Below are 115,343 nucleotides of genomic sequence, written 5' to 3' on the forward strand. Positions count from 1 at the left end.
GCGGTCGGCCCCATCGGCGCGCGGGAGACCACGGTGTCGGTGGGCGGTCACACCTGGGACGTGCACCGCGGTTCCAACGGGTCGAACCAGGTGTTCTCGTTCGTCCGCACGAGCAACACCGACGCCGGGACGGTGGACGTGCTCGCGGTGCTGCGCTGGATCGGTCAGCGCGGCTGGTACGGCGACGTGACGCTGAACGACGTGCAATTCGGATTCGAGATCACGTCGTCCTCCGGCGGCATGGACTTCCGGTCCAACAGCTTTTCCGTGACGAGCTGACAACGACCAGCTGGTAATCCGGCGATTCGCCCGCGAACCGCGGTCGCGGGCGGTGGTCAGAACCGGCCGAAGAGCCAGTGTCCGGGTTTGTCCGGGGCGGGGTCGAGGCAGAAGTCCCTGGTCGCCTCGACCACCTCGGCCGCCTCGACGGTGCCGCGCCGGTCGGTGTCCAGGCGTTCGAAGAGGGCGCGGGACTCGTCCTCGGGCAGGCCGCACCGGGTCATCAGGGTCACGAACTCGTCGCGTTCGAGCACACCGGTGCCGTCGGTGTCGACCAGCGCCAGCACGGCTGCCGCCAGGGGCCGGAGGGTCCGGTCGAACGCGGTGTGGGTGGTGCGGCCCGCCCAGGCGAGGAACTCGGGCTTGCCGACCCGGCCGTCCCGGTCCAGGTCGGACTCGGTCGCGATGGCGCGCCAGAGGGCGCGGTAGGCGGAGCGGACCGCCATCGCGGCGGGCGAGCGCGGCGGGTGGCCGAACGACTGGACCAGGCGCAGGGCGAAGGCCTCGTAGTCGTCGCGTTGCAGGTAGCCGTCGTCGGTGGCGTCCAGCAGGTCGAAGCGCGGTGCGCGCGCGACCGGGGCGGGGGAGTGGCCGGTGATCGCGGCCGCCCACGCGGTCGTGTCCGGGTGGGCGGCGGCCAGGATCGTGCCGTGGTCGGCGTCCGGGTAGGTGGTCAGGTGGACGGTGCTGCCGGCCGTGGTCACGTCCGCGGCGAAGTCGTGGATCACGGCCGGCGGCACGACCTCGTCCCGGCCCGCGGCGGCCAGGAACAGCGGCCGGTCCAGCCGGGTGACCGGGACGCGGCACTCGTCGAGCACCCGGGTCACGTGCGGGTGGCGGGTCAGGTCGGTCATGCCGGTCTCGTCGTTGGTGATCGCCTTGGTGGCGCGGAACATCTCCACGAGGGTCGCCCGCGCGGCCAGGTCCACCAGGGCGGTGCCGCGTTCGGTGAGGAAGCCGTGGGCGAAGTCCGGGTACCGGGTGCGCATGCCCGCCAGGACGATCGGCACGATCGCGCACACGGCCGCGGCCGCGTCGCTGGTGCAGGCGGCGACGACGCGCGCCAGGTGGACGGGTGGCGCGAGCGCGACCGTGCCGAGGAAGTCCAGTTCCGGCGCGTAGGTCGTCGCGACCATGGCGGTGAACAGGGCGGCGTGGCCGCCTTGGGAGAAGCCCGCGACGAGCCAGCGGCGGTCGAGCGGGTGGTCGAGCTGCCGGGCGGCGCGGACGATGTCGATCACGTCGTCGGACACCGCCTCGCCGTTGAAGTACGGGTGCGGACCCGGCGTGGCCAGGCCCTCGTAGTCCGTCGCGGTGACGGCGTAACCGGCGGCGAGCCACGCCGCGATGTGCGCGCGTTCCCAGCGGAGCAGGCCGGTGCGGGACGGCGCGGTGCGGTCGGACAGGCCCGTGGTGCCGTGGGCGTAGCTGACCACGGGCCAGCCGGCGGCGGGTGGCGTGCCGTCGGGGACGAACACCGATCCCGTGACGAGGCGGCCGCGGCCGTCGTGGCCGACGCCCTGGTAGAACACGCGGTACGCCGCCGCCGCGTGGTCCGGCCGGAACCGGGGCCGGAGCGGGTGGGCGCGGATCAGCGTGCCGGGCGGTCGGGCGGGCGCGGTTCCGGTGGAGGCGGTCACGTCGTCAGCACGGTAGCGGCTCGCCGAGCCACCAGGCGGGTGAACTGCCCCCGACTGGCACCCCGAGCGACGCCCGGTGGTGCTTTCGGGTGGCCGAACAGCCCTCCAAGGGACGCTGACCTCACCCCCACGGGTGGATAGCGTCGAGGCCGTTGGGGGGACTGTCGTCACTTCCGGTTCACCGCCACCGCGGGTCTGCGGCGCCTCCCGACCGCGCGATCCAGCGCGCACCACCGGCTTCGGGAGGATTTGTGTTCAGACCACGAAAGCGCGGTAAGGCCTGGGGCGCCGTCGTCCTGGCGCTCGGGCTCGTCGCCGCGCCGACCACGGGGGTGGCCGGCGCGGAGCCCGCCCAGACCGGTGCGAAGCCCGCGCAGGCGAGCGCGGAGCCGGCCCAGACCGGCGCGGAGCCCGCGCAGGCGGGCGCCCAACCGCGGACCGTCACCCTGATCACCGGCGACCGGGTCGTGGTGACCGGCGCGGCGGTCGGCGCGTTCCACCCGGGCCCCGGCCGCGACGCGATCACCTTCCACTCGTCCCACCGGGACGGGCGGCTGCACGTCGTCCCCGAGGACGCCGCCGGGGGCATCGCCGCGGGCCGGCTCGACCCGCGGCTGTTCGACGTCACCGGCCTGGTCGAGGCGGGCTACGACGACGCCCGCAGCGACCACGTGCCGCTCATCGTCACCGGCACGCCCACCACCGGCCTGCGATCCGCCCGGGCACTGCCCGGTGCCGTGGCCGCGCAAGCGCCCAAGGGCGACGCCGGCGCCGCGTTCCGTGACCTGCTCGCCGACCCCGGCGTGACCAAGGTGTGGCTCGACGGCGTGCTCCGGCCCGCCCTCGACCGGTCGACCGCCCAGATCGGCGCGCCCACCGCGTGGCGGGCGGGCCTCACCGGCAAGGGCACCCGGATCGCCGTGCTCGACAGCGGCGTCGACGGCGACCACCCCGACCTGAGGGGCAAGGAGGTCGCCGAGCGCAACTTCACCGAGGACCCGGACAACACCGACCTCGACGGCCACGGCACGCACGTCGCCGCCACCATCGCCAGTGGCCACCGGACCTACCGGGGCGTCGCACCGGACGCCCGGATCCTCGACGGCAAGGTCTGCGCGAACGGCGGCTGCCCCGAGTCCTGGGTCATGGCCGGCATGCAGTGGGCCGTCGACGAGGGCGCCGACGTGGTCAACCTCAGCCTCGGCGGCTACGACTCGCCCGGCGTGGACCCGCTGGAGGAGGCGGTCAACCGGCTGTCGGAGCAGACCGGCACCCTGTTCGTCGTCGCGGCGGGCAACTCGGGGCGGCCCAAGTCGATCCAGTCGCCGGGCAGCGCCGACGCCGCGCTCACCGTCGGCGCCGTGCGGCACGACGACGACCTGGCCCACTTCTCCAGCCGCGGCCCGCGCAACGGCGACGGCGCGGTGAAGCCGGACATCACCGCGCCCGGCCTGAACATCGTCGCGGCCAAGGCCGCCGACGCCAGGATCGGCACCCCGGTCGGCCGGCGGCACCTGGCCCTGTCGGGCACCTCGATGGCCACCCCGCACGTCGCAGGCGCCGCCGCCCTGCTCGCCCAGCAGCACCCCGACTGGACCGGCGCCCAGCTCAAGGCCGCACTCATGGCCTCCGCCAAGCCGAACCCGGGCTTGAACGTGTTCGACCAGGGCACCGGCCGGGTGGACCTGACGCGCGCGATCACCGCCACCGTCACCGCCGATCCGGTCGGCCTCGCCTACGAAGAGCAGCGCTGGCCGCACCACGACGACGCCCCGGTCGCCAAGACCGTCACCTACCGCAACGCGGGTGCCGAGGCCGTCACCTTCGACCTCGCCGCCGACCTGCGCGGGCCGGACGGCCGCGCCGCGCCCGAGGGCCTGGTCACGGTCGACCCGGCGCGGGTGACCGTGCCCGCGGGCGGCACGACCTCCGTGACGGTCACCGCGGACACCAGGGTCGGCGGTGTCGACGGCCTCTTCTCCGGCGTCCTGGCCGGCGGGCCGACGCGCGTCCCGGTCAGCCTCGCCCGCGAGGTCGAGAGCTACGACGTGGCGGTCGAGTACGTCGATGCCGACGGCAACCCGGCGCTGGACCACATGACCGCGCTCGTCGGCATGAACAACGACGTCTACCGGGACCTGTACGGCGGCACCGGCATCACCACGCGCGTGCCCAAGGGCGAGTACCTGGCCCGCGGGTTCGTGCGCACGGACGCCCGCGCCGCCGTGCTGGCCCGGCCCAGCCTCACCATCGACGCCGACCACACCCGGTTCACCTTCGACGCCCGCGCGGCCGAGCCGATCCACGTCGCCGCGCCCGATCCGAGCGCCACGATGATGATCGGCGACATCAACGTCTCCCGGGTGCTCAACGGCCGGCGCGTGGTGCTCAACACCGCGTTCATCGGCGGCTTCGGGAACATGTCGGTCGGCCAGGTCGGACCGGAGCTGCCCGAGCAGGAGCTGTCCTCCTCGATCGGGGCGCAGTTCCAGACCCCGCCGGTCGACGGGACGCCGACGCACTACCGGTTCCGCTGGTACCAGCCGGGCGGGGTGCCCACCGGGTTCAGCCGCGCGCCCACCAGGGAGGAGTTGACCGAGGTGCGGACCACGTTCGCACCCGGCCCGGCCGACCGCCAACACCTGCACAGCGGCAACGCCAACCCGCCGGACGGCTCGGGCGGCTGGTCGGTGATGCTGCCCGTGCCCGCGGGCGGCGCGGTGGTCGACCTCGTCACGGCCGACCAGCTCACCTGGGGCTGGTCCTACCAGCGGCTGTCGCCCCAGTACCGGACCGAGGCCGACTACTCCTCGTTCAACCGCCGGTACCAGACGGGCGGCGACTACGCGGAGTGGTTCGCGTTCCCCGTGCGCGGGCCCGGCCTGTCCGGGTACTCGGCCACCTACCTGGGCATCCACGAGGACCGGGTGACGTCGCAGGTGCCGCTGCTCAACGACCGCGACGGCAACCTCGGCCGGGGCAACTACGAGTCGGCGCGCACGTCGCTGTACCGCGACGGGCGGCTGGTCGGCCTGGTGCGGGACCAGTGGGGCGAGTTCTCGGTGCCAGCGGGCGAGGCCGGGTACCGGGTGGAGCACGAGATGGTGCGCGATCCGGCGGCCTGGGAGCTGAGCACGCGGATCAGCGGTGCGTGGACGTTCCGGACGGACGTCCTGCCCGACGGCCACGGCCGCCGGCTGCCGATGTCAGTGGTGCGGTTCACCCCGGAGCTCGACGCCGCCGGCGCCGCGCCCGCCGGTCGGCTGCTGAGCGTGCCGCTGACCGTGGAGCAGCAGGACGGCGCGGACAACAGCGAGGTGGACCGGGTCCGGGTCGAGGTGTCGTTCGACGACGGCAAGACGTGGCGGGTGGTGCCGGTCGCGGGCGGTGCGGCGCTGGTGCGGCACCCGGCCGCGCCCGGCTACGCGTCGTTGCGGGCCTCCGGCTCGGACCGTGAGGGCAACACCTTCGAGCACACCGTGATCCGCGCGTACAAGATCACGCGGTAGGGCGTGCGCGTCGGGAGGTGCCGCCCCTCCCGACGCCTCGCCACGTGTCCGTTCCGGTCTTCGGGTGCGCCCGGGCGGGTCTGCCCGGGTCGTTCCGGCGCGCTTTCGAGTGATCCGGCGCGGTGCGGGAGCACGGGGGCGGGTTCGGGCGTTGTGCTCTGTGATGACCGGACAACTCCGCTTTCGCGTTCTCGGTGATTCGCTCGCGGTCGGTGTGGGGTGCACCCGGGTCGAGGAGACCCTCGGTGCGCGGCTGACCGCGGTGCTGCGTTCGGAAGGGCACCGGGTGGACCTCGGGGTGCACGCGGTGTCGGGCGCGCGGTCCACCGCGCTGGCGGCCCAGGTGCGCGCCGCCGTGCCGACGGGTGTCGACCTCGCGCTGATCGTGATCGGGGCGAACGACCTGACGTCGTTCACGCCGCCCGCGACGGGTGCGGGCCTGCTGCACGACGCCGTGGCCGAGCTGCGCCGGGCAGGCGGGCAGGTGGTGGTGGCCACGGCGCCGGACCTCGGTGTCGTCTCGCACGTGCCACCCGCTTACCGGGCGTTCGTGTCGCAGGCCAGCGGTCTCTACGCCCGTGCGCAGGCCGAGGCGGTGATCCGTGCGGGCGGGGTGGTCGCGGCCGTCGGGGCGCAGCTGTTCGACCGGTTCGCGGGTGACCCCGGCCTGTTCGCCGCGGACCGCTTCCACCCCTCGCCCGCGGGCTACGAGCTCATCGCCGACGCGCTCACCCCGCACGTGCTCGCGGCGGCCGGCCGTTGGGCGGCTTGAACCGACGCCGACAGGCGTCTCCCGGTGACCTACGACCGGCGGGGTCCGCCGATGGCGGACCCCGCCGGCCCGGGCTCAGGTGGTCTTCGCCCGCCGTGCCCCCACGTCGTCAGAGGCGCGGATGGGCGTTGGCCAGCAGCTGGCGGAACTGGGCGGAGAACCAGTGGCCGGACAGCGGCGCGTTGGCCAGCGCGCCGGACATGTTGTTGCCGTTGCGGGCGTTGCCCCCGTAGGTGGGGTCGCACATCCGGTCGAAGCCCTTGCCCTCGTTGTTCGGGATCTCGCGGCTCGCCCCGTCGGACTCGCCCGGCGGCTTGGCCCACACGTAGGCGTCGATGCCCGAGGCCGGGTTCGCCCTGGGCCGCTCGCCGATGCCCGCCCCGGACTGGTTGCACCAGTTGCCGAGGTGGATGCGGCGGTCGTACCGGCCACCGTTGACGTACGCGTCGACGCTCGTCGTCGGTCCCTTGGCGGTCGGGCGCTGCGAGCCTCCCCACCCGTTGCGCGAGGTGTCGATCAGCATGCCGATGTTCGACGGGAACCCGGCGCTGATCAATTGGGTGCGGAACGCCTGGGCGAACGACAACTCGTCCACGTACCGGTTCCAGTCCACCCACTTCGACTGGCGCACGGAAGTGCCGTTCACCGTGTCGTTGATGGTGAAGTGGTCTTCGCGCAGGACGCCGTAGTTCGCCGTGTTCGCGATGAATCCGGTGACGTTGTCGACCGTGCTGCCCGAAGCGCGGGCGGCCTGGGCGAACAACGTCGCGGAGGTGCCGAAGTTGTCGTCCCACCCGATCCAGCCGTGGTGGGCGGCGTCGATGTAGTTGTAGACGTTGCCGATCGCGCCGAGCTTCGCCAACGCGTACCCGACGCCGTTGACGTAGTTGCCGTTCTGGAGCATCCGGTCGCACATCGCGGTGGCGGTCGGCCGGCTGCCGACGTTCGTCACCAGGTTGGGCAGCGAGTCGATCTCGATGATCGTCGCGATGCGCAGGCTCGCGTACTTCGACTCGCCCATGATCGCGGCGATCCGGTCGATGTACTCGGTCTTGTAGCGGGGCAGGTCGTCGGGACCGAGCTCACCGTTGGACGCGAGCGCCGCGCAGTCGCGGCCGGGCAGGTTGTAGATGACGAACTGGACGACCATCGTGCGCCCGGCCGCCTGGCTCAGCGCGTTGTCCAGGTGCGCGCGCAGGCCGCGGGCGCCGTTCACGCCGTTGATCGCGGCGATCCGGTCGAGCCAGACGAACGTCGGCTGGTTGGCGATGGCGGATCCGCCGTCGGCGCGCGCCTTCGCGGACCAGTCGGGGTTCACGTAGACCGACGCGCCGGCGTAGGGGTTGTCCACGCGCGCGGCGGCGGTCACGTCGTCGGCCGCGGCGGGGCCCGCGCCCAGCGCCATGGCCGCGGCGAACGCGAACGCCGCCGTCGCCGCGAGTCCGCGACGTGGCCGCCGTCCCCTGGTCGGGCCTGGTGATGACTTCAGTGGCATCTTCGGCTCCCTGCTCGGAGATCGGAACAGACGGCGGCGGATTTGTCTGGGAACGCTCCCAGGAATCGAACCGTAGCAGCGGAATTGTTTTTCGTGAAGAGTTTCCGCAGGCAATGGACATGGCCTCGGGTATTCCAGACGAGGCGGAAGGTCGGCTGGAATGCTCATCTTCTTTCTGCGTTCGACGCCATTCGATTGAATTCGACTTCGAATGGCTTTCGAACGGCGCGCGACGCGTCGCCGAGAGTGGCGTGGTACGCGGCGGTGATCCAGGCCAGGGCCAGCAGGAAGCTGCCGAGGACGTCGGTGGGGTAGTGGACCCCTGAGTAGAGCCGTTGCCCGGCCACCGCCAGCGGGACGGCCAGGGCGATCGCCGCCACCGGCACGCGCCACCACTTCGCCGTGCCGCGCACGACCAGCACGGCCACCGCCGTGCCGAGCACCAGCGACGCCGCGACGTGACCGGAGGGGAAGCTGGACGTGGGCGGCAGGTCGTCGGGGAGCTTGGCGGCCGGCCGGGCGCGGTCGACGATCGCGGTGGTGATCAGGAACAGGGTGATCTCGCCCAGCATCCCCAGCACGACGAGCAGCACGGGCCGCAAGGAACGCGTCGTGGCCATCGCCGCCACGCAGACGACCACCGCGGCCGCGATCACCGGCCCGGTGCCGCTGAAGGTGCCCACCGCCTCCATCACCGCGTCCCGGCCGGGGGTGCGGTGGCGCGCGAACCACTCGACGACGGCGCGGTCCCAGGCCATCGGCACGTCCGGTCCGGCGGCGGTGAGCCACGAGCCGACCGCGAACAGCACGCCCAGCAGCAAGCCCCAGGCCACCAGCAACCTGGCCGCGGTGAGCCAGGCGTCGTGCGGCAGGCGCACCCGGCGGCCGGACACCGGTCGCAGGTCGTCCGCCGCCTCCGGCGCCAGACCGCGGGACAGCGGCACGTCGGGCAACCCCTCGTCGCGCCGCCACCGGCGGAACACCTCGGTGGTGAGGGCCAGCCACAGCAGGCCGAGCAGCCAGCCGCCGAGCACGTCGGTGGCGTAGTGCACGCCGAGCGCCACCCTGGTGAACCCGACCGCGAGCACGGTCACGACGACCAGGGCGGTCAGCGCGCGTCGTGCCCGTCGCGCGCGTTGTGCGGAGGTGAACACCAGCAGCAGCACGCCGTAGGTGACGGTGGCGCCCACCGTGTGACCGCTCGGGAAGCTCCAGCCCGAGGCCGTGGCCACCTCCACGTCCACCAGCGGTCGCAACCGCCCGACCAGCTCCTTCACCACCACGCCGAGCAGGCCGCCACCGATCACGGTGACGAGGACGTGCGCCGCCACCCACGGGCGGCGGCGCAGCAGGAGCCACATCGCCGCCAGGGTGGTCACGCCGGTGAGCGTGGCGGTGTCGCCGAGCCGCGTGATCGCGTGCAGCACGGCGACCACGGTGCCCGAGCCGTCCGCCCACCCCGTCAGGTGCGCGGTGATCGCCTGGTCGACGTCGCGCACGGGTGCCCAGCCCGACCACACCGACATCATCACCACCGCGAACGCGATCCCGGCGGTGCTCGCGGCGAGCAAGGACACCGCGCTGCGCACCGCGAACTTCTCGACGGCTACCACCGCGTGCTGCGGCTCACGAGTCGTAGTCACCGACGTTGTGTGCCCGAACGGACCAACGGGCAATCCTGCCGTGCTCTTGGACTGCGGTGTCGAGGTGACGACCGTTGCGGTGTTCGGCTGACGTCCGGTAGTGATCGTGGGTTGCCCCCGTGCCGAAGGAGCCGTCGCGTGAACCCCGACCTGCTGCGCAACTACCTGGCCAGGCACCACCTCGGCCGCCGTGACGTGCTCAAGATCGTGGGCGCCGCCGGCGCCGCCGGTCTGGTGGGCGCCGCACCCGCCGCCGCCGATACCGCTACTGCCGGTGCCGGAAGACTGGACGACACGCTGTTCGACTACGCCGACCCGGCGAACCTGGCCGACTGGGCGCCGAGCCGGTACGGCCCCGAGGACCAGCGGGGCACGCTCAACGAGGTGACGCCGGCCAAGACCGCCGCCGCACTCGGCCTGCTCCGCGCCCACCGCGAGGTGACCACCTACAACCTCGGCGAGCTGATGTGGAACGGCTTCCCCGCGGTCAGGACCGATCCGCGCCGCACCCACGAACAGCGCCTCGCCATCTGGGGCTACCCGCCGCCGCCCGGTTTCGCCGAGCAGGGCGGCATCCTGGGCGGGGTGGAGCCGTTCGGCCCCAACCGGGTCAGCGTGCACGAGGAGCGGTTCGAGGCGGAGCTCTCGCCCAAGCACCCGGTGCCGCTCGCCACGACCTACCAGATCGGCAGCCAGCTGGACAACCTCAACCACGTCGGCGCGGCCGACCTGTTCTACAACGGCCTGCGCGGCCGGGACATCGCCCGCGGCCACGGCACCGTCCGGCTGGGCGCCGAGCACATGGGTCCGGTGGTCACCCGCGGTGTGCTGCTGGACGTGCTCGGGGTGAAGCTCGCCCGCGACCGCGTCGAGGACCTGGCCGAGCCCGCGAGCAACGGCCGGCCGCTGCTGCGCGAGAACTACCGCATCACCGTCGAGGACATCCGCGACGCCATGGCCTTCGGCGGGATCGACCGCCTGGAGCCGGGTGACGTCGTGCTGTTCCACACCGGCTGGAACCAGCTGCTGGCCCGGCGCGACCCGGCCGACATCGCCCGGTGGGAGGGCGCACGCGGGCTGCCCGGCATCTACCTGCGCGAGGCCCGCTGGCTGGCCCGGTCCCGGCCCGCCATCGTCGGCGGCGACACGTGGGCGCTCGAAGTGATGGGCAACCCGGTCAACGGCGACGGCGCCGTGGTGCCGGTGCACCAGGAGCTGTTCATGCGGCACGGCATCCGCATCGGCGAGTCCTACGCGGTGGACCGGCTCGCCGCCGACCGCGTGCACGAGTTCGTCTTCATCGTGACGCCGCAGTACGCCGAGGGCGCCACCGCGGGCAACACCCCGCCCGCCGCGCTCGGCCGCCCTCGGCGCCGCTGACCGCTCGGTGCGGTCGTGCGGGGCGTGGGTCCGTCGCAAGGAGGTGGGCTTCGGTAGCGAGAGACGATAGCTACCGATTGACTTTCGATAGGTAACGCGCGAGACTCGATGCATGGTGACAACGCATCGAGCGGTAGCCGCGCTCCGGGTGTTCCTGGTGTTGATGTTCGGGGTGCTCGTCCTGTTCCAGGTCATGTCGCTGCCGGGCCAGTTCCGGCACATGGCCGAGGAGTCGCCGGACATGGCGTACCTGAGGTGGCCGCTCACGGCCGTGTCGGTGTTCTGGGTGCTGTGCGTCCAGGTGGTGCTCGTGTCCATCTGGAAGCTGCTCACCCTGGTCAAGGAGGACCGCATCTTCAGCGAGGTGTCGCTGAGGTGGGTGGACGCGATCGTGTGGGCCATCGCGGCGGCGTGGGTGGTGTTCCAGGCGTTCTTCCTCTACGTGGGCTTCAACGCGGACGACCCCGGCGTGCCGCTCGTGCTGTTCCTGATGTCGATCGGCATCACCGTGGTGGGGCTGCTGATGGTGGTGATGCGCGCGTTGCTGCGGCAGGCCACCACGCTGCGGACCGACATGGAATCGGTGATCTGATGGCGATCATCGTGCGCATCGACGTCGAGTTGGCCAAGCGCAAGATGAGCGTCGGCGAGTTCGCCGAGCGGATCGGGCTCACGCCGTCCAACGTGGCGGTGCTCAAGAACGGCCGGGCCAAGGCGGTGCGGTTCAGCACCTTGGAAGCCATGTGCCGGGTGCTTGAGTGCCAGCCCGGCGACCTGCTCGAATGGGTCGACGACGAGGAGGACGGCGTCATCGTCGCGCACGCCGGGGACGAGGGCGACCGGTGATCGAGGTGCGCGGGTTGACCCGGCGGTACGGCGACGTGCTCGCCGTGGACGAGCTGAGCTTCGACGTCCACCCCGGGAAGGTGACCGGGTTCCTCGGGCCGAACGGCGCCGGGAAGTCCACCACGATGCGCGTGCTGCTCGGCCTCGACCGGCCCACCTCGGGGACGGCGCTGGTCAACGGGCGGCGGTACGCGACGTTCGCCGAACCGCTCCGGGAGGTCGGCGCGCTGCTCGACCCCGGCGCGGTGCACCCCGGCCGCACCGGGCGCAGCCACCTCCGCGTGGCCGCCCGGTCGAACGGCATCCCGCGCCGGCGGGTGGAGGAGGTGATCGAGCGGGTCGGGTTGGAGCGCGCGGCACGCCGGCGGATCAAGGGCTACTCGCTGGGGATGCGGCAACGACTGGGTATCGCGACGGCGCTGATCGGCGACCCCGGCGTGCTGGTGTTCGACGAGCCGATCAACGGGCTCGACCTCGACGGCGTCCGGTGGATCCGCGGGCTGCTGCGGCAACTCGCCGACGAGGGCCGCACGGTGCTGGTGTCCAGCCACCTGCTGAGCGAGATGGAGCAGATCGCCGACCGGTTGGTCGTCATCGGCCGCGGCCGGCTCATCGCCGACGCCACGACGGAGCAGATCCTGAGCGGGCTCGGGCAGGTCCAGGTGCGCGTGCACAGCCCGGAGCCGGATCGGCTGGTCACCTCGTTGCGGGAACGCGGGTTCGAGGTGCGCCAGGTCGACGGCCGGGAGCTGCGGGTCGAGGGCAGCACCGCGGCGGAGGTCGGCGGGCTCGCCCACGCGCTGAACGTCGCGCTGCACCACCTGTCCGAGGTGCGCCAGTCGCTTGAGGACGCCTACCTGGAGTTGACCAACAGCAGCGTCGAGTACCACGGCCGCGAGCCCGTGCTCGCGGTGGAGGAGGCACGGTGACGGCAGTGGCTCAAGAGGCACGCGTCGGGCGCGTGTTCGCCCGTGCGTGCGCCGCCGAGTGGACGCGCCTGTGGACGGTGAAGGCGACGTGGTGGTTCCTGGCCGCGGCGGCCGTGACGATGACGGGCATCGCCACCATCGCGGGCCTGGAGGTGGCGTCGGATCCCGATCCCGCGCGGGGCGGCTCGGCCTGGGCCGCGGCGGCCGTCACCGGGCTGCCGGGGCAGTTCGCGCTGCTCGCGCTCGTGCTCACGGCGGTGACGTCGGACTACGCGACCGGTGGGATCGTGCCGAGCCTGCAGTGGACGCCGAGGCGTGCGGTCCTGTTCCTGTCCCGGGCGGCGGTGGCGGTGGGTGCGGCCACCGCCGTCGGCGTGTTGCTGGCGTCCGCCGCCACCGTCGTGTCCTTCGTGACCGCGCGGCCGCTGCTCGACCTGGGTGGCGGGTGGGACGTGCTGCCGTCGGTCGGCTTCGTCTTCGCCGCCGGGGCGGCGTTCGCGGTCGGGCTGGGCTTCCTGCTGCGCAACACGGCGGGCGCGTTGGTCACGGTGTTCCTGCTGATGTTGGTGCTGCCGCTGATGCTGCCGAACTTCGGGTACGAGTGGTCGTCCGCGATCGCGGAGCTGCTGCCCGGGTCCGGTGCGGCGTTCCTGCTGATCGGGGAGGTGCCGGGGATGACCCGGACGTCGTCGGTGGTGACGATGCTCTGCTGGGCGGTCGGCACGTCGCTGCTCGGGTGGGCGCGGTTGTCCCGGGACGACGCGAATCGGTGAAGCGCGGTCGGCAAGGGTCGGCGGGGTGGCGGTCCGGTCGTTTTCGGAGTTGCCCGATTATTGTGCGTGACGGTCGTGTCGGTGATGGTGATCGGTCAATTTCCGTGGGTGACCGGGTGGTCGTTGGCCGTCCGGCGTGAGGATGATGGTCACCCGGCCGCCGCCGGTTATTGACCTGTTGTCAACCTGGTAAACCAAGCATTCGAAGTGGCGTCGGGGACGCACGAATGATGGGGAAGCCCGGTGGCCGCTGCCCGTTTCCAGCTCTACACACCCGCGGGTTCCGGGGTGACGTGGCGGTTCCTCTCCGCCAACAACCGCAGCCTCGGCCGGTCCGCGCTGGTCTTCCCGACCGTCGAGGCGTGCCTCGAATCGGTCGACGACCTGCGGGAACACCTGGTCGACAGCACGACGGCGATGTCACGTGACGCGAAGCTGTGGTCCTGGCGGCTGCGGCTGGAGGGTTGCGTGCTCGCGGTGTCGAGTCGCAGTTATCACCGGCGGGTCCAGGCGCAGTACGCGTGCCGCAGTTTCGTGGAACTCGTCGCGCACGCGCCGACCGCGGGCCGGTATCCGGTGGAGCAGGTGTGACGGCGGAATACGGCTGTTCATCGCGCTGCCATTCGGAGTACCGGCCCCCGGTTCGTTTCCCGCGTTCGTCCGTTGTTAATGGCAGCATCCGAATGGCGAAAACTGAGCGGGTTCTGCTTGCGCGGACTCGGCCGAGCACGGGCCGCCGACACCGGAGCACCCGCAGATGACCGCAACGCTCAGCGCACCACCGGCGGCGCCGGCCGACGGGCCACGTCGGCGCGTCGGGCCGTCCGGCGGGATCGACCGGCTCTTCCGGCTGGTCCTGCGGGTCGCGGGGCTCGCGGTGCTGGTCGTGATGGCCACCGTCGGGCTGTTCCTGGCCACCCGCGGCGCGGCCGCGATCTCCGCGGCGGGCCTGGACTTCTTCACCACGCAGACGTGGGAGCCGGACTCGCTGGACTTCGGCATCGCGGCGGTGCTCGTCGGCACGGTGCTGATCGCGTCCGTCGCGCTGGTGGTCGCGTTCCCGCTGGCGCTCGGCGTGGCGCTCTACATCTCCGAGTACGCCCCGACGCGGCTCAAGCGGGCGTTGACGAGCATGGTCGACCTGATGGCCGCGGTGCCCAGCGTGGTCTACGGGCTGTTCGGCTCGACGTTCCTGCAGTGGCAGGGCGTGGACGTGCCGCGGTGGCTGTCGATCCAGTTCGGCTGGATCCCGTTCCTCGACGTCGAGGGCGCCGACCCGGACAACCCGCTGTCCACCGACGCCGCCTACGTCACCTCGACGTTCTGGGCGGGGCTCGTGGTCGGGTTCATGGTGATGCCGTTCATCTGCTCGGTGATGCGGGAGTCGTTCACCCAGGCGCCGCAGGGGGAACGCGAGGGCGCCTACGCGCTCGGCGCCACGCGGTGGGGTGTCATCCGGAGCGTAGTGCTGCCGTTCGGGCGCAGCGGCATGATCGGCGGCACGATGCTGGGCCTCGGCCGGGCGCTCGGCGAGACCATCGCGGTGGCGATGATCATCGCGCCGGTCTTCGCCATCCACACCCAGATCCTCGGCAGCGGTGGCAACTCCGTGTCGGCGCTCATCGCCCAGCGGTGGGGCGCGGCGAGCCCGTTCGGCCTGTCCGCCCTGATGGCGGCGGGCCTGGCGTTGTTCCTGCTGACGCTGCTGGTCAACTTCGCCGCCTCGGCGGTCATCGCACGCAGCCGGTCCGGCCAGGGGAGTGAGTGATGACCGCACCGGAAGTGCGTCGGGTGACGGGTGGCGCGCGGCGGGCCGATCTCGGGTCGGTGTCGGGCGCGGCGGCGGCCGCGGTCGCGTTGACGGGCTTGTTGTTCGACCAGATCGCGCCGTTCAGCGGGGTGGTGGCGTTCGTCGCGATCGCGTTCCCCGTGTTCCTCGGCCTGTACGCGCTGCTGATCTCGCTGCACGACGACGCGCTGGCCGTGCGGGACCGGCTCGCCGCCGCCGTCGTGCACAGCCTCGCGCTGGTGGCGCTGGGCGCGCTGGTGTTCATCGTGGCCTACCCGATCGTGATGGGCGCGCAAGCGCTGGGCCACCTCAACTTCTTCACCGACGACATGGCCGCCGCGGGCACGCTCGACCCGTTGGAGCTCGGCGGGGTCGCGCACGCCGCGGTCGGCACGTTGCAGCAGATCACCATCGCGCTGGTCATCACCGTCCCGTCGGGACTGGCGTGCGCCGTGTTCCTCAACGAGACCAGGGGCGTGTTCACCCGGCTCGTGCGCACGGTGGTGGAGGCGATGACCGCGCTGCCGTCCATCGTGGCGGGCCTGTTCATCTACGCCTCGCTGATCCTCGTGGTGGGCTTCGAACGGTCCGGCTTCGCCGCGGGCTGCGCGATCAGCGTGATGATGCTGCCGATCATGATCCGGGCGGCGGACGTGGTGCTGCGGCTGGTGCCCAGCTCGCTCAAGGAGGCGTCGCTGGCACTGGGCGCCGGTCAGCTGCGCACGGTGTGGCACGTGGTGCTGCCGACCGCGCGGTCGGGCCTGACCACGAGCGTGCTGCTGGCCACCGCGCGCGGTGTCGGCGAGACGTCGCCGGTGCTGATCACGGCCGGCTTCACCCCCTTCCTGAACTGGAACCCGTTCGTCGACTCCCAGGTGTCGCTGCCGCTGGCGACCTTCCAGATGGTCACGTCGTCGGAGGAGACCATGAAGCAGCGCGGGTTCGGCGCCGCCGCCGTGCTGATGGCCCTGGTGCTGGTGCTGTTCGTGCTCGCCCGAGTGGTCGGTGGGCGGTCGAGATGAGGAGAGCCATGATTGCCCGGCCCTTGGGTTTGGTCGCCGTCGTGTGCCTGCTGGTGGTCTTCGGTCCTCCGGCGCGGGCGCAGACGTACACGCCGATCAGCGGGAGCGGCTCGACGTGGAGCAGCAACGCGATCGACCAGTGGAAGACGAACGTCGCGCAGTACGGGATGAGGATCAGCTTCACCGGCAGCGGTTCCAGTGACGGGCGCAACCAGTTCAAGGCCGGTCAGGTGGACTTCGCGGTGTCGGAGATCCCGTACGGCCTCACCGACGGCGGTGTGCGGGACGTGCCGCCGAAGGAGGGCACGTACGCGTACATGCCGATCGTCGCGGGTGGCACGTCGCTGATGTACAACCTGAAGATCGGTGGCAAGCGGGTCACCAACCTGCGGTTGTCCGGCGAGGTCGTCACCAAGATCTTCACCGGCGTGATCACCTCGTGGGCGGACCCGGCGATCGCCCGGGACAACCCCGGCCTGAAGCTGCCCGACCGCAAGGTCGTGCCGGTGGTCCGCGCGGACGGCTCCGGCACGACGGCCCAGTTCACCTCGTGGATGGCGAGTCAGCACCCGGCGCTGTGGGACGACTTCTGCCGCCGCGCCAAGCGCTCGACCCCGTGCGGCTTCACGTCGAACTACCCGACCATCCCGCCGATGGTGGGGCAGCACTACTCCGTCGGCGTGGCCAACTACGTGCGGCAGGAGGGCACCGAGGGCTCGATCACCTACGTCGAGTACTCCTACGCCCGCAGCGCGCAGTTCCCGGTGGCCAAGCTGCTCAACGCCAAGGGCTACTACGTCGAGCCGAAGGCCTCCGCGGTCGCGGTCGCGCTGCTGGCGGCGAAGGTCAACACCGACCTGACCCAGGACCTCGGCCAGGTCTACGGCAACCAGGACGCGCGCAGCTACCCCATGTCCAGCTACAGCTACATGATCCTGCCGACCGTCGCGGCCGGGAAGTTCACCGCGGACAAGGGCCGGACGCTGTCCGACTTCGCCTACTACTTCCTGTGCGAGGGGCAGAAGCAGGCCGACCTGCTCGGGTACTCGCCGCTGCCGATCAACCTGGTGCGGGCCGGGATGGAGCAGGTCGCGAAGATCCCCGGCACGACCAAGCAGAACAAGGACATCAGCAAGTGCAACAACCCGACGTTCTCCGCCGACGGGACGAACACGCTGGCGGTCACCGCCCCGCAGCCCAAGGACTGCGACAAGCAGGGGCCGGTCCAGTGCGAGGACGCCACGGGCGGCGCGAAGGAGCCCACCAAGACCACCACCGGCGGCGGTGACGCCCCGGTCGCGGAGGGGGAGGAAGCCGCCGCGGTCGAGGAGCAGGCGGCGGGTGAGGAGGCGGCGGCCGAGGACGTGGCGGCCGACGAGTCGTCCTCCGGGGTGGCACGGCGGGCGCGCGAAGAGGCCTACGCGACGCCGGTCTCGGTGGACCTGCGTGACGACAACACCGCGCTGCTGGTCGCGGTGGCCGCGGTGCTGATCACCGCGCTCGTGGTGGGACCGCCGCTGGTGGCCCGGCGGCTGCGCAGACGGGAAGGCGGCAGATGACCCCCATCCGGTTGCTCCTGGCGGCACTGCTCGTGACGACCGGGGTCGCGCTGGTGCCGGCGCCGGTCGACGCGCAGACGTCGTCGTCGGCGGTCACGAAGTCCGGGCGCGGTGCGTTCGCGGACCTGAGCGTCACGGTGTCGCACACGAAGGACCTGATCAACCAGACCGTCCGGGTGAGCTGGACCGGCGGCGCGGAGACCGGGCCGGTCGGCCGGTTCGCCACCAACTACCTCCAGGTCATGCAGTGCTGGGGCGACGACCCGGCCGGCCCGACCCGCGAGCAGTGCCAGTTCGGCGGGCTGGAGGGCCAGAACGGCCTCGGCCTGGGCAACTTCACCAAGAGCAGGCAGATCGCGTACAGCGACCCGAAGGACCCGCACGAGACGACGCCGGTGCCGCCGAACGGCGCGGCCTACGCCGAGTTCCACTCCGTGAAGGGCCAGAAGACCACGTCGTTCGGCACGTTCTTCGACGCGGGCACGACCAACGAGGTGCCGTTCGCCAAGACCCGCCCGGACGGCACCGGCGAGCTGGACTTCGAGGTGCAGACCGCGCTGGAGGCGTGGGGCCTGGGCTGCGGCGAGGTCCGCGCGGACGGTCCCGACCAGGGCAAGCCCCGGCACTGCTGGCTGGTCGTGGTGCCACGCGGCGACACCGAGGTCAACGGCCGCAGGCCGGGCGTCGACCACACCAGCAACAACCTGGACTCCTCGCCGCTGAGCGCCGCCAACTGGCGCGACGCCATCCCGTTCAAGCTCGGCTTCCGCCCGGTCGGCGCGGCCTGCCCGATCGGCGCGGCGGAGCGCTCGCTGGCCGGGCACGAGTTCGTGTCCGACGCCGTCGGCCGCTGGCAGCCCGCGCTGTGCGCGAACGGCGGCACGGTGTTCGGCTTCACCAGGGTGTCCGACCGGATCAGCCGCGAACGGCTCGCGACCGAGGCGCCGGGCCTGGTGTTCCTCAGCGAACCCCAGCCCTCCACGCCGGAACGGCCGGTGGTGCACGCGCCCGTCGCGGTGTCGGGGCTGGCGATCGCGTTCGTCATGGAACGGCAGTCGCGCGGTCCCGCCGTGGAGCCGGACGGGGTGTGGCAGCGCGACGGGCAGCTGATCACCGAGCTGACGCTGACGCCGAGGCTGGTGGCCAAGCTGCTCACCCAGTCCTACCGGGACACGGTGCCGGGCAACCAGCCCTACCTCGCGGACAACCCGCGCCGGCTCAACGAGGACGCCGAGTTCCTCGACCTGAACCCGGACCTCAAGACCTACGGCGCGTTGATGAACACGCTGGACGTCCTCGTGCCGTCGGTCGACTTCGACCTGACCGCCGCGCTGTGGACGTGGATCGACGCCGACCCGGACGCCCGCGCGTTCCTCGACGGCAAGCCCGACCCGGCGGGCATGGTCGTCAACCGGCACTACCGCGGCCTCGGCCTGCCCGTGCCGAACTTCCCCAAGCAGGACCTGAGCTGCAAGCAGCTGCCGTTCCCGCTGGGACCGGACTGCGCGCTCACGGCGAGGCCGCTGGCCGCCGACCTGCACGAGGCCGGCCGGGCGATCAGCCGCGGCGACACCCTGGGCCGGTCGCCGAGCGGCCTGCCCGACCAGGCGGACCCGACCAAGCCGGGCTACACCCGCGTGCCGCGCCAACCCGCCGGTGAACGCAGCCTGCTGGCCGTGGTCGACACGGCGACCGCCGCCCGGTACGGCCTGCCGACGGCCAGGCTGCGCAACGCCGCGGGCAACTTCGTCGCGCCTGACGACGCCGGCCTGCGCGCGGCCGTGGGTCAGCTGAGCCCCACGGAGGTGCGGGGTGTCGGCCGGGCGAACCCGGGCGGGAAGGCGGCCGACGCGTACCCGTTGCCCGCGGTCACCTACGCGGCGGCCGTGCCGTCGGCGATGACCGAGGCGGCGGGCGCGGAGTACGCCGCGTTCCTGCGCTTCGCCACCGGGACGGGCCAGCAGCGCGGCGAGGGCGTCGGCCAGTTGCCGCCGGGTTACCTGCCGCTGCCGGACGGGCTGCGTGCGCAGGCCGCCGAGGCGGCCGACGTGATCCAGCGCGACGCGGGCAAGGCGATCGTGCCGCCCACGCAGGAGGGCGAAGCCACCGCCGCCCCGCCCAGGGCGACCCGGCCGCGTGCGACGACCCGCGCGGTCGCGCCGCCCGCACCGGCGAAGCCACCCGCCGACGCGGCCGTGCCGTCCACCAGGGCCACGCCGGTCGCGCAGGTCGAGAACACGCCGGCCGACCCGGTCGGCTGGTGGCTGCGGCACCTGCTCGCGGGACTGCTCGTGGCCGGGGGTCTGGCCACCGGTGCGGGACCGCTGGTGCAGCGGTTCGGCGGCCGGGGCGGTTCGTGACGACCGGCCACCGGGCCGGACGACGTGACGACCGGCCGGCGGGCCGGACGAGGGAGGTGAGGCCGCCCGCCCGGCCGTGCCGGAGTTGCCGCTCCAGCACGAACCGGACGAACGAGAACCGCACGCGGTGCGCGTGACCGCACCGAACGACGAGTGGACACGCAGTCCGCTCGACCTCTGCGCAGAAAAGGATAACCGCAGTGAGCAAGCGCATGCTCGGCGCGGCGGCTGCCGCCGTCGCCGCCATCGCCCTCGTGGCGTCGCCGGCCCAGGCCGACCCGGTCGGCCCGCCCACGTTCCGCGACATCGCCATCGTCGGCTCGGACACCACCCAGACCGTGCTCAACGGCCTGTCCGACGCGGTGCTGGTCAACGGCACCAAGGTCATCGGCTCCTACGACGCCCGCGGCTCGGACAACATCACCACCAAGGCGACCGGCTGCACCATCCCCAGACCGGGGTCGTCCGGCGCCGGCGTGACCGCGCTCGTCACGTCGGTCGAGGCGGGCGACAACTGCGTGCAGGCCGCGCGTTCGTCGTCCAACAACTCCTCCTCGTACGCGGGCAAGAACCTGACCTACATCCCGTTCGCGGTGGACGCCATGACCTACGCCGTCCGCAGCGACAGCACGGTCAGCAAGAAGCTCACCACGGCGCAGCTGAAGTCGATCTACAACTGCACCGCGCCGGGCGTCGGCACGAACTTCAAGCCGCTGCTGCCGCAGTTCGGCTCGGGCAGCCGCGACTTCTTCCTCAAGCAGCTGGGCCTGACCAACACGGCGAACTACACCACGCAGTTCCCCTGCGTGATCGACGTGGACGTCAACGGCCAGCCGATCCAGGAGCACGTCGGCACCTACCTGACCGACACCAAGCAGATCCTGCCGTACTCGATCGCCGTGTACGCCTCGCAGATCTACGGCACCGCGCCCGCGGCGCAGGGCAAGGCCGTGCTGGCCACGTTCAACGGCGTCTCGCCGACGATCCTGAACACCGCGTCGACGTTCAAGCGCGACGTCTACAACGTGGTGCCCACCGCGAAGCTCGGCGAAGCGGTCTACGACCAGGTCTTCACCGGCGGTGACTCGCTGATCTGCACCAGCACCGGCGTGATCACGCAGTACGGCTTCGGCATCAACCCGAACTGCGGCAGCACCCAGCTCGTCACCCCGCCCGCGCCCTAGTCGGCCGGCACCACCCTCTCTGGAAGGTCAACAGTGCGCGGAAACACCGTCATCCGCCGCCTCGCAGGCGGCGCCATCGCGCTCGCGGCACTCGCCGCGGCCACCCTCGGCACGGCGGGCGTCGCCCTGGCCGCACCGCCCGCGGGCAACCTCGGCACGCTCACCATCAGCAAGCAGTCCGGCTCCGACGTCGAGGCGCCGTCCTACACCACGTCGGCGGGCTGCACGTCGGACTCCGACGGCTACAACCTGTTCGTGTACGGGCCGGGCGGCTTCGAGAACGGCCTGATCGGCACCACGCCGACCGACGTCGGCTTCTCCGGCTCCGCGCCGATCACCGTGCTCCAGGGTCTGTCGTTCAAGGACATCGCGGTCGACAACAGCACCACGATCGTGCCCGGCACCTACACCGTCGCGGTGAACTGCGTGGACCTGTTCACCGGCGAGACCAAGGGCACCTTCACCCGTGAGGTGTACTTCACCAGCGCCACCGCCTGGACCGCCGCTGACCCGAACGCCCCGGTGACCACCAGCACCGCGCTGGCCGTGTCGCCGAACGCCCCGGTCACCGCGGGCACCCCGGTCACGCTCACCGCCACCGTGTCCCCGGCCTCGGCCACCGGCACGGTGCAGTTCAAGGACGGGGCGGCCAACCTCGGCGCGGCCGTCGCGGCGAACAACGGCGTCGCCTCCCTGACCACCTCGGACCTCCCGGCGGGCACCCGCTCGCTGACCGCGGTGTTCACCGGTTCCGCCGCGAACATCTCCGGCTCCACCTCGCCGACGGTGTCCTACCAGGTCAACGCGCCGGTGGCGACGCCGACCACGACCGCCCTCGCGGTCTCCCCGAGCGGCACGGCGGCGCAGTACTCGTCCGTGACGCTCAGCGCGACCGTGGCCCCGGCCTCGGCCGCGGGTTCCGTGCAGTTCCTCGACGGCGGCGCGAACCTGGGCAACCCGGTCGCGGTCGCCGGCGGCACGGCCACCCTGACCACGGCGACGCTCGCCGTGGGCGCGCACAGCTTCAGCGCGCGCTTCGTGCCGGCCAACTCCGCCGCGTTCGAGACCTCGGTCTCGGCCGGGGTGGCGCTGGAGGTCACGCCGTTCGCGGGCGTGTCGGCCTCGGAGACCATCACCACCGAGGTGCCGGCCGGTGAGCTGCTGATCAGCGTGGCGAACCAGAACGTGGTGCTGCCCTCGCCGGTCATGGCCGCCGACGGCTCGCTGCTGACCACGGCGGGCGCGCTCAACCCGATCACGGTCACCGACACCCGTGCGGGCAACCCGGGCTGGAACGTCTCCGGCCAGGTGACGGACTTCGCCGGCGGCGCCAACGCCATCAACGGCGCCAACCTCGGGTGGACGCCCAAGATCGTCGACAAGTCCCCGGTGCAGAACATCACCACCGGTCCGACGGTCCAGCCGGCCAACGCCGTCGTGCCGGGTCAGGGTGCGGGCCTTGGCCTGTCCACCGCCCGGACGCTGGCCACGGCCGCCGCCCTGGGCGGCAACGGCACCGCGAACCTCGGCGCCGACCTGGCGCTGAAGGTGCCGACCTCGACGCCTGCGGGCACCTACACCGCGACGCTCACCCTCACCGCCATCTGATCGACGGGGCAGGCCGTCCCGACGGCCTGCCCCACCCTCCACTAAGGACTTCGCTATGACGCGGACCTGGCGTCGTTCGGCGCTCTCCGGCTTGCTGGCACTCGTCTTCTCGGGCTTGGTCGCGCCCGCGGTCTCGGCCGCGCCCGCGACGTTCGGCGTGCGGCCCGCGACCGCGCAGGCGCCGGACACGCGCAGCGCGTTCACCTACAGCGCCACGCCGGGAGCCGTGGTCCGCGACCACGTCGCCGTGTCGAACGTGGGCAACGACCCGGTGACGCTGCGCGTGTACGCCAGTGACGCGTTCAACACCCCCGAGGGCGGCTTCGACCTGCTCCCCGCCGGCCGTGAGCCGGTCGACGTGGGCAAGTGGTCGGTGGTGGAGCGCGGGGAGGTGGCGGTCGCGCCCCGGTCCACGGTGATCGTGCCGTTCACGCTCACCGTGCCCGCCGACGCCACGCCCGGCGACCACACCGGCGGCATCGTCGCGTCGCTCACCACGGAGGCCACCGGTGCGGACGGCCAGCGCGTGGCCGTGGAGCAGCGGGTCGGCGCTCGCGTGTACCTGCGCGTGTCCGGCGACCTGCGGCCCTCGTTGAGCATCGAGGACCTGACCGCCGACTACTCGGGGTCGTTCTTCGGACGGGGCGACACCACGGTCGGCTACGTCGTCCGCAACACCGGCAACGTCCGGCTGGGCGGCGAGCAGGAGGTGCGGGTCGAGACGCCGTGGGGCACCGGTGTGGACGCGCCGGGGCTGGCCGACCTGCCGGAACTGCTGCCCGGCAACACCTTCCGCGTCACCACCACCGTGCCGGGCGTGCTGCCCGCCGGGTGGCTGGACGCACTCGTGCACGTGGAGCCGGTCGCGCCCCAGGGCACCGAGGCGCTCGCCGTCGTGACCGCGGACGTGACGACCGCCGCCGTGCCGTGGCTGCTGGTGGTCGTGCTGCTGCTGGTGCTCGCGTACGTGGTGTTCCGGCGCGTCCGCCGCGGCCGCCGCCGGGTGAGTCCCGAACCGCTGCCGGAGGTCGAACATGTGGCCGCTTAGGGTGCTCGCGGTCCTCGCGCTGCTGTTGGCCGCACCGGGCACCGCGCACGCCGCGCCGCTCGGCGGCCTGGTCGTCACGCCGGGGGAGAGCCGTGCCGCCGCGCCGGTCCGGCTGGCCACGTCGGCGGGCTGCCCCCGTGAGGCGACGGGGTACGCGGCGACCATGCACGGCGCCGGGTTGCCCGCCGAGGGGCTGGTGATCGTGGCCAACGGTGACGTGGGGCTGACCCACGACCGGCCGTTCGAGGTGCCGGTCGCGTTGACGTTCCAGGACCTGGCCGCCGATCACGACGTCACTTTCGGCGGGCCGTACGAGCTGCGGCTGCACTGCATCGACTCGTTCACCCAGCAGGTGTTCGGCGAGTTCACCGGGACGGTGGACTTCGTCGAGCCCGCCCGGTACGTCGCCGTCGGCGCGGCCAAGGGGCCGCAGCAGCCGACCGCGCCGCTGATCGAACCCGATCCGCAGGTCGTCCCGCCGCCGTCGGACGTCCCGGGCCGATCGACCGTTCAACCGACCGACCAACCCGCCGACCAGCCCGCCGCCGACGCCGCCGCCGAGGCCGCCGCTCAAGCCGCGCCCGCCGGCACCGGCGGCGGGCAACCCTTCCTGCACGTCGCGATCGGCGTCGTCGGCGCGCTCGCGCTGGTCGGGGCGGGGTCCTACCTCCGCCGCCGCAGAACCCGCTGACCCACCCCAACACAACGGAGGAACTGCTCATGCGCAAGCGCCAACTGGTGGCGGCAGCCGCGGCCGTGCTCGCCGCGGTCAGCGCCGCGGTGATCTTCACCGCGGCGTCCGGACAGGCCGAACCCCCGGTCGCGACGCTGGGCACCCTCGGCGTCGACCCGGAGACCGGCCGCGACACCACCGCGCCGGTGTTCACCACGTCGGCGGGCTGCCCGACCGACTCCGACGGCTACAACCTGTTCGTGTACGGCCCGGGCGGCTTCGAGAACGGCCTCATCGGCACCACGCCGACCGACGTCGGCTTCTCCACCGTGGCCGGGTTCCCGGTGCTGCAAGGCTTGTCGTACAAGGACATCGCGGTCGACAACAGCACCACGATCACTCCCGGCGAGTACACCGTCGTGGTGAACTGCGTGGACCTGTTCACCACCGAGAGCAAGGGCACGTTCACCCGCAAGCTGTTCTTCACCGACGCCACGACCTACCGGTCGACGGACCCGAACGCCACCACCACGACAACAACAACGACCACCACCACCACGGATCCGACCACCACGACGACCGACCCCACGACGACGACCACGGATCCCACCACCACGACAACGGATCCGACCACGACGACCACGGATCCGACGACGACCACGACCGACCCGACGACGACCACGACGGATCCGACCACGACCACGACGGATCCCACTACGACCACGGATCCGACGACCACGACGACGGATCCGACCACCACCACCACGGACCCGACGACGACCACGGACCCGACGACGACCACCACGGAGTCGACCACCACGACCACGACCGAGTCGACCACCACTACTACGGATCCCACGACGACCACCACCACCGCGACGACAACCACCACCACCAACCCCGGTGGCGGCTTCACCCTCGCGGTCAGCCCGAGCAGCGGTTCGGACCTCGACGCGCCGACCTACACCACCTCGACCGGCTGCGGTGACAACGATTCCGGCGAGATCCGGATGGCGATCTTCGGCCCGGGCGTGTTCCAGAGCGGGTTGACCGCCGCACCGCCGACCGCGGTCGGCTTCTCCAAGACCGACCCGATCGCCGTGCTGCAGTACCTGTCGTTCAAGGACATCGCGCAGGAGCAGCCGGACGGCGCGGTCCTCGCGGGCGACTACCGCGTCGAGGCGCACTGCGTGGACGCGTTCGGGCAGGTGCTGCGCACGTTCACCACCGGCCTGCGGTTCACCAGCCCGACCGCGTGGGAGGCCGTCGGCGGCGTCGGCCCCACGACGACGACCACCACCACGACCACCGACAGCACCACTTCGACGACCGGCACGACCACCACCACCGACACCACGACCGGCACGACCACCGACACCACCACCCCGGCCGCCGGTGGGCAGGGCACCGGCCTGGCGAGCACCGGCGCGTCGACCGGCCTCCCGTTGCTCCTGGGCGGCCTGCTGGTGCTGGCCGGTGGCCTGGCGCTGGTCGTGGCGCGCAAGCGGCGGGTCCGGCGGTGACCGCCCCACCGGCGCCTCCGGCGTCCGCACCGGAGGCGCCGGTGGTCGCCGCGCCGTCGGTGCTGCGCCCGATCGGCCAGATGCTCGCGATCCTCGGCGCGCTGCTGCTGTGCTTCGTGCTCCAGTTCGCCGCGATCGGCACGCTCAAGCACGACCGCGACCAGAGCCGCGCCTACGACGAGCTGCGCGGCCTGCTGGCCAACGCCACCGCGCCGGTCGCGGCGGTGGGCGAGGACGGCAGGCTGACCCCGACCGGCACGCCGATCGCGATCCTGGCGATACCCCGGCTCGGCGTGCGCGAGGTGGTGGGCGAGGGCACGTCGTCGGGCGCGCTGCGGTCCGGCCCCGGCCACCTGCGCGACTCGCCGATGCCCGGTCAGGCGGGCGCGTCGGTGATCTTCGGCAGGCGGGCGGGCTACGGCGGGCCGTTCGCGCAGGTCGACCGGCTGGTGCCGGGTGACCGGATCACCGTCACCACCGGCCAGGGCGAGCACGTCTACCAGGTGCAGGGCGTGCGCCGCGCCGGCGAGGCGTACCGGCACAAGCCCGCCGCGGGCAAGGGCGGGCTGACCCTGGTCACCGCCGACGGCCCGTACTTCGTGCCGACCGACGTGCTGCGCGTGGACGCCAAGCTGACCAGCGCCGTGCAGCCGACGTCGGGTGCGCTGCCCGCGTTCGCGGTGCCCGACCACGAGCGGGCCATGGCCGGTGACGCGGGCGCGCTCGTGCCGGTGGCGCTGTGGTCGCTGATCCTCGCCGCGGCCGCGCTCGCCGTGGTGCTGCTGCACCAGCGGGTCGGCCGCTGGCACGCGTGGGTGGTCGGCGTGCCGCTGCTCGGCGCGCTGGGCGTGACCCTCGCCGACCAGACCGCCGCCCTGCTGCCCAACCTGATCTGAACCGGACGGAGACACCAGGATGACGCTCACGATGCCCCCGGCCCTGGCCGACCTGGAGGCGCGGTCGATCTCGGCCTGGTTCGGCGAGCGCAAGGTGCTCGACCGGGTGTCGCTGGTGATGCCCGCGGGCACGGTCACCGCGCTGATCGGGCCCTCGGGCTGCGGCAAGTCGACGTTCCTGCGCATCCTCAACCGGATGCACGAGCTGGTGCCCGGCGCGTCGCTCGCGGGCGAGGTGCTGCTGTCCGGGCAGGACGTGTACGACCCGGCGCGCAAGCTCACCGACGCGCGCAAGCGGATCGGCATGGTGTTCCAGAAGCCGAACCCGTTCCCCGCCATGTCCATCTACGACAACGTGGTCGCGGGCCTGAAGCTGACCGGCGTGCGCGCCCGGCGGGCGGAGAAGGACGCGCTGGTCGAGCGGTGCCTGACCAAGGCCGGCCTGTGGCCCGAGGTCCGCGACCGCCTGCGGCAGCCCGGTGGGGCGCTGTCCGGCGGCCAGCAGCAGCGGCTGTGCATCGCGCGGTCGCTGGCGGTGCGGCCGGACGTGCTGCTGATGGACGAGCCGTGCTCGGCGCTGGACCCGACGTCGACCCGGCGGATCGAGCAGACCATCGCCGAGCTGGCCGACGAGGTGACGATCGTGATCGTCACGCACAACATGCAGCAGGCGGCCCGGGTGTCGCAGCAGTGCGCGTTCTTCCTGGCCGAGCAGGGCACGCCGGGGGTGATCGTGGAGGCCGGACCGACGAAGACGATCTTCGAGTCGCCGTCGGACACCCGCACCTCGGACTACGTGCACGGCCGTTTCGGCTGACCGCCGCCCGCCCTGAGCCGTCACCCGGCGCTGTTACGATGCGCCGCCCCCACCCAGTCGCGGTGATCGAAAGGTGTCGTTGACATGCACAGAAACAAGGCCAAGGCGGACTTACTGCGCGACCTCCACGCGGACGGGGTGCTGGTGCTCCCGAACGCGTGGGACGCGGGCAGTGCCGCCCTGATCGCGCGGGCCGGCGCGAAGGCCGTCGCCACCACCAGCGGTGGGGTGTCGTGGGCGTTGGGCAGGCCCGACGGGCAGAGCCTGTCCCGCGACGAGATGGTCGAGCAGGTCCGCCTGATCGCCGCCGCCGTGGACGTGCCGGTGACCGCCGACGTCGAGGGCGGCTACGGCCACGCGCCCGAGGACGTCGCCGCGACCGTCGAGGCCGTGGTCGAGGCGGGGGTGGTGGGCGTGAACGTCGAGGACTCCAAGGGCTTCGGCGTGCCGCTGTTCACCGCCGAGGAGCAGGCCGCCCGGTTGCGCGCGGCGCGGGAGGCGGCGCGGCGCGCCGGGCTGCCCGAGCTGGTGGTCAACGTCCGGACCGACGTGTTCCTGTTCCAGGTCGGCGAGCCCGAGGGCCGGTTGGACGACGTGCTGACCCGCGCGGCCGCCTACGCCGAGGCGGGCGCCGACTGCCTGTTCGTGCCCGGCCTGGTCGACCTCGACGTGCTCCAGCAGCTGGTCGAGGCCTCGCCGCTGCCGGTCAACGTGATGGCGGGCCCCGGCGCGCCGAGCGTGGCCGAGTTCGAGTCCGTCGGCGTCCGGCGCGTCAGCCTGGGCACGGCCGTGACCCAGGCCGCGTACTCCGTCGCGCAGCGCGCCGCCGAGGAGGCCCTGACCAAGGGCACCTACACCGAACTCGAAGGCGCGCTCGACTTCGGCGCCGTCAACGGTGTGTTCACCCGCTGATCGCGATTGATCGCCAGGTCAGATCAACCCTGTCGGACAACGTCCGACTCCGGTGGACTGGGCGCCGTCGGGGCGCGTAACGGCGCCCCGGCGGACGACGACTGGTAATCGGACGGCAACGGACGGGGAATCGCAGTGACCACGAAGGAAGCGGGCACACCGGGCGGCGTCTTCGCGAGCGTCCGGGCCACGCCCCGGGCGGTCCGCTACCTGCTCGGTGGCGTGCTCATCAACCAGATGGGCGCGTTCGCGCAGACGTTCCTGGTGCTGTACCTGACCGTGCGCCAGTTCTCCATCGGCCAGGCCGGTATCGCGCTCACCTGCTACAGCGCGGGCGCGGTGCTCGGCACGCTGCTCGGTGGCGAGCTGGTGCACCGGCTCGGGCCGCGCGCCACGATCGTCGGCGCGATGACGGTGTCGGCGGCGGTCCTCGCGGTCATGCCGTCGCTGAGCACGCCGGGGCTGTTCGGCGTGCTGCTGGTCGCGATCGGCGCGGCGGGCCTGGCCACCCAGTGCTACCGGCCCGCGGCGGCGGTGCTGCTCAGCGAGCTGATGCCGGCCGAGCACCGGGTCATGGCGTTCTCCATGATGCGCATCGCCCTCAACGGCGGCGCGGCCCTCGCGCCGCTCATCGCGGCCGGGCTGATCCTGCTGGACTGGGACCTGCTGTTCTACTTCGACGCGGTGTCGGCGCTGGCCTACGCGGTGGTGGCCCGGCTGACGCTGCCCGCCACGCACGCGCCGCGCGACGACGAGGACGAGGCCGAGTCCGGCGCGCAGAAGCGGTCCGCGTACGCGGTGATGCTGCGCGACGGCCGGTACCTGGCGTTCCTCGCCTCGGTGCTGCTGGGCACGCTCATCTACGTGCAGTACGTGGTGGCGCTCCCGCTGAAGATCACCAGCGAGGGGCACCCGGCCGCGCTCTACAGCATCGTGCTCACCACGGCGTCGATCATCCTGGTCGTGTCCGAGCTGAAGATCACCTCGTACGTCAAGAACTGGGTGCCGTGGGCGGCGGGCGCCGTCGGCACGGTGGTGATGGGCCTGGGCGCGGCCGGTTACGGGCTCGGCTCGCACGCGGTCGTGATCGTGGTCAGCACCGCGGTGTTCGTGCTCGGGGTGATGATCAGCGGGCCGACGATGTTCGCGCACCCGGCGAAGTTCCCCGCCTCGGTCCGCGGCCGCTACGTCGGCACGCACCAGGCCACGTTCGGCCTCGGCTCGGCGCTCGGGCCCACGCTCGGTGTGCTGGCCTGGGGCGCGTTCGACAACGGTGTGTGGTTGCTGTGCGGCGTGCTCGGCCTGATCGGCGGCTGGTTCGCCCTGGTCGGCATGCGGGAGGGCAAGACCTCGGTGTGAACCACCGGCAACTCGGCCGACCGGCCCGGCAGGCGACGCCTGCCGGGCCGGTCGTCGTTTGCGGTGACGGCGTTCCGATCGACTTATTCCCAGCCATTTACCGTTCATCCAGAATATCGTCCGCAACGCGCCGCGCACGTCCTGCGACGATGCGTCACAAATGCGGCCGGCGGTAAACGTTACGGGCCTGGGGTGGTGCGGTCATGTTCAAATCCTATGGATTCCCATGTCCTCCGATCGGCGGTAGCGGCCAGTCGGCCCATTATTCATGCTTGGCGCGCACACGAGAGAAAGGGATGCGCTGGGGATGGGTAGACCGGAAAAACCTGTCGACGCCTCGTCCGGCGCGGTCGCGATTTTCGCAAGCGAATTGAGACGACTGCGCGCCCGGGCGGGCAACCCCACTTATCGGGACATGGGTCGGGCGGCGCTGTACTCCTCGTCGGTGCTGTCCAGCGCGGCCAGCGGCCACCGGATGCCGACCCTGCAGGTGACGCTCGCGTTCGTGGCCGCGTGCGGTGGCGACCGCGAGCAGTGGCGCCGTCGGTGGTTGGAGGTCTCCAGCGGGCTCGACCCGGAGGTGACCACCTCGCCGAGCCGTCCGGAACCGGTGGTGACGCGGTCGTGCGTCCCGCGCCCGGCGCAGCTCCCGATGAGACCGCGCGGCTTCGTCGGCCGGGTCGACGAGCTGCGCCTGCTCGCCGCGGACCCCGCCACACCCGTGGTGATCAGCGGTCCGGCGGGCGTGGGCAAGAGCCAGCTGGCGCTGCACCACGCCCACCGCTCGGCCGCCGCCGCGGTGGACGGCCAGCTCTACGTCGACCTCGGGCCGCTGGAGCCGGGTGAGCGGGGCGCGCGGACCGTCCTGGACGGGTTCCTCCGCGCCCTGGGCGTGCTCGTCGAGCACCTGCCGGACCACGTCGACCAGCAGGCGGCCGTGTACCGCTCGTTGATCGCCGAACGCGGGCTCGTGGTGCTGCTGGACAACGTCCGCGACGAGCGCCAGGTCCGTCCGCTGCTGGTGGAGAGCGCGCGCAGCACCACCGTGATCGTCGGCCGGACGCCGCTGCTCGGCCTGCGCGACGTGCGCAGGCTGCGGCTGGGCGTGCCGTCCCGGGCCGAGGCCGTCGCCATGCTCGCGGGCGCCGTGCCGGACCCGGTCGCGGCCGAACCGGAGGACTGCGACCGGGTCGCGCGGCTGTGCGGCGACCTGCCGCAGGCGTTGGACATCGCCGCGCGCAAGCTCGCGGCCAGGCCCGACGTCCCGGTGAGCCGGGTGCTCGCGCGGCTGACCGGGCCGTGCGCGCTGCTGGACTGGCTGAGCATCGGCGACCTGTCGGTCCGCGACTCCTACCAGTCCACCTACCTCGGGCTGGGCGACGCGGCCAAGGCCGTGCTGCACCAGCTGGCCCACCGGGCCGCCGACGAGCCGGTGGTCCGCGGCGCGTTCGCCGACGACGAGCCGGTGTACGAGCTCGCCGACGCGGGGTTGCTGCGCGGCGCCGGGCGGCCGGGCGTGTACCGCCTGGACCCGTTGGCGCGGGCGTTCGCCCTCGACCTGCGCGGCGCCGGTCGCACGGTCCGCCGGACCGGTCGCCAGGAATTGATTGTGACGGCCGGCCGGCACTACCGATCAACTGTCACGTCGGCTTGACTGTAGTCGTGCCGGACGCTTGTCGTAATTGATCCGGATGTGTGCGGGGAATCACCTTCCCGCGCCCCGGGTGATTGTTCTCCCGACAAACCGACGATTCTCCGCCGCGCACGTGTGCGCGCAGTCGGCACTGCCACGCGCCTGTTTTCGACCGAACACGACGATCGGGGTGGGATGTGACGGACCAAGAGGTTGACGTGCTGGCGATCGGCGCCGGCCCGGCGAACCTTGCCCTCGCGGCGGCCATCGAGGAGTCCGGGGTGCTCGGGCTCGCCGAGGGCACGCTGCTGCTCGAACAGCACCCGGACATCAAGTGGCAGCGCAACCTGCTGCTGCCGTGGGCCCGCAGCCAGGTCTCGTTCCTCAAGGACCTGGTGACCCTGCGCAACCCGCGCAGCCGGTTCTCCTTCCTGAACTTCCTGCACACCACGGGCCGCTTGGACGAGTTCATCAACCTGAGCACGTTCAACCCGTACCGGTGGGAGCTGTCGGAGTACATGCAGTGGGTCGCGAACTCCCTGGAGCACGTGGGAGTCCGCTACGGCGCACGCGGTGAGCGCATCGACCCGTGGCGCGGTGACGACGGCTCGATCCGCGGCTGGGTGGTCACGCTGGCGAGCGGCGACACCGTGCGCTCACGCGACCTGGTCGTCGGCATCGGCCGCGACCCGCGCGTCCCGGAGGTGTTCGGCGAGCTGCCGGCCGACCGGGTCATCCACAGCACGCGGTACTGCTCGGGTGTCGCCGCGCTGGACGCCGACCGGCCGTTGCGGGCCGTGGTGGTCGGCGGCGCGCAGAGCGCGGCCGAGATGTTCATGGCGCTGCACCAGGACCTGCCCAAGTGCGAGCCGACGATCGTGCTGCGCTCGATCGGCTTCCAGAACTACCAGACGAGCAAGTTCGTCAACGAGCTGTTCTTCCCGTCCTTCGTGGACGAGTTCTACGACTGCACGCCGGAGGTGCGGTCGCAGATCCTCGACGAGGTGCACCTGACCAACTACGCGGGCCTCGCACCGCCGTTCCTGGACGAGACGTACTCGATGCTCTACCAGCAGAAGATGCTGGGCAAGCCGCGCTCGACCGTCCGCTCGATGACGGAGGTGGTGCGTGCCAGGGTCGAGCACGACGAGGTGGTCCTGGACCTGCGCGACCGCAAGAGCGGCAAGGTCGAGCCGTTGCACTGCGACGTCGTGCTGCTGGGCACCGGCTACGAGCCGCGGATGCCGAAGCTGGTGCGCGACCTGGTGGCCCGCACGGGCGTCGAGGACGTCGCGGTCAGCCGCCGGTACCGGGTCGACCTCGGCGAGTCCGCCTGGGGCGCGCTGTACCTGCAAGGCGTCAACGAGGAGACGCACGGCATCGCCGACTCGCTGATCAGCGTGCTCGCGCACCGCTCGGGCGACATCGTCGGCGACCTGCTCGACCGGCGCGCGGTGGAGGTGGCGGGAGCATGATCGAGATCCGCAGGCTGGACCGGGAGAACCTGACCAGGGCCTACGGCCTCGACTCCGAGCGGCTGCTGCCGTGGGAGGTGCTCAACGCGCCGTTCGAGGGCGCGTGGTGCGTGGTGCGGCCGGGCGACGTGTCCACCGCCCACTCGCACCACGAGTACGAGGTCTTCATCGCGATGAAGGGCCGGGCGACGCTGGTCGTCGAGGACGAGCGCCACGAGCTGGTGCAGGGCGACATCGCGCACCTCGTGCCGGGCACGACCCACCAGGTGCTCAACGAGAACGACGCCGACTTCGAGTACTACGCGATCTGGTGGGACACCGACATGTCCGAGGCCTTCCTGGCCCGCCACGAGCAGTCCCGCGGCGAACAGGTCCGAGAGCAGGCCCAGCCGTGACCGGGCGGGTGGTGGTGGTGTCGCCCGCGCCGACGGCCAACGGCGACCTGCACCTCGGCCACCTGGCCGGCCCGTTCCTCGCCGCCGACGTGCACACCCGCTACACCCGCGCGGTTGGCCGCGACGCGGTGTTCGGGACCGGCGCGCAGGACACGCCGACCTACGTGGTGACCACGGCGCACCGCCTCGGCCTCGCGCCGTGGGAGCTGGCCGAGCGGTCGGCCGCCGAGATCGAGGCGACCCTGACGGCGGTGGGCATCGCCGTCGACGGCTTCACCGGGTTCGACGACCGGTTCACCAAGTGGGTCGAGAGCTTCATGGTGCAGTTGCACGCCACCGGGCACCTGCGGCTGCGCACCGTGAAGCTGCCGCACCTGTCCCGCACCGGCGAGTTCCTGGTGGACGGCTACGTGCGCGGCGGGTGCCCGCTGTGCCTGGCCGACGGGTGCGCCGGGCTGTGCGAGAGCTGTGGCCACCCGGTGGCGCCGGGCGACCTGGTGAACCCGCGGTCCACCCTGCACCCCGAGGAGCCGGTCGAGCTGCGCGAGGCGGACATCCTGGTGCTGCCGCTGGAGGAGTTCCGGCCGCGGCTGCGGGAGCACTTCGCCCGGCACGCCGACTCGATGCGCCCGCACATGGCGCAACTGGTCGAGGAGCTGCTGTCCCGGCCGCTGCCCGACTTCCCGATCACGCACCCGGTCTCGTGGGGCATCCCGGCCCCGTTCGCCGAGACGCCCGGCCAGGTGATCAACCCGAACGCGGAGACGCAGGCGTGGAGCATGCACTGCGCCGCGCTGGCCGCCGAGCGCCAGGGCACCTCCCTGGGCGCGGAGGACGAGCTGTGGTCGGCGAACGCGGGCTCGGAGGTGGTGTACTTCCTCGGTTTCGACAACACGTTCCCGTTCGCCATCGCCGGGTTGGCCGTGCTGATGGCGCACGGCGACCGCTACGCGCTGCCGCACCGGTTCGTCACCAACGAGTTCTACGAGCTGGAGAACGAGAAGTTCTCCACCAGCCGGGGGCACGTGGTGCAGGGCCGGGACCTGGCCGAGCAGGTGCCGCGCGACCTGATCCGCTTCCACCTCGCCGCGACCAGCCCCGAGCACCAGCGCACCAACTTCACCCTGGACGCGTTGGCCACGATCACCCGCACCCGCCTGGTGGACCCGTGGAACGCGGTGGTGGACAGGGCGCGGCCGTGGGTCGGACGGGGTCCGCTGCCGGTGTCGGACCGGTCCCGGTCGGTGGCGGCACGGGTGGTCGGCCGCTTCGCCGCGACCTACGAGCTGCGCCACTTCAGCCTCAACCGCGCGGCGGAACTCGTCGCCGAGCAGCTGGGCCGGTTGTCGCGGTGGGATGTCACCGAAGCCGACGCGGGCGACTTCTGGCACGAGCTGGACGTGTTCCTGCGGTGCGCCGCGCCGATCCTGGTCGACCTGGCGGCGGCGACCCTGCCGGACACCGCGATCCCGGCCGAGCCGTCGGCGACCGAGGTCACGCCCCGCGAGCTGCCGAGGTTGTCGGCAGGGGTGGTGTGAGGTGACCCCGCACGTGGTCGTCGTGGGCGCGGGAGTCACCGGGCTGCTCACCGCGGTCCGGTGCGCGCTCGCCGGGCTGCGGGTCACCGTGCTGGACGCGGGACCCGTGCCCAACCCGGCGTCCACGTCGCACGACGAGCACCGGGCGATCCGCGCGCTCGACCCCGGCGACGTGGCCGCCACCCGCGCCTCGGCCACGCTGCACCGCCGCTGGCTGGAGCTGGAGGCGTTGCTGGGCACGCGGTTCTACCGCCGGGTCGGCGTGGTCACCGGGTGGCCCGCCGATGCGGTGGACGCGGCGCTGGACGTCGCACGGCAGGCCGGGACGCCCGTCTCCGTGGTGGAGCCGGAGAAGTACCCGCACCTGCGCTTCCCCACCGGGTCGGTCGGCCTGCTCGAACCCGACGCCGGCGTGCTGCTGGCGGACCGCGTCCTCGACGCCGCCGCGCGGTGGCTGCGCGAGCGGCCGTCGGTGGCGCTGCGACCGGGTTGCGCGGTGCGGGAGGTCGACGAGGAGGCCGCCGCGGTGCGCCTGGCCGACGGGTCGACCGTGCGCGGTGACGCGGTCCTGGTGGCCGCGGGGCCGTGGTCGGGCGACCTGGTGGACGTGCCGACCGTGCTGCACCGGCAGACCACCGTGCACCTGAGCCCGCCCGACGACCTGGCGCACTGGTGGGAGGGCGCACCCAGCGCGGGCCGCATCGGGGACGACGGGCGGGCGTGGCTGGTCCCGCCGGGTGAGGGCACGCAGCTCAAGATCAGTTCCGCGAGCCTGTGCCGCGAGGTCGCGGCGGTGGGTGACGACGCTTTCGAGTGGACCGACCACCTGGCGTTGTCGTCGGTGCTGGCCGACCACGAGCGCTACACCGTCACCGCGACCAGGACGTGCCACTACGCGGTCGACGCGCAGACCGGCGGCGGCCGGTTGGTCCGGACCGGACCGTCCACGTGGGCGCGCGCGGCCAGCGGCGGGGACGGGTTCCGCACCGCTCCCGTCGTCGCCGAACGGATCGTCGAGGAGGTAGGGACGTGAACGAAACCGACGCCGTGCTGGTGATCGGCAGCGGCTTGAAGCTGTACCGCGAGTACCTGGTCCGCTCGATCGCGGGCCGGGCCAGGGCGGCCGGGCTGGAGCTGGTGCTGGTCAACAACATCCAGCCGACCTGGCAGCGGGCGTACTTCGACGAGATCACCGTGGTCAACCTGTTCGACCACGAGCTGGTGGCCGCCACCGCGCGCGAGATCGCGTCACGGCGGCGGATCGTCGGCGTGATGTGCTGGGACGAGCCGTTCGTCATGCCGTCCGCGCACCTGGCCGCCGAGTTCGGCGTGCCGGGGCTGGGCGTGTCCGGTGTGGACGGTTGCCGGGACAAGTACCACACCCGGGCCCGGCTCACCGCGGCCGGCCTGCCCCAGCCCGGCTGCGAGATGACCAAGACGGTCGAGGCCGCACGTGCCGCCGCCGCCCGCATCGGCTACCCCGTGGTGGTGAAGCCGCGTGCGCTGGGCGCCAGCATGGGCGTCGTGCTCGCCGCCGACGAGAGCGAGCTGGACGCGGCGTTCCGGGTCGCCTCGGACGCCAGCCTGATCGGCGACGAGCCCTACCGCGGCGGCGCGATCGTGGAGGGCTTCGCCGACGGACCCGAGATCAGCGTGGACGGCGCCCTGCACAAGGGCGAGTACCAGCCGCTGTTCCTGGCCCGCAAGCAGACCGGCGAGCCGCCGTACTTCGAGGAGGTCGGGCACGTCGTGGACGCGGCCGACCCGCTGCTGCACGACGAGGTGCTGATCGACACGCTGGCCCGGGCGCACCGCGTGCTCGGCGTCGAGGACGGCATCACCCACGCCGAGGTCCGGCTGACCGACCGCGGCCCGGTGATCATCGAGATCAACGGCAGGCTCGGCGGCGACCTGATCCCGTTCCTGGGCCGCACCGCCACCGGCATCGACCCCGGCGAGGTGCTGTTCGACGTGGCCACCGGCCGACGGCCCGAGGTCACGCCGACGAGGAGCTCGGTGGCGGGCATCCGCTTCGGCTACCCCGAGCACGACTGCGTGGTGCGGTCGGTGACCGTGCCCGCCGAGTCGCCCGGGCTGGTGGTCGCCGCGCCGATGGTCGACCCCGGCGCGAGCCTGCGGCTGCCGCCCGGCGGTTACATCGCGCGCCACTCGTTCGTGGTGTGCGCGGCCGACGACGCCGACACCTGCGCCGACCGCCTGGACGCGGCGGCGGCGCTGGTCGGGCTGGACGCCGAGCGCATCGACCCGCTGCCGCCCGGCGCGACCCTGGAAATGCCCACCGGACTCCTGGACGTGGACGAATGACGATCAACTACGACGGGCGGCGGTTCCGCAAGGCCGGTGGCGGCGACGGCACCGAGGCCCGCTACCACCAGGACGGCGACCTGGTGTGGGCCGACTTCACCGGCGGCAAGGTGCGCCGCGGCACGGTGACCGGCACCTGCGACCAGGACGGGACGATCCGCCTGGCCTACACGATGGTGCTGGTCACCGGCGAGGTCATCGCGGGCCGCACGGTCAACGTGCCGCGGCACGAGCCCGACGGGCGGCTGGTGCTGCGCGAGGAGTGGGAGCGGTACGGCGAGCACGCCGCCACCGGCGTGTCCTACCTGGAGGAGGTGCGCTGACGTGGGCCGAACGGTCGACTTCTCGAAGCTCGCGGACCTGGTCGACGGCTACGTCCGGCTGCCGGGCGACCCCGGCTTCGACGCCGCGAGCCGCCCGTTCAACCGGCGCTACGCCGACATCCGCCCGGCCGCCGTGCTGTCCGTGGCCGGCGCGGACGACGTGGGCAAGGCGATCGTCTGGGCGCGCGGCAACGACGTGCCGGTGGTGGCCAGGGGCGGCGGGCACAGCTACGCGGGCAACTCGGTCAACACCGGGCTGGTGCTGGACCTGCGCGGGCTGGACCACGTGCGGGTCGAGCGGTCCAGCGAGCTGGTGACCGTCGGCGGAGGCACCCGGATGTCCACCCTCTACGCCGCGCTGGAGCCCTACGACCTGGCGTTCCCGGCGGGCAACGCCGACGACGTGGCCATCGGCGGGCTGGTGCTCGGCGGCGGTGTCGCGGCGGTGTCGCGGTCGTTCGGCCTCACCTGCGACTCCCTGGTGGAGACCGACGTCGTGCTGGCCGACGGCACCACCGTCACGTGCAACGAGACCACCAACGCCGACCTGTTCTGGGCGTGCCGGGGCGGTGGCGGCGGCAACTTCGGCGTCAACACCTCGTTCACCTTCCAGGCCCGCCCGGTGCTGGCGAGCTCGACGTGCCTGCTGCTGTGGCACCGCCGGCACGCGCGCGACGTGCTGGCCTGCATGCAGGAGGTCATGGACCGGGCGCCGGACGAGTTCGCGGCGCGCATCGGCGTCAGCCGCGCCCCCGGCGAGGAGGCGGTCGTCTCCGTCGTCGGCTGGCACCTGGGCCCGGCGGACGAGCTGCGCGAGATGCTGCGCCCCGCGCTGGCCGTCGCCGAGCCGTTCCGCGTCGACATCGCCGACCGGACCTACTGGGAGGCCAAGGACTACCTGCACCACAACACCGAGGGCGGCGCGTTCGCCGTGCGCACCCGGTCCACCGCCAAGCCGCTGCCGGACGCGGGCGTGGCCACGATCGTGGACGCGGTGGACGCGTGGCCGGGCAGCACCAACGCCGACGGCGCGGGAGTGGCCCTGTTCACGTGGGGTGGCGCGATCAACCGCGTGCCGGTGGCAGAGACCGCGTTCCCGCACCGGGACGTGCTGTTCCTGATCTCGATGGACACCTCGTGGCACACCGAGGACGGACCCGCCGTGGTGGGCGCCAACCTCGACTGGCTCACCGGGTTGCACGAGCGCATGGGCGAGTTCGCCGCGGACTCGGCCTACGTCAACTTCACCGACCCCGACCTGGGCGACTGGCGGTCGGCCTACCACGGGCCGAACTACGCCCGGCTGGCCGAGGTGAAGCGCCGCTACGACCCCGACCGCGTCTTCCGCTTCCCCCAGGCGATCTAGGAGCCACCGGTGCCACCAGACCTGCGCGGCGCCATGCGCAACCTCGCGACCGGCGTGTGCATCGCGACCACCTACGTCGACCGCGGCGACCGTCGGGACCACGACGCGGTGACCGTCAACTCGGTCACCTCCGTCTCCCTCGACCCGCCCCTGGTGTCGCTGTGCCTGCGGCGCGAGTCCCGGTTCCTGGCCGACCTGCTGACCACGAAGAAGTGGGCGCTGTCCGTGCTGGACGGGTCGGCCGCCGCCGCGGCCCGGCTGTGCTCCGGCGACCGGCCGAGCCGGGTCGGCGCCCTGTCCTCGCTGTGCGCCGCACCCGGGCGGCACACCGGCGCCCTCGTGCTGGACGCGCCGAGCTGGCTGGAGTGCGAGCTGTGGGACTCCTTCCAACTGGGCGACCACACGATGGTCGTCGGCGAGGTGGTGGCCGCCGGCACCGGCCCCCGCCGCGTGCCCCTGGTCTACCTGCGCGGTCACTACCGCACGTTGGACGACACCGACCCATCGAACGCCGAGGAGTGACATGAGCGTGCCCGAGACCGGCGAGGAGATCCTCGCCCGCGCCGAGGAACTGGCACCGAGGCTGCGCGAGCGGTCCGAGGAGATCGAACGACTGCGCCGGCTGCCCGACGACGTCGTGGCGCTGATGCGCGACGCGGGCGTGTTCCGGATGGGCTTCGGCCGCGACTGGGGCGGCCCCGAGATGACCTCGGAGCAGCAGACCCGGGTGGTAGAGGCGCTGGCCCACGGCGACGCCTCCGCCGGGTGGTGCGCCATGATCGGCATGGACACCGGCCTCTACGCCCGGTTCCTGGAACCGGCCGCGGCCAAGGAGATGTTCCCCAGCATCGACATGGTCACCGCGGGGCTGCTGTTCCCGACCGGCCGGGCCGAGATCGTGCCCGGCGGCTACCGGCTGACCGGCCGCTGGCAGTTCGGCAGCGGCATCACGCACGCCGACTGGGTGGTGTCGGGCGCCATGCTGTTCCGCGACGGCGAACCCGACGGCGTGCCGCAGAACTCGATGCTGATGATGGTGCCGCGCGAGCAGGTCGAGGTGGTCGACACCTGGCACACCACGGGCCTCGCGGGCAGCGGCAGCTGCGACTACACCATCACCGACGTGTTCGTGCCCGCCGAGCACACCCTGCTGTTCAGCGAGGTGCACGGACCCGCCGGGCCGCTGGCCCAGGCCGAGGTGCACATGCGCAACATGCCCGGCGTGCCGCTGGGCGTGGCGCGCGCCGCGCTCGACCACGTCCGGGAGACCGCCGTCGCCAAGGGGTCGGCGGACAACTACCGGATCCAGGTGGCGCTCGCCGAGTGCGAGGCGGACTTCACCGCCACCCGCGCCGGCGTGTACGAGAGCCTGCGGCGGCAGTGGGACGTGCTGTCCGCCGGCGGCACCATGGACGACCTCTCGCCGCACGAGCGCGCCGCGCTGCCGCTGTCCCGGCTGCACGCGTTCCGCACCGCCCGGTCCATCGTGACCCGGCTGTACGACCTGATGCAGACCTCGTCGATCTACCGCCCGTCACCGCTGGACCGGTGGCTGCGCGACACCACCACCATGTGCCAGCACATCGTGGCGCAGGACCGCATCCTGCAAACCGCGGGCGCCTACCTGCTCGGCGGCGCGCCCGTCTTCCCGCTGGCGCTGGGCATCACCCGATAGTGTGCCCCACCCGATCGAGCTTCGAGAGGACACCATGACCGCGCGACCGGTGATCATCGTCGGCTTCCTGGCGCCGCTGCCCACCCGCACCGAGTTCGAGGACGCCTCGATGGTCCTCGTGGACGAGCCGGACGTCATCCGCAAGCGGGACATCGCGGCGAAGATGGCGGGCGCGCCCATGCTGCGCGAGCTCGTGCCGTGGGAGTACCAGCTGCCGGGTGCGGCGGACGAGTTCTACAACGCCCACCCCGACCTCGACCCGGCCTACATCGTGCCCCTGGTGGAGTACGCGACGCCGTTCGCCGCCCGGCTCGCCGAGCGCTACGGCGTGCCCGGCGCGACCAGCGGTGCGGCCCAGCTGTTGCGGGACAAGGAGTTGCTGCGCCGCGTCACCCGGGCCGCCGGCATCGCCAACCCGGTCTCCACGGCCGTGGACGGACCCGACGAGGTGCGGGCGTTCATGGCCGCCCACCCCGGCGCGGTCGTGCTCAAGCCCGCGAACCGGCAGGCGTCGCTGGGCACGAAGGTGCTGCGGGACCCGGCCGAGGTGGACCAGGCGTGGCAGGAGTGCCTGGCCGGCCAGGACGAGGGCATCCTGGTGCCCGACCGCGAGATCCCGTTGCGGATGCTGGTCGAGACCTTCGTCAGCGGCGCCGAGTACAGCGTGGAGATGCTGGTGCGCGACGGCGTGCCGCTGTTCACCAACGTCACCGGGAAGACCCTGTTCGGCGGTCCGCGCCCGATCGAGCTCGGCCACCTCGTGCCGGCCGACCTGCCCGAGGACACCACCGCGCTGCTGGCCGAGCGCACCGAGGCGGTGTTGCGCGCGGTCGGCTTCGGCACCGGTGTCGTGCACTGCGAGTGGATCGTCGCCGACGGCACGCCGCACCTGGTGGAGTGCGCGGGCCGGTTCCCCGGCGACGGCATCACCTGGTTGATCGACGAGGCCTACGGGTTCCCCCTGGCCGAGCGGTACTACACGATCATGAGCGGTGGGGAGCCGCCCGCGCTGCCCACCAGGGCCGAACGCGCCGCGGCCGTGCGCTTCCTGCAGGCGCCCGCCGGTGAGGTCGTGTCGGTGGAGGGCGTCGAGGAGGCCAAGGCCGTGCCGGGGGTGCTGGCCGCGTCCGTGGCGGCGGCGCCCGGCGAGGCCGTGCGGGAGCTGCGCAGCTCGTGGGACCGGGCCGGTTCGGTGACGGTGGTGGCGGACACGCCGGGCGAGGCCGTGGCGCTCGCCGAGAAGGCGGCCGCGATGATCAGGGTGCGGGTGCGCGCGGCAGAATGACCACCATGTCAACCGCAGTCGCCGTGCACACGGTGATCGACAGCCCGGTCGGCGAGATCACGCTGGTCGCGCGGGACGGCGTGCTCGCCGGCCTGTACATGCCCGAACACCGCCACCGGCCGCCGCTCGCCACCTTCGGCGACCGCGACGCCGGGCCGTTCGACGAGGTGGTCGCCCAGCTGGAGGAGTACTTCGCCGGCAAGAGGACCGACTTCGACCTGCCGCTGTCGATGGCCGGCACCCCGTTCCAGCGGACGGTGTGGGAAGCCCTCAAAGCGATTCCCCACGGCGAGACCGTGTCGTACGGCGAGCTGGCGGCCACCATCGGCCGCCCCACCGCGTCCCGCGCGGTGGGGTTGGCCAACGGGAAGAACCCGATCAGCATCATCGTGCCGTGCCACCGGGTCGTCGGCTCGACCGGCAACCTGACGGGCTACGGCGGCGGTATCGAGCGCAAGCGCATGCTGCTGGGCTTCGAACGCGGCGACCTCCTCTGGTGAGGGTCGGCCGGATCCGGTGGGTAGGAACCCTCCGCGTCCGAAGCCCTGGCCGCCGCCGTGGGCCGTCTGATGCACGACGCCTGACTCGGCTCGGGCGGGAGCGCACCACGGCGGCGCGTGGCGCGGCGGCTGGAGGGCCACCGCGCCACCGGGTTGCCGGAGGGTTGGGCTAGCCCGCGGCGCAGGAGACGGTCGGCCAGGTCCAGTTGCCGTTCGCCTGGATGGTCACGCCCCAGTTGTTGCCGTTGCCGTTCGGCCTGGCGGTCAGGACCTGGGCGCTCGGGTAGCTCGCGCTGATGTTCCAGGTGGACAACACCTTCGCGGGTGACGGCACGTTCATCGTCACGGTCCAGTTGGACGAGCCGCTGACCGAGACGTTGAGGTTGTACCGGTCGCTCCACCGGTCACCCGCGGACAGGGAGGCGGTGCAGCCGCCGGTGCCCGGGTTGCCCGGGTTGCCGCCGACCAGGCCGTCGACGGTGATGTTGGAGTTGCCGCTGCTCTGGTAACCCTCGGTCGCCATGATCATGTAGTGGTGGCTGCCCAGGTTCATCCCGTTGCGGGCCCACGCGTCGAAGTGGTTGCCGGACGTGACGCTCCCGCCCGTCCTCTTCGACTGCCGGACGCTCCAGTACTGGTCGAAAGTGCGGGTGCCGTCGATCGACGGCGCATTCGTCCGCGTCGTCCGGTAGATGTCGTACGTGCCACCATCGGTGGTGACCGTGCCCTTGTACGACCCGGTGGGCCGGTAAGTGCCCCAGTTGTCGACGATGTAGTACTCGACGAGCGGGTTCCGCGTCCAACCGTAGAGGGTCAGGTACGCGTTTCCGGACGGGTTGAAACTGCCCGAGTAGTTCACCGTCCGGCGACTGCCGGTGGCCCAGCCCTTGCCGGCCACGAAGTTGCCGGTGTTGCGCCACGACGTGCTGTAATTGCCGCCGGAGCCCAATTCCATCGAGACGGTGCCCTGGCTGTCGGTCCAGAACGAGTAGAAGTAGCCGTTGTTGGTTCCGGTTTGGTTGGAGGTCACTGCCGCCTGGGCGTTCGACGTCACTATTGCCATGAGCAGGAAAGTGATCGCGGTGAGCGGGAGCAACCTCCTGCCTCTGTTCTTGCCTGACATCGGCGAGAATCCTTTCAGCAGCGCTGCTGATCGACGCGGAATAGCATCGAGTCGACGCCTGGAGCATGTCAACGGTTTGCGAAACTTTCCGGTCGCCGCCGGCCGATCGGAATTACGTGATCAAGCCGCGAATGTGTCGCCGATGCGCGGAGGACGCGGGCCCGGCGCCGGGGAGGTGCCGGGCCCGCGTCCGTCGCCGGTTAGCTCGCCGTGCAGCTGAGCACCGGGGTGCCGGGCGCCCCGGTGGATGAGCCCAGGAAGCCGAACGTGGCACTGGCGCCGGCGGCGACCGAGCCGTTGTGCGCGGCGTTGCGGGCGGTGATGGTGGAGGACTGGCTGGTCACGGTGGCGTTCCAGGCCTGGGTGACCGTCTCGCCGTTGGCGTAGCTCCACGACACGGTCCAGTTGCTGATCGCCGACGTGCCCGCGGTGACGCGGACCTCGCCCTGGAACCCGCCCTGCCACTGGTTGACCACCGTGTACGTCGCCGAGCACCGTGCACCACCGGGTTGAGTCGTGGTGGTCGTCGTCGTTGTCGTACTGGTCGTAGTAGTAGTGGAGGTGGTAGAGGTCGGCGTGGTCGAGCCGCCCCAACCCGCCGTCGAGTCCAGCCACGTGATGCGGCGCTGCATCCAGTCCCGCATCGCCTGCACCTGACCCTGCCACGTGGGCGCGGTCGGGGTGCGGAAGAAGCCGACCGTCGCCGAGGTGAGGTTCGGCCAGCGCTGGAAGTTGCGCTGGGCGCCGTTGGTCAGCGGCCGGGCGAGGGTGTCGATCCGGCTCTGCAGCGCGGAGTCGGAGAGCAGGCCGCGCCGCAGCGACTGCCAGCGCGACTTGGCCTGGTTGACGAACGCCGGGTCGCGCAGGAGCTGGGTGGTCCAGTCGTTGGCCTGGGGCTGCCTGGTCTGCTGGTGCTGCCAGCCGGCGGGCTGGTCGTTCTGGAAGAACCCGCCGACGCCGAACGTGAGGTCGAAGTCCCACAGCGGCCCGGCGAAGATCTTGCCGTCCCGGTCCTTGAAGAAGTGGGCGCTGCGCAGGTAGGCGTCCATGCCGCGGCTGAGCTCGTTGATGATCATGTGGTCGATGAACGACGGCACGTCGATGTACTTCCGGTACCCGGTAGTCGGGTCGGCGAAGTTCGTTGCCCGCAACACGTTGTGGAACTCCTGCACGTGACCGCGCAACCAGTCCCGCTGCTGGGTGTTCAACGGGTCGGGATCGACCACCTCCAAGTAGTTCCAGCAGGTGTTCGTCGGTCCGGTGCACGGCAGCGTCGGCTCCTCGGCCGCCATCCACTCGAACTTGAAGATGTACCCGCCCTGGATCGTCGGCAGGGTCGTGTCGTCCTCGTCCAGGCCCTTGAGGTCGAGCCGGTTCTTCGAGTTCTTGATGGTCTCGACCATCATGTAGACGCCCATGTAGTCGTTGGGGCCCACGGCGGTGGCGTCGGTGTTGAGGTAGAACTCGACGAACTTGTAGCGGGGCGCCTTGAGGCCCATCTCGCGGCCGAGGTCGTAGATGAACGCCTCGCGGATGAGCGCCTTGTCGGTGAACGGCCCGCGCAGCACCCAGTCCGAGTCGGCGGGCATCCCCAGCACGGGGTAGTCGGCGTCGTCGCCCGCGTTGTCCCAGAACTCCAGGCGGTACGGCGTCTTCTCGAACGAGGCCGACGACTGCCCGCGCAACCGGAACCCGGCGCGAGTGGCGACCGTCGGCGCCGCGGCCAGCGACGTCGTGCCGCCCGCCGGCGGTTCGAAGATCATGGTGGCGCCGTCGAAGTACTCGCGCTGCGGCTTGCCCGCGCCGTAGGAGTCGATCGCGACCACGGGCAGGTCGTGCGCCGTGGCGGTGGCTTCGCGGGCGACGTACATGGCCGTGCCGGGACGTCCGGAGGCCGCCTGGTTGACGAACGCCTGCGCGCGCAGCTGCGTGGTGCGGGTGAGCTGCACCGGCGAGCCCTGGTAGAGCGTCGACTGCGCGTTGGGCAGCTGCCCGTTGGTGGTGTAGCGGATCTGGGCGCCGCTGATCGCGGTGCTCAGCGACACCGACACCTGTCCCTGGAACGTGCCGCTGGGCACGGAGAACGCGATGTCGCCGACCAGGTCGTCGGCCGCGGCCGCGGTGACGGCGTCGCCGGTCGCCTTGCCGCCGACGGGACCGGTGGGTGCGGTCGGCTCGGCGCCGGCCGACAGCGGGACGAGGAGCCCGGCGAGGACCACGGCGGCGACCGCCAGGCCCGTGGTGCGATGGGTTGCCGCGGCGCCGTTGCTGCGGAAGGTCAAACGCACGATGCCTCCTGTTCGGGTCGGTGGGACGGGGTGGTCGGCACGGTGCCCACCGACGACGTCGCGTGCCGGAAGTGGCGGCGCAACGTCCGTCGCCACGGCGCGTCCGGCAGGTCCAGCCGCAGCGCGGCCAGGCCGGTGGCGTACTTGGAGATGCGGACCGGCCGCACGCCCCGCTGCCACAACATGCGGTCGACCGGCGAGGCGGCCGCCGCGGTCTTCGTCTCGACGACGGCGAGGCCGGTCAGGTGGAGCGTGGAGTCGTCGTGCCGCCAGGAGAGCGCGGTGTCGATGGTGACCCGGCTCGCGGAGTCCGGCAGCAGCAGCGTGGTCCGCCGGTAGTCGGTGATCAGCACCGGGTCGAGGGAGCCGTCGGTGTCGGGCGCGATCGACTCGCGGGCGAGCGCCTCCTCGACGAAGTGACGTCCCGGGCGGACGGTGTCGCGGTCGCTCGGGTGGTAGGGCAGGCGGTGCTTGGTGATGCTGCCCCGCGCGCCGCTGATCTTGACCTCCAGCCAGCACTCGGCGGAGTCGAGGTAGGTGCGGGTGCGCACCTTGAACCGACGGCGCCTGCGGTAGGCCGCGGAGTGGTAGCTGACCAGCCGCGGCGTGTCGAAGTACACCGACTCGTAGCGGAACGTGCGCTCGCCGTCGATGTCCAGCACCCGTGCGTGCGGCGCGAGCTGCTCCAGCAGGCGGGGCAGCGCTTCGGCCGGGATCACGTACTTGCGGTCCACCCTGGTCTGCAACGCGGCCCGCTCGATCAGCTCGGCCAGCCCCACCGGGGCCATCCGCGCCAGGGCGGGCGCGAAGGTCGTCGTGGTCATCGGCGCACCCCGGAGTGCGCGGTCGCGGTGGGCGCGGCGGTCAGGGCGCGCTCGGTCAGCGCGTACCGGACGTCGACGACCGTGGTCTCGTTCACCATGTCCAGCCGCTGCACGGTGACGGAGTGCACCCTGGCGTTCAGCAGCTGCTCCAGGTGCGCGACGAGCGTGACGTGGTCGGTGATGGCCGAGTCGAGCACGAGGACCTGGTGCCGGTAGTGCCGGAACAGCCGCCGGTTGTCGCCCAGGAACATCACCACGACGATGAGCCCCATCAGGCCGCCGTTGAGCCACAGCGAGGTCGTGCTCAGCGCACCGAGCAGGCCCAGGGCGAGCGCGGAGAAGTAGTACGCGACCTCGTGCTGGTCGAGTTCCGTCGAGCGCAGCCGGATGATCGACAGCACGCCGAACAAGGCCATGCCCAGCCCGATGCCCGCGCCGGTGTCCGTGGTGCTCAACGCGCTCGCGACGGCGAGCACGCCGACGTTGACCCCCAGGTAGGCGACGACCAGGTCGCGGCGGCGATGTCGTGGGAAGTAGAGCCCGAAGACGAGCAGCACCACCGCGCAGATGTCTATCGCGAACAGGACGAGTTGAGACATCTCGTTCGTTCCTCCTACAGCCGCAGGCCGAAATCGGCTGGGCACCGACCGCTTCTTGGCGGAGGTCTGCAGGACGGTCGCCGAAACTTTCGCAGATTCAGGTAAACTTTCGGGAACTGGTTCGAAACGATAGGGGTCACCAGGGTGTCGCGTCAATGAACTGCCGGTGTACCACCGCGTATCAAAAGGTGGACACTTGGCTGGTGAAGCCCATTCGGTGGCCGGCTCGACCGCCGTTTGGTGGTCGGCGACCTGGTGCGAGACGTAGCCTGTCAACGCCGGAGAGTGTCGAAAGTTTCGGTCTGATCAGCGGGAATGGAGCTTCCTTGATCGTCCTGCGCCGATCCGGGCGCTCCACGGCCACGCAGGCCCCCGGCGGGTTCGCCGACGGAAAAAGTGAGTTGGCGTCGGGAAGCCCGGAGGTAGGGTTGGGGGGATCGGGGCGCCGTTGCCTTCGTCGCGCCCGTCTTTTCCTCTGGGGGATCTACGCATGACTTCCGCAGGTGTGTCCGACGCCGTGTCGTCGCCGCCCGCGCTCAGCCGCGGCGACCGCGCGGTGATCGGCGTGCTGCTCGTGGCCACGTTCGTGGTCATCCTGAACGAAACCATCATGGGCGTCGCGCTGCCCGTGCTGCTGACCGAGCTCCAGGTGACCGCCGCCGTCGGGCAGTGGCTCACGGCGGGCTTCCTGCTGACCATGTCGGTGGTCATCCCGATCACCGGCTACCTCATCCAACGGGTGTCGACGCGCGTGCTCTACGGCGTGGCGATGGGCCTGTTCAGCGCGGGCACCCTGCTGGCCGCGCTGGCGCCGGGCTTCCCGGTGCTGCTGGCCGCACGCGTGGTGCAGGCCAGTGGCACGGCGATCATGCTGCCGCTGCTGATGACGACCGTGATGACGCTCGTGCCGCCGGCCCGCCGCGGCGCGGTGATGGGCAACATCTCGATCGTCATCTCGGTGGCGCCGGCCATCGGCCCGACGGTGTCGGGCGTGCTGCTGGACGTGTTCAGCTGGCGGGCCATGTTCTGGGTCGTGCTGCCGATCTCGGTGACCGCGCTGGTGCTCGGCCTGCGCTGGGTGACCCGCATCGGTGAGGCGAGCAGCGCGCCGATCGACCCGCTGTCGGTGCTGCTGTCCGTGCTCGGCTTCGGTGGCCTGGTCTACGGCCTGTCGAGCATCGGGCACAGCGGCGGCGGGTCGTCCGCCACGCTGTGGGCGTCGCTCGCGGTGGGCGTGCTGGGCATCACGGCGTTCGTGCTGCGGCAGGTGCAGTTGCAGCGCACCGAACGCGCCCTGCTGGACCTGCGGACGTTCGCCTTCCGGACGTTCACGCTCGCCAGCGCCCTGATGATGGTGATGATGGGCCTGCTGCTCGGCGTGGTCACGATCCTGCCGATCTACATGCAGTACGTCCTCGCGCTCGACCCGCTGGCCACGGGCCTGCTCCTGCTGCCCGGCGGCCTGCTGATGGGTCTGCTCTCGCCGTTCGTCGGCCGCCTCTACGACCGGTTCGGGCCGCGCGTGCTGCTCATCGTCGGCACCATCGCGACCAGCGGCTCGCTCTGGTTCGCGACCACGTTCGGCACCTCCACGCCCGCGGCTCTCGTCCTGGTGTTCCACCTCGTGCTGAGCCTGGGCCTGGCGTTCTCCTTCACGCCGCTGTTCTCGTCCGGCCTGGGCGCGTTGCCCGCGCGGCTCTACTCCCACGGCAGCGCGATCTTCAGCACGACCCAGCAGCTCGCCGCCGCGGCGGGCGTGGCGTTGCTGGTCAGCGTGATGAGCGCGCGGGCCGCCGGGTTGGCCGAGTCCGGTGAGTCGGCCCTCGGCGCGGAGATGGGCGGCATGCGGGCGGCGTTCCTGCTGGCCGCGATCCTGTCGCTGGCGGCGGTGGCCGGTTCGTTCATGGTCAAGGCAGGTAAGGCCGAGTCGCCGGTTTAGCGGCGTGCGCGGGGACGGCGTGATTCGTCGTCCCCGCGCCCCGTCCGGCGCTCGTGGCAATTAGTTCATAATTGTGAAACCGCAGGATTGCCGCGGTGTGCGTTGCGCTTTTCCAAAGGTGTGCGTTAGCGTGCCCCGGGAACGCTCCCGAAATGGGTTTGCCCAGTTCAGAAGCGTGAACCAGGGTTCGCTCCGCCTCGCACCAAGGGAGAGCACAATGAACGTGAAACCCCTTGTCGTCGGCATTGCGGTGGTGGCCGTCGCGGTCTCGGGATTGTCCGGTGCCACGGCGCGGCCCGCCGTCGCCGCGTCGGCCGCGCTGTACGTGGCGACCGACGGGAACGACGGCAACCCGGGCACGCTCGCCGCGCCGCTGCGCACCATCCAGCGCGGGGTCGACCTGGCCCAACCGGGCCACACGATCCACGTCCGCGGCGGCACGTACGCGCCGAGCACCAACATCCAGCTGCTGAAGAACGGCACGTCCAGCCAGCCGATCACGTTGCGCAACCACAACGGCGAGCACGTGGTCATCGACGGCGAGAACATGCCGCACACGCCGGGCGCCGTCGGTTCCAGCATCCCGCGCCCCGAACGCGGCGCCGTGCACATCGAGGGCGACCACTGGCGGCTGATCGGCCTGGAGATCGTCCACGGCCCCTACGGCGTGTTCGGCCTGGACACCAACAACAACGTCTTCGAGCGGCTCGTCACGCGGGACAACTACGAGTCGGGCCTGCACATCCAGGGCGCGTCGAGCAACAACCAGATCGTCAACCTGGACGCGTACGGCAACCGCGACCCGCGCAAGAACGGCGAGAGCGCCGACGGCCTGGCGATCAAGGAAGGCAGCGGCAGCGGCAACGTGGTGCGCGGCGCGCGGCTGTGGAACAACTCCGACGACGGCCTGGACTACTGGATGTTCTCCTCGCCGATCCTGCTGGAGAACAGCCTGGCCTGGGGCAACGGGTTCAACCGCTGGAACCTGCCCGGCTTCACCGGCGACGGCAACGGGTTCAAGCTCGGCGGCAACGGCGTGGCCGCGAACCACACCGTGCGCAACACGATGACGTGGGACAACGCGGCCGGCGGTTTCGTCGACAACAACAACCCCGGCCGCCACCGGGTCGAGCGCAGCACCGCGTGGGACAACCCGAAGACCGGGTTCCAGTTCGACCGCTCGTCCAGCGCGCTGACCAAGGACCTGGCCGCGGCCAACGGCACGAACGCCTCGCTCGGCTCGACCTCGACCGGCAGCGGCAACTCGTGGAACCTCGGCGGCACGTGGTCGTTCGTCAGCACGGACCCGGGCGTGATCACGGGAGCCCGCAACGCCGACGGCTCGATCCGGTCGTCGACGTTCCTGCGCCCGGCCAACGGCGCCGACGTGGGCGCCCGCTTCTAGCGGTGTGTCCTCCAGTGGTGTGTCTTCGCCGACAGCCGGTCCGCCGGTGTCGGCGAAGCCTTACCATCTCCCGGACGAAATCGCTGGGGGGAACCATGGCAGTCGGAGTACTCGCGCGCCGCGTCACGGGCGTCTTGGTGATCGCCTGCACCGCGGCGGCGACCGCACTGGCGGGAACCGCGACGGCGCAGGAGGCCGAGGCGGACGTGACCGTCGAGGTCTCCGCGCCGCGCAACATCCTGCCGCCGGGCGGCTGGACCTCGGTCTACACCCGCGTCCGCAACGTCGGCACGGCCCCGGCGGAGGACGTCCGGTTCACCGTCACGCTGCCGTCCGAACTCCAGGTCTTCGGCACCGAGACGTCGTCGGAGTGGGACTGCGAGAGCCCGGCGCCGGGAACCGCGACGTGCGAGCACGTCGGTCCGCTCCAGCCGGGGGCGACCCCCTTCCACTTCCGCTTCAGCGCCGGTGTCGCCTACCAGGCGCCGATCGGCACGTCGGTCATCGCGACCGCGTCGGTGACCACCGGGTCGCCGGAGTCGGTCACCACCAACAACGAGTCCGCGCGGTCCTTCACCTTCGTGGGCAAGGGCGTGGTCAAGGGCCGGATCTGGCACGACCTCAACGCCAACGGTGTGCGCGAGCCGAACGAGCCCCCGGTCGACAGCATCGGCATCTCCTTCCGCGCGCTGGACGACGAGGACTCCGCCGGCTTCTCGAACACCTCCCAGGGCCAGTACCGGTTGGACCTGGCGGCCAAGCGGTTCCAGGCGCACGTCAGCCTGTCCAAGAACTCGTGGCGGTTGACCACGCCCAACGTCGGCAACGACACCGCCGACTCCGACATCGTGCCCACCACCGAGGACGCCTGGTACCGCCACGGGAGCAGCGAGGTCTTCACCGTCGAGGCGGGCGCGGAGCACGTGGTCGACGTCGGCGTGGTCGCCGTGCCCACCAACAGCTGGCGCGACATCCACAACCGCAGGCCGCTGCCCTGGCCGGTCCGGGCGACCAGGTAGGTCCGGCGACGGCGTCACCGCCACCGGTGACGCCGACGGCGATCCCGCCGCTCAGCCGCAGCGCCAGACCGTCGGCAGCTGCTTGGCGCCCGGCGCGGGGATGCTGCGCCCGGCGACCGTGCCGTTGTCCGCGGACACGTCGACGCTCGGGTCGTCGTCCAGTGCGGCGACCTGGGTGTCGAGCTGCCACGCGCCCCACGTCTTGGTGCTCAGCGACCAGCCGACCGACTGGCCGGACCGGTTGATCGAGTGCAGGTAGGCGCTGCCGGCAGGCCGTGACGGGACGCCGTCGCGGTCCCACAGCGCGCCCCTGCCGTCGTAACCGGACGCGGGGTAGGTCTCGCCCGCCACGCGGCCGTTGGACAGGTCCCAGCCGCGCACGGTGGTGGTGCCGGACGGGTTGGCGAGCTTGCGGGCCGTGCCCGCCTTCCACAGGTACAGCGCGGTGGCGGCGCTGGAATCGCGGCGGGGCAGGTGTTCCACGAGCACCGTGCCGTCCTGGTCGATCGCCCTGGCCTCCGCGTGCCCGGTGGTCGGCAGGCCGGTCAGCACCACCGGCGCCGCGCCGCTCGCGGGCCACAGCACGGGCGTGGAGATCGAGTACGGCGCGGTGTCCGGGGGAGTGCTGGACGCGTTGCCCACGATGTCGCCGTTGTCGTTGATGCCCACGGCCCTCGCCCCGGTGTGGCCGGCCGGCGTGGGCAGCGCCTCCAGTCTGCCGTCGCGCGAGCGGATGGCTCGTCCGGCGGCGGAGCCGACCACCGTGCCGTGCCGGTTCACGTCGGCCACCGAGGGGTTGGTCCCCGCGAACCGGCCGAGGTCGGTGACCTGGCCGTCGGACCAGCGCATCGCCCTCGTCGTGATGGACAGGCCGCGGATGACCGCCCAGCCGTACCCCGCGTAGCCACCCGCGCTGTCGGCGGCCGTGACCGCGCCGTTGGGCAGGTCCGCGGGCAGCGGCAGGTAGCTCGGCGTGCACGTCGCGGCGGACGCGGACGGCGCGGTGACCGCGATCAGGGCGCCCGTCAGGGCCGCGATCGCCACGATGGCCGTGCGTCTGGTGCTCATGGTGCTCCTCAGGGGTCGGAGTCCTGCGTGCCCACCGTCGAGGCACCGACTGACCGACTGCTGACCGGCCGCTGACCGGTCCGGCGACTCGACGTCCCGCCATTAGGTGCCTATAGTGCTAGGTAGCTAGATAAATGGAGGTAGTCGTGATCGAGTTCCACCTGGACGGCAGGTCCGGCCTGTCGCCGTACCAGCAGCTCGTCCGGCAGGTGCGGCACGCGCTGCGGCTGGGCCTGCTGCACGAGGGTGATCAGCTGCCGAAGGTGAAGGACGTGGTGGCGGACCTCGCGATCAACCCGAACACGGTGCTCAAGGCCTACCGGGAACTGGAGCACGACGGCCTGGTCGCCGCCCGCCCCGGCGTGGGCACGTTCGTGACCGCCACGCTCGCCGGCACCTCGCTCGCCGCGCTCGCGCCGCTGCGCCAGGACCTGCGGCGCTGGCTCGCCAAGGCCCGCCGCGCCGGTCTGGACGAGGAGGGCATCGAGGCCTTGTTCCTCACCACGTTTCGCTCCGCGTCCCGAGAGGACATAGCGTGACCGTGCTGAGCGCCCGGGGATTGGGCAAGAAGTACAAGCGGCGTTGGGCGTTGACCGGGTGCACGCTGGACGTGCCGGCCGGGCGCGTGACCGGGCTGGTCGGCCCGAACGGCGCGGGCAAGTCCACGTTGCTGGGCCTTGCCGCAGGGATGCTCGCACCGTCGAGCGGCACGATCGAGGTGTGCGGCGGTGTGCCGGGCAGCGGCCCGGCCCAGCTGGCGAAGGTCGGCTTCGTCGCGCAGAACTCCCCGGTCTACGCCACCCTCACCGTCGAGGAGCACCTGCGCCTGGGCGCACGCCTCAACCCCGGCTGGGACGACGAGCTGGCGCACGACCGGATCGCCCGGATCGGCCTCGACCCGGCGCTGGCCGCCGGGAAGCTGTCCGGCGGCCAACGCGCCCAGCTCGCGCTCACCCTCGGCATCGCCAAACGGCCCGAGCTGCTGCTGCTGGACGAACCGGTCGCCTCGCTCGACCCGTTGGCCCGGCGGGAGTTCCTGCAAGACCTCATGGAGGCCGTGGCCGAGCACGGGCTCAGCGTGGTGATGTCCTCGCACCTGGTGGGCGACCTGGAACGGGTCTGCGACCACCTCGTCGTGCTGGTGGACTCCCGGGTCCGGCTCACCGGCGACGTCGACGACCTGCTCGCCACCCACCGCAGGCTCACCGGGCCGCGCCGCGACGTCGACACCCTGCCCGCCGACCAGCAGGTCGTCTCCGTGCGCCACACCGACCGCCAGACCACCGTGCTGGTGCGCACGGAGGCGCCGATCCTGGACCCCTCCTGGGACGTCGGCGAGCTCGACCTGGAGGACCTGGTCCTGGCCTACCTGACCAATCCCGGCGCCGGGCGAGCAGGCCTGGAGGTCGTCCGATGACGTGGTTGACCTGGCGGCAGCTGCGCTTCCCGGTGGTGTCGGTGTACGCGGCGCTCGCGCTGGCCGGCGTGGTGCTGGCGACCAGTCGCCCGGTCCGCGGCGACTTCGACGACCAGGAGCTGCTGTACACGGGCAGCCTGCTCGCCGTGCTGCTGCTGCCCGCCGTCCTCGGCGTGTTCTGGGGCGTGCCGATGATCACCCGCGAGCTGGAGACCGGCACGCACAACCTGGTGTGGAACCAGAGCGTCACCCGTTCCCGGTGGCTCGCCGTCAAGCTCGGCATCGGCTTGCCCGCCGCCGCGGTCGCGGCCGGCGTGCTCAGCCTGGTCGTCAGCTGGTGGGCCGATCCCATCGACACGGCGGCCGGCCTCGACACCGTGCGGAACTTCGAGCCGCGCGTCACGCCGCTGGTGTTCGCCGTGCGGGGGATCGTGCCCATCGGTTACGCCGCGTTCGCGTTCGTGCTCGGCATCGCGGTGGCGATCCTGTTGCGCCGCACCGTGGCCGCGATGGCGGTGACGCTCGTGGTGTACGCCGCCGTGCAGCTGGCGGTCCCGCTCGCGGTGCGCCCGCACGTGCTGCCGCCGACCGGGGAATCCGTCACGCTCACCGCGCGGAGCATCGCGGGCATCCAGACGGAAACGGGCCCTGACGGTGACGTGCCCAAGTCGTTGAAGGTGTTCGCACCCGCGGGCGCGTGGGTGCTGGCGAACGAGACCGTGGACGCGAACGGCGCCGCGGTGCGCCCGCTGCCCGCCGAGGTGGGCCACTGCCTGCCGCCCGCGCAGACCGAACCCATCACCCTGCCGGAGCTCGACCGGATCCGCGCGTGCTTCGCCCGGCTGGACGACCTCGGCTACCGGCAGCACCTGGCCTACCAGCCCGGCGAGCCGGTTCTGGCCCATGCAGTGGGCCGAGCTGGCGCTGTTCCTCGCGTTGTCGGCGCTGGTGACGTGGTTCTGCTTCCGCCGACTCCGCTCCCTGTCCTGACCCCTCGCGAAGGGAAACCCCATGCGCGGCATCACGTTCTTCATCGCACTGGCCCTCGTCCTGTCCGCCACGTCCGCCTCGGCGTCCGGCGCCGAACCGGGTGCGACGCCCTCGCCCGTGCCGACCCTGCCCGCGCCCACCGGCCGGCACCCCGTGGGCACGACGTCGCTGCACCTGACGGACACCTCGCGGCTCGATCCGTGGGTGCCCACGACGAACCGGGAGCTGATGGTCTCCCTCTTCTACCCGGCGGCGTCGGCGCGTGGGCCGAAGAAGCAGTACATGACGGCGGCCGAGTCGGCCGCGGTGTTCGAGGAGGCGGGCATCACCACCGTGCCGCCCGACGCGTTGAGCACGGTCCGGACCAACGCCGTCGTGGACGCGCGACCGGTCGGGCGTCGGCACGGTCTGCCGCTGGTCGTGCTGTCGCCGGGGTTCAAGAGGCCACGCGCCACCCTCACCACGCTGGCGGAGGATTTGGCGAGCCACGGCAACGTGGTCGTGGTGGTCGACCACACCTACGAGAACGTCGCCACCACGTTCCCGGACGGGCGGGTCGCACCGTGCGCGGCGTGCGGCCGGTACGACATCCCGTTCTGGCTGAGGCTCCAGCGGGGCCGGGCGGCCGACGTGTCGTTCGTGCTGGACCAGCTCACCGGGCCGCTGCGCCACCGGCCCGGCGCGAACCTGGTCGACGCCTCGCGGATCGCCATGGGCGGCCACTCCGTGGGCGGGGTGAGCAGCCTCGTCGCCCTGCATGCCGACCACCGCATCCGTGCCGCGATCAACGTCGACGGCACGATCACCGCACCGGACCAGGCGCCCGAGCTGTCGCGCCCGGTCATGCTCCTGGGCCGGCAGAACACCTACGCGCCCGGCGCGCCCGGCGGCGCGGCGCAGACCTGGGCGGACACCTGGCCGCGGCTGACCGGGTGGAAGCGGTGGCTGGTGGTGGCGGGCATGGAGCACCCGTCGTTCACCGACCTCGGCGTGGTGGCGCCGCAGTTGGGCCTGGACCCCGGCGCCGACGTGGGTGGGGAGCGCGGCGCGGCGATCACCCGCGCCTACGTGCGGGCGTTCTTCGACCTGCACCTGCGCGGCGAGCGGCAACCCCTGCTCGACCGGCCGTCGGCGAGCTACCCCGAGGTGTCCTTGATCGAGCCGTCGAGCTGACCGACGAGCACCCGCAACGCCGAGTGGACGTGCTCCTCGGCGTAGCGGGTGACCTCGGCGGCGTCACCGGCGTCGAGGAGCCGGACGATCTCGCGGTGCTCGTCCACGACTACCGCGCGGTAGTGGTGGTGGCCCAGCCGGATGCGGGTGAGCTGGAACAGGTGCACCTGCGACCGCACCGCCCGCCACGCTTCGAGCAGGCGCCGGTTGCCCGCCGCGCGGTAGATCGTGTCGTGGAACTCGATGTCCAGCGCGAGCAGCTCGTCGCTGGGAGCGCCCGCGGCCAGCCGCTCCGCCATGGCGTCGACGAGCCGGCCCAGCACGTCCAGGTCGACGCGGCCGATCGCACCGCGGCCCGCCAGCCCTTCCAGCGCGGCGCGGACCGAGTAGACCTCCGCGGCGTCCTGCGCGGTCAGGTCGATCACCCTGGTCCCGCGGTGCCAGGCGCTGCGCACCAGCCCTTCCCGTTCCAGCACGGCGAGGCCTTCGCGCACCGACCCGCGACTGACGTCCAGTGACGCGGCCAGCTCGACCTCGCGCACCGGCGAGCCGGGTGGGAAGACGCCCGCGAGGATCGCGTCGCGGATCCGGTCGGCGGCCTCGTCCGCGAGACCCCGCCGGTCGGCCTTGGGCAACTGCATAATGTCGAATGTTGACATTAGCCCGGTGCTTGGTCAAGGTTGAGGCATGAGACCTGCCTTCCACCTCGCGGTTCCCGTCGACGACCTGGCCGAGGCCCGCGCGTTCTACGGCGGCGTGCTCGGGCTGGAAGAAGGGCGTTCGGCCGAGAAGTGGGTCGACTGGAACCTCTACGGCCACCAGTTCGTGACGCACGTCGTGCCCGGCCCGCGTGGCGACGCCGGCCGCAACCCGGTCGACGGCCACGACGTGCCCGTGCCGCACTTCGGCCTGCTCCTGCCGATCCCCGAGTTCCACGCGCTCGCCGAGCGGCTGCGCGCGGCGGGGCGTGAGTTCGTGATCGAGCCGTACCTGAGGTTCGCGGGCGAGCCCGGCGAGCAGTGGACGATGTTCTTCCGCGACCCGGCGGGCAACGCGCTGGAGTTCAAGGCGTTCCAGGACGAGTCGCAGGTGTTCGCCAAGTGAGCCGGGGCGTCCTGGTCACCGGTGGCAGCCGCGGTATCGGCGCGGCGATCGCGGAAGCGTTCCGCGCGCGGGGCGACACCGTCGCCGCACTGTCCTCTTCGGACGTCGACCTGGTCGACCCGGACTCGGTCGAGCGGGCCGTGGCCGCCGCCGTCGACACCCTCGGCGGCATCGACGTCCTGGTCAACAACGCGGGCCTGGTGGAGCTCGGCTCGGTGGCGGACAAGTCGTACCGCGAGTGGCAGGCGCTGTGGCGGCGCACGTTCGCGGTCAACGTCTTCGGCGCGGCCGACATGTCCTACTGCGTGGCCAAGCACATGATCGAGCGCGGCACCCGCGGGCGGATCGTCAACGTCGGTTCGCGCGGCGCGTTCCGCGGCGAGCCGGACATGCCCGCCTACGGCGCGAGCAAGGCGGCAGTGCACTCGATGGGTCAGTCGCTGGCGGTCGCCCTGGCGCCGCACGGCATCGCGGTGGCCTCGGTGGCGCCGGGTTTCGTGGGCACCGACCGGGTGGCCCACATGGTGACCGACGACGTGCTCCGGCAGAGCCCGTTCGGGCGGGTGGCGCGGCCCGAGGAGGTCGCCGCCGCGGTGGTCTACCTCGCCTCGCCCGAGGCGGAGTGGGCGTCCGGCGCCGTCCTGGACCTCAACGGCGCCTCCTACCTGCGGACCTGAGGGAGACGACGTGAGCCGTTCCGGATCGGTCGGGGTGATGCTGCCCCGCGACCTCCCGCCGGCGCGGGTGCTGCCGTTCGCCCGGCGTGCCGACGAGCTGGGGTTCGACGAGCTGTGGGTGGTGGAGGACCTGGGCTTCCGCGGCGGCATCGCGCAGGCCGCGGCGGTGCTGGCGGTGACGGGGCGGATCCGGGTCGGCATCGGGCTGCTGCCCGTCGGCGCGCGCAACGCCGCGTTCGCCGCGATGGAGGTGGCGACGCTGGCCCAGCTGTTCCCCGGTCGGGTCGACATCGGCATCGGGCACGGCATGCCCGGCTGGATGCGGTCGGTGGGGGAATGGCCCGCCAGCCCGTTGACGTTGCTGGAGGAGTACCTGGGTGCGGTGGCGGCCCTGGTGCGCGGGGAGCCCGTCGCGCGGGCCGGCAGGTACGTGACGCTGGACGGGGTCCGCCTGGAGGACGCCTGCGTGCCCGCGGACCCGCCGCCCCTGCTGGCCGGTGTGCGCGGCCCGCGTTCGCTGGCCGTGTCCGGCCGGGTGGCGGACGGGACGATCCTGGCCGAGCCGACGACCCCGGAGTACGCGCGGGCCGCGTTGGGGCAGATCGGCGCGCAACGGCCGCACCGGCTCGTGGGCTACAACGTGGCCGCCGTCCACTCCGACGGCGCCGCGGCGGTGGAGGCGGTCCGGGCGGGGTTGGCGTGGATCGGTGAGCCCGACTGGGCGCCGCACATCGCGCCGCTGCCGTTCGCGGAGGAGTTCGCCGCGCTGCGCCGGGAGTGCGGCAGCCGGGAGGAGTTCGTGCGCAGGCTCCCGGCGGAGTGGGTGCGGCAGCTCGCGGTGACCGGCACGCCCGAGGACGCGCGGGCTCGGTTGGACGAGCTGTTCGCGGCCGGTGTGGACAGTGCGGTGCTGTTCCCGATCGGCGACGACCCGGAGTCGGCCGTGCAACGGCTGGCCGCGGTCCTGTAGGCGCTACGAGGTGGCGGCGAGGGCGTTCGCGGTGAGGGCGCTCGACGTGGCGTCGTCGGCGGGGAGGTAGGCGACGAGGTGGTGGTCCTCGTCGCCGGGCACGGCCAGGCTCTCGTAGGCCAGCCGCAGCACGCCCGCCTCGGGGTGCCGCCACCGCCGCACGCCCGTGCCGACCGGCAGCACGGCCGCGGCGGCGAAGCGGCGGCCGAACTCCGCGCCCGCGGTGATGGACAGCTCCTCCGCCAGCGCGGCCGCCGAGCCGTCGCCGAGGTCGGCGGCGGCGCGCAGGGCGGCGGCCCGCTCGTCGGCCACCCGGTCCCAGTCCGGGAACGCCGTGCGCGCCCTGGCGTCGCCGAACACGAACCGCGCCAGGTTGGGCCGGTCCACGTCGAGCAGGCCCGACGGCGCGGCGAGCCACCGGAAGCCGGCCGTCCAGGCGAGCAGGTCGCCCTGCGCGTCGGCCACGCACGCGGGTGTGGGCTCCAGCCGGTCGAGCAGCGCCAGCACGGTGGGGCGCACCGGGCGCGGATCACCGACCGCCGAGCACACCGCGCCACCCGCCTTCACCAGCCGGTGCAGGTGCACGCGCTCGTGCGGCGACAGCCGCAACGCGTCCGCCAACGCGCCGACGACCTGCGCGGACGGGTGGCGGTCGCGGCCGCGTTCGAGGCGGGTCAGGTACTCGACGCTGACGCCCGCGAGCGCGGCCAACTCGGCCCGGCGCAAACCCGGCGTGCGGCGGCGCGCGCCGGTCGGCAACCCCACCTCGGTCGGGGTGATCGCCTCCCTGCGGGCGCGCAGGAACCCTCCGAGCGCGTTCACGATCGCCCAGTCTAGGTCGCCCGCACCGCAGAGGGTCCCTGACGGGGCCTCCCTCCGGCCGTGCCGCCGTCGCAGGCTGTGCGCCATGACGATGAAGTACCGGCTCTTCGGCCGGACCGGCCTGCGCGTGTCCGAACTGCTGCTCGGCACCATGACCTTCAGCGACCCCGACGAGGCGCGACGCATCGTGGACGCCTACGCCGACGCGGGCGGCAACGTGCTCGACACCGCGTCGGCCTACGGCGACGGCGAGGAGCTGCTCGGCTCGATCGTGCGGCGGCGCGACCGGTTCGTGATCGGCACCAAGTACACGCTGTCGCGCGACGCCGCCGACCCCAACGCCTCGGGCAACCACCGCAAGAACCTGACCGCCTCGCTGGACCGGAGCCTGCGCCGGTTGCGCACCGACCACGTCGACATCTACTGGGTGCACATCTGGGACCGGCACACGCCGATCGAGGAGACCCTGCGCGCCCTGGACGACGCCGTGCGCGCCGGCAAGATCCTCTACACCGGTGTCTCCGACGCGCCCGCCTGGGTGGTGGCCCGCGCCGACACGCTCGCCCAGTGGCGCGACTGGACCCCGTTCGCCGGCCTCCAGGTGCCTTACAACCTGCTGAAGCGGGACATCGAGCGGGAGCTGCTGCCGATGGCCGAGGCGCTGGGGCTGAGCGTGACCGCCTGGGCCCCGCTCGCCGCGGGCAAGCTGACCGGGTCGTCGAGTTCGAGGCGCGTCGACCCGGCCTCCCTGACCGAACGCGAACGCGCGGCGGTCGGTGCCGTCCGGGAGGTCGCCGACGACCTGGGCGTGCGCCCGGCGCAGGTGGCACTGGCGTGGACCCGCGCCAAGTCCCGCGCGGTGCTGCCGTTGGTCGGCGTGAGCAGCGTCGCGCAGCTCGACGAGAACCTGGCCGCGCTGGACGTCACCCTGCCCGCCGAGGCGATCCGACGGCTGGAGGCGGCGGTGGACTTCCGGCTCGGCTTCCCGTCCGACTTCATCGCCGAGTGCGAACCGTCCGCGTTCGTCTTCGGCGACACCGCCACCAGCGTCGAGCCGCGCTGACCCCAACGGGCGGAAGTGCGCCCACGCCCGCAGCGTCGACCGGTGCCGCATCGGCGGTGTGTCGTCGGCGACCGCGAGCAGCACCGAGAGGATCCGGCCACCAGCCCGAACACGACGTTCTCGGGCCACCCGAACCGCCATGCCCCCGGTGTGGCGGGCGAGGTAGGTGAGCCGGTGGCGGGCGCGGGCGGGGAGTAGCGCGGCGGTTGCAGCGCCGGCGCTCCACCGGCGGTGGAAGGCGGGGCGGGACCTGGCGCGTCCACGGCGGGGATCAGCGCGTTCGCCAGGTGCTCCTCCAGCGCCGCGCGGTCGGTGAAGTCGAGCAGCTCGGCCGGGTCGTCGGCGGAGCCGGCGTAGACGGGTGCGGGCCGGCCAGACCGTCAGCGGCGAGCCCATGGCCCGCCCGAGCGGCCCGTCCGGCTCGGCGCGCAGGGCTTCGAGCAGCGGCTGCCACTGCGCGGTCGATACGGCCCGCCCACACCACGTGCTCGGTGGTGCCGGAGAACTCGTTGCGCGCCCAGTTCGGCTCGTCGGTGACCATCCGCGACCCTTCTGCGCCTCCCGGTGCCACCAGTGAACCGCAGCGGTCCGACGCGCTGGCCGGACGCCGCTCGGGTTACGTTCTCGGGCATGACGGACGAACGGCCGCCCGAGGGCGGTCACGGGGACGAGCCCGTGTGGGCCCGTTGGCAACGCCCCGGCCCCACGCCGGCACAGCAGCGGCAGGACGTCTGGCTGACGCTGGTCGCGATCGCGGGCACCTTCCTGGTGACCGCGCTGATCACCAGCATGGGCGCGAGCCCGTGGGACAGCGGACCGCCGCTGGTCGAGCAGTTCGCCTGGGGCCTCGCCCTGACCGCGCCGCTGGTCGTGCGGCGGCGGTTCCCCCTGATCGTGCTGTTCGTCGTCAGCGCGTTGTTCATCGTGGTGCAGTTGCGGCAGGTCGGTGACAACCTCGTGCCCTCCCTCGCCTTGTTCCTGGCGATCTTCAGCGCGGGCGCCTGGGGACGGGACCGGCGGCGGGCGCGGTGGGCGCGGCTCGCGGTGATCGTGGTGATGTTCGGCTGGCTCTGCTTCTCGCTGATGCGGTTCCTGCTGGCGCCGACGCCGTCGTTCGAGGACGCGGCCGGGCCGCTCGACCCGGTGCTGGCCACGGTCCTCTACGGCATCGGGATCAACGTGCTGTACTTCCTCACCGCGTACTTCTTCGGTGACATGGCGTGGGTCTCCGCCCGCCGGCAGGCCGAACTGGAGCACCGCGCCGAGCAGCTGCGCCGGTCGCAGGAGCAGAACACGCGTGGCGCGATCGTCGCCGAACGCGTGCGCATCGCCCGCGACCTGCACGACGTCGTGGCGCACCACGTGTCGGTGATGGGGGTGCAGGCGGGCGCGGCCCGGCGGGTGCTCGACCGCGACCCGGACCTCGCCCGCGAGGCGTTGCGGACCGTCGAGGACACCGCGCGCACCGCCATCGGCGAGTTGCGCGGCCTGCTCGGCGTGCTGCGCGCCGACTCGGAGGAGGACGTCCGCGAGACGGCGGGCGCGACGTCGTCGCCGGGGCTGGACCAGTTGCCCGAGCTCGCGGAGCAGGCGCGGTCCGCCGGGCTCGACGTCGACCACGTCGTGTACGGCGAGCCGCGGCCGGTGCCCGAGGGCGTGGCGCTGTCGGTGTACCGGATCGTGCAGGAGTCGTTGACGAACGTGGTCAAGCACGCCGACGCGCGCCGGGTCGACGTGCGGGTGCGGTTCCTGGAGACCTCGCTGGAGGTCGAGGTCGCCGACGACGGCCGCGGCCGGGCGGGCCGGACCGTCGGTGGCGCCGGTTTCGGCCTGGTCGGCATGCGGGAACGGGTCGCGGTGCACGGCGGCGAGCTCGAAGCGGGACCCCGCCGTGACGTCGGGTACCGCGTCCGTGCGAGGTTCCCCGCATGACGATCCCCTTGCGCGTGGTGCTCGCCGACGACCAGGACCTGGTCCGGGCGGGCTTCCGGGTGATCCTCGGCACCGAGGACGACATCGAGGTCGTCGGCGAGGCCCGCGACGGCGCCGAGGCCGTGGACGTGGTCGGCCGGCTCCAGCCCGACGTGGTGCTGATGGACGTCCAGATGCCCGGCGTGGACGGGCTGGAGGCCACCCGGCGCATCCTCGGCCCGGACGGCGCGGGCAACCCGATCAAGGTCGTCATCCTCACCACGTTCGACCGCGAGGACTACCTGTTCGAGGCCCTGCGGGCGGGCGCAAGCGGTTTCCTGCTCAAGAACGCCTCGCCGGAGGACCTGGTCGAGTCGGTCCGGGTGGTCGCCCGGGGCGACGCGCTGCTGTCGCCGGAGGTCACCCGCCGGGTGATCGCCCGGTTCACCACGTCCGCCCGGTCGACGCCGTCGCGGCGGCCGGCGGAGCTCACCGACCGCGAGTTCGAGGTGCTGGTCCACCTGGCGCGCGGCGCGAGCAACGCGGAGATCGCCGGGGCGCTGTACCTGGGCGAGACGACGGTGAAGACCCACGTGTCGCGCATCCTGGCCAAGCTCGGCCTGCGCGACCGCACGCACGCCGTGGTGTTCGCCTACGAGCACGGGATCGTGGAGCCGGGCCGGGCCTGACCGGTGTCCTCCGCGAGGATGACCCCGGCGGTCGATCTCGCGCCGGACGTGGCCGAGGCGCCGGCCGCATAGCGTTGGGGCATGTTGACAGTGACGTCGGTCAGCCGGAGTTTCGGCGACCACCGGGTCCTCGACGAGGTGTCCTTCGAGGTCCGGCCCGGCCGCATGACCGGGTTCCTGGGCGCGAACGGGTCCGGCAAGACCACCACGATGCGCATCGTCCTCGGCGTGCTCGCCGCGCACGGCGGCACGGTCGCCTGGCAGGGCGCGCCGGTGACCGGCTCGGTGCGGCAGCAGTTCGGCTACATGCCGGAGGAACGCGGCCTGTACCCGAAGATGGGCGTCGCCGAGCAGATCAGCTGGCTCGGCCGGCTGCACGGCCTCGACCGGGAGGCGGCGCGGCGCAACACCGACCGCCTGCTCGACCAGCTGGAGCTGGGGCACCGGGCGCAGGACAAGCTCGAAGAGCTGTCGCTGGGCAACCAGCAGCGCGCGCAGGTCGCCGCCGCGCTGGTGCACGACCCCGTCATGCTGATCCTGGACGAGCCGTTCTCCGGGTTGGACCCGATCGCGGTCGAGACGGTGCTCGGCGTGCTGCGCGAGCGCGCCGCGGGCGGCGTGCCCGTGCTGTTCTCCAGCCACCAGCTGGCGGTGGTGGAACGGCTGTGCGACGACGTGGTGATCATCTCCGCCGGCCGGATCGCGGTCAGCGGCGCGCGGGACGAGCTGCGCGCCCGGCACGGCGGCGCGCGGTTCGAGCTGGTCGTGACCTCGGACGCGGGGTGGGTGCGGGACGTGCCGGGCGTCCGCGTGGTGGACGTCGACGGTCCGCGCGTGGTGTTCGAACCGGACGGTGCCGCGGACGTGGACCAGGTGGTCCTGCAAGCCGCCCTGCGCCGGGGATCGGTGCGCAGCTTCACCCCCGTCGTGCCCACGCTCGACGAGATCTTCAAGGAGGCGATCTGATGACCGGCGTGACCCGGCAGGACGGCAGGTCCCGCGGTTTCGCGGCGGCCACCAAGTTGGTCGCCGAGCGGGAGATGAGGGCGTTCCTGCGCACCAAGGGCTTCTGGATCGGGCTCGCCGTGATCGTGGTGGGCCTGTTCGCGGCGTCGATCCTGCCGACCCTGTTCGACGGCGGTGAGACCAAGGTCGCCGCGGTCGGCGCGCGGGCCGCGGAAGCGTTGACCGACAGCGGTCTGGAGGTGCGCGAGGTCGCCGACGTGGCCGCCGCCGAGGCGCTCATCCGCGCGGAGGAGGTGGAGGCGGCGGTCGTGCCGGACACCACCGGCGAGTCCGCCACGGGCGTGCGCGTGCTGACGCTGAACGACCCGCCGACCGACGTGGTGGCCGCGCTGCGCACCGCGCCGCCGGTCGACCTGCTCGACCCGGGCGATGTCGGTCGGGGCCAGCTCCAACTCGCGAGCATGGTGTTCGCCCTGCTGTTCCTGATGTTCGGGATGGGCGGGGCGGCCATCGCGCAGAGCACGGTCACCGAGAAGCAGACCCGGATCGTGGAGATCCTGGTCGCGACGGTCCCGGTGCGCGCGCTGCTGGCGGGCAAGATCGTGGGGCACGCCCTGCTGACGATCGGGCAGGTGCTGGTGATCGCGGTGGCCGCGCCGGTCGCGCTGCGGCTGGGCGGGCACTCGGAGCTGCTCGCCGCGATCGCACCCGGGCTGGGCTGGTTCGTGCCGTTCATGGTGCTGGGGTTCGTGCTGCTGGCCGCGATGTGGGCGGTCGCCGGGTCGCTGGTCAGCAGGCAGGAGGACCTGGGTTCGAGCATGGGCCTGGTGATGATCCTGGTGATGGGACCGTACTTCGGCGTGATGTTCTTCTTCGACAACGCCACCGTGCTCACCGTGCTGTCGTTCCTGCCGTTCTCGTCGGCCATCGCGATGCCGGTGCGGCTGTTCGCCGGCGAGGCGGCGGTGTGGGAACCGCTGGTGGCGCTGGGGCTGCTGGCCGGGACGGTGGTGTTGATCGTGGCGCTGGCGAGCCGGGTGTATTCGAGGTCGCTGCTGCACACCGGCGGCAAGCTGGCCCTGACCAAGGCTTGGGCGCGCCAGGAGTGACGGCCGGCCGGTGCGGCCAGGCGGTTCGGGGGCCCGTGCGCGGGGGTGCGTGCGGGCCTTTCGCCGTGGTCACGCAAAGTTACGGGCAACGGGCCTCGGGCGGACGCCGTATAGGGGGTGACCGAGTGGAGGAGGTGTCACGTGCACGATCGGGACCGAGAGTTCCGGGCGTACTTCGAGGCACGGGTGGCCGTCGTCCGGCGGACCGCTTTCTTGCTGTGTGGTGATTGGCACCGGGCCGAGGACCTGGCGCAGACGGCGCTGGCCAAGGTCTACGTGCACTGGGGGCGGTTGGACCGGGACGGACGGGTCGACGCGTACGTGCGCAAGGTGTTGGTGAGGGCGGTCATCGACGAGTCGCGTTGGCGGGGTAGGCGGCCGGAGACGGTCGTCGAGGCGGTGCCGGAGGTGGCCCAGGCGTCGACGGGGGTCGAGGAAGCCATGGACGTGCGGCGCGCGTTGGCCGCGCTGCCGCCCAGGCAACGTGCCGCGGTCGTGCTGCGGTACTGGGAGGACCTGCCGGTGGCGGAGACGGCGGCGGCGCTGGGCTGTAGCGAGGGAACGGTGAAGAGCCAGGTGTCCAAGGGCTTGGACGCCCTGCGGCGTGCGCTGGCGACCAAGCGGACCGTGCTGTGGGAGGGTTCGTGAGCGACGAGGTGCGCGACATGATCCGGTCGGCGTTGGCGGACGAGCCGGAGCTGGGCGTGGAGTTCGACCGGGTCGTCCAGGACGGGCGCAAGCGGCGGGCACGGCGGCGGTTCGGCGTGCTGTCCGCGGCCGCGGCGGGGATCGTCGCGGTGGTCGCGGTGACCTTCGCGGTGAACGGGAGCTTCGGGCAGACCTCGGCGCCGCCCGCCGGCCGGCTGTCGACGGCGCCGACGACGACCGCGGCGACCACGACCGTCGCGGCTTCGCCGGGCTGCGCCGTGCCCGCGATGACGGGCGGGTTCCCCGACCAGCCGCGCGGCACCGCGACGCCCGCGGAGCTGGCCGAGTCGGGCCGGCTCACCGACGCGTTCAAGCAGTTCGCGCTGCCGCTGCCGGCCGGCGTCGAGGCGACCCCGTTGCAGCTGTGCGCGATCGCGGAGAGCTGGGGCGGCGACTTCACCCTCACCGGTCAGCGGACGGTCATCGTCTACGTCAGGTCGGCCGGTGGCCAGCCACCGGGCGAGTGCGTGCGCTACGGGCCGGACACCGTGTGCTCGACCAGGACGTTGCCGGACGGGTCCGCGGCGCGGGTCATCGTGGAGCCGGGTGCGGACGCGACGTTGGCCAGCGCCGACGTGTGGCGCACCGACGGGACGTACGTGCACGTCATGGAGACCGGCGGGTTGGGGTCCACGACCAGGGTGCTCACCGACGACCAGCTGATCGCCATCGCCGCGGCGCCTCAGCTGAAGGTGCAGTGGGCGGGCCGGTCGGTGCCCGCGGCGCCGTCGGACCGCCGTGCCGCCGAACTGGACCCGGTGCTGGCGGGCGCGCTGCCCGCCGGGCTCAGGGCCGAGCCGGTGCCCGGCGGGGACGGTGCGTTGAAGTTCCGCATCAGGCAGGGCGGTTACCGGGCGATGGCCAACCTGACCGACGCGGCGGGCAGGGGTTGGGTGATGGTGGAGCTGCAGCAGCCGGCCGACGGCGCGGTGGACTGCGGCGGCCGGGCCGCGTGCCGCCTGGTCGACCTGTCCGGCGGCCGCAAGGCGGCGGTGGAGACCCAGGCGGAGGGCGGCGTGTCCAGGCTCTTCCTGAACGCCCGAGCGGCGGACGGCACCTGGATCACCATCCACACGTCCAACGTCGCCGACGACGGCGGCCAGTCCGACACCCCGACCCGGCCCACCGTGCCGCTGGGGGAGGCGGACCTGATCCGGATCGCGGAACTGCCTGCCCTGCACTGGTGAAACACCGGTGAGCGCGGTGGTGCGGGCACGGGAGTCGTGCCCGCACCACCGTCGACCGCTACCGCTGGGTGATGTCGGACGGCGAGTAGAGGCAGTTGACGCCGTCGGCGCCTTCGCCGATCTTCTTCGGCTCGCTGCCCTTGGGCACGCCCTGGTACTTCTCGCAGATCGTCGTGCTGCCGTAGACGGTGATGCGGGAGAAGCGGGCGGTGTCGCCCCAGTTGGTGTTGATGCCCGCCAGCACCTTGGTGGTGCGGGCGGTGACGCCGTCCAGGACCACGTGCCGCTGGTAGGACGTGGAGCAGTTGCCGCAGGCGCGGTAGAGCTTGCCGCTGCTGTGGACCTGGAAGTTGCGGATGGTCACGGTACCGGCGCCGTTGTGCTGGAACACCTTGTCCGCGCCGGACTTCGCGCCGCCGCCGTCGACCAGGTAGGTGGCCGAGGAACTGCTCGACTTGAACGTCGCGGCGTCCTCGCCGACGTCGTTCCACCAGACGTTGCGGATGGTGCAGGAGCCCTCGCAGTGGATGCCGTCGCCGGCGGGCGCGTCGATGATGACGTTCTGGATGGTGCCGCCGTTGGCCACCACGAACATCGGGTCCTGGCTCTCGCCCTGACCGCCGTCGCCGATGCCGTAGTAGCGCTTCATGCCGCCGTCGAAGAAGGTGCCCGCGTTGCGGGTGGTGGGCGTGTGCACGCTGCCGGTGTCGGTGGGCCACGGGCCACTGCCGTCACCGCCGCCACCGGGGTTGGTCGTGGTGGTGGTCGTGGTCCTGCTCGTGGTGGTCGTCGTGCGCGACGTGGTCGAGGTCGACGTGCCGGTCGAGGTCGACGTGCCGGTCGGCGAGCCGGTGCACGTCACGCCGTTGACCTTGAACGAGGTCGGCGCCGGGTTGGAGCCCGACCACGAGCCGTTGAAACCGGGCGTGGTGGACGCGCCGGTGGCGAGGGAACCGTTCCAGCTCGCGTTGCGCACGGTCACCGTGCTGCCCGACTGGCCGAATTCACCACCCCACATCTGGTCGACGCGCTGGCCCGCGGTGAAGGTCCACTCCAGGGTCCAGCTCGACAGGGCGTCACCCAGGTTGGTGATCGTGACGTTGGCGCCGAACCCGCCGCCCCACTGGTTGGTGACGGTGTAGTCGACGCGGCACCCGACGGCCGCGTAGGCGCTCTGCCCGCCGGCCACCACCATTGCCGCGGCCATCGCCGTCACCGAGGCCGCGGCGGTGATCGCGGCGAACCGACCGGTCATCTTCTTTCGCCTACCAGTGCGCGTACCAGTGCGCAGACTCATGCGTCGCCTCCTTGCGAGCAGGGTGGTCACACCGTTCTGGGAGCGCTCCCAGAAAAACCCTAACCCTGCCACGCCGGAATCAATAGAATTTTCACGCACGTGAATTCGGTTATTGTTTCGACTCATTCGACGAAAGTGCGTCGAGCAACGTCGAGAGGAAGCCGGCCGCATGTCGACCACCCGACCCCTGATCGCCGTCACGGGCTCCACCGGGCACCTCGGCGGGCGCGTCGCCCGCCGCCTCGCGGACGCGGGCACGGCGCAGCTGCTGCTCGTCCGCGACCCCGCCCGCGCACCGCGGCTGCCCGGGACCACCGTGGCGAAAGCCGCGTACGCCGACCGCGACGCCGTGCGCCGGGCCCTGGACGGCGTCCCGACGGTCCTCATGGTCTCGGCGTCCGAATCGGCCGACCGGGTCGACCAGCACCGCGCCTTCGTGGACGCGGCCGCGGCGGCCGGGGTCGGGCACCTGGTCTACACGTCGTTCGTGGGCGCCGCGCCGGACGCCACCTTCACCCTCGTGCGCGACCACTGGGCCACCGAGCAGCACATCCGGGCCAGTGGCATGGCGTTCACGTTCCTGCGCGACAACCTCTACGCCGACTTCCTGCCCGGCATGGTGGGCCACGACGACGTGCTGCGCGGTCCCGCCGGTGACGGTCGGGCGGCCGTCGTGGCGCAGGACGACATCGCCGACGCCGCCACCGCCGTCCTCACCGACCCGGCCGCGCACGCCGGTCGCACCTACGACCTGACCGGACCGGAAGCGCTCACGCTGCACGGTGTCGCCGCCGTGCTCTCCGAAGCCACCGGGCGCAGGATCACCTACCACCCGGAGACCGTCGAGCAGGCCTACCGGTCACGAGCGGGGTACGGCGCGCCCGACTGGCAGGTCGACGCCTGGGTCTCCACCTACACCGCCATCGCGAACGGGGAGCTGGCCGAGGTGAGCGACGCCGTCCCCGCGTTGACCGGGCACCCCGCCACGTCGTTGGCCGACCTGCTGCGCGGCCGCTGAGCGGACCGACCGACGGCCCGCCCAGCGGCCCTCGCCTCAGCGCGCCAGCGGGATCTCGAAGTGGACGGTCTGGAAGCTAATGGGGTCGCCGTCACGGGCGTCGTACACCTCCTCCGCCATGGACCGCCAGAACGGCTCGGCCCCGGCGATCCGCGTGTCGGTGTGCAGGTAGAGCCGTTCGTAGCCCGGCGTCGCCGCGACGAACGCGGTGGCCATGTCCACCAACGCACGGGCCAACCCCGCGCGGCGGTGGTCGGGCCGCACGTACACGCGGAACAGCTGCGCCGTGCTGCCGTCCGGATAACGCGCGGCCAGCCAGGCGGGGTGCGGCGGGCTGGCCGGCGCCGTGGCGCGCACGCCGGTGGTGCCCACCACCTCGTCGCCCTTGACCGCGACGAACAGCGCGTGCCGCTCGGACCGCAGGTACGCGCGTTCGAGGTCGACCACGTCGCCGTGCCACTCGGGCCGGTAGCCGTAGCCGAACTCCTGGTAGAACGTGTCCAGCATGACGCTGCGCGCGCCGTCCAGATCGGACTCCGCAGCGCGTCGGACCTCATAGGGTCCTACTTCGCGGTGGTACGAGGTCATGACTTCTTCTCCTCTGTTCCTTCCATTGAGCGGCCCAGCAGGCCGATGGTCACCGGGTGGGTGGGTGAGCCGAGGACGTCACCGGCCGGCCCGTGCTCGACGACGTGCCCGCCGTGCAGCACGGCGACGCGGTCGGCCAGCCGTGCGACGACGGCCAGGTCGTGGCTGATCAGCACGACCGTGCAGGTGAGCGCGGCGAGCTGGTCGAGCAGGCTCGCCTGGGTCAGGGTGTCCAGTCCGGACGTGATCTCGTCGCACACCAGCACGTCCGGCCGGGCCAGCAGCGATCGCACCAGCGCGGCGCGTTGCAGCTCGCCGCCGGACAGCCCGGCCGGTCGGCGGGTCACGGTGGCCTCGTCCAGCCCCACGGCCGCGAGTTCCGCCAACGCCACCGCACGCGCGTCAGCCACCCCGCCCAGCCGCACGGCGGTCCGGCCGACCTGGTCGAGCACCGTGCGATGGGCGTCGAACGACGCACGGGCGTCCTGGAACACGTACTGCACCGCGGCCAACTCGGACCGCGAACGACGGCGCAACGACCGCGGCAGCGGACGCCCGTCCAGCAGCACGTCGCCGGTGAACCCGGCGTGCAGCCCGGCCAGGCACCGGGCGAGCGTGGTCTTGCCGCTGCCGGACCGCCCCACGACGGCCAGGCACTCGCCCGCGCCCACCCGCACGTCCACGTCGTGCAGCACGGTCGTGGCGCGGTGCCGTGCGGTCAACGACCGCGTCCGCAGCCGAGGCGGCACGGCCGGTCGCTCGGCGGGCACCGTGACCCGGGGCTGTGCCGCGACCAGCGCGGCCGTGTAGGCCGAACGCGGCCGGTCGAGCACGTCGGCCGTCGGCCCGGCCTCCACGACCCGGCCCGACCGCAGCACGACCACCTCGTCGGCGATGGCGCGCACCACGTCCAAGTCGTGCGTGAGCAGCACCAGCGCCACCCCCTGCGCCACGACCGACGAGAGCTCGTCCACCACCTCGGCCCGCGTGATCGGGTCCTGCCCGGTGGTCGGCTCGTCCGCGACGAGCACCGCCGGGTCGCCGACGAGCGCCTGCGCCAGCACCACGCGCTGCTGCTGCCCGCCGGACAGCTCGTGCGGGTAGCGCCGCAGCAACTCGAGGGGCACCCGGGCCCGGCGCAACGCGGAGGCGATCAGCTCGTCCCGGTCGCCGGCGTGCAGCGCGGCGATCTCCCGGAACACCCCGCCGAGCCGCCGCACCGGGTTCAGCGCCGCCGACGGCTGCTGCGGCACGAACCCGACCCGCCCGGCCACCGTGATCCGCCCGGTCACCGTCACCCCCGGCGCGTGCTCACCGAGCAGCGCGAGCCCGGTGGTCGTCTTGCCGCTGCCGGACGCGCCGACCAGCGCGACCACCCGCCCGGCGGACAGCGCGAAGCCGACCCCGTCGACCAGCGTCCGAGACCCGGCCACCGCGCGCAGGCCCTCGACGTGCACCACCGGCGTCACGACCGCGCCTCCGCCCGCAGCGCCCGGTCGAACACCAGGTTCAGCCCCACCGACAACGCCACGATCAGCAGAGCGGGCACGACCACCGCCCACGGCTGGATGAACAGGCCCACCCGGTTGCGGTCGACCATGACGGCCCAGTCGGCGGCGTCCGGCGCGACACCGACGCCGAGGAAGCTGGCCGACGCCACCAGGTACAGCGCGCCGGTCAGCCGCACGCCCAGGTCCGCGGCGAGCGTCCGCAGCATCGACCGTCCGGTGTAGACGATGGACGTCCGCCACCACGTCTCGCCCTGCAACCGCATCGCCTCCAGTGCCGGCCGCCCGGCGATCTCCAGCGCGGCGGCCCGCGAGATCCGCGCCACGTCGGGGAAGTTGACCAGCGCCACCACGCCGACGAGCACCGGCAACCCCGGCCCGGCGATGGCGGCCACCAGGATCAGCACCAGCAATGACGGCACCGCGAGCAGCAGGTCGAGCGGCCGCATCAGCACCTCGTCCACGATCCGCAGGCGGGTCATCGCGGCCACCACGCCCCACGGCACGCCCAAGAGGTACGAGGACACCGTCGCCAGCAACGCCACCAGCACCACCGTCCGCCCACCGGCGAGCACCTGGTGCCACACGTCCCGGCCCACGAAGTCGGTGCCCAGCGACGAGTTCGGCACGAACGGCGCGCCGCGCGTCAGCTCGTCCGGCACGAACCACGGCCCCAGCAGCGCCAACGCCAACGGCACCACCAGGAGCAACCAGCCGACGCCCTTCACGCGATGGCCACCGATCGCGGCGCGAGCCGGAACACGAGCAGGTCCGCGACCAGGTTCACCACCACCGTGGTCACCGCGAACACCACCGCCAGCCCCTGCACCACCGGCAGGTCACGGCCCGCGACCGCGTCCACCAGGATCGTGCCCAGGCCGGGGATGACGAACACCGCCTCGACCACGATCACGCCGCCCAGCAGCCAGTCGGTGGTCCGCGCCACCTGCTGCACGGCGGGTGCGAGCGCGGTCGGCAACGCGTGCGCGAACCGGACCCGCGTGACACCGATCCCCAGCCGCCGCGCGTGCCGGACGTAGTCGGACGCCAGGGCGTCGATCATCCCGGCCCGCACGAGCCGGCTGATCGAGCACAGCGGCCGCGCCACCAGCACCGCCAGGGGCAGCACCAGCACGGCCGGCTGCCCGAGCAGGTCCGCGCCCACCGCTGTCGGCGGCAGCCACCGCAACTGCACCCCGAACAACGCGATGAGCACCACGGCCAGCGCGAACTCCGGGATCGAGTGCAGACCCACGGTCACCGTCGTGACCGCCCGGTCCAACGGCCCACCCTCGCGCAACGCCGCCAGCACGCCCAGCAGCACCGCCGCCGGGACCAGCAGCACCAGGGCGAGCACCGCCAGCACGAGCGTCGGTCCCAGCCCGTCGTGCAGGAACTCGGCCACCGGCCGCCCGGAGATCAACGACACGCCGAAGTCGCCCCGCGCCAACCCCCACAGCCACGACCCGAACCGGTCCAACGCGGGTCGGTCCAGGCCCATCGCCGCCCGGATCTCCTCGATCCGCCGGGGGTCGGGGTTGTCGCCGGCCAACGCCACCGCCGCGTCCCCCGGCAACGCCTGCACGAGCAGGAACACCAGGGTCACCACGGCGAGCACCTGGGCCGCGCCGATGGCCAGCCGCCGGGCGGCGTACCGGCGCAGGCTCATCCCAACCACACCTTGTCGAACCGCGCCCAGTCCAGCGTGTTCGCGGGCGCGGTGGAGATGCCGCCGACGTTCGGGGCCGCGCCGACGATCCAGTCCGCGAAGCCCCACATCAGGTAGCCGCCCTCGGCGTGCAGCGAGCGCTGCATCTCCCGGTACACCGCACCGCGCTCGGCCGCGTCCACGGTGGACACCGCCTTGTCGTACAGCGCGTCGAACTCCGGCCTGGCCCACTTGGTCACGTTGGTGCCCGAACCGGTCAGCAGGCGCTGCGCGATGTGCGTCTCGATCGGCATCGCGCCGGACCGGAAGCTCGACAGCGAGCCGTTCTTGAGCGTGTCGGACCAGTAGCTGTCCTTGTTGCCGGTCACCACCTCGATGGTCAGGCCGGAACCCTTGACCTGGTCGGCGAACACCGTGGCGGCCTCGACCATCCCGGCCGCGGCGGTGGAGGTGTCCAGCTTGACCGTCAGGCCCTCGGCACCGGCCCGGCGGATCAGGAACTTCGCCTTGTCCAGGTCACGGGTGCGCTGCGGGATGTCGTCGGCGTAGTGCTGGTAGCCCTTGCCGAACAGGTCGTTGCCCACCTGGCCGCTGCCCGCCAGCACCGATTCGACCAGCTGCGGCCGGTCGGCCAGCAGGAACAACGCCTCCCGCAGGTCGCGGTTGTCGAACGGCGGCCGGTCCAGCTTCATCGCGAACGCCTGCACGGCGCTGTTGGGCGCCCGGTGGATCGCCATCCGGTCGCCGGCCGCGTGGCTGCGCGCGGTGGTCGGGGTGAGGTCGTGTGCGTACTCGACCTGCCCGCCGAGCAGCGCGTTGGCCCGCGCCGACTCCTCGTTGGCGATGACGAACTCCAGCTCGTCCAGGTGCGGCGCGCCCTCCCAGTACTCCGCGTGCCGCTTGAGCAGCACCGACTTGCCCGGCTCGAACGACACGAAGCGGAACGGGCCGGAGCCGACCGGCGCGGTGAAGTCCTCGGTGCCCGCGGGCAGGATGTACGCGCCGAACGCGGCCAGCGCGTTGGGGAACTCCACGAACGGCCGCTTGAGCGCGAACTCCACCGTCCGGTCGTCCACCGCGCGGCTGTTCGGCAGGTCGATCAACGCCAGGCTCGACTTGGCCCGGAACGCGCGGCCGGGGTCGAGGATGCGGGCGTAGCTGGCCAGCACGTCGTCCGCGCGCACGGGCTGCCCGTTGTGGAACGCGGCCTGCCGCAGGGTGATCCGCCAGCGGGTCAGGCCGGCGTCCGGCTCCCACTTCTCGGCGAGTCTGGGTTGCGCGGCGACGTCCGGGCCGAGGTCGGCGAGCTTGTCGTACAGGGCCTTGGACCGGGCCGCCTCCACGAACAGGTTCGCCAGGTGCGGGTCCAGCACCTCCTTGGCGCCACCGCCCGCGAACGCCGCGCGCAGCCGGCCGCCGTCGCGGGGCGTGGACGCGGCGGAGGTCGGGCCCCCGGCGGTACCGCAACCCGTGAGAGCGGCGATCGAGAGGCCGGCGGTGAGGCCGAGGAAACTGCGGCGGTTCAGCGAGTGCATGTCTTTCCCTTCAATGGCAAACGTTCCAGGGGCGCGGGTTCAGTGGCCTGGGTTCAGTGGCGCAGGCGCGCGACGAGGTGCAGGCGGTCTCCGGACAGGGCTTCACCCAGGTCGGCGTCGGCCGTCCACGGTTCGTCGGTCCGCGGTCCCGGCGAGTCGAACAGGGCGAGCACGTCGAACCCGGCGCGGTCGAGGAAGTGCCGCAGCTCCTGCGGGAACAGCAGCCGCCACGCCGAGCGCTGCACGAGCGGCTGGGCGCCGGGCCACCACCACTCGCGGCGGCGGCGCAGCAGTTGGGCGGCGTGGTCGATCCACAGCCTCGTGTGGGAGGTGTAGGACACCCCCTCCCAGACGACCGTGCGGCTGCGGACGCCGTCGAGCAGTTCGGTGTTGCCCAGGAAGAACGCGCCGTTGCGCATCTCGGCCACCAGCAGACCGCGCGGTTGGAGGTGGTCGCGGCAGCGGCGCAGGAAGTCGTCCAGGTCGGCGTTGGTGTGGCAGTACAGCAGCGCGCTGTCCAGGCACGTGATCACGTCGAATCGGCGGCCCAGGTCGAACGTCCGCATGTCGCCGAGCACGAACTCCGCCGCCGGGTGGTGCGCGCGGGCGTGCTGGACCATCCGCTCGGAGCTGTCCAGCCCGACCACGTCGTAGCCCAGGCAGGCCAGGTGACCCGCGTCGCGGCCCGTGCCGCAGCCGACGTCCAGCAGCGACCTCCCACCGCCGAACCGCGTCACCACGTCGTGCGTGAACCGGGCGGCGACGTGGTCGGGGTCGGGGAACTGCCGTTCGTAGAGGCCGGGGTTGTCGGTCAGCAGGTTCTCGCTCATCGGGCCACCTCTCGGTTCGCGGTCAGCACGCCGCGGCGGTGCAGCCAGGCCAGGGCCGCCGCGCACCCGAGCCCGACGCCCACGCACAGCAGCGACGCCACCGGCGCCGACCACCCGAACACCCAGCCGATGGCCGCGTTGCCCAGGGCCGCGGCCAGGCCGGAGACCAGGTAGAACACGCCGAAGTAGGTGCCCGCCAAGCCCGTGCGGCCGAACTGCGGGATCAGCTCGTAGACGAACGGCTGCGCGATCATCACGCCGGCCGACAGCAGCAGCGCCGCCACCAGCACGGGCGTGATGCCGCCGAGCGGGACGACGTGGCCGGCCGCCGTGGCGAGGAACCCCAGTCCCATCACCGCGAGCCCGAGCGTGATGGCCCGGCCACGCGCGAACCGGTCCAGCGCCCTGGTGATGCGCACCTGGAACACCAAGGTCGCCACCGTGGACACCAGGAACACCGCGGCGACGGCGAACGACGAGCCGGACAGCCGCCGCGCTTCCAGCGGCAGCACCAGGTAGAGCTGGTTCTGCAGCACGAACATGCCGGTCAGGGCGCAGGTGAAGGCGAGGAAGCGGCGATCGGACAGGCACTCCCGCCAGTCGTCGAGCACGGTCCCCTCATGCGCCGCGGCCGGCCGGTGGGGCAGCACGACCGCCTGCGCGACGGTCAGCAGGGCGAAGATCCCGGCCGCCACCAGGGCGGCGATCCGGAAGTCCCACAGCAGGAGCAGCCCGCCCAGCAGCGGCCCGGTCAGCGCTCCTGCCTGGCCGTAGGCGTTGAACAGGGCGAACGCGCCCGCCCGGTCGTCGGCCTCCTCGGCGATGTAAGCGCGCACCGCCGGGTTGAACAACGCGCCCGCCAGTCCACTCAGGACGGACGCGGCGAGCAGCACGGTGACCGACTCGCCCGCCGCGAACAACCCGAACCCGACCGCGCGCACCGCGCAGCCCGCGATGATGACCCGGCGCGGCCCGAGCCGGTCCGACGCGGAGCCGCCGACGAGGAACAACCCCTGCTGGCTCAACGTCCGCACGCCGAGCACCAGCCCGATCGTGGCCACCGACAGGCCGAGGTCGCCCAGGTGCGTGGCCAGGTAGGGGATCAGCAGGTAGAAACCGGTGTTCACGCCGAACTGGTTGACCAGCAGCACGCGCACCGGCAGCGGGAAACGCCTCATCGGGCGGCCTTCGGGAGCACGCCGAGACCGGGCGCGCCGGACAGCCGCAGGGTGCCGTCCTCACCGCCGATCCCGGTCCACGGGTCGTCTGCGAGCAGCAGGTGCCCGTCGAGGTCCACCCACCGGGCGTGCCCGGTCAGGTGCACCGCCGGCGCGATGCCGAGCGAGCTCGCCACCAGGCAGCCCAGCATCACGTCCAGCCCGCACGCGTGCGCGACGGCGATGATCTCGCGGGCCGCCGTGATCCCGCCGCACTTGGCCAGCTTGACGTTCACCCCGTCGACCAGGCCCGCCAACGCCCGCACGTCCGCGGCGGTGGCCGCGTCCTCGTCCGCGATCAACGGCACCGGGCACCGCTCGCGCAGCCACGCCAGCTCGTCCCACCGACCGGGCGGGAGCGGTTGCTCCAGCGCGTCGACGCCGGTGAGCCGCTCGACCACCCGCACGGCCTGCTCCGCGGTCCACCCGCCGTTGGGGTCCAGGACGAGCCGGGCGTCCGGCGCGGCGGCGCGGACCGCCCGCACCGCGGCCACGTCGTGCTCACCGCCCACCTTGACCTTCAGCAGGGTGAACCCGCGCCCGGCCAGTTCGGCGGCTTCGGCGGCCGCGGTCGCGGGGGAGCCGATGCCGATCGTGCGAGCCGTCGGCACGTCCGTCCACCGCGGCATGCCGATCGAGGCGTGCACCGGCAGCCCTCGGGACAACGCCTCCAGGTCGTGCAGCGCGGTGTCCACGGCGGCGAGCACGCCCGGCGGCAGCTCGGGCAGGCGTTCCCGGAGGGCCTCCGGACCGGAGCAACCGGCCACCACGGGCGCCAGCCCGCGCAGCAGCCCGACGATCCGCTCGACGTCCAGCCCGTAGTACTGGCTGGTCACCACCTCGCCGTGGCCGCGCAGCCCGTCGTGCTCGACCACCACGCGCACCGCGTCCCGACTGGCCATCACCGACCGCGAGATGCGCAGCGGCGACCGCAACAGCAGGCCGTACACCGTCCAGTCGAGCCTCACGCCGGCACCCCGACCGCCTTGGGCGCGTACACCGACCGGCACCTGGCCCAGCTGGTGACCTCGATCTCGGCGGTGTCCGCGATCTCGACCGGGCGGTCCTCGGGCGTGCCCAGCAAGCCCCGCGCCCGGCAGAAGTCGTCGTCGAAGATGGTGCCCAGGTAGCGGTGCGGGCCGTCCGGGAAGATCGTCACCACGGTCGCGCCCGGCTCGACGCGCGCCACCCACGCCGACACCAGGGCGACCGCGCCGGTGCTCCAGCCGCCGGTGACGAAGCAGTCCCGCGCCAACCGGCGGCACGCGTCCACCACCTCGACCGGACCGAGCCAGTGCACCTCGTCGAACTGCTCGTAGGCGACGTTGCGCGGGTGGATGCTGCTGCCCAGCCCGCGCATGACCCGCGACCGGGCGGGCTGGCCGAAGATGGTCGAGCCGACCGTGTCCACGCCGATCAGCCGCACCTCCGGCCAGTGCCGGCGCAGGGCCGTGACGACGCCGGCGCTGTGCCCGCCCGTGCCGACGCTGCACACCAGCACGTCCGCGTGATCGAGCTGCGCCGCGAGTTCCCGCGCCAGTCCCGCGTACCCGGCGGGGTTGTCGGGGTTGTTGTACTGGTCGGGCCAGTACGCGCCGGGCAGCCCGCGCAGCACGGCGTGCAGCCGGTCCAGCCGGGCCTGCTGCCAGCCGCCGGTCGGGTGCGGCCGGTCCACGACCTCCAGCCGCGCGCCGTGCGCACGCAGCAGCGCGCGCATCGACGGCTCCAGCTCGTCGTCGACCACCAGCACGACCGGGTGCCCCAGCGCCTGGCCGGCGAACGCCAACCCGAGGCCGAGCGTGCCGCTGGTCGACTCCACGACCACCGCGCCGGGTGCCAGTTCGTCGCGCTCCCGTGCGGCTAACAGCATCGCGACCGCCGAACGTGCCTTCATCCCGCCCGCGCTCAGGCACTCCAGCTTCGCCCAGAACCCGCCGTGCCGGTGGGGCAGCGGCGTGTCGATGCGGGCGACCGGGGTGTTGCCGAGCAGGTCGAACAGGTGCGGGTTGCGCCGTGCGGTCACCGGGCCCGTCCCGGGGCGCGGTAGTGGTGCAGCGTGGTCGGGCCGCCGTGCAGCCAGAAGAACGGGAACGGCTCCGCCGACACGGCCGTGACCCCCGAGCCGAGGAACCACGGCACGATCGCGCTCGCGGTCTGGGCGAACACCACCAACGGCCGGTCGGCGGCGACGGCGGCGCGCAGCAGCGGTTCGAAGCTGCCGTTGCCGACCGTCATGCCGGAGGCCAGCACCAGGTCGCAGTCCGCGACGGCGGCCTGGGCGTCGGTCACGATCGGCTCGTCCCACTCGGTGCGACCGCCCTTGAGGTCGCACGGCACGTACCGCAGACCGCGGGCGCGCAGGTGGTGCAGCAGCGAGTTCACCACGCCGACGACCAGCACCCGCTGCCCCGGCTCGGCGTCGAGCAGGTCGACCACGGCCGACGCGCGGGCCATCGACTTGGCCAGGGAGTCACCGGACCCGATGACGACGTGCCGGGCGTCGGCGAGGTGGTGCGGGTGCGCGTGCATCAGGTACGCGTCCAGCACCGCCGTGCGGATCGCGGCGTCGGGGTGGGTGAGCAGGTCCGCGACGCTCTCGCCCACGCAGTCGGTCACGTCGTCCGCCTCGTCGGGTTCGACCGCGCACGAGCCGACCGCGTCACCGACCCGCACGCTGACCACGGTGTTGCGGTACGCCCGACCGCGCGAGACGTGCCGCGCGCCCTGCCTGGTGGTGAACGCGACGCTCACCCGGCACTCGGCCGGATCGGGGCCGAGCGCGCCCGCGCGCGCCAGCGCGACGAGTTCCGTGACGCCCGACAGCGGGCGCCGGTCGGCCTGCGCGGTCACGCGTCGTCCTCCGCGTAGCGCACCGCCAGCGTGCCGACGACTCGTTCGGCGCGGTCACGGGCGTCGGTGTCGGGCGAGGTGACCATGACGTGCCCGAGGTAGCTGTTGTTGCTGGTCGGCTCGCCGGCGCGGTGCCCTGCGGGCTTCGCCGCCCAGTCGACGACCTCGGGGTTCGCGGCCAGGGTGTCGACGCCGTCGATCCCCGCCACCACCCCGGAGCGCGGCGGCAGCAGGAACGAGATGGCGGCGCTGCGCACACCGGTCGCCCGCGGCCGCAGGTCGGGCTGGCGGCCGACGGCGAGGTCGGCGAACGCGGCGGGCAGGTCGATCCCGGTGACCCGGCGGACCAGCTCGGTGATCCGGTTGCCCGCCGGGCGCGGGTTGACCTCGATCAGCCGCGGCCCGTCGGCGGTCAGCTTGACCTCGGTGTGCGCCACCGCCCGGTCCAGGCCGAGCGCGTCGATCGCGCTCACCGCCGTGTCCACGGCCGCGTGCCGGTCGGCGTCGCTCAACGCGGCCGGGAACATGTGACCGCTCTCCACGAACCACGGCCGCCCGGCCAGGCTCTTGTCGGTCACCCCGACCACGTAGGTCATGCCGGCCGCGGTCACCGTCTCCACGCTCACCTCGGGACCGACCAGGAGCTCCTCCAGCAGCACCGTCGGCACCCGCTCCTGGCCGCGCGCGTTGACCGGGAACCCCTCCAGGGCCAGGTACGCCTCGCGCAGCGCGGCCTCGTCCCGCACCTCGCGCACGTGCATCCCCGCGCACAGGTCGACGGGCTTGACGACCAGCGGGTAGCCCAGCTCGGCGGCGGCCTTCGCGGTCGCGTGCCAGTCCTCGGTGAGCGCGAACCGGGGACCGGGCACGCCCGCGGCGGCGGTGGTCGTGCGGGTGAGGTCCTTGCGGTAGGCGCGTTCGACGGCCCGGGGGTCCGGTCCGGGCAGGCCGAGGTGCGCGGCCACCGCGGCGACGGTGGAGAGGTAGTAGTCGCAGGAGGAGATCACGCCGTCGAACGCCAGCACGTCGTGCACCCGCTCCACATAGGACAGCAGCGCGGGCAGGTCGTTGGTCTCGGTGGTGAGCACGTTCTCCGCGGCCAGCAACGGGTGCGGGTGCGTCGGCGCGGCGCGCAGGTAGTGCGGCAGGTCGCGGGTGAGGAAGGTGAACCGGTGGCCGGACTCGTGGATCGCCCGCGGCAGCAGCGAACTCATCGCGCCGACCCAGCTCTCGATCATCAACAAGTGCGCCACGCGTGCTCCTCCGAAGGGGCGTCGGGTCCGAGTCGGATAATGGTAATCATTATCGCTCTGAGCGCGAGGCCGCCAATCGAGTGATGTGGCTCACCGTGCGTTTCGTCGTGTGGCACCGCCCCAGTGCAGGGGCGGTGCCACACGCGTGGTTCAGCAGGCGATGGTCGCGTTCGCCCAGTCGGCGTGATCGGAGTCGTTGCCGTCCGCACCGTCGGCGACCTGGAGGTCGAGCATCCGCACGCCCGTCACGTCGGCGTTGATCGGCACCGCCGCCGCACCGCCCCGCAGCACCGGGGTGACGGCGAGCTCCACCCCGTCGCCCAGCACGCGGAAGGCGACGCTGCCCCGGCCGTCCTTCTCGTCGTCCACCCCGACCAGCGCGGAGAACGTCGAGCAGGCCGAACCGAGGTAGATCCGCACCGACGACAGCGCGTGCACGCCCAGGCCGGTCGCGTACTGGACGCCGCCGATGGTGATCGGCCGCCCGTCCCCGGCCGACTGCTCGCCGTTGCTGCGGTCCCGCTCCACCGGACCCCAACCGTTGACCTCGGACACGAACGGGAGGCCGGAGACGCCGTTGGCCCCCTTGGGCGGCGCGGTCACCAGGGGAGGCGCGATCGCACTCCACCGGGACTGCGCGCCCGCCGTCGTGCGGTAGCCGGCCGCCGCGGTCATCGGCACCGCCGCGGCCATCGGTACCGACGCGGCCGCCGTGATCGGCCGGGCCGTGACGGTCCACGTGGCGGTGAAGCTGCCGCCGGCGCGCACGAACGCCGCCTCGCGCACCGGGCTGCCGTCGAGCACCCAGCCGTCCGGCACCTGGATCTGCACCCTGGCCGCGAGCAGCGGGGAAGTGCCGTCGTTGACCAGGCTGGTGGAGACGGTGAACGGCCGGTGCGCCTCGACCAACTCCGGTCCGGTGAGCGTGAACGACGTCAACGGCGGCTGCTTGGCGGCGCCGGGCCACACCCGGTACGCCACCGCGCCGTGCGAGGGCACCGCGCCTCGGATCATGCCCGCGCTCGCGTACTGCTCCTTGCTCCACAGGTCCTTGACCCGGTACGAGCGCGCCGACGGGAGGCCCAGTTCGGCGGCGGTCGCGCCGACGGCGGCGTTGCCCGTGCCCCGGTTGAGCAGGACGACCGCGACCGAGCCGTCGGACATGGGCTTGGCCCACACCTCGCCGTCGCCGTCGTCGCGCACCTTCCGGCCCTGGGCGCCGGACCAGTCCTGGTCGACCTCCAGCAGGTCGCGGTTGAGCAGGATGCGCCTGGTCGCGTCGTCCATCGCGCGCACGTCGTTGCCCGCGATCAGGGGCGCGTTGAGCACGGCCCACAGCGCGAAGTGGGCGCGGTACTCGGTGTCGGTCATGCCGCCGTTGCCGACCTCCAGCATGTCCGGGTCGTTCCAGCCGTCCGGGCCCGCGTACCGCTCCAGGCCGACCTGCTGGTCGAGGATGCCCATCACCGACGTCCAGTTGTCGGAGATGTCACCGGTGGTCCGCCACAGGTGCCCGCCGACCTCCCGGCCCAGGCCCTCCCACGGCCGGTTCTGGCCCCACTCGCACAGGCTGTAGACGATGTCGCGGCCGGTCCCGCGCAGCGCCTCGCCCATCGCGCGGTACCGGTCCAGCGCCGGGCGGCCCTCGTTGAAGCAGTTGTCGTACTTGAGGTAGTCGACGCCCCAGTCGGCCCAGGTCCGCGCGTCGACCTCCTCGTGGTCGAGGCTGGCCGGGTAGCCCGCGCACGTGTGCGTGCCCGCCGAGGAGTAGATGCCCAGCTTCAGGCCCTTGCCGTGGACGTAGTCGGCCAACGCCTTGATACCACTGGGAAAGCGGACCGGGTCGGCTTGCAGCCTGCCCTGGGCGTCGCGTTCGCGAGCCATCCAGCAGTCGTCGATGTTGACGTAGGTGTACCCGGCGTCGCGCATCCCGGACGACGCGATCGCGTCCGCGGTCTGCCGGATGAGGTCTTCGTCGATGTCGCACCCGAACTTGTTCCACGAGTTCCACCCCATCGGGGGAGTGGACGCCGACACGGCTCGCGCGGGGGCGGGTTCGGGTGCCGCGCCGGTCGCCGGGGTGGCAGCGAGGGGGACCAGGGCGGAGGTGACCAGGGTAGAGGTGAGCAGGGCGGGGACGAGCAGCGTTGACGCGCGACGCATGAACACCCTCCTTGGTGCTCGGGAGCACCGGGAGGTCACCGGCGCCGGCCGAGGTGCGGCGCTGACGCTAACGGCTCGTGAGCGGCGTTCTCAAGGGTTAGTTTCTATCTGGTAATAAGTCTGGGGTTGATCGTCGGACCCAGGTGGGGGTCGGTCATCCCTTGCGGGCGCGGTAGGCCGCGACGGCGATCCGGTTGCCGCACGTGGTGCTGCAGTAGCGGCGCGAGCGGTTGCGGGACAGGTCGAGCACGAGGCCGTCACACGTGTCGTCGGCGCAGACCGCGAGGCGGCTCATCTCGTCGGCGCGGATCAGGTCGACCATCGCCATGGCCGTGTCCACGGCGATCCGGTCGGCCAGCGGCGTCGCCGGGTCCGAGACGTGCAGGTGGTAGTCGAAACCGTCGTGCCGCACGAGCCGGGGCACGACCTGGTGCCTGGCCAGGATGTCGTTCACGATCCCGACGGCGGTGTCGCGGTCGCTGGTCAGGAGTCGGCGCAGCGGCGCCCGCAGCGCGCGGATCGCCTCCAGTTCGGCCTGGTCGTGGGTGCGCGAGCCGGTGTAGCCGTGCTCGGCGAAGAACGCGTCCAGCTGCGCCGGCGCGGTCATCGTGTCCGGCTCCTCGGCCGAGTTCACCAACGCCACCGCCGCGATGAGCGACGTGGTCGTGTCATGGGTGAAGAGCATGTTGACAGATTACCGCCGAGGTCCATAGCGTCATGAGTCATGGCGACAATGGCACATGACACGCTGGTGGCCGGCCGGTTGCGCACCGGGTTGGGCTTCGCGCTGCTGTCCGCGTCGTCCTTCGGCTTGTCCGGGCCGTTGGCGCGGGGCCTGATGAACGCCGGGTGGTCGTCGGCGGCCGCGGTGGCGGTGCGGGTGTTGCTCGCCGCGGCCGTGCTGGCGCCGATCGCGGTGGTCCAGCTGCGTGGCCGCCGGCACCTGCTGCGCCGCACCGCGCCGCTGATCACGGCGTACGGGCTGGTCGCGGTCGCGGGCTGCCAACTGGCCTTCTTCAACGCCGTCGCGCGGATGGAGGTCGGTGTCGCGTTGCTGGTCGAGTACACCGCGCCGGTCGCCGTGGTCGGTTGGCTGTGGCTGCGCCACGGTCAGCGACCCACCCGGCTGACGGTGCTCGGCGCGGTGCTGGGGCTGATGGGGTTGTTGCTGGTGCTCGACGTCGTCTCCGGAGCCCGGGTGAGTGCCGCGGGCGTCCTGTGGGCGTTGGGCGCGATGGTGGGCGCCGCGGTGTACTTCGTGCTCTCGGCGCGCGACGGTGACGGGCTGCCCGGCACCGTGCTGGCCGCCGGCGGGTTGCTGCTCGGCGGTGTCGTGCTGCTGGTGGCGGGCGCGGTCGGGATCGTCCCGTTCGAGGTGTCCGCCGAACCGGTCGCGTTCGACGGGTTCGCCGTGGCGTGGTGGCTGCCGGTGCTGGCGCTGGGCGTGGTGACGGCGGCCCTCGCGTACGTCGCCGGCATCGCCGCGACCAGGCGGCTGGGCTCGCGGCTGGCGTCGTTCGTGGCGTTGACCGAGGTGGTGACGGCGCTGCTGTTCGCGTGGCTGCTGCTGGGCGAGGCGCCGGGTGTGGTCCAGCTGGTCGGCGGCGCGTTGATCCTCGGCGGCGTGGTGGCCGTGAAGCTGGGCGAGCCCCGGTAGGCGGCGGTGGTCGAGCGGTACCGCCGGTTCGTCAACCGCCGGGCCGGTGGGGCGTCGGTCCGGTGTCGCGTCCTGCCAGCACGCGCGCACGCGCCCTCTCGGTGACCGCGACGGCCTCGGCGATCGCCGCGTCGCACGGCGGAGCGTCCACCGCGGACAGCGCCCGGGTCAGCAGGTCCAGGGCGTCATCGTACTGCTGGGCGGCGGCGAAACCGTCCGCTGCCCGCCGTGCGGCGGACAACGCCTCCACGGTGCCGCCTCGCCCGCTCGCCGTCAGCCGTTCGAACGTCGTGCACGCGAGCAGCTTCGCGGCCTCGGCCTCGGCGTGCTCGTCACCGGCGGCGGCGAAGTGCGCGCGAGCGGCCAGCAGCAGGGGTTCGGCGGCGTCCGCGGCTTGGTGCCACAACAACAACTTCGCCCGGTTCACCCTGGTCCAGGCGACTCGCCCGGCTTGGTCGAGGTGCCCGGCCAGGACGCGTTCGGCGGCCTCGAACTCGCGCAGCGCTTCGGTGTCCGCCTCGTCGGAGCCGAGGGAGGCCAGGCCGATGCCGCGCCACAGCCGCAGCACGCCGACCACCGGCGCACCGGGCGCGTCCGGCTCGATCACGGCCAGGTGGCGGTCGATGCAGGGCAGCGCGTCGTGCGGACCTTCCCGCGCCAGCAGCACCTCGCACCACCGGTTGATGGCGTCGGCGGTCACCGGCGCGTCGGGCGCGTGCCGCAGCAGCAGGGCGATGGCGCGCGTCAAGTGCGCTTCGGCTTCGTCCGTCCGCCCGAGGTCGTCCAGGGCCTGGCGGAGGTGGTGGTGGCTGATCGCCGCGGCCGGACCACCGGGCGCGATGCGCTCGGCCAGCTCGACCGCCTCCCGGGCGGCCCGTTCGGCGGCCTGCGCCCGGCCGTGCAGCATGAGCGCGTGGGACAGGTCGTTGAGGGTGCCGACGACCGCCGCGCCGGTCCGGTCGACCTTCCGCTGGATGGCCAGGACCTCGGTGAACGTCGAGACCGCGTCGTCCAGCGCTCCCGTTTCACGCAGCGCGCACGCGAGACAGGAGAGGACTCCGGCGTGCATGGCGCTGTTCGGCTCGGTCAGCTCGACGGCGCTCCTCAGCGTTTCCAGCGCGCGCTGCGGGTTGCCCAGCCCCAGGTCCGCCCGCCCGTGACCGGCCAGGGCGTGTGCGAGCAGCGCGGCGACCTCGCCGTCGCGACGGTCCAGGCCGTCCAACTCGTACGCGGCGACGGCGTACAGGTCCAGGGCCTCCGGCAACCGGCCGGCGGCCAACGCGGAGTCGCCCTCCCGCAGCCGCCAGCGCGCCAGTCCGACCCGCCCGTTCCGCTCGGTCCTCCGCTTGCCGGACATCGCGCGCCTCCTGGCCGTCGATCGCGACGGTCGGCTCCGAGGTCGTCACCGCGACCCCGTCCGGACCTGTTAGCTCGTAGCTCCCTCCCCGCTTCCTTGATCGTCTCGGCCTGATAGCCCGTTAGGCGTACATCGCCCGATTCACCCGAACGGCCCACCTTCCGCCCCGCCATCCAGCCCGACCGCCGCGTCGTCCCACGACACGTGAAGTGATCTCAACGAGGGTCCGGTCCGTGGCCAGTGGTGTTCGAAGTGCTTTCCAACGGCCGATGAGCAGGGCGAAGGCGCGTTCGCCCTGGGCTCGTAGTCCGGACGCGTTCCCGCCATCGTCGCGAATCCAGTCCTGTGCGAAGGCTCCCCGTCCTCTGCCCGGAGTCCCCTCACCAGCGCCTTCCTTGCCGAGACCACCTCACGTGTTCAACGCGCAGGTGCCCAGGCAGTCGATGCTTCCGCGGTCGAGTGGTTCACATTCCCGAAAGGCCAGATCACGCTTGGCCGGTGCGGAACTTGTCCAGGACCCGGCGTTCGCGCTTGGTCGGACGTCCGGCGCCGCGTTCCCTCCGCGCGACGGGAGCGGGCGCATCGGTGGGCTTGGGCGGTGGAGGCGTTCGGTCGAGGAAGCAGCCGACCGCGTCGGCCGCGCCTACGCGTTTCTGGATCACCCGAACGACCTCCACGATCCGGGTCGTGTCACCCACCCGGGCACGCACCTCGTCACCCGGTGACACCGACGTGGCGGGCTTGGCCGGCCTGTCGTTGACGCGCACGTGACCACCCCGACAGGCCGCCGCGGCGTCGGAACGGGTCTTGGTCAACCGGACCGCCCACAACCAGCGGTCCACACGGGTGGACTCCACCGGTACATCATGGCCTGCCGGTGGTCCGGCAGGCCATGTCACCCGCTCACCTCATGCCGCAGAGCGCGTGGTCGACCAGGTCCGCCGTGACGTCCTTGTCCGGCTTGGGCGCGCCTGGCACCGGCACCATCGAGTCGGTGTTGATCGACACCGTCACGCTGCGCCGGCCGTCGGCCGTGACGCCGTTGCGGGTCTTGAAGCCGGGGATGTCACCGCCGTGCGACCAGTGGCCGCCGCACGAGTTCGGGATCCACATGATCCCGAGCCCGTACCGGGCGCCCGGCCACGCCGGGTCCAGCGCGGGCGTGCGGACGGTGTCGGTCATCTCGGCGAGCTCCGCGGGCCGCAGCACCTTGCCGCCGATCAGCGCCTTGAGGAACGCGTTGGCGTCGTCGGTGGTGCTGATCATGTCGCCGGCCGCGCCGCCCCACGACGGGTTGTACCTGGTCACGTCGATCGCCCGGCCGTACCGGGGGTCGGCCGGGTCGGCCTCCAGCCCCTTCTCCGGGAACCGTTCGTAGGCCACCGCGTGCGGCCTGGGCACGATCGGGGACGTGCCGGGGAGGTACGTGTCGCGCAGCCCGAGCGGGTCGACGATGCGGGTGCGCACCTCGTGCTGCCAGGTGTTGCCGGTCACCCGTTCGATGATCATGCCCGCGAGGACGTAGCCGGTGTTCGAGTAGTTCCAGTCGGCGCCGGGCGCGAAGTCCGGCGGCTGCTGCACCGCCAGCGCGACCATCCGCTCGGGCTCCACCGTGCGGTACCGGATCCGCTCGAACTCCTTCTCCAGGAACAGCTCCGGCATCCTGCCCACGTAGTTGTACAGGCCGCTGGTGTGCTGCAACAGCTGCCGCACGGTGATCTTCGTGCCGTCGTTGCCGTGGCCGGCGACGACACCGGGCAGCCACCGGTCGACGGTGTCCTCAAGGGACACCCGGCCCTCGCCGACCAGTTGCAGCACGGTCGCCGCCACGAACGTCTTGGTGTAGCTGCCGATGCGGAACTTCGCCTGCCACGGCACGGGCGTGCGCCGGTCGACGTCGCCGTAGCCGCTGCGCACCCGCACGTCGCCGCGCGGTGTGTCCACTTCGACCAGCACGCCGGGCGCGCCCTGGTCGAGCAGCGCGTCGGCGTGCCGCTGGAGGGTCCTGGTGTCGGGTCGGTGCTCGGCCTGGGCGGCGCCCGCCGTGAGGCCCAGCCCCAGCACCGCGATCATCGCTGTCACAGGAAGTCGTTTCACAGCACCGAACGCTAGGTCCGCGGGAGGCTTGCGTCGTCGCCCTGGGAAGGGATCTTCGAGTACCCCCTCAGAGGTACGGGAAGATCCGCCCTGAGGGTGGCGACGCCCGCGCGGCACGCGACTACGTTGAGCTGGTGCTGGCGAAACTCAACCCGATCCGGCTGGACGTGCTGCTCGCGGCGGTGCTCACCTCGTTGACCGTCATCACCGCGGTGAGCCACACCGGCGGGCGCGTCACCCTGCCGGCGTACGTGCTGGCCGCGCTCACCGTCGCGCCGATCGCACTGCGCCAGCTCGCGCCCGTGGCCACGGTGGCGGTCGTCCTGGGCGCGTTGACGGCGTACAGCGTGCTCGGGTACGGCGGCCTGCCCAGCTCCGGCATCGGCGCGCTGGTAGGCATGTTCACCGTGGCCACCCTGCGGCCCCGGCCCGTGGCGGCGGTCGTGTTCCTGATGACGACGGCGGTGGTGGTGATCGCGTACGTGCCGGTCGCCGTGGTGGCGTGGTCGGAGGTCGCGCAGTCGGTGCTGGTCGTGGTGGGCGCCTGGATGCTGGGCGAGGGCACGAGGCGCTGGGCCGAACGCGCCGAGCGGCTGGCCGAGCAGGCGGCGCGGGCCGTGGCGGACGAACGGGTGCGCATCGCGCGCGAGCTGCACGACATCGTCGCGCACCACATGTCGGTGATCTCCCTGCAGGCCGGCGTGGCGCGGTACGTGCTGGACACCGACCTGCCGACCGCGCGCGACGCGATCACCACCGTCGGCGAGACCAGCCGCGAGGCGTTGACCGAGCTGCGCCGGCTGCTCGACGTGCTGCGGGTAGACCAGGACGACGACTACCGGCCGCAACCCGGCCTCGCGGCGCTCGACGAGCTGGTGGAACGCGCCCGGGGGGCGGGGCTGCCGGTGGACGTGGTGGTCACCGGTGCGCCGCGCGAGCTCCAGCCGGGGCCGGACCTGTGCGCGTACCGGGTGGCGCAGGAGTCGCTGACCAACGTGCTCAAGCACGCCGGGCCGGCCCGGGCGCGGATCGACGTCGACTACGGCGAGCAGACGCTCGTGCTCAAGGTGACCGACAACGGCCGGGCGGCCCGGACCGGCGGCGCCTCGGCCGCGGACCACGCGTCGCACGACGACCACCCGTCGCACGGGATCCGCGGCATGCGGGAACGCGCCGAGCTGTACGGGGGCGTGCTCACCGCGGGTCCCACCGACGACGGCGGGTTCGGCGTGGTGCTGCGCCTGCCGATGCACGAGGTGGCGGCCCGGTGACCATCCGCGTGCTCATCGCCGACGACCAGGCGCTCATCCGCGCGGGCCTGGTCGCCCTGTTCACCGCCGCGCCGGGGTTCGAGGTGGTCGGCGAGGCCGCCGACGGCGAACAGGCCGTGGCCGCCGCCGCGCGGACCTCGCCCGACGTGATCCTGATGGACATCCGGATGCCGGTGCTGGACGGCATCGCCGCCACCCGCCGCATCCTCGCCAATCACCGGACGGCCGCCCAGCGCGAGACCGAGCAGCGCGACGCCGGCCGGCCCGAGACCGGCCAGCACGACACCGGACACCGCAGGACCGGCCGGCGGAAGACCGACCAGCGCGAGACGGACCAGCGCGAGACAGACCACCGGGCGGCCGACCGGCCCGACGCCGACCAATCCGACGCCGACCAGCGCGATGCCGGACACCGCGAGGACGCGCCGCGGGTGATCGTGCTGACCACGTTCGACCTGCCCGAGTACGTCTACACCGCGTTGGGCGAGGGCGCCTCCGGCTTCCTGGTCAAGGACACCCCGCCGGAGCGGATCATCTCCGCGGTCCGCACCATCGCGGCGGGCGACATCCTGGTCGCGCCGCACATCACCCACCGGCTGATCGAGACCTACGCCCAGCACCACCGCGCCACCGCCATCGGCGCCCCGCAGCTGGAAGCGCTGACCGCACGGGAGACCGAGGTGTTGCGCCTGGTCGGCAACGGGCTGACCAACGGGCAGATCGCCCAACGGCTCGTGCTCAGCGAGGCCACGGTGAAGACGCACGTCAAGCGGATGATGGGCAAGCTCGGCCTGTCCAGCCGGGCGCAGGCGGTGGTGGTCGCCTACGAGAGCGGCCTCATCGTGCCGACCGCGGCGAACCTGGATCGGCCGAGGTGACGGCGGATCACGCGCCGGCCAGCCGCTCCAGCAGCGGCACCGCCCGTTCGGGCTCGGGCAGCGCCAGGATCTCCGCCCGCACCCGTTCGGCCGCCCGCCGGTAACCCGGATCCGCCAACACCTCGGCCACCGCGTCCCGCACGTCACCGGGGGTGGCGCCGACCGGGTCCAACTCCTGGCCCACACCGAGCCGCAAGCACTGCTCCGCGTTCTGCGGCTGGTCGGCGCCCAAGGGCAGCAGCACCACGGGCAGCCCGTGCGCGAGCGCGCCGACGACGCTGCCCGAACCGCCGTGCGAGACGACCACGTCGCAGTGCGGCAACACCTCGGCCTGCGGCACGAAGCGGGAGATCCGCACACCCGGCCGCTGCTCGCCGAACTCGGCCGGGTCGATGTGCCTGCCGACCGTGGCCACCACCTCGACCGGCAGGTCGCTCAACCCGGTCAGCACCCGGCCGAACAGGTCGCCGGACTCGGTGTTGAACACGGTGCCGAGGGTGAAGTACACGGCCGGCGTGTCGGACCGGCCGAGGGGACCGACCGGCGGGCGGATCGGGAAAGCCGTGTCCGGCAGCGGGAACGCCGGATCGCGCAGGCTCGGCGGGAACGGCGAGAGCAGCAGGTGCCGGTGCCGCATGGCCAGGTCGGGGTCGGGCGGCAGGCCGTGCGCGGCACGCAACTCGGCGAGCGGCTCACCGATCACCTCCGGCCGCACGAACGAACCCGACGCGATGACCTGCGCGTTCGCGTAGGGCAAGCCGAGCTTCTCGGCGGCGAGCACGCTGCCGAAGTCGACCTCCTCGCACACCACCACGTCCGGCCGCCACCGGGTGAACAGGTCGAGGTAGAGCGGCAGCCTCAGCCCGGCGCCCTCCCGCACGAAGCCCTCGCGCAGCTCGTAGTCGTCCCGGTCCCGGTCGGGCGCCGCCAGCGGCAGGCGTTCCCGGACCTCGTCGCTACCGCCACCCACGGCGAACGCGGTGAACCCGGCCGCCTCGATCGCGCCCCGCCGGGCCGGACCGGCCGCGAACGCGACGGTGTGGCCGGCGGCGGCCACCGCCGAGGCGAGCGGGACCAGCGGCTGGAAGTGCCCACCCCGCCGGCGAACGTGAACAGCACACGCATCGGGCCACCCTAGATCGCGCCGCCGGGGCTCCGCGATCCGATACCGGACGCACCCGCGGCGCCGGACGGGGTGGATCGGCGCAGTCCGTTCAGGGCGAGTTGGCCCATTCCCGACCGCCCGCCGGTGACGTTTCGGTACGGTCCCATGACCCTACGTGGAGGTGGACGCGTGCCCGAAGGGACGCTCGACAGCGGTCTGGTCGACCGGCTGTCCGTGACCGTGGACCGGCTCGGCTGGGAGCACGTCGAGCCCGCTCCGATCACGCCGAGCCCGGAGGCGAACCAGCCGCCCGGCTGGTACGAGCCGCCGGTGCCCGCGGGGATGCAGCAACGGGTGCCCGGCGCCGTCATCGGCTGCGGCCTGTTCGTCCTCGTCCCCAGCCTGCTGATGCTGCTGATCGTGCTGTCCACCCAACCGGAAGCGGTGCCCGGCGCCCTGGTCCTGAGCGGCTTCGGCCTGCTGATCCTGGCGGTGCCGATCGTCTCGACGCGGTTGGGCGCGGCCAAGGTCCGCCGCGACTACCGCACGCACCGGGAGAACCTGTGGCACGACTACCAGCGCGCCACGTCCCACTGGCAGGACCGGGTCAACGCGCACAACGCCGCCGAGCTCATGCGGTGGGTGTCGACCATGCGCTGGTACCCGCTGGTGCTGCGGGGCAGGCCGAGCCGGATCGACGTGTTCGGCGGCACCGAGGACGGCTGGGCGAGCCTGCTCGCCACGTTCGGCGCGGCGCTGCTCAAGCAGGGCAACGGCGTGTTCGTGCTCGACTTCACCGAACAGCAGGTCGCGGGCGGCCTGGCGGCCGTGTCGACGGCGCAGGACCTGCCCGCGACCGGGTTGGAGCTGCCCGAGCGGTTCGCCGACCTCGACCTGGTCGAGGGCCTGGGCAGCGAGGAGCTGGCCGAGCTGCTGGCCGAGGCCGTGTCGACCATGCGGCCCGCGGGCAACGGCCCCGACCTGCGCGCGCTGGACGCCGAGCTGTTCGTCGCGGTGCTCGACCGGCTGGTCGAACCGGCCACGTTCGCGCGGCTCGCGGCCGGCCTGAAGGTGTTGCGCCGCATCTACGACGGGGGACCGGGCGGGCCGCTGACCGCCGCCGAGGTCGGGCAGCTGAACGCGGCCGTCGACGTGGTCGTGCACACCGACCAGACCCGTCAGGAGCTGCAGTTCCTGTCCAGCGTCCTCGACCTGGTCGTGCGCGGTGACGTGACGCCCGCCGGCGGCGCGTCGCTCCAGTCGTACTGGCCGCAACGCGGTGTCGCGGTGATCGAGACGACCAGCTCGCACCGCCGCCGCAAGGACCTGATCGACCGACTGCTGTTCCACCGCGTGCTGCACGACCTGCGCAACACGCCGCGCGGTCGCGGTTCGGGGGTGCTGGTGATCGCGGGCGCGGACGAGGTGGGTGTGTCGGCGTTGCGCGAGCTGGCCCGCCAGGCCGAGCGCACCGGCGTGATGCTCGTGCTGATGATGCACCGGCTGGACGAGGACCTCCAGCAGCTGCTCGGCTCGGCCGACAGCGTGTCCGTGGTGATGCGGCTGGGCAACGGCAAGGAGGCCGCCGTCGCCGCGGAGTACATCGGCCGCGAGCACAAGTTCACCCTCAGCCAGCTCACCTACCAGGTCGGCAAGACGATCACCGAAGGTCGGGCGGTGAGCGTCGGCGGCTCCGACAGCGTGGCCCGCACGACCGGCCGCAGCTCGTCCAGCTCCACCGGCTTCACCAGTTCGGACAGCGGGGGCGGGTCGACGTCGTCCTACACCAGCGGCACCAGCTCGTCGGTCACCCGGACGCGCACCTCGACGTGGCAGAACACCGACAGCTTCTCCGAGGCCGACTCGACCACCGACGGCCGGACGGTGAGCCGGGTGTACGAGTTCTCGGTGGAGCCGACGTCGATCCAGGCGCTGCCGGTGACGTCGTTCATCATGGTGGAGTCGGCCGGGTCCGGGCGGCGCGCGGTGCTCGGCGACTGCAACCCGGGCATCGTGCTGCTGGACAAGGTCTCGCAGCACCCGCGGCTCGGCTGACCGCCGTGCGTCCGCTCGACGGGGTGAACTTCCACCGGGTGCTGGCCGTGCCCGGTGGCATGGACCCGGACCCTCGTCCGGCACAGCTGTTCGCCGCGCTGACCGCCGCGCACGTGGAGCTGGCCGGCTCCGGCGTGGACCGCCCGGTGCTGGCGACCGCGTGGCTGCGGCGCCCGCGTTCGGAACGGGTGCACGTGCTGGTCGGCGGCCGGCCGCGGTTCCCACCGGCGGGCGACGACGCGCTGCTCTACCCGCCGGGCAGCGTGGGCGAGGCCGTGCCCGGTGACGAGGTCGAGGAGCTGTTCGGCGAGTTCGGCGCGTGGCTGCGGTGCACGGGGCAGGCGGACTCGCTGTGGTTGCCCGGCGACGAGGGCAACGGCATCCCCCAGCGCCGCGGCGGCTTCGACGACTACGTGGTGTTCATGGGCCAGCCGTTCGCCTGGGTCGTGGTCGCCGAGCCCGTGCCCTCCGACGCGGTCGAGTTCGAGCTGCTGTCGATCGCCAACGAGGTGCCGCGCCTGCGGCAGCGCGAGAACTCGCAGTCCGACCGGGTGGCGCTGGAACGCGCCGAGGGCCGTTACCGGGAGCTGTCGCGGGCGCGGGTGAGCGGCATGTGGAACGTGCACGTGTTCGTCGGCGCCGACACCGAGTCGAACGCGCGCCGCGCGGCCGCGTTGCTGTGCAGTTCCGGTGACCTGGACGAGTTGCCGTACGCGTTGCGACCCGGTGCGGACGTCGGTTCGCTGGACGAGGTCGACGCCGCGCCGGTGCGTGCGGTCGACGGCGCGTCCTCGCCGTTCTCGGGCAGCTCCGAGCTGCTGTCGATCCTGGCGCGGCCGCCGGTGCGCGAGGTGCCGGGCGTCCGGCTGGTGGAGCGGGCCGAGTTCGACCTGACCTCCGAGGTGGCGGGGTCGATCCCGCTCGGTTCGGTGCTCGACACCGCCGGTCGACCGGTCGGTGAGCTCAGCGTCGGCGCCGGCACGGTGAACCGGCACGTGTTCGTCGCGGGCGCGACCGGTTCGGGCAAGTCGCAGACGGTCCGGCACCTGCTGGAAGGCCTGCACCGGGCCGGGGTGCCGTGGCTGGTGATCGAGCCGGCCAAGGCCGAGTACGCGCGGATGGCCGGTCGGCTGTGGCCCGACGGCGAGGTGGCCGTGATCCGGCCGGGCGACCCGGGCGCCGTGCCGTTGGGGCTCAACCCGCTCGAACCCGAGGCGGGGTTCCCGCTCCAGACGCACGTCGACCTGGTGCGCGAGCTGTTCCTGGCCGCGTTCCAGGCGGAGGAGCCGTTCCCGCAGGTGCTCGCGCAGGCGTTGACCCGCTCGTACGAGGAGTACGGCTGGAACCTGACGTTGAGCAGCAGCCGGTTCCCGCGGGCCGCGCCCCGGTACCCGACGCTGCGCGACCTGCAGAACTCGGCGCGCCAGGTCGTGGACGAGATCGGGTACGGCAAGGAGATCAGCGCCAACGTCCGGGGATTCGTGGACGTGCGGCTCGGGTCGTTGCGGCTGGGCACGCCCGGTCGGTTCTTCGAGGGCGGGTTGCCGCTGGACGTGGCGGACCTGTTGCGGCGCAACGTGGTGCTGGAGATCGAGGACGTCGGCAACGACCAGGACAAGGCGTTCTTCATCGGTGCGGTGCTGATCCGGCTGGTCGAGCACCTGCGGATGCGGCGGGTGCCCGGTCCGGTGCGGCTGCGGCACGTGACGGTCGTCGAGGAGGCGCACCGGCTGCTGAAGAACGTGCTGCCGGGCAGTCCCGCGTCGCACGCGGTGGAGATGTTCGCCGCGCTGCTGGCGGAGATCCGCGCCTACGGCGAGGGTGTCGTGATCGCCGAGCAGATCCCCGCCAAGATCATCCCGGACGTGCTGAAGAACACCGCGCTCAAGATCGTGCACCGGTTGCCCGCCGCGGACGACCGGGAAGCGGTGGGCGCGACGATGAACCTGGACGAGGTGCAGTCGCGGCACGTGGTGTCGCTGCCGCCCGGCCGTGCGGCCGTGTTCGCCGACGGGATGGACCGCCCGGTGCTGCTCGGCATCCCACTGGGTGAGGACCGCGAGTCCGTCGACGTGCCGCTGGGGACGGTGCGGGGTGTCGGCATGCACACGGTGGCGTGCCGACCGGAGTGCCTTGCGACGCCGTGCACGTTGCGGGAGATCAGCGAGGCCTGGCAGGTGGCGCAGCAGCCGGAGTTGACCACCTGGGTGGAGCTCCTGGTGCTGTCGCACGTGATCGGCTACCCGTCGCCCATGCCGGTCGGCGGGTGGTTGGCCCGCCTCGACGGCGACCTGCCGCAGCTGGAGCGCGCGGTCGGGCTGCTGGCGCAGCGGGCGGTCGACGTGCGGTACCGGGACCTGGTGCCGTTCTACGACCCCGACGACCTGGCCGCGCACGTGGCCGTTCGGGCCAGGGAGCGGTTGGCGGGTGGCGGCACGGGGTGCGGGGTGGAGGTCGAGTGGCAGGCCGGTCCGTACCGGTGGCACGACGTGCTGGTCGCCCTGCACCGCACCAAGACCGCGGAGGCGCACCCGGACACCGCGTCGTGGGCCGAGCGGGGCCTGGTGCTCGCGGGTCGGACGCGGGACGAGCAGTACGCCGAACTCCTGCGCCGCAGCAATGCCGAACGTGACCTGGAACGAGTCTTCATCGGCCGCGACCGTCCGGACGCGCTGACCGCGGCCAGCCGGGAGTACTCGGGCCTGGAGGACCCGGTGCAGGCGCTGCGGGCGGTGCTGCCCCTGTTCGAGCCGTTCCCGGGCAACTGGCCGATCCGCTTCCGCGGCAAGCCGACATGAGCGGCGACAGCCCGGACACCACCGACACCACACCGCCCCCGCCACCGCCGGATCCACCTTCGAGCGCCGGCGAGGCCATGGTCGAGTCCGCCGCGGAGGAATCTTCGACGTCTGCGGAGACCACCTCGGGCGCGGGTGACGCAATGACGTCCTCGGCTGACGCCGGGGTCGAGGCGCAATCGACCGAGCCACCAGACTCCGGTGCCGACGCCGGTGCCGGATCGGCGATGGTCGAGGCCGACGAAGCCACGACACCCGTGGAGTCGGAGACGTCCACAGAGAACGAAAACTCTCCCGCCGAAGTCGACGACAACCGCCAACCACCGCCTTCGGAGTCCGACCCGTCAACCCCGCCCCCTGTATCCGAGGCCGCAGACCCGACGACAGAAGACCCGGTCGCCGAGGATCCAGTCGCTGAGGACCCGGTCGCCGAGGACCCCGCCACCGAGGATCCGGCTACCGAGGACCCGCCGGTCGTCAACGAGGACGCGGCCAACCCGCCAGAAGCCAACACCCCGACGGAAGTCGAGGACGACGCGCCGACTGCGGCGGCCACGGAGACCGAGACGGAGGACGTCGCGCAGCGGCAGGAGGAGGATGCGCAGCAGCAGGAGGATGCTGAGGCGCAGCGGCAGGAGGAGGATGCGCAGCAGCAGGAGGATGCTGAGGCGCAGCGGCAGGAGGAGGATGCGCAGCAGCAGGAGGATGCTGAGGCGCAGCAGCAAGAAGAAGACACGCAGCAGCGGGAGGCCGACGCCAAAGCCGAAGCGGAAGCCAAGGCCCGGGCGGAGGCGCAAGAACAGGCGAAGGCCGAGGAAGCGCAGGCGAAGACCGAAGCCGAAGCCGCGTCGGCGGCCCAGGCCCAGGCCGAGACCGAGGCGGACGCGGCGGCGCAGGCCCAACCCGCTACCGAGCCCGAAACCGCGACCGGACCAGATGTTCACACCGAGGAGCCGCCGTCGTCGGCCGATGACGACGCTGCCGATCGTGCGGCTGCCGACCAGGGCGGTGAAGGGGACAAGCCGCACGAAGGCGCGTTGAGAGCAGACGACCAAGCGTTCCAGGACAACTACTACATGCGTGAGGGCGAACCCGTCCGTCGCGACGCATACGCGCAGGACGCCGACGGCAACCGCATCCCGCAGTTGAGGGCCGGTGAGGACGGCTGGTACGTCCCGGTCGATTCCGACGTGAACCGAGCTTCGTTCAAGGGCGACGTGGAGCGCTACTCCGCGAACGCGGAGGAAAAGAAGACAATGCAGGACGTCGTGGACACGCGGAGCGACGCCTTGGCCGCGTTGGACGTGGCGAAGAAAGACCCGAACACACCGGAAGACGCCCTGAAGGACGCCTACACCGCCGTTCGGGACATCGGCGAAGAACTCGGGCACCGTGCCGGAACGCTCGCCGTCGAGAACGTCTACGGCGGCGAAGGTGTCACGATAACCCCGCTGCACGAAGAAGGCCAACGAGGTCCGGGTCGCTTCGACCAGATCTGGCGAGTGTCCGATCAGGACGGCAACGACCGGTTCGTCGTGGTGGAATGCAAGGGCGGCGACGGTCCGCTGGGGACGCGACTTGACAAAGGCACACCGCACGAACAGGGCACACCGGAATACTTCGCTTCGATCGAACGGGCGATGCTGAAGCGGCCCTCCGAGATGAGTACCGCGGTGGACCTGATCACCGCCAGGAACGAGCGCAATCTCGACTTCATCCTCGTCCGCGCGTCCACAGTGGAAAGCCCGCAGGGCGCCGAGTTCGGTGGCTACTCTCTCCGCAGGTTCGACCTCGACAGGCAGGGAAGCAATTCATGATCACCATCTCGCGGCACGCCATCGACCACGGCCTGGCGCAGAAGCAGACGGAAGGCTTGGCGGTGAAGGAGGGCGTCGTGGCCAAGCTCGCGCGTGACAACTTCGACCAGCTCTACATCGCCCACTCGCTGGCCATCATGCACGCCGCGTACCGGTCCGTAGCCGACCCGGAGGGGCGGACCGCCGAGTTCTGGCTGAGCGTCGTCCTCGCGGCGCAGGCAGGCGCGGGCATCTTCGCGCTCGCCGCGACCGACGGCCCCGGTGTCGACCTGGTGGTCGGGCAACCGGTGCACGTGCCGGCCAAGAGCAGCACCCTCCACCTCGATCCACTCACCTGGGTGGAGGTGCACAACCTTGCGGTCATCTGCCGGGACAGGAAGCTGCTGGACATCCTGACGGCGGTCCCGGTGTCGAGGATGCGCCATCCCGGGCCGTCGTCCGACGAGTTCACGTTCCTCTGGGTGGAGGCGTTGCAGGCGTACTGGCGACGCGAGCCGGACGTGCTCGGCAAGCTCAACCGGGCGCTCGAAGCCACCGGCGCGGAGAAGCTCGTCATGCCCAAGGCCATGGCGTTGCAGTACTACTTCCCCACGATGAAGCTGTTCCACTACGTCGCGACCCAAGAGGCTGAAGAGCTGAACGACGCGCTCGCCGAGGCCCTGGAGCTGCACAAGAAGTACTGGGGTCAGAAAAGCCGTGCGAACGACCCTGACGGCTTCCTGGCGCTCGGCCCTCTCGCCATGGCGTGCATCGCGTACGACGTCGAGATCGAGCTGACGGTCCAGTCCGACTACATGCCCAGGGCTCTCCTCGAAGGTGTCCGAGTCGGCGAATGACCGGCATTAGGCCGTGTGGTCGCTCGTGGTCGAGGACTTGGGCCGACTCGCTGGTCGTGGTCCGGAAATGGGTACCTCGTGGCTCATGCTCGGCGGCTGGCCGGCCGAACGGCGGGCGAACGCCGGCGATCGCACGCCGTTGGCCTTGTTGACCTAGCATCCTGAACGTGGACAAGACTCGGGTTGGATGTTGGTCGGTGCTCGCGCTCGTGGTGGCGCAAACGCTTGCCACGCTGTTGTCCGGTGAACCCGTCGAATTGCAGATCGTCGGCGTGGCCTTCAACGCGGCCGCCGCGTTCTCCACCTACCTGGTGCTGCGACGCCCCGATCGCAACCGGTGGCCGCTGGTGGCTTGGACGGCGGGCTTCTTCGGCTGGCACGTCACCGGCATGCTGACCCTGGCCGGCGTGGTGACGACCGGGCTGGACGCGGTGTTCACGGTCGGCAGCGACCCGCGGCTCTCGATCCTCTACCAGGTCGTCCTGACGACCGTGGCGGCCTTCGCGGTGCACCTGCTGCTGCCCAGGCCGAACCGGGCGGCCTGAGTACCGACCGCGGTCAGGCGTCGCGCAGCCGGAGCAGCAGACCGCCCGCCAGCAGCGCTCCCAGGGCCCACAGCCCGAGCACGCCCAGTCCCGCCCACGGGCTGATCGGCAGACTGTCGACGTCCGTGGTGGCCTGGACCGCCAGCCCCGCCGTCATCGGGCTGATCCGCTGCAAGCGCTTGAACCAGTCCGGATCGGACACGACGGCGGCAACGATCGGGAACAGGTACAGCAGCCCGAGCACGATCCCGATCGCCGCCGCCGCGTCACGCACCGCGGTGGCCACGCCCAGGCTGAGCAGCCCCACCAGCACCAGGTACAGCACCGAGCCGACGGCCGCACGCACCACCGGCCCGTCGGCCAGGGACAGCACCGCGTGACCGTTGGCCTCGGTGAAACCGTTGCCCGGCAGGATCAGCCGCCCGGCCAGCACCGACACGAGCACCGCCACCGCCCCCGCGACCAGCACCAGCACACCGACCACGGCGGCCTTGGCGATCAGCACCGCGGACCGGCGCGGCATCGCCGCGAACGTCACCCGGATCATCCCGGTGCTGTACTCGCCGCCGACCGCCAGCACGGCCAGCACGACGACCACGGCCTGCCCGAACGCGATCCCGGTCAGGCTGATCTTCGCCGGGTCCTGGCCGCAGCCCACGCCGGAGCAGCCGACCGACGTGGACGCGACCACGCCCAGCGCCACGGTCAGCAGCACCACGGCGGCCAGCAGCCACGCCGTCCCCGCCACGGTGCGCAGCTTCGTCCACTCCACGCGCAACACCTCGGTCACGCGTCCCTCCGCCGCAGCACGAAGACCGCCACGCCGAGCGCGACCGCCGTGTAGCCGCACAGCACCGCGAAACCACCGAGCGGGCTGAGGGGGAAGTAGCCGTCCGCGGGCGTGTAATTCGCGGCGACCTGCGCGTACTCCGGCAGGCTCTGCTGCACGGCGAACGCGGCGGCCGGTGTGATCCGCAGCAGCCAGTCCGACGGTCCGGCGGGCAGCACGCCCGCGATCGCCAGGACGTACGGCAGCACGATCGCCACGACCACGGCGGCCACCGCTCCCGCGCTGCGCCGCAGCACCGTGCCGACGGCCAGGCTGAACACCGCCGCCACCGCGAGCAACGCCGCCGTGCCGGCGATGACCCGCAGTTCGGTCGCGGTCGGCACCGGGAACACGAAGAACCCCTTGTCCACCTCCACCGCCCGGACCAACGGCGCCGTGACCAGCGCGGCTGTCAGCGCGGTGATGAACGTGACCACCCCGACCACCACCGACTTCGCCGCCAGCACCCGACCGCGCCGCGGGCTCGCGGCCAGGCTGGTGCGGATCAGACCGCGCCGGTACTCCGAGGTCATGAACGTCGCCGCGACCACGATGATCGCGATCAGCCCGGCGAACGCGCCAACCAGCCGTCCCTCGATCGTTCTGCCCAGCCCACCGCGGCCGGCCACGACCGGCGCGATGTTGCCGGACCCGCTCACCGTGACGCCGCCGGCGGTCTCCTCGAACCCGACATCCGGCGCCGCGCCCGGTCCGCCCAGGGCGCCGATGGTCTCGGCGGTCCACTCGCGGTCGGGCCACGAACCCTGGAGGTCGATCCGGTCGAACTCGGCCGTCGCCCGCGTCGGGTAGCTGTTGCCGCTGGTGGTGCCGAACGACTGGCTGGTCACCTCGTAATGCGGTGAGGTGGCGAACAGCCCGGCCCGCACGGTCGCGGGCAGCCCAGGGAGGGTGACCGCGCCGACGAGGTGCCAGTTCACCCCGTCAGGCGACTCGTGGCCGGTGATCGTGTCACCCGACCGGGCAAGGCGCAGCCAACTCGGCATCGCGTGCAGCGTGCCGGCGACGTCACCGGTGAAGTTGTGCTGGAGCCGAACGCCGTGACCGCCGGTCAGCGTCAACGCGGCGTAGGGCGACCCGGGGGTGGTGCTCTGCTTGATGATGATGCCGCCCTTGCGCCACGGCTGGATGTCCGCCACGGGCTCCTCGCCGTCCGGACTGGACACGTCGGTCAGCGACGTCACGCGGGCGGTGATGCTGCCGTCACCGGTGAACGCCTGGTGCGCGAACGAGAAGTTGTCGATCACCGGCTCACCACCCGGGCCGAGCGTCGGCGTGCGCCCGGCGCACGGCTTGCCGTCGGGGCCGCTGCACGAGAAGTTGCTCGCCGCCGCGGCGAACAACCCCATCAGCACGATCACCAACCCCGCCGCGACCAAGCCGAACACCCAGCCGCGCACCGTGCGCAGCTTCGTCCACTCGGCGCGCAACGCCTGCCCGAATCCGTTCCGCCCGAATCTGTCCCGTCCGGACCCATCCCGCCCGGAGCCGTCCTGCCCGAGCCCGTTCGTTCCTGGCCTGGTCCGCTGACCTCCGTCCCGCTCGGAGCCGTCCTGCCCGGAGCGGTACTGCTCGGCGCGTTCCCGCGACTGGTTGGTCATCCTGCCGCCTCCTCGGTCGCGGCCGCGTGGAACTCCACCGCGTCCCTGGTCAGCTCCATGTAGGCCTCTTCGAGGGACGCGCGATGCGCGGACACCTCGGAGAACGGCACCGCGTTCTCACCCAGCAGCGCCACCACGCGTTCACCGGACAGCCCGGACACGGTGAGCGCCTCCGGCCCGGTGACGGCGACCGTCGCGCCCGCCCGCGCCAGCACCGTCACCGCCTGCGTGCGGGCGCTGGTGCGCAGGGTGACCCGTTCACCGGACGCGGCCTCGATCAGCTCCGCCACGCCGATGTCGGCGATCACCTTGCCCCGGCCGACGATCACCACGTGGTCGGCGGTGTCCTGCAACTCGCTCATCAGGTGGCTGGACACCAGCACCGCCCGGCCCTCGGAGGCAAGCGACCGCAGGAAACCGCGCATCCACCGGATGCCCTCGGGGTCCATGCCGTTGACCGGCTCGTCCAGCACCAGCACCGGCGGGTCGCCGAGCAGCGCCGCGGCGATGCCCAGCCGCTGCCGCATGCCCAACGAGTAGCCGCCTGCCTTGCGCCGGATCGCCGACGTCAGCCCGACCCGCTCGGCCACCTCGTCCACCCGGCGCGCGCCCAGGCCCTGCGAGTGCGCCAACCACAGCAGGTGGTTGCGGCCGGTGCGGCTCGGTTGCAACGCGGAGGCGTCCAGCAGGGAACCGACCTGCCGCAACGGGTGCCGCAGGCTCCGGTACGGCCGACCGCCGACCAGCGCGTGGCCCTCGTCGACCGAGTCCAGGCCCAGGACCACCCGCATCGTGGTGGACTTGCCGGCGCCGTTGGGGCCGACGAACCCGGTGACCTTCCCGGGCGCGACGGTGAACGTCATCCCGTCCAGTGCCACGGTCGGCCCGTACCGCTTGCGCAGCCCGGAGACTTCGATGGTTGCTTCCATGGGAGAAAGGCTAGGCAGCGGGGTGTTCGTGGTCGTCACGCTGGAGAGCCGTTTTCGGAGTGGCTGGCATGGGGGATGACCGGCGTTGCAGTCCCTCGCGTGGGGGATGGCAACTTCACCACCTGCGAGTGACGCGCAGACCCGGCCCAACGACCACAATGATCCACGTGAACGAAGGAAGCGACCGGTACGGCGGCTGGACACGGCGGATCGCCGCGATCCCGCACGCGCCGGTCGTGGCCGGGGCGCTGCTGGGCTCGGCGGCGGTCACCGAGTCGGCCATGCGTGCGGTCACCAGCGGCGTGGACGCGCAACTCGTCCTGGTGCTCGGCTTGCTCGCCCTGGCCACCACCGGGCCGTCGGTGTTCCTGCCGCCGAGGCCGGCCGCGATCGCCGTCTCGGCCGCGGGCATGCTGTCGCTCGGGCTGTTCCACAGCCTCACCGTGGCCGGGCTCGGCGCGCAGCTGGTCGTGCTGTACCGGCTCGGCCGGGCCGGTGGGCAGGTCCTGGCCACGTTCCTGGCCGCGCCGTACCTGGTGCTCGCCCTCTGGGGTGACGCCTCCTGGGAAGCGGCCCTCACCGTGCTGGCCGCATCGCTGGGACCGGCGGCGGCCTGGGTCGGGATGGCCCGGTGGGCGCGCGGTGAGGCGCTCGTGCACCGCGCCGCCCGGCAGGCCGTGTCCGGGAGGCTGCGGGAGCACACCGCGCGCGGTGAACGGGCCCGGATCGCCCGAGAGCTGCACGACGTCGTGGCGCACCACATCTCGATGATCGCCGTGCAGGCGGAGACGGCCAGGCTGACCACGCCCGGCATGCCGGCCGCCGGCGCGCAGCGGCTGTCGGAGATCGGCGACACCGCGCGCGCCGGGCTGACCGAGATGCGGCGGCTGCTGGGCGTGCTGCGGGAGGACGCGCCGGAGGAGGTCGCGCAACGGCACCCGCAGCCCGGGTTGCAGCAGCTCACCGAACTGCTCGACAACGCACGCGACACGTCCGGCGCCGGTGCCCGGCTCATCGTCTCCGGCGCACCGGCGGGGCTCGATCCCGGGGTCGAGCTGGCCGCGTACCGGATCGTCCAGGAAGCCCTCACCAACGCGCGGCGGCACGCGCCCGGAGCGGCGGTCGACGTGGAGCTGCACTACACCGAGGAGGCCTTGCGGTTGCGCATCAGGGACAACGGGCCCGGCCCGCCCGCCACGACACCGGCCGGCGGGCACGGGTTGACCGGCATGCGTGAACGCGCGGCGGCCGTCGGCGGCCGGTTGCACACGGGTCCGGCGGGCGCGGGCGGGTTCGTGGTCGAGGCCTGCCTGCCGGCGAGGGCTGCCGGATGAGCACCGTCCGGATCGTGGTCGCCGACGACCACCAGGTGATCCGCACCGGGTACGCCGCGCTGCTCGACACCCAACCGGACTTCACGGTCGTCGGCACGGCTTCCGACGGCGACGAGGCGGTGCGGATCTGCCGCGAGCTGGCACCCGACGTCGTGCTCATGGACGTGCGGATGCCGGGTGTGGACGGCATCGAGGCCACCCGCCGACTCCGTGCCGAGAGCGGCAGGGGCGGCAAGAGTGCGAGGACCGGTGATAGTCGCCTGGGTGGGCCGAGCGGCGAGGGCGGGAGTGGGAGGACCGGTGCGGGCGGGGGCGGCGCGGGCGAGGGCGGGTGGAGCGGCGGCAGCGGCTATGCCGGGAGAAGCGGTGAGGGCCGGAGTGGGGGGAGCGGCGAGGGCGGGAGTGAGAGGAGCGGTGCGGGCGGGGGCGGCGCGGGCGAGGGCGGGTGGAGCGGCGGCAGCGGCGAGAGAGGGGAGAGAAGCGGCAGCGGTAGCAGCGGCAAGGCTGGGAGAAGCGGCGGGGGCCGGAGTGGGGGGAGCGGCGAGGGCAGGAGTGGGAGGAGCGGCGAGAGCGGGGGCGGCGAGAGAGAGCGGAGCGGCGGCAGCCGCGATGTCGGGAGAAGCGGTGAGGGCTGGAGGGGGAGGAGCGGCGAGGGCGGGGACGGCGAGAGAGGGCGGAGCGGCGGCAGCGGCGAGAGCGAGGGCGGGAGGAGCGGCGACGGCGGTGAGGGCTGGAAGGGCGGCGGGGGTGGCGAGATAGGAGGGAGCGGCGAGAGTGGGCGGGTTGGGCCGCGGATTCTCATCCTCACGACGTTCGACCTGGACGAGTACGTCTACGACGCGTTGCGTGCGGGTGCTAGCGGGTTTCTGCTCAAGGATGTGACGGCGGAGCAGTTGTTCGATGCGGTGCGGGTCATCGCGGCAGGGGAGGCGTTGTTGGCGCCGACCGTGACTCGTCGGCTGATCAGCGAGTTCACTCGTCTGCGACCGGAGCCGGCTGCGTCCGGGGCCGGCCTGTCGACTCTCACTCCACGGGAGACGCAGGTGCTGCGGTTGATCGCGGAGGGCCTGTCGAACACGGAGGTGGCGGGCCGGCTGGTGGTCACCGAAGAGACGGTGAAGACCCACGTGAGCCGGGTGCTGAACAAGCTCGGTCTGCGTGACCGCACCCAGGCGGTGGTCGCGGCCTACGAGTCGGGCTTGGTCGTTCCCCGCGCTCGCGGTTAGGTGTCAGGCCGGTCAGGTGTCAGGTGTCGTCGGCGGGCAACACCGGCAACACCGGTAGCACGGCGGTCAGGCGCGTGCCGTCGCGGGCCGGCGCGTCGGCCACGTCCGCTACGTCCGCTACGTCCGCTACGTCCGCTACGTCCGCTACGTCCGCTACGTCCGCTACGTCGAGCGTGCCGCGGTGCAGCTGGGCGATGCGGCGGGCGATGGGCAGGCCGAGACCGGCGCCCCCGGTCTCCCTGGTGCGGGCGTCGTCCAGACGTGTGAAGCGCTCGAAGACGCGCTCACGGTCCTCGACCGGGATCCCCGGACCGTCGTCCACCACGTCCAGCCTGGCCACCCGACCGACCACGGCCAAGCGGACCGTGATCCGGCCGTCGGCGTGGCGTTCGGCGTTGTCCAGCAGGTTGCCGAGCAGGCGGGTCAGCAAGGACCGACTGCCGCGCACCAGGATCGGCCGCTCGCCGACGTCGGTGACCAGCACGTGGTCGCAACGGCGGCGCGCCGCCTCCGTGCGCACCAGCTCGGCCAGGTCGACCTCGTCGTTCGTGGTCAGCGAAGCCGGGTGGTCGAGCCGGGTCAGCATCAGCAGGTCACCGGCCAGTTGTTGCAGTCGGTAGGTGTCGTGGAGGGCGCCGTCCACCACCGCCCGCCAGTCCGTCAGGTCCGGGTGGGCGTGGGCGATCTCCAGCTCGGCCCGCAGCGCGGCGATGGGGCTGCGCAGCTCGTGCGACGCGTCGGCGACGAACCGCCGGTTGTCCTCCACCGCCGCCTGCAACCGGTCCAGCGTGGCGTTCACCGTGCCGGCCAGGCGGGCGATCTCGTTGCGCGTCCCCGGCACGGGCACCCGGCGCGACAGGTCGTGCTCGGTGATGTCGGCGACCTCCCGCCGAATGGCCTCCACCGGCCGCAGCACCCGCCCGGTGGCGATCCACACCACGAACGCGAACAGCCCGGTGAGCAGCAACGCTCCGGCGAACAAACCGAGCACGTCCTGGTTGAGCGAGGTCTGGGCGTCGATCAGATCCCGCCGCCACGCGCCGAGGCTCGACACCGGCCTGCTCGGCAGGCTCACGCCGGTGTCGAGCACCTGCCGGTAGCTGATGCCGCGCGGATCGGTGAACGGCCACAGCGACAGCTCCGGGATCTGCGCCACGGAGCTGTACTCGGCCTCGTAGGTCACCACCTTGTCCCCGTCCGGGATGCCCTCCACGGCGAAGGTCCCGATCCGCTGCGACGTGATCGCGATCTCGTGCGCACCGCCCGCGCACCGCGCCCCCAGCGACACGGGGGCCGCGACCTGCCGCTTCTCGGGCGACGGGAACGGGCTGGTCAGCCTGCCCGCCACGCAGATCAGGCTGATCTTCGCGGGCGAGGTGTCGAACCGCATCGCCTGGTCCCGCAGGAACACCGCGGCCACGGCGGCGATGCCGAGCAGCGGCAGGGCGATCACCACCGTCGCGACCACCGTCACGCTGACCCGCAGCGACCGCCCGCCGCTCACTCGCCGTCACCCCGCACGCAGTACCCGACACCCCGGACGGTGGTGATGCTCCGCCGTCCGAACGGGGCGTCGACCTTGCGCCGCAGGGTGGAGATGTAGACCTCGACCAGGTTCGGGTCCGGGTCCTGCGCCGAGTCCCACACCCCCTGGATGATCTCCGCCTTGGTGACCACCTGGTCACGGTGGCGCACCAGGTACTCCAGCACCGCGAACTCCTTCGCGGTCAACGGGATCGGCACGTCACGGCGGCGGCACGACCGCAGCGCCGGGTCCAGTTCCAGGTCACCCGCGCGCAGCACGGTCGGCCGGACCACCCCACCCCGGCGGACCAGGGCGCGCAGCCGGGCGACCAGGACGAGGTAGGAGAACGGCTTGGTCAGGTAGTCGTCCGCACCCGTGTCCAACCCCTCGGCCTCGTCGAGCTCGCCGTCCTTCGCCGTGAGCATGAGGATCGGCGTCCACACCCCGGCGGCACGCAGCCGTTCGCACACCCGGTACCCGTTCAGGGACGGCAGCATCACGTCGAGCACGATCACGTCGTAGGCGTGCTCGGTGGCCCGCCACAGCCCGTCGCGGCCGTCGTGCTCGACGTCGACGGCGAACCCCTCCGCGGTGAGACCGCGGCTGAGCAGCTCCGCCAAGCGCCGGTCGTCCTCGACCACCAGTACCCGCATGTGCCAACTATGCCGTGGCGTGGATCGGCACAGCTGAAGTCCGCTTCAGGTTCCTTCAGGTTTGCTTCAGCAGCCGTGCCCCATAGTCGTTCCAGTGGTCCGGAGGGGGGTCCACGCCGGTCGCCGAGAGACAAGGGGGGCGGCGACCGGCCGTGCCCCGGGTGTTATCCCCAGCGCACCCGGGGCACGGCAGACCTCCGAGCGGCAGACCTCCGAGCGGTGGATCTCCGAGCGGCAAACCTCCGAGCAGCGGACACCGGACCCGCGAATAGTCGACCCTCGAACGGCGGGCCCTCGATCGAACCGCCTACCGGTCCTCCTCGTGGTCCTGGCGCAGGCACACCAGGTGCCCGTGCCGGGGCGAGGACGTCTGGTCCTTGGCGAAAGCACCGCCGAGCGGGAGCGCGTAGGCCACGGCCACCCCGCCCAGGAACGTCCAACGGTTCACGTTCGCCATCACGGGCCCCCGATCACCTGGAGTTCGTCGATGCCGAGGAACCCGGTGGAGGTCCCCGGCGCACGGCTGGTCATGGTGAGCCGGACCCGGGTCGTGGTCACCGGGTCGAACGTGATGCGGCTCGGTTGGCCCGCGGCGGTGGCCCACTCGACCCGGACGTTCGACGCGGCCGCCCACGCGACGCCGTCCCAGTGCTCGACCCGGACCGAGGCGGGCAACCGGTGCGAGCCGTCCACCGTGAAGTACGACGTCACCCCGCCGACCTCCCGCGCCTGCGGCCACGCCACCGAGACCCAGTCGCTCGCGTGCGCCGACGACACGCCGGGCAGCACCTGGGTCTCCTGCTTGGCGTAGGCGTTCGACCACCGGGTGGCGAGGTCGCCGTCCACCATCGCGGCGGGCACCGTGGTCGTCCGGCCGCTGTAACTCGCGTCGACGCCGGGCGCGCTGCTCGGCACGGACGCGGGCGGCACCGGCGACAACCCGCCCGGCCCCTTGGCACCGCGCCAGAGGGCGAGCACGGACGTGCGACCGGAACGCAGGCCCGGTGACGTCGCCTCGACGGTGATGGGCCCGCCGCGCGCGTCCGACTGCACGATCGCCAGCACCTTGCCGTGGAACGCGGTCATGCCGTCCGCCTTGTACGGCTCCACGCTCTCCGGCCGACCGTTGTCCACGCCCACCAGCCGCCCGCCGGTGACGGAGAACGTGACCCGGTTCGCCGCGCCCGGCACCACCACGCCGCGGCCGTCGACCACGTCGGCGGTGACGTAGGTCAGCGACTTGCCGTCGGCCGTCACGACCTTGCGGTCCGGTGTCAGCTTCACCGCCGAGGCCGCACCGGCCGTGCGCACGGTGTCCCGCGCGACCTCCTTGCCGTCCCTGCGCGCCACCGCCACCAGCTCACCGGGCGCGAACGGCACCGTCCACGTGAGGTGCAGCTTGCCCGCGCTGCCGTTCGGGCTGGTGTAGCTGCCCGGGAACGGGCCGGTGGTGACGTTCTTGTCGTCACCGGACGGCTCGGTCGTCTCCAGGTACTCCTTGCCGTAGGTGGTCTTCTTGCGGTCGAACGTCCGCACCCCGAGCGACCTGCCGTCGAGGAACAGCTCGACGGTGTCGACGTTCGCGTACGCCCAGACCTCGACGGGGTCGCCGACCTGGTGGTCGGTCCAGTTCATCGGCACCAGGTGCACCATCGGGTCGGTGGTCCACTGGCTCTTGAACAGGTAGTAGAGGTCCTTGGGGAAACCCGCCGTGTCCATCGCGCCGAAGTGCGACGTCCGGACCGGGAAGATGCCGTCGTACGGGGTCGGCTCGCCGATGTAGTCCATGCCCGCCCAGAGGAACTGGCCGAGGAAGAACTTGCGGTCCCGGTCCTTCTTCAACCCGTACTCGCCGCTCAACGTCCACGACGCCATGTTGTTGTCGTACGACGACACCTCGCGCCTGCCGGGCGTCTGGTTCTCACCGGTGTTGACCAGCAACGGGTCCTGGTACGAGCCGCGGGTGGAGGTCGAGGACGACGACTCGGACTCGAAGATGAACTTGTCCGGGTACTTGGCGTGCAACGCGTCCACCGCGCCCGCGGTGTTGTAGTTCAGGCCCAGGCCGTCCAGGGCGTTGAGGATCTGGTCCGGTCCCGAACCCGTGGCGGGCACCCGGCGGTAGGCGTCCGAGCCGAACACCACGGGACGGGTGGTGTCGATCGAGCGGATGTCGGCGGCCAGGCGCTTGGCGGTGTCCGGGCCGAACGGGACGGTCCAGAAGTCCGGGATCTCGTTGCCGACCGACCACAGCACGACGGCGGGTGAGTTCCTCGCCGCGTGCACCATCTCCTTGATGTCCGCGGTGCTGTTGGCGTCGAAGAACCGGCCGTAGTCGTAGGCGAGCTTGGGCCGGCGCCAGGTGTCGAACGCCTCGACCATCATCACGATGCCGAGCTCCTCGCAGAGCTCGACCTGCTCGGGCGTCGGCGGGTTGTGCGACGTGCGGAAGGCGTTGACGCCCATGCCCTTCATCAGCTGGAACTGCCGCGCGAGCGCGTCGCGGTTCACCGCGGCACCGAGCGCGCCCTGGTCGTGGTGCAGGTCGACGCCCTGGATCTTGTGGTACTCGCCGTTGACGAAGAAGCCCTCGTCCGCGTCGAACCGGACCCAGCGGAAGCCGAACCGGGTGCTGGTGGCGTCCACGCGCCTGCCCGCCACCGCGACCTCGGTCTCCAGGGTGTAGAGGTGCGGGTCCGCCATCGACCACAGGGTCGGCTCGGGCACCCGGATGTCGGCTTCGACGGACGTCCCGCGCACCTCGGTCCGGTGACGTGCCACCACGCGACCGTCGGCGTCCTTGATGCGGTACCGCACGGTCACGTCCCGCGCGCCGCTGTCATTGACCACGTCGGTGCGGACGTGCGCGGTGGCGTGGCCGGACCCCACCTCGCGCTCGACGTCCGGGGTGGTGACGAACGTGCCGTGCCGGGCGACGTGCACCCGTTCGGTGACGACCAGGTCGACGTGCCGGTGGATGCCGCTGCCGGAGTACCACCGGCTGCTCGGCAGCTTGTTGCGCACCTTCACCGCGACCACGTTCGGTGTGCGGCCGTCGGTGTGCGCCAACGGGGTCAGGTCGACCGCGAAACCCGTGTAGCCGTACGGGTGCGCGGCGACCAGCGTGCCGTTGAGGTAGACCTCGGAGTCCATGTAGACGCCGTCGAACTCGAGCGAGACCTTCTTGCCCGCGGTCGAGCGCGGCAGCGTGAACGTCTTGCGGTACCAGCCGAGACCGCCGGGGAAGTAGCCCGTGGCGCTGCCCGCCTCAGGCCTCATCGGCTGCTCGATCGACCAGTCGTGGGGCAGGTTCAGCGCGCGCCACGACGAGTCGTCGAAGCCCGGCTCGTCCGCGTCGGCGAACGCCGGGTCGTCGTCACCGGTGGTGTTGGCCAGGGCGAACTTCCACGACCCGTCGAAGCTCTCGGCGCGAACCGGGTGCGCCGCGGCGGCCGGCTCACCGGCCGCCGCCGGGATCGTCACCAGGCCCGATGCCACGAGGAGCGTGACGGCCGCCGCTAAGCGCACATGCCTGTGTCTGTCCACTGGGACCCCGGTTCTACGCGTGGTGAACCAACAACACCGATCAGAGAACTTCGCAGAGCGACAGGACGACACAGGATGCTCCCGCCGGGAGGGGTGGGTGTCAATAGACCGGGAAAGCGCTTTCTTCGTCCGGCTGGTCACGCGGTGTGGCACGACGGGCCGGGCTCACCGCGCGGCGACGCGTCCGAGGGTGCTCTGGCGTGGGATGAGCCTGTGCGCGGCGCGCACCTCGATCCCGGGCACCGGCTCGGCGCTGCCGATGCGCGCGAGCAGCCGTTCCACCGCCGTGGTCGCGATGGTGACCTTGTCCGGCGAGATGGTGCTGATCGTCGGGTTGGAGTAGCGGCCTTCCTCGATGTCGTCGTACCCGATGAGCGCGATGTCCTCGGGCACGCGCAGCCCGCGTTCCAGCACCTCGTGCAGCGCGCCGAGCGCGACCAGGTCGCTGTAGCAGAACACGGCGTCCGGCGGGTCGTCCCGGTCCAGCAGCGCGCGCATCGCGCCCGAGCCGTCGGCCCGGTTGAACCTCGGCGTGTGGATGATCAGCGACTCGTCCACCGGCAGCCCGGCGTCGGCGTGGGCCTGCCGGTAGCCCAGCGTGCGCAGCTGGGCGGCCTCGCCGGTCGGGTACGGCTGGTCGCCGATCGCCGCGACCCGGCGCCTGCCCAGGCCGATCAGGTGCGCGGTGGCCTCGCGCGACGCCGCCACGTCGTCGATGCCGACGTGGTCGAACGTGCCGTTGGACGACCGCTCGCCGAGGACCACGAGCGGCAGCGTCGGATCACCGTCGTCGAGGTCCTCCTGGGCCAGCCCGAGCGGGCTGAAGATCATGCCGTCGAACAGCAGCGCCCGCGCACCGCGCCGGATCAGCTCGCGCTCGTGCGCCGGGTCGCCGTCGGTCTGGTCGATCAGCACGTTGTAGCCGCGCTCCCGCGCCCTGGGGATGATGGCCTGCAACAGCTCGGCGAAGTAGGGCGTGTCCAGGTAGGGCACGACCACGGCGATCTGCCCGGACCGGCCGTTGGCCAGGTTGCGGGCCAGCACGTTGGGCCGGTAGCCGAGCTCCTCGATCGCCCGTTCCACCTTCTCGCGGGTCCGCTCGGTGACCCGCGCGTAGCCGTTGACCACGTTCGAGACCGTGCGCGCAGACACGCCGGCGAGCTCGGCTACGTCACGCAGCGTGGCGTCGCGCATCGTTCTCCTCCGTCGGACCGGCGCGGCGGCCCACCGCTACAGCGCTGCGCGTACAGCGCTGCACGGGAGTGTGCATCGCGGCCCGCGCCGCGACAAGTCCCGACCCCAGGGGACGCGCAACCGTCTCAAATATCGTTTCAATTAAGTTCAGATGAGGTCTTGCAGCGCGGCAAAACCCCGTCCATAGTGCTTTGCAGCGCAGCAAGACCCGGTGCCACGGTGGCAGACGCGGTGGGGTCCCCAGGACCCGCCGGCCGTGGTGCGACACCCGGACCCGGCCTCCAGGCACCAGTTCGCGCCTCGCGGGGTCGCCGCTCACCCTGTCCGTCTCGTTCACGCACCGTGATCGCGGTCGCGCATGCCCGGATGCATGCCGCGACGGGAAGGCGCACTCATGCTCGGCACCACCTGGTTGGCGAAACTCCGAGGAGGGCTCGCCGCCTGCGGCCTGCTCGCCGTGGCGGCGTGCGGCGGGGCGGGCGGCGACGACGGACCCGTGACGGTGTCCGTCTGGGCCTGGTACCCGGAGTTCAAGGGGGTGGTCGAGGCGTTCAACGCCACCCACCCCGACATCAAGGTCGAGTGGACCAACGCCGGCACCGGGGCGGACCACTACGCCAAGCTCAAGACCGCGATCACCGCGGGCAAGGGCGCGCCGGACGTGGCCATGGTGGAGTTCCAGCAGATCCCGACGTTCGTCATCCTCGACGCCCTGGCGGACATGGGCGAGCACGGCGCCAACGAGGACGAGGGCCTGTACGCCGAGTGGGCGTGGGAGCAGGCCACCGACGGCGACAAGGTCTACGCGATCCCGGTCGACGGCGGGCCGATGGCGTTGATGTACCGCAAGGACCTGTTCGACCAGCACGGCATCCCGGTGCCGACCACGTGGGCCGAGTACGCCGAGGCGGCCGTGAAGATCAAGGCGGCCGACCCGAACGCGCACATCGCGAGCTTCGGCAGCGACGGCGGCTGGCTCAACGGCCTGATGTGGCAGTCCGGCTGCCGCCCGTACGGCTACTCGCACACCACCGCCAAGGACCAGGTGAAGATCAACCTGACCGCGCCGGAGTGCAAGCGGGTGGTCGACCTCATCGGTGACCTGGTCGACAAGGGCCTCATGGCCAAGGACCCGTTCTTCACCGCCGACGCCACCGCCGCGCTGGACTCGGGCAAGTACTGGACGTGGGCTGCGGCCGGCTGGACGCCCGGCTACCTGGCGGGCTCGCTCAAGAACACCACGGGCAAGTGGGCGGTCGCACCGATGCCGCAGTGGACCGCGGGCGCGGACGAGCAGGGCGACTGGGGCGGCTCCACGTTCACCGTGACCAAGCAGGCCCGCAACCCCAAGGCCGCGACCACCGTGGCACGCGAGCTGTTCGGCAGGTCCGAGGCGGCCTGGGAGATCGGCCTGGACAAGGCGTTCCTCTACCCGCTGGTCAAGGACGTCGCGGCGGACCCGGCGTTCACCGGCAAGGCCTACGAGTTCTTCAACGGCCAGAAGGTGAACGAGATCTTCGTGCCGGTGTCGGAGAAGTTGGGCGACTTCCAGTTCACGCCCTTCCAGGACTTCGTGTACAGCGAGCTGGACGACCGCAGCGCCGAGGCGTTGACGGGCGGCAGGTCGTGGGACTCGGTGTTGGACGAGACGCAGAAGAACGTCGTCGCCTACGCCGAGAAGCAGGGCTTCAAGGTCAGTAAGTAACGCCCCGGCGCGCAGCCCTCCATCCCAGGCCAAGTCAGGAGGTTCACCGTGACGCGGTCCACGCCGATCACGGCGCCCGAGGCCGACGACCCGCCGCCGTTCGCACCGGTCGAGTCCCGCGCGCGGCGGCGGTCGCGCCGGGTCACCGCGCACCCGGTGGCCGGGGCGCTGTTCGTCCTGCCGTTCTTCCTCGTCGTCGTCGCGTTCCTGGTCGTGCCGCTCGGGTACGCGTTCTGGCTCAGCCTGTCCAGCAAGAGCCTCGCCCTCGGCACGCGGTTCAGCGGCCTCGACAACTACGTGCGCGCGTTCACCGACCCGTTGCTGCTCGACGGGCTGCTGCGGGTCGTCCTCTTCGGACTCGTGCAGATCCCGATCATGCTGGGCATCGCGTTGGCCGGCGCGCTCGCGCTGGACGCGGTCACCACGAGGTTCGCCATCGCGTTCCGGCTCATCGCGTTCATGCCCTACGCCGTGCCCGCCGTCGTCGGCGCGCTCATGTGGGGCTTCCTCTACAGCCGCACGTTCGGCCCGTTCGCCGACCTGCCGACGCTGGTGGGCGGTGACCCGATCGACTTCTTCGGCGTCTCGTTGCTGCTGGTGTCGCTGGGCAACATCGTGACGTGGGCGTGGACCGGGTACAACATGATCATCCTGTACTCGGCGTTGCAGGGCGTGCCGCGGGAGCAGTACGAGGCCGCCGTGATCGACGGCGCCACGCCGGTGCAGATCGCGTTGCGGGTCAAGGTGCCCGCGATCAAGCAGGCGATCTCGCTGGCCGCGATCTTCACCGTCATCGGCACCATGCAGTTCTTCACCGAACCGCAGATCATGGCCCGGTTCGCGCCGCAGATCTCGGC

At 72.3% G+C, this 115,343-nt stretch carries 99 protein-coding genes and 1 pseudogene (2 of these 100 only partly in view); 63 read left to right on the plus strand and 37 right to left on the minus strand.

Going from position 1 to position 115,343, the window contains the following annotated elements; all coding sequences use genetic code 11:
• Positions 1-279 carry the 3' portion of a glycoside hydrolase family 12 protein gene (locus ACYVLT_RS13555; protein WP_461121119.1) on the plus strand. 399 nt of this gene lie to the left of the window's left edge, so only the last 279 of its 678 coding nucleotides appear in the window; the start codon falls outside the window, past its left edge; it ends in the stop codon at positions 277-279.
• Positions 280-335: 56 nt separating this feature from the next.
• Here ACYVLT_RS13555 and ACYVLT_RS13560 read toward each other — a convergent pair whose 3' ends face one another.
• Positions 336-1,919 carry a lipase family protein gene (locus ACYVLT_RS13560; protein WP_461120512.1) on the minus strand — a complete coding sequence of 528 codons (1,584 nt, stop codon included), beginning with the start codon at positions 1,917-1,919 and terminating at the stop codon, positions 336-338.
• Positions 1,920-2,746: 827 nt separating this feature from the next.
• Here ACYVLT_RS13560 and ACYVLT_RS13565 point away from each other — a divergent pair.
• Positions 2,747-3,559: pseudogene (locus ACYVLT_RS13565) on the plus strand (S8 family serine peptidase); the annotation flags it as partial.
• Positions 3,560-5,591: 2,032 nt separating this feature from the next.
• On the plus strand, positions 5,592-6,200 hold the full coding sequence (locus tag ACYVLT_RS13570) for an SGNH/GDSL hydrolase family protein (RefSeq protein ID WP_461120513.1): 609 nt from the start codon (positions 5,592-5,594) through the stop codon (positions 6,198-6,200).
• A 109-nt stretch (positions 6,201-6,309) separates the two neighbouring features.
• On the opposite strand, the gene ACYVLT_RS13575 is transcribed toward ACYVLT_RS13570, so the two are convergent.
• Together ACYVLT_RS13575 and ACYVLT_RS13580 are read right to left on the minus strand one after the other, a co-directional pair.
• The gene (locus ACYVLT_RS13575; RefSeq protein WP_461120514.1) at positions 6,310-7,695 is read right to left on the minus strand and encodes a glycoside hydrolase family 6 protein; all 1,386 of its coding nucleotides are present in this window, start codon (positions 7,693-7,695) and stop codon (positions 6,310-6,312) included.
• A gap of 164 nt (positions 7,696-7,859) precedes the next feature.
• On the minus strand, positions 7,860-9,338 hold the full coding sequence (locus ACYVLT_RS13580; RefSeq protein WP_461120515.1) for a phosphatase PAP2 family protein: 1,479 nt from the start codon (positions 9,336-9,338) through the stop codon (positions 7,860-7,862).
• A gap of 138 nt (positions 9,339-9,476) precedes the next feature.
• Between ACYVLT_RS13580 and ACYVLT_RS13585 the strand changes: the two genes are divergently transcribed.
• The 31 genes from ACYVLT_RS13585 to ACYVLT_RS13735 all read left to right on the plus strand — a co-directional run bounded on the left by ACYVLT_RS13585 (position 9,477) and on the right by ACYVLT_RS13735 (position 42,531).
• On the plus strand, positions 9,477-10,718 hold the full coding sequence (locus ACYVLT_RS13585; RefSeq protein ID WP_461120516.1) for a cyclase family protein: 1,242 nt from the start codon (positions 9,477-9,479) through the stop codon (positions 10,716-10,718).
• Between the two features lie 112 nt (positions 10,719-10,830).
• Positions 10,831-11,310, plus strand: a complete 480-nt coding sequence (locus ACYVLT_RS13590) for a DUF2975 domain-containing protein (protein ID WP_461120517.1) — start codon at positions 10,831-10,833, stop codon at positions 11,308-11,310.
• A complete protein-coding gene (locus ACYVLT_RS13595; protein WP_461120518.1) occupies positions 11,310-11,564 on the plus strand; it encodes a helix-turn-helix domain-containing protein in 255 nt (84 codons plus the stop codon). Before ACYVLT_RS13590 ends, ACYVLT_RS13595 begins: the two co-directional genes overlap by 1 nt.
• Entirely contained in the window at positions 11,561-12,493 is a 933-nt protein-coding gene (locus ACYVLT_RS13600; protein WP_461120519.1) for an ABC transporter ATP-binding protein, read from the plus strand. The genes ACYVLT_RS13595 and ACYVLT_RS13600 overlap by 4 nt, the downstream gene beginning before the upstream one ends.
• Positions 12,490-13,266 carry a hypothetical protein gene (locus ACYVLT_RS13605; RefSeq protein WP_461120520.1) on the plus strand — a complete coding sequence of 259 codons (777 nt, stop codon included), beginning with the start codon at positions 12,490-12,492 and terminating at the stop codon, positions 13,264-13,266. The genes ACYVLT_RS13600 and ACYVLT_RS13605 overlap by 4 nt, the downstream gene beginning before the upstream one ends.
• A 243-nt stretch (positions 13,267-13,509) precedes the next feature.
• Complete coding sequence (locus ACYVLT_RS13610) at positions 13,510-13,857, plus strand: hypothetical protein (protein WP_461120521.1); 348 nt, start codon at positions 13,510-13,512, stop codon at positions 13,855-13,857.
• 166 nt (positions 13,858-14,023) lie between these two features.
• Positions 14,024-15,034, plus strand: a complete 1,011-nt coding sequence (pstC, locus tag ACYVLT_RS13615; RefSeq protein ID WP_461120522.1) for a phosphate ABC transporter permease subunit PstC — start codon at positions 14,024-14,026, stop codon at positions 15,032-15,034.
• Complete coding sequence (gene pstA / locus ACYVLT_RS13620; RefSeq protein WP_461120523.1) at positions 15,034-16,077, plus strand: phosphate ABC transporter permease PstA; 1,044 nt, start codon at positions 15,034-15,036, stop codon at positions 16,075-16,077. Before pstC ends, pstA begins: the two co-directional genes overlap by 1 nt.
• An 8-nt stretch (positions 16,078-16,085) precedes the next feature.
• On the plus strand, positions 16,086-17,636 hold the full coding sequence (pstS, locus tag ACYVLT_RS13625) for a phosphate ABC transporter substrate-binding protein PstS (RefSeq protein ID WP_461120524.1): 1,551 nt from the start codon (positions 16,086-16,088) through the stop codon (positions 17,634-17,636).
• A complete protein-coding gene (locus ACYVLT_RS13630) occupies positions 17,633-19,996 on the plus strand; it encodes a hypothetical protein (RefSeq protein WP_461120525.1) in 2,364 nt (787 codons plus the stop codon). Before pstS ends, ACYVLT_RS13630 begins: the two co-directional genes overlap by 4 nt.
• Before the next feature lie 200 nt (positions 19,997-20,196).
• Entirely contained in the window at positions 20,197-21,180 is a 984-nt protein-coding gene (locus ACYVLT_RS13635; protein WP_461120526.1) for a hypothetical protein, read from the plus strand.
• 33 nt (positions 21,181-21,213) lie between these two features.
• Entirely contained in the window at positions 21,214-22,788 is a 1,575-nt protein-coding gene (locus ACYVLT_RS13640; protein ID WP_461120527.1) for an Ig-like domain-containing protein, read from the plus strand.
• Positions 22,789-22,843: 55 nt separating this feature from the next.
• Positions 22,844-23,836 (plus strand): WxL protein peptidoglycan domain-containing protein, encoded by a 993-nt coding sequence (locus ACYVLT_RS13645; RefSeq protein WP_461120528.1) that lies wholly within the window; start codon positions 22,844-22,846, stop codon positions 23,834-23,836.
• The gene (locus ACYVLT_RS13650; RefSeq protein WP_461120529.1) at positions 23,823-24,527 is read left to right on the plus strand and encodes a hypothetical protein; all 705 of its coding nucleotides are present in this window, start codon (positions 23,823-23,825) and stop codon (positions 24,525-24,527) included. Before ACYVLT_RS13645 ends, ACYVLT_RS13650 begins: the two co-directional genes overlap by 14 nt.
• A 29-nt stretch (positions 24,528-24,556) precedes the next feature.
• Positions 24,557-26,032 carry a hypothetical protein gene (locus ACYVLT_RS13655; protein ID WP_461120530.1) on the plus strand — a complete coding sequence of 492 codons (1,476 nt, stop codon included), beginning with the start codon at positions 24,557-24,559 and terminating at the stop codon, positions 26,030-26,032.
• Positions 26,029-26,928: a sortase gene (locus tag ACYVLT_RS13660; protein WP_461120531.1), complete on the plus strand. Its 900-nt coding sequence runs from the start codon at positions 26,029-26,031 to the stop codon at positions 26,926-26,928. The genes ACYVLT_RS13655 and ACYVLT_RS13660 overlap by 4 nt, the downstream gene beginning before the upstream one ends.
• Positions 26,929-26,947: 19 nt before the next feature.
• Complete coding sequence (locus tag ACYVLT_RS13665) at positions 26,948-27,745, plus strand: phosphate ABC transporter ATP-binding protein (RefSeq protein ID WP_461120532.1); 798 nt, start codon at positions 26,948-26,950, stop codon at positions 27,743-27,745.
• Between the two features lie 84 nt (positions 27,746-27,829).
• Positions 27,830-28,657, plus strand: a complete 828-nt coding sequence (locus ACYVLT_RS13670) for an isocitrate lyase/PEP mutase family protein (RefSeq protein WP_461120533.1) — start codon at positions 27,830-27,832, stop codon at positions 28,655-28,657.
• Positions 28,658-28,792: 135 nt separating this feature from the next.
• Positions 28,793-30,016 (plus strand): MFS transporter, encoded by a 1,224-nt coding sequence (locus ACYVLT_RS13675; RefSeq protein WP_461120534.1) that lies wholly within the window; start codon positions 28,793-28,795, stop codon positions 30,014-30,016.
• 370 nt (positions 30,017-30,386) lie between these two features.
• Complete coding sequence (locus tag ACYVLT_RS13680) at positions 30,387-31,670, plus strand: NB-ARC domain-containing protein (RefSeq protein ID WP_461120535.1); 1,284 nt, start codon at positions 30,387-30,389, stop codon at positions 31,668-31,670.
• 176 nt (positions 31,671-31,846) lie between these two features.
• The gene (locus ACYVLT_RS13685) at positions 31,847-33,124 is read left to right on the plus strand and encodes a lysine N(6)-hydroxylase/L-ornithine N(5)-oxygenase family protein (RefSeq protein WP_461120536.1); all 1,278 of its coding nucleotides are present in this window, start codon (positions 31,847-31,849) and stop codon (positions 33,122-33,124) included.
• Positions 33,121-33,519 carry a cupin domain-containing protein gene (locus ACYVLT_RS13690; RefSeq protein WP_461120537.1) on the plus strand — a complete coding sequence of 133 codons (399 nt, stop codon included), beginning with the start codon at positions 33,121-33,123 and terminating at the stop codon, positions 33,517-33,519. Before ACYVLT_RS13685 ends, ACYVLT_RS13690 begins: the two co-directional genes overlap by 4 nt.
• Positions 33,516-35,057 carry a class I tRNA ligase family protein gene (locus tag ACYVLT_RS13695; protein ID WP_461120538.1) on the plus strand — a complete coding sequence of 514 codons (1,542 nt, stop codon included), beginning with the start codon at positions 33,516-33,518 and terminating at the stop codon, positions 35,055-35,057. Before ACYVLT_RS13690 ends, ACYVLT_RS13695 begins: the two co-directional genes overlap by 4 nt.
• Before the next feature lies 1 nt (position 35,058).
• Positions 35,059-36,090: an FAD-dependent oxidoreductase gene (locus ACYVLT_RS13700; RefSeq protein ID WP_461120539.1), complete on the plus strand. Its 1,032-nt coding sequence runs from the start codon at positions 35,059-35,061 to the stop codon at positions 36,088-36,090.
• Positions 36,087-37,382, plus strand: coding sequence for an ATP-grasp domain-containing protein (locus tag ACYVLT_RS13705; protein ID WP_461120540.1), 1,296 nt, complete (start codon positions 36,087-36,089; stop codon positions 37,380-37,382). The genes ACYVLT_RS13700 and ACYVLT_RS13705 overlap by 4 nt, the downstream gene beginning before the upstream one ends.
• On the plus strand, positions 37,379-37,705 hold the full coding sequence (locus ACYVLT_RS13710; RefSeq protein WP_461120541.1) for a hypothetical protein: 327 nt from the start codon (positions 37,379-37,381) through the stop codon (positions 37,703-37,705). Before ACYVLT_RS13705 ends, ACYVLT_RS13710 begins: the two co-directional genes overlap by 4 nt.
• 1 nt (position 37,706) lies before the next feature.
• Entirely contained in the window at positions 37,707-39,071 is a 1,365-nt protein-coding gene (locus ACYVLT_RS13715) for an FAD-binding oxidoreductase (protein ID WP_461120542.1), read from the plus strand.
• A 9-nt stretch (positions 39,072-39,080) separates the two neighbouring features.
• Positions 39,081-39,593 carry a flavin reductase family protein gene (locus ACYVLT_RS13720; protein ID WP_461120543.1) on the plus strand — a complete coding sequence of 171 codons (513 nt, stop codon included), beginning with the start codon at positions 39,081-39,083 and terminating at the stop codon, positions 39,591-39,593.
• A gap of 1 nt (position 39,594) precedes the next feature.
• Entirely contained in the window at positions 39,595-40,746 is a 1,152-nt protein-coding gene (locus tag ACYVLT_RS13725) for an acyl-CoA dehydrogenase family protein (RefSeq protein ID WP_461120544.1), read from the plus strand.
• A gap of 34 nt (positions 40,747-40,780) precedes the next feature.
• A complete protein-coding gene (locus ACYVLT_RS13730) occupies positions 40,781-42,031 on the plus strand; it encodes an ATP-grasp domain-containing protein (protein WP_461120545.1) in 1,251 nt (416 codons plus the stop codon).
• A 5-nt stretch (positions 42,032-42,036) separates the two neighbouring features.
• On the plus strand, positions 42,037-42,531 hold the full coding sequence (locus ACYVLT_RS13735) for a methylated-DNA--[protein]-cysteine S-methyltransferase (protein WP_461120546.1): 495 nt from the start codon (positions 42,037-42,039) through the stop codon (positions 42,529-42,531).
• 169 nt (positions 42,532-42,700) lie between these two features.
• On the opposite strand, the gene ACYVLT_RS13740 is transcribed toward ACYVLT_RS13735, so the two are convergent.
• The 4 genes from ACYVLT_RS13740 to ACYVLT_RS13755 all read right to left on the minus strand — a co-directional run bounded on the left by ACYVLT_RS13740 (position 42,701) and on the right by ACYVLT_RS13755 (position 47,365).
• Entirely contained in the window at positions 42,701-43,561 is an 861-nt protein-coding gene (locus ACYVLT_RS13740) for a glycoside hydrolase family 11 protein (RefSeq protein ID WP_461120547.1), read from the minus strand.
• A gap of 293 nt (positions 43,562-43,854) precedes the next feature.
• Positions 43,855-45,942 (minus strand): CotH kinase family protein, encoded by a 2,088-nt coding sequence (locus ACYVLT_RS13745; RefSeq protein ID WP_461120548.1) that lies wholly within the window; start codon positions 45,940-45,942, stop codon positions 43,855-43,857.
• A complete protein-coding gene (locus ACYVLT_RS13750; protein ID WP_461120549.1) occupies positions 45,933-46,766 on the minus strand; it encodes a polyphosphate polymerase domain-containing protein in 834 nt (277 codons plus the stop codon). The genes ACYVLT_RS13745 and ACYVLT_RS13750 overlap by 10 nt, the downstream gene beginning before the upstream one ends.
• On the minus strand, positions 46,763-47,365 hold the full coding sequence (locus ACYVLT_RS13755) for a DUF4956 domain-containing protein (RefSeq protein WP_461120550.1): 603 nt from the start codon (positions 47,363-47,365) through the stop codon (positions 46,763-46,765). Before ACYVLT_RS13755 ends, ACYVLT_RS13750 begins: the two co-directional genes overlap by 4 nt.
• A 490-nt stretch (positions 47,366-47,855) precedes the next feature.
• Between ACYVLT_RS13755 and ACYVLT_RS13760 the strand changes: the two genes are divergently transcribed.
• The 3 genes from ACYVLT_RS13760 to ACYVLT_RS13770 all read left to right on the plus strand — a co-directional run bounded on the left by ACYVLT_RS13760 (position 47,856) and on the right by ACYVLT_RS13770 (position 51,728).
• Complete coding sequence (locus ACYVLT_RS13760) at positions 47,856-49,304, plus strand: DHA2 family efflux MFS transporter permease subunit (protein ID WP_461120551.1); 1,449 nt, start codon at positions 47,856-47,858, stop codon at positions 49,302-49,304.
• Between the two features lie 217 nt (positions 49,305-49,521).
• On the plus strand, positions 49,522-50,709 hold the full coding sequence (locus tag ACYVLT_RS13765) for a right-handed parallel beta-helix repeat-containing protein (protein WP_461120552.1): 1,188 nt from the start codon (positions 49,522-49,524) through the stop codon (positions 50,707-50,709).
• 95 nt (positions 50,710-50,804) lie between these two features.
• Complete coding sequence (locus tag ACYVLT_RS13770; protein ID WP_461120553.1) at positions 50,805-51,728, plus strand: SdrD B-like domain-containing protein; 924 nt, start codon at positions 50,805-50,807, stop codon at positions 51,726-51,728.
• A gap of 51 nt (positions 51,729-51,779) precedes the next feature.
• Here ACYVLT_RS13770 and ACYVLT_RS13775 read toward each other — a convergent pair whose 3' ends face one another.
• Entirely contained in the window at positions 51,780-52,796 is a 1,017-nt protein-coding gene (locus tag ACYVLT_RS13775; RefSeq protein ID WP_461120554.1) for a hypothetical protein, read from the minus strand.
• A gap of 146 nt (positions 52,797-52,942) precedes the next feature.
• Here ACYVLT_RS13775 and ACYVLT_RS13780 point away from each other — a divergent pair, with 146 nt between their 5' ends.
• Both ACYVLT_RS13780 and ACYVLT_RS13785 read left to right on the plus strand, forming a co-directional pair.
• Positions 52,943-53,335 carry a GntR family transcriptional regulator gene (locus tag ACYVLT_RS13780; RefSeq protein WP_461120555.1) on the plus strand — a complete coding sequence of 131 codons (393 nt, stop codon included), beginning with the start codon at positions 52,943-52,945 and terminating at the stop codon, positions 53,333-53,335.
• A complete protein-coding gene (locus ACYVLT_RS13785) occupies positions 53,332-54,213 on the plus strand; it encodes an ABC transporter ATP-binding protein (RefSeq protein ID WP_461120556.1) in 882 nt (293 codons plus the stop codon). The genes ACYVLT_RS13780 and ACYVLT_RS13785 overlap by 4 nt, the downstream gene beginning before the upstream one ends.
• Before the next feature lie 442 nt (positions 54,214-54,655).
• Here the strand turns inward: ACYVLT_RS13785 and ACYVLT_RS13790 are convergent, their stop codons facing one another.
• Entirely contained in the window at positions 54,656-55,012 is a 357-nt protein-coding gene (locus ACYVLT_RS13790; RefSeq protein ID WP_461120557.1) for a hypothetical protein, read from the minus strand.
• 212 nt (positions 55,013-55,224) lie between these two features.
• Here ACYVLT_RS13790 and ACYVLT_RS13795 point away from each other — a divergent pair, with 212 nt between their 5' ends.
• On the plus strand, positions 55,225-56,376 hold the full coding sequence (locus ACYVLT_RS13795; protein ID WP_461120558.1) for an alpha/beta hydrolase family protein: 1,152 nt from the start codon (positions 55,225-55,227) through the stop codon (positions 56,374-56,376).
• Here the strand turns inward: ACYVLT_RS13795 and ACYVLT_RS13800 are convergent.
• Positions 56,340-57,017, minus strand: coding sequence for a GntR family transcriptional regulator (locus tag ACYVLT_RS13800; protein WP_461120559.1), 678 nt, complete (start codon positions 57,015-57,017; stop codon positions 56,340-56,342). The two genes, ACYVLT_RS13795 and ACYVLT_RS13800, sit on opposite strands and share 37 nt — an antisense overlap.
• A gap of 46 nt (positions 57,018-57,063) precedes the next feature.
• Here ACYVLT_RS13800 and ACYVLT_RS13805 point away from each other — a divergent pair, with 46 nt between their 5' ends.
• From ACYVLT_RS13805 to ACYVLT_RS13815, 3 genes are read left to right on the plus strand one after another with little or no spacing between them, the layout of a single operon-like run.
• The gene (locus tag ACYVLT_RS13805) at positions 57,064-57,480 is read left to right on the plus strand and encodes a VOC family protein (protein WP_461120560.1); all 417 of its coding nucleotides are present in this window, start codon (positions 57,064-57,066) and stop codon (positions 57,478-57,480) included.
• Complete coding sequence (locus ACYVLT_RS13810; protein ID WP_461120561.1) at positions 57,477-58,157, plus strand: SDR family NAD(P)-dependent oxidoreductase; 681 nt, start codon at positions 57,477-57,479, stop codon at positions 58,155-58,157. Before ACYVLT_RS13805 ends, ACYVLT_RS13810 begins: the two co-directional genes overlap by 4 nt.
• Positions 58,158-58,167: 10 nt before the next feature.
• A complete protein-coding gene (locus ACYVLT_RS13815; protein WP_461120562.1) occupies positions 58,168-59,127 on the plus strand; it encodes an LLM class flavin-dependent oxidoreductase in 960 nt (319 codons plus the stop codon).
• A gap of 3 nt (positions 59,128-59,130) precedes the next feature.
• Here the strand turns inward: ACYVLT_RS13815 and ACYVLT_RS13820 are convergent, their stop codons facing one another.
• Complete coding sequence (locus ACYVLT_RS13820) at positions 59,131-59,949, minus strand: helix-turn-helix domain-containing protein (RefSeq protein WP_461120563.1); 819 nt, start codon at positions 59,947-59,949, stop codon at positions 59,131-59,133.
• A gap of 85 nt (positions 59,950-60,034) precedes the next feature.
• Here ACYVLT_RS13820 and ACYVLT_RS13825 point away from each other — a divergent pair, with 85 nt between their 5' ends.
• From ACYVLT_RS13825 to ACYVLT_RS13855, 7 genes are all read left to right on the plus strand, one after another.
• Positions 60,035-61,012: an aldo/keto reductase gene (locus ACYVLT_RS13825; RefSeq protein WP_461120564.1), complete on the plus strand. Its 978-nt coding sequence runs from the start codon at positions 60,035-60,037 to the stop codon at positions 61,010-61,012.
• Positions 61,013-61,642: 630 nt separating this feature from the next.
• A complete protein-coding gene (locus tag ACYVLT_RS13830) occupies positions 61,643-62,944 on the plus strand; it encodes a sensor histidine kinase (protein ID WP_461120565.1) in 1,302 nt (433 codons plus the stop codon).
• The gene (locus ACYVLT_RS13835; RefSeq protein ID WP_461120566.1) at positions 62,941-63,612 is read left to right on the plus strand and encodes a response regulator; all 672 of its coding nucleotides are present in this window, start codon (positions 62,941-62,943) and stop codon (positions 63,610-63,612) included. The genes ACYVLT_RS13830 and ACYVLT_RS13835 overlap by 4 nt, the downstream gene beginning before the upstream one ends.
• 81 nt (positions 63,613-63,693) lie before the next feature.
• Positions 63,694-64,578 (plus strand): ABC transporter ATP-binding protein, encoded by an 885-nt coding sequence (locus tag ACYVLT_RS13840; protein WP_461120567.1) that lies wholly within the window; start codon positions 63,694-63,696, stop codon positions 64,576-64,578.
• Positions 64,578-65,687, plus strand: coding sequence for an ABC transporter permease (locus tag ACYVLT_RS13845; RefSeq protein ID WP_461120568.1), 1,110 nt, complete (start codon positions 64,578-64,580; stop codon positions 65,685-65,687). Before ACYVLT_RS13840 ends, ACYVLT_RS13845 begins: the two co-directional genes overlap by 1 nt.
• Before the next feature lie 141 nt (positions 65,688-65,828).
• The gene (locus ACYVLT_RS13850; RefSeq protein ID WP_461120569.1) at positions 65,829-66,335 is read left to right on the plus strand and encodes a SigE family RNA polymerase sigma factor; all 507 of its coding nucleotides are present in this window, start codon (positions 65,829-65,831) and stop codon (positions 66,333-66,335) included.
• Positions 66,332-67,582: a hypothetical protein gene (locus ACYVLT_RS13855; protein ID WP_461120570.1), complete on the plus strand. Its 1,251-nt coding sequence runs from the start codon at positions 66,332-66,334 to the stop codon at positions 67,580-67,582. Before ACYVLT_RS13850 ends, ACYVLT_RS13855 begins: the two co-directional genes overlap by 4 nt.
• A gap of 58 nt (positions 67,583-67,640) precedes the next feature.
• On the opposite strand, the gene ACYVLT_RS13860 is transcribed toward ACYVLT_RS13855, so the two are convergent.
• Positions 67,641-68,837, minus strand: coding sequence for a pectate lyase (locus ACYVLT_RS13860; protein ID WP_461120571.1), 1,197 nt, complete (start codon positions 68,835-68,837; stop codon positions 67,641-67,643).
• 211 nt (positions 68,838-69,048) lie between these two features.
• Between ACYVLT_RS13860 and ACYVLT_RS13865 the strand changes: the two genes are divergently transcribed.
• Positions 69,049-69,897, plus strand: a complete 849-nt coding sequence (locus ACYVLT_RS13865) for an SDR family oxidoreductase (protein ID WP_461120572.1) — start codon at positions 69,049-69,051, stop codon at positions 69,895-69,897.
• Between the two features lie 36 nt (positions 69,898-69,933).
• Here ACYVLT_RS13865 and ACYVLT_RS13870 read toward each other — a convergent pair whose 3' ends face one another.
• From ACYVLT_RS13870 to ACYVLT_RS13930, 13 genes are all read right to left on the minus strand, one after another.
• Positions 69,934-70,485, minus strand: coding sequence for a GNAT family N-acetyltransferase (locus ACYVLT_RS13870; RefSeq protein WP_461120573.1), 552 nt, complete (start codon positions 70,483-70,485; stop codon positions 69,934-69,936).
• Positions 70,482-71,954 carry an ABC transporter ATP-binding protein gene (locus ACYVLT_RS13875; RefSeq protein WP_461120574.1) on the minus strand — a complete coding sequence of 491 codons (1,473 nt, stop codon included), beginning with the start codon at positions 71,952-71,954 and terminating at the stop codon, positions 70,482-70,484. The genes ACYVLT_RS13870 and ACYVLT_RS13875 overlap by 4 nt, the downstream gene beginning before the upstream one ends.
• Positions 71,951-72,721: an ABC transporter permease gene (locus ACYVLT_RS13880; protein ID WP_461120575.1), complete on the minus strand. Its 771-nt coding sequence runs from the start codon at positions 72,719-72,721 to the stop codon at positions 71,951-71,953. Before ACYVLT_RS13880 ends, ACYVLT_RS13875 begins: the two co-directional genes overlap by 4 nt.
• Positions 72,718-73,662: an ABC transporter permease gene (locus ACYVLT_RS13885; RefSeq protein WP_461120576.1), complete on the minus strand. Its 945-nt coding sequence runs from the start codon at positions 73,660-73,662 to the stop codon at positions 72,718-72,720. The genes ACYVLT_RS13880 and ACYVLT_RS13885 overlap by 4 nt, the downstream gene beginning before the upstream one ends.
• Positions 73,659-75,197 (minus strand): ABC transporter substrate-binding protein, encoded by a 1,539-nt coding sequence (locus ACYVLT_RS13890; protein ID WP_461120577.1) that lies wholly within the window; start codon positions 75,195-75,197, stop codon positions 73,659-73,661. Before ACYVLT_RS13890 ends, ACYVLT_RS13885 begins: the two co-directional genes overlap by 4 nt.
• A 53-nt stretch (positions 75,198-75,250) precedes the next feature.
• Positions 75,251-76,027 carry a class I SAM-dependent methyltransferase gene (locus ACYVLT_RS13895; RefSeq protein ID WP_461120578.1) on the minus strand — a complete coding sequence of 259 codons (777 nt, stop codon included), beginning with the start codon at positions 76,025-76,027 and terminating at the stop codon, positions 75,251-75,253.
• Complete coding sequence (locus tag ACYVLT_RS13900; RefSeq protein WP_461120579.1) at positions 76,024-77,205, minus strand: MFS transporter; 1,182 nt, start codon at positions 77,203-77,205, stop codon at positions 76,024-76,026. The genes ACYVLT_RS13895 and ACYVLT_RS13900 overlap by 4 nt, the downstream gene beginning before the upstream one ends.
• Positions 77,202-78,212 carry a dipeptide epimerase gene (locus tag ACYVLT_RS13905; protein WP_461120580.1) on the minus strand — a complete coding sequence of 337 codons (1,011 nt, stop codon included), beginning with the start codon at positions 78,210-78,212 and terminating at the stop codon, positions 77,202-77,204. Before ACYVLT_RS13905 ends, ACYVLT_RS13900 begins: the two co-directional genes overlap by 4 nt.
• Positions 78,209-79,267, minus strand: a complete 1,059-nt coding sequence (locus ACYVLT_RS13910; RefSeq protein WP_461120581.1) for a PLP-dependent cysteine synthase family protein — start codon at positions 79,265-79,267, stop codon at positions 78,209-78,211. Before ACYVLT_RS13910 ends, ACYVLT_RS13905 begins: the two co-directional genes overlap by 4 nt.
• The gene (locus tag ACYVLT_RS13915) at positions 79,264-80,094 is read right to left on the minus strand and encodes a Rossmann-like domain-containing protein (RefSeq protein WP_461120582.1); all 831 of its coding nucleotides are present in this window, start codon (positions 80,092-80,094) and stop codon (positions 79,264-79,266) included. Before ACYVLT_RS13915 ends, ACYVLT_RS13910 begins: the two co-directional genes overlap by 4 nt.
• Positions 80,091-81,347, minus strand: coding sequence for an ATP-grasp domain-containing protein (locus ACYVLT_RS13920; protein WP_461120583.1), 1,257 nt, complete (start codon positions 81,345-81,347; stop codon positions 80,091-80,093). The genes ACYVLT_RS13915 and ACYVLT_RS13920 overlap by 4 nt, the downstream gene beginning before the upstream one ends.
• Before the next feature lie 150 nt (positions 81,348-81,497).
• On the minus strand, positions 81,498-83,510 hold the full coding sequence (locus ACYVLT_RS13925) for an NPCBM/NEW2 domain-containing protein (protein ID WP_461120584.1): 2,013 nt from the start codon (positions 83,508-83,510) through the stop codon (positions 81,498-81,500).
• Between the two features lie 154 nt (positions 83,511-83,664).
• Entirely contained in the window at positions 83,665-84,195 is a 531-nt protein-coding gene (locus tag ACYVLT_RS13930) for a CGNR zinc finger domain-containing protein (RefSeq protein ID WP_461120585.1), read from the minus strand.
• Positions 84,196-84,234: 39 nt separating this feature from the next.
• On the opposite strand from ACYVLT_RS13930, the gene ACYVLT_RS13935 reads away from it, so the two are divergent.
• Positions 84,235-85,167, plus strand: a complete 933-nt coding sequence (locus ACYVLT_RS13935) for an EamA family transporter (protein WP_461120586.1) — start codon at positions 84,235-84,237, stop codon at positions 85,165-85,167.
• A 31-nt stretch (positions 85,168-85,198) separates the two neighbouring features.
• On the opposite strand, the gene ACYVLT_RS13940 is transcribed toward ACYVLT_RS13935, so the two are convergent.
• From ACYVLT_RS13940 to ACYVLT_RS13950, 3 genes are all read right to left on the minus strand, one after another.
• Complete coding sequence (locus tag ACYVLT_RS13940; RefSeq protein WP_461120587.1) at positions 85,199-86,524, minus strand: tetratricopeptide repeat protein; 1,326 nt, start codon at positions 86,522-86,524, stop codon at positions 85,199-85,201.
• 485 nt (positions 86,525-87,009) lie between these two features.
• Entirely contained in the window at positions 87,010-87,381 is a 372-nt protein-coding gene (locus ACYVLT_RS13945; RefSeq protein ID WP_360451262.1) for an RNA-binding S4 domain-containing protein, read from the minus strand.
• Between the two features lie 46 nt (positions 87,382-87,427).
• Positions 87,428-88,621: a serine hydrolase domain-containing protein gene (locus tag ACYVLT_RS13950; protein ID WP_461120588.1), complete on the minus strand. Its 1,194-nt coding sequence runs from the start codon at positions 88,619-88,621 to the stop codon at positions 87,428-87,430.
• Positions 88,622-88,755: 134 nt separating this feature from the next.
• Between ACYVLT_RS13950 and ACYVLT_RS13955 the strand changes: the two genes are divergently transcribed.
• Positions 88,756-89,892, plus strand: coding sequence for a sensor histidine kinase (locus ACYVLT_RS13955; RefSeq protein ID WP_461120589.1), 1,137 nt, complete (start codon positions 88,756-88,758; stop codon positions 89,890-89,892).
• Positions 89,889-90,770 (plus strand): response regulator, encoded by an 882-nt coding sequence (locus tag ACYVLT_RS13960; protein WP_461120590.1) that lies wholly within the window; start codon positions 89,889-89,891, stop codon positions 90,768-90,770. The genes ACYVLT_RS13955 and ACYVLT_RS13960 overlap by 4 nt, the downstream gene beginning before the upstream one ends.
• Positions 90,771-90,777: 7 nt before the next feature.
• Here the strand turns inward: ACYVLT_RS13960 and ACYVLT_RS13965 are convergent, their stop codons facing one another.
• Positions 90,778-91,827: a glycosyltransferase gene (locus tag ACYVLT_RS13965; RefSeq protein ID WP_461120591.1), complete on the minus strand. Its 1,050-nt coding sequence runs from the start codon at positions 91,825-91,827 to the stop codon at positions 90,778-90,780.
• 237 nt (positions 91,828-92,064) lie between these two features.
• Between ACYVLT_RS13965 and ACYVLT_RS13970 the strand changes: the two genes are divergently transcribed.
• From ACYVLT_RS13970 to ACYVLT_RS13990, 5 genes are all read left to right on the plus strand, one after another.
• Complete coding sequence (locus tag ACYVLT_RS13970; protein ID WP_461120592.1) at positions 92,065-93,930, plus strand: hypothetical protein; 1,866 nt, start codon at positions 92,065-92,067, stop codon at positions 93,928-93,930.
• Between the two features lie 5 nt (positions 93,931-93,935).
• A complete protein-coding gene (locus ACYVLT_RS13975) occupies positions 93,936-96,728 on the plus strand; it encodes an ATP-binding protein (protein WP_461120593.1) in 2,793 nt (930 codons plus the stop codon).
• Positions 96,725-98,545: a hypothetical protein gene (locus ACYVLT_RS13980; protein WP_461120594.1), complete on the plus strand. Its 1,821-nt coding sequence runs from the start codon at positions 96,725-96,727 to the stop codon at positions 98,543-98,545. The genes ACYVLT_RS13975 and ACYVLT_RS13980 overlap by 4 nt, the downstream gene beginning before the upstream one ends.
• The gene (locus ACYVLT_RS13985; RefSeq protein ID WP_461120595.1) at positions 98,542-99,381 is read left to right on the plus strand and encodes an immunity 49 family protein; all 840 of its coding nucleotides are present in this window, start codon (positions 98,542-98,544) and stop codon (positions 99,379-99,381) included. The genes ACYVLT_RS13980 and ACYVLT_RS13985 overlap by 4 nt, the downstream gene beginning before the upstream one ends.
• Positions 99,382-99,548: 167 nt before the next feature.
• Positions 99,549-99,926: a hypothetical protein gene (locus tag ACYVLT_RS13990; RefSeq protein WP_461120596.1), complete on the plus strand. Its 378-nt coding sequence runs from the start codon at positions 99,549-99,551 to the stop codon at positions 99,924-99,926.
• A 13-nt stretch (positions 99,927-99,939) separates the two neighbouring features.
• On the opposite strand, the gene ACYVLT_RS13995 is transcribed toward ACYVLT_RS13990, so the two are convergent.
• The 3 genes from ACYVLT_RS13995 to ACYVLT_RS14005 are packed head-to-tail and all read right to left on the minus strand — an operon-like array spanning position 99,940 to position 103,303.
• Positions 99,940-100,716 (minus strand): ABC transporter permease, encoded by a 777-nt coding sequence (locus tag ACYVLT_RS13995; RefSeq protein WP_461120597.1) that lies wholly within the window; start codon positions 100,714-100,716, stop codon positions 99,940-99,942.
• Positions 100,713-102,374, minus strand: a complete 1,662-nt coding sequence (locus tag ACYVLT_RS14000; protein WP_461120598.1) for an ABC transporter permease subunit — start codon at positions 102,372-102,374, stop codon at positions 100,713-100,715. Before ACYVLT_RS14000 ends, ACYVLT_RS13995 begins: the two co-directional genes overlap by 4 nt.
• Entirely contained in the window at positions 102,371-103,303 is a 933-nt protein-coding gene (locus tag ACYVLT_RS14005; RefSeq protein WP_461120599.1) for an ABC transporter ATP-binding protein, read from the minus strand. The genes ACYVLT_RS14000 and ACYVLT_RS14005 overlap by 4 nt, the downstream gene beginning before the upstream one ends.
• 167 nt (positions 103,304-103,470) lie before the next feature.
• Here ACYVLT_RS14005 and ACYVLT_RS14010 point away from each other — a divergent pair, with 167 nt between their 5' ends.
• Positions 103,471-104,637 (plus strand): sensor histidine kinase, encoded by a 1,167-nt coding sequence (locus ACYVLT_RS14010; protein ID WP_461120600.1) that lies wholly within the window; start codon positions 103,471-103,473, stop codon positions 104,635-104,637.
• A complete protein-coding gene (locus ACYVLT_RS14015; RefSeq protein ID WP_461120601.1) occupies positions 104,634-105,863 on the plus strand; it encodes a response regulator in 1,230 nt (409 codons plus the stop codon). The genes ACYVLT_RS14010 and ACYVLT_RS14015 overlap by 4 nt, the downstream gene beginning before the upstream one ends.
• A gap of 19 nt (positions 105,864-105,882) precedes the next feature.
• On the opposite strand, the gene ACYVLT_RS14020 is transcribed toward ACYVLT_RS14015, so the two are convergent.
• The 5 genes from ACYVLT_RS14020 to ACYVLT_RS14040 form a co-directional block, all read right to left on the minus strand.
• Positions 105,883-107,367 carry a sensor histidine kinase gene (locus tag ACYVLT_RS14020; RefSeq protein ID WP_461120602.1) on the minus strand — a complete coding sequence of 495 codons (1,485 nt, stop codon included), beginning with the start codon at positions 107,365-107,367 and terminating at the stop codon, positions 105,883-105,885.
• Positions 107,364-108,041 carry a response regulator transcription factor gene (locus ACYVLT_RS14025; RefSeq protein WP_461120603.1) on the minus strand — a complete coding sequence of 226 codons (678 nt, stop codon included), beginning with the start codon at positions 108,039-108,041 and terminating at the stop codon, positions 107,364-107,366. Before ACYVLT_RS14025 ends, ACYVLT_RS14020 begins: the two co-directional genes overlap by 4 nt.
• A gap of 307 nt (positions 108,042-108,348) precedes the next feature.
• Entirely contained in the window at positions 108,349-108,498 is a 150-nt protein-coding gene (locus ACYVLT_RS14030) for a hypothetical protein (protein ID WP_461120604.1), read from the minus strand.
• On the minus strand, positions 108,498-111,539 hold the full coding sequence (locus ACYVLT_RS14035) for a glycoside hydrolase family 2 TIM barrel-domain containing protein (protein ID WP_461120605.1): 3,042 nt from the start codon (positions 111,537-111,539) through the stop codon (positions 108,498-108,500). Before ACYVLT_RS14035 ends, ACYVLT_RS14030 begins: the two co-directional genes overlap by 1 nt.
• Positions 111,540-111,752: 213 nt before the next feature.
• The gene (locus ACYVLT_RS14040) at positions 111,753-112,781 is read right to left on the minus strand and encodes a LacI family DNA-binding transcriptional regulator (RefSeq protein WP_461120606.1); all 1,029 of its coding nucleotides are present in this window, start codon (positions 112,779-112,781) and stop codon (positions 111,753-111,755) included.
• Positions 112,782-113,151: 370 nt separating this feature from the next.
• Here ACYVLT_RS14040 and ACYVLT_RS14045 point away from each other — a divergent pair, with 370 nt between their 5' ends.
• Both ACYVLT_RS14045 and ACYVLT_RS14050 read left to right on the plus strand, forming a co-directional pair.
• Positions 113,152-114,486, plus strand: coding sequence for an ABC transporter substrate-binding protein (locus ACYVLT_RS14045; RefSeq protein ID WP_461120607.1), 1,335 nt, complete (start codon positions 113,152-113,154; stop codon positions 114,484-114,486).
• A gap of 48 nt (positions 114,487-114,534) precedes the next feature.
• On the plus strand, positions 114,535-115,343 hold the 5' portion of the coding sequence (locus ACYVLT_RS14050; protein WP_461120608.1) for a carbohydrate ABC transporter permease. Its footprint extends 157 nt past the window's final position; the window shows 809 of its 966 coding nt (coding positions 1-809); it begins with the start codon at positions 114,535-114,537; the stop codon falls past the right edge of the window.

The organism is Saccharothrix stipae (assembly GCF_054781895.1).

What these genes read in the sequence shown, in the direction of transcription:
- ACYVLT_RS13570 (WP_461120513.1), top strand. Translation starts at nt 5,592, where the DNA reads ATGACCGGACAACTCCGCTTTCGCGTTCTCGGTGATTCGCTCGCGGTC.
- ACYVLT_RS13575 (WP_461120514.1), bottom strand. Translation starts at nt 7,695, where the DNA reads ATGCCACTGAAGTCATCACCAGGCCCGACCAGGGGACGGCGGCCACGT.
- ACYVLT_RS13590 (WP_461120517.1), top strand. Translation starts at nt 10,831, where the DNA reads ATGGTGACAACGCATCGAGCGGTAGCCGCGCTCCGGGTGTTCCTGGTG.
- ACYVLT_RS13595 (WP_461120518.1), top strand. Translation starts at nt 11,310, where the DNA reads ATGGCGATCATCGTGCGCATCGACGTCGAGTTGGCCAAGCGCAAGATG.
- pstC (WP_461120522.1), top strand. Translation starts at nt 14,024, where the DNA reads ATGACCGCAACGCTCAGCGCACCACCGGCGGCGCCGGCCGACGGGCCA.
- pstA (WP_461120523.1), top strand. Translation starts at nt 15,034, where the DNA reads ATGACCGCACCGGAAGTGCGTCGGGTGACGGGTGGCGCGCGGCGGGCC.
- pstS (WP_461120524.1), top strand. Translation starts at nt 16,086, where the DNA reads ATGATTGCCCGGCCCTTGGGTTTGGTCGCCGTCGTGTGCCTGCTGGTG.
- ACYVLT_RS13630 (WP_461120525.1), top strand. Translation starts at nt 17,633, where the DNA reads ATGACCCCCATCCGGTTGCTCCTGGCGGCACTGCTCGTGACGACCGGG.
- ACYVLT_RS13645 (WP_461120528.1), top strand. Translation starts at nt 22,844, where the DNA reads ATGACGCGGACCTGGCGTCGTTCGGCGCTCTCCGGCTTGCTGGCACTC.
- ACYVLT_RS13650 (WP_461120529.1), top strand. Translation starts at nt 23,823, where the DNA reads ATGTGGCCGCTTAGGGTGCTCGCGGTCCTCGCGCTGCTGTTGGCCGCA.
- ACYVLT_RS13655 (WP_461120530.1), top strand. Translation starts at nt 24,557, where the DNA reads ATGCGCAAGCGCCAACTGGTGGCGGCAGCCGCGGCCGTGCTCGCCGCG.
- ACYVLT_RS13665 (WP_461120532.1), top strand. Translation starts at nt 26,948, where the DNA reads ATGACGCTCACGATGCCCCCGGCCCTGGCCGACCTGGAGGCGCGGTCG.
- ACYVLT_RS13670 (WP_461120533.1), top strand. Translation starts at nt 27,830, where the DNA reads ATGCACAGAAACAAGGCCAAGGCGGACTTACTGCGCGACCTCCACGCG.
- ACYVLT_RS13690 (WP_461120537.1), top strand. Translation starts at nt 33,121, where the DNA reads ATGATCGAGATCCGCAGGCTGGACCGGGAGAACCTGACCAGGGCCTAC.
- ACYVLT_RS13710 (WP_461120541.1), top strand. Translation starts at nt 37,379, where the DNA reads ATGACGATCAACTACGACGGGCGGCGGTTCCGCAAGGCCGGTGGCGGC.
- ACYVLT_RS13725 (WP_461120544.1), top strand. Translation starts at nt 39,595, where the DNA reads ATGAGCGTGCCCGAGACCGGCGAGGAGATCCTCGCCCGCGCCGAGGAA.
- ACYVLT_RS13730 (WP_461120545.1), top strand. Translation starts at nt 40,781, where the DNA reads ATGACCGCGCGACCGGTGATCATCGTCGGCTTCCTGGCGCCGCTGCCC.
- ACYVLT_RS13735 (WP_461120546.1), top strand. Translation starts at nt 42,037, where the DNA reads ATGTCAACCGCAGTCGCCGTGCACACGGTGATCGACAGCCCGGTCGGC.
- ACYVLT_RS13750 (WP_461120549.1), bottom strand. Translation starts at nt 46,766, where the DNA reads ATGACCACGACGACCTTCGCGCCCGCCCTGGCGCGGATGGCCCCGGTG.
- ACYVLT_RS13755 (WP_461120550.1), bottom strand. Translation starts at nt 47,365, where the DNA reads ATGTCTCAACTCGTCCTGTTCGCGATAGACATCTGCGCGGTGGTGCTG.
- ACYVLT_RS13760 (WP_461120551.1), top strand. Translation starts at nt 47,856, where the DNA reads ATGACTTCCGCAGGTGTGTCCGACGCCGTGTCGTCGCCGCCCGCGCTC.
- ACYVLT_RS13765 (WP_461120552.1), top strand. Translation starts at nt 49,522, where the DNA reads ATGAACGTGAAACCCCTTGTCGTCGGCATTGCGGTGGTGGCCGTCGCG.
- ACYVLT_RS13770 (WP_461120553.1), top strand. Translation starts at nt 50,805, where the DNA reads ATGGCAGTCGGAGTACTCGCGCGCCGCGTCACGGGCGTCTTGGTGATC.
- ACYVLT_RS13775 (WP_461120554.1), bottom strand. Translation starts at nt 52,796, where the DNA reads ATGAGCACCAGACGCACGGCCATCGTGGCGATCGCGGCCCTGACGGGC.
- ACYVLT_RS13790 (WP_461120557.1), bottom strand. Translation starts at nt 55,012, where the DNA reads ATGGGTTCGGTCTGCGCGGGCGGCAGGCAGTGGCCCACCTCGGCGGGC.
- ACYVLT_RS13795 (WP_461120558.1), top strand. Translation starts at nt 55,225, where the DNA reads ATGCGCGGCATCACGTTCTTCATCGCACTGGCCCTCGTCCTGTCCGCC.
- ACYVLT_RS13800 (WP_461120559.1), bottom strand. Translation starts at nt 57,017, where the DNA reads ATGCAGTTGCCCAAGGCCGACCGGCGGGGTCTCGCGGACGAGGCCGCC.
- ACYVLT_RS13805 (WP_461120560.1), top strand. Translation starts at nt 57,064, where the DNA reads ATGAGACCTGCCTTCCACCTCGCGGTTCCCGTCGACGACCTGGCCGAG.
- ACYVLT_RS13825 (WP_461120564.1), top strand. Translation starts at nt 60,035, where the DNA reads ATGACGATGAAGTACCGGCTCTTCGGCCGGACCGGCCTGCGCGTGTCC.
- ACYVLT_RS13830 (WP_461120565.1), top strand. Translation starts at nt 61,643, where the DNA reads ATGACGGACGAACGGCCGCCCGAGGGCGGTCACGGGGACGAGCCCGTG.
- ACYVLT_RS13835 (WP_461120566.1), top strand. Translation starts at nt 62,941, where the DNA reads ATGACGATCCCCTTGCGCGTGGTGCTCGCCGACGACCAGGACCTGGTC.
- ACYVLT_RS13840 (WP_461120567.1), top strand. Translation starts at nt 63,694, where the DNA reads ATGTTGACAGTGACGTCGGTCAGCCGGAGTTTCGGCGACCACCGGGTC.
- ACYVLT_RS13845 (WP_461120568.1), top strand. Translation starts at nt 64,578, where the DNA reads ATGACCGGCGTGACCCGGCAGGACGGCAGGTCCCGCGGTTTCGCGGCG.
- ACYVLT_RS13860 (WP_461120571.1), bottom strand. Translation starts at nt 68,837, where the DNA reads ATGACCGGTCGGTTCGCCGCGATCACCGCCGCGGCCTCGGTGACGGCG.
- ACYVLT_RS13865 (WP_461120572.1), top strand. Translation starts at nt 69,049, where the DNA reads ATGTCGACCACCCGACCCCTGATCGCCGTCACGGGCTCCACCGGGCAC.
- ACYVLT_RS13870 (WP_461120573.1), bottom strand. Translation starts at nt 70,485, where the DNA reads ATGACCTCGTACCACCGCGAAGTAGGACCCTATGAGGTCCGACGCGCT.
- ACYVLT_RS13885 (WP_461120576.1), bottom strand. Translation starts at nt 73,662, where the DNA reads ATGAGCCTGCGCCGGTACGCCGCCCGGCGGCTGGCCATCGGCGCGGCC.
- ACYVLT_RS13890 (WP_461120577.1), bottom strand. Translation starts at nt 75,197, where the DNA reads ATGCACTCGCTGAACCGCCGCAGTTTCCTCGGCCTCACCGCCGGCCTC.
- ACYVLT_RS13895 (WP_461120578.1), bottom strand. Translation starts at nt 76,027, where the DNA reads ATGAGCGAGAACCTGCTGACCGACAACCCCGGCCTCTACGAACGGCAG.
- ACYVLT_RS13900 (WP_461120579.1), bottom strand. Translation starts at nt 77,205, where the DNA reads ATGAGGCGTTTCCCGCTGCCGGTGCGCGTGCTGCTGGTCAACCAGTTC.
- ACYVLT_RS13925 (WP_461120584.1), bottom strand. Translation starts at nt 83,510, where the DNA reads ATGCGTCGCGCGTCAACGCTGCTCGTCCCCGCCCTGCTCACCTCTACC.
- ACYVLT_RS13930 (WP_461120585.1), bottom strand. Translation starts at nt 84,195, where the DNA reads ATGCTCTTCACCCATGACACGACCACGTCGCTCATCGCGGCGGTGGCG.
- ACYVLT_RS13935 (WP_461120586.1), top strand. Translation starts at nt 84,235, where the DNA reads ATGGCGACAATGGCACATGACACGCTGGTGGCCGGCCGGTTGCGCACC.
- ACYVLT_RS13940 (WP_461120587.1), bottom strand. Translation starts at nt 86,524, where the DNA reads ATGTCCGGCAAGCGGAGGACCGAGCGGAACGGGCGGGTCGGACTGGCG.
- ACYVLT_RS13980 (WP_461120594.1), top strand. Translation starts at nt 96,725, where the DNA reads ATGAGCGGCGACAGCCCGGACACCACCGACACCACACCGCCCCCGCCA.
- ACYVLT_RS13985 (WP_461120595.1), top strand. Translation starts at nt 98,542, where the DNA reads ATGATCACCATCTCGCGGCACGCCATCGACCACGGCCTGGCGCAGAAG.
- ACYVLT_RS14000 (WP_461120598.1), bottom strand. Translation starts at nt 102,374, where the DNA reads ATGACCAACCAGTCGCGGGAACGCGCCGAGCAGTACCGCTCCGGGCAG.
- ACYVLT_RS14005 (WP_461120599.1), bottom strand. Translation starts at nt 103,303, where the DNA reads ATGGAAGCAACCATCGAAGTCTCCGGGCTGCGCAAGCGGTACGGGCCG.
- ACYVLT_RS14015 (WP_461120601.1), top strand. Translation starts at nt 104,634, where the DNA reads ATGAGCACCGTCCGGATCGTGGTCGCCGACGACCACCAGGTGATCCGC.
- ACYVLT_RS14025 (WP_461120603.1), bottom strand. Translation starts at nt 108,041, where the DNA reads ATGCGGGTACTGGTGGTCGAGGACGACCGGCGCTTGGCGGAGCTGCTC.
- ACYVLT_RS14030 (WP_461120604.1), bottom strand. Translation starts at nt 108,498, where the DNA reads ATGGCGAACGTGAACCGTTGGACGTTCCTGGGCGGGGTGGCCGTGGCC.
- ACYVLT_RS14040 (WP_461120606.1), bottom strand. Translation starts at nt 112,781, where the DNA reads ATGCGCGACGCCACGCTGCGTGACGTAGCCGAGCTCGCCGGCGTGTCT.
- ACYVLT_RS14045 (WP_461120607.1), top strand. Translation starts at nt 113,152, where the DNA reads ATGCCGCGACGGGAAGGCGCACTCATGCTCGGCACCACCTGGTTGGCG.